Source organism: Clostridium sp. 19966 (assembly GCF_032335695.1).
Taxonomy (GTDB): Bacteria; Bacillota; Clostridia; order Clostridiales; family Clostridiaceae; genus JACTOJ01.
The window spans coordinates 57,672-173,014 of sequence record NZ_JACTOJ010000001.1 but is presented as its reverse complement, the minus strand read 5'-3'; the positions used below and the strand labels follow the sequence as shown (position 1 = coordinate 173,014).

Here is a 115,343-nt window from a genome sequence, read left to right as displayed (position 1 = left end):
TCAGTAGTAAGAACTACTTCTATTGGAGGATGAGCTATATCATCAGAATCTAGAAGAGCCATAGCATAAGCAACAGCTATTCCATCATCTCCTCCCAAGGTGGTTCCTTTAGCTTTTATAAAATCTCCATCCACTACTAGTTCAATAGGATCTTTTTCAAAATCATGAACAGTGGCACGATTTTTTTCGCATACCATATCTAAATGCCCTTGAATGATTACTGTAGCAGAATTCTCATAACCTTTGCTTCCATTTTTCTTTATGATTATATTATTAGCTTCATCCTGAATAACCTCAAGATTTCTTTCCTTAGCAAAAGAAACCAAGTAATCACTTATTCCCTTTTCATTTCCTGATCCTCTTGGAATCCTACTTATTTCTTCAAAAAAACTAAAAACCTTAACTGGTTTTAATCCATCTAATACTCCAGCCATATATAATCCCTCCATATATAAAATATAAAAATACATAAAACTTATAAAGTTATAATTATATTGTGTATTTTCTTTATTAAATAATTCTATCACAAATTTTTTTAATTGTGCACCAATAATAAGTATTTTTTCATATTCCTTCACTTATTTACTCAAACTTAAGTATAATAATACAGTAAAAATATTAAAGAGGTGCTTTTATTGAGATTCCATATAGTAACTTCAGGAGATTCTCCCTGGTCCATTGCAAGAAGATATGGAGTAAACGAAGATACCTTAAAAAAAATTAATGGACTAAATGATATCCCATATTTAGTAGTGGGTCAATCCCTGATTATACCTGGAGTAGAATCCATATATACAGTAAAACCTAGGGATTCCGTTTATTCTATAGCCAAAAGATTTGGTGTAACTCCTGAAAGCATAATAAAATCTAATAATATAACAGATCCTAATTCACTTTCTCCCGGAAGAACTATCATAATCCCTGAAAAGCCAAAACGATACGGTGTTATTGAAACTAATGGCTTTATAAATCCATCAAATGCTGAAAGAGAAACAAGATTGATTAACGAAGCTGGCCCTTACTTAACCTATATAGCACCTTTTAGCTATCATGTAAATGCCAGCGGAGGCTTAGACCCAATAAATGATTCAAATATAATAACTTCAGCTAAAAAATACAACACTGCCCCTCTGCTTTCTGTAACTAATATCAGCGGTGCAGGCTTTGATACTACTTTAATTAACAATATAATGACCAGCGATTCTCTTCAGAAGACTCTTATTAACAATATTCTATCTACCATAAAAAGCAAGGGTTATTACGGCGTTATTGTAGATTTTGAAAGAATATCTCCAGCTAATAGACAGGCCTATAATAATTTTCTGAGAAAATTAACAGATGCTCTTCATCCAAGATACTCTGTTGCAACCGCTTTGGCTCCTAAAACCTATGATATAACAGAAGGTGCTTGGCATGGTGCACACGACTACAAAGCACATGGCCAAATTGTAGATTTTGTAATAATTATGACCTACGAATGGGGCTGGTCTGGTGGCCCACCTATGGCAGTTGCTCCAATTAATGAAGTTAGAAAAGTTATTACCTATGCAGTTTCAGTAATTCCCCCAAAGAAGATAATGATGGGAATTCCCCTCTATGGATATGACTGGACGCTTCCATACATGCCCGGTGGAGAATTTGCTAAAAGTATTGGGTATGTTGAAGCTGTGCAAATAGCTGCACAAAACAGAGCTGCTATAAACTATGATAGAAAATCCGCTTCTCCCTACTTCAATTATTATGATAAAAACAGAGCTGAACATGTAGTATGGTTTGAAGATGCTAGGAGTCTATTTGAAAAATATAAACTTATTAACCAATTCGGGCTAAGAGGTGCTAGTTTCTGGGCTCTAGGAAAGATGGCACCAATGAATTGGTATTTGTTAGATAGCATGTTTACTATAACTAAAGTAGTAAAATAATATATGGGCTATGTTAAAAAATGCTGTAATTTATTTCAATCAGCATTTTAAGACATGGCCCTGTATTATTTTTTATAAAACAAACAAAAAATAGTATATGAAAACAATATGTATATCGAAAGCAAAAATGAAAAGCTTAGAGTAAACGAATTAAAATTTAATGCAAGCTCCGATAATAAATGAAAAGGTCTTAATATATCCCAGGAATTAAATCTCAAAAATCTTCCAACATAAATGGCATAACCGCTCAATATACATATTATTTCTAATATAATGCATCCAATCAACTTTCCTTTTTTTTCCACAATTATGCCGTGCACAATATAAAGAGACAGCATTCCAGAAAAAGCAGCTAAAGTTTCTCCTACAGTAATATGTATGAGCTTTAACCATGGATAAATATTCATGTTATACATTGTTGGCCCATATATATTAGATTTTATAAAAAATGGTTGATTGCTTATGTGTATAAAATCTGTTACCATATAGGCTGCATTAGGAAAAAATATAAACCATAGGATAAATAATATTATCACTATTATTTTTTTATTATAATAATCTAAATATCCTCTTAATCTCTTAGCAAAAAATAAAGGTAATAAAGACAAAAATACATTCCAAATCATGTATAGATGAACAAAGCCTAAGCTCCCCATAGGAATGCTAACTATAAGATAAACAATGAAAAAACATAACATTATTTTTTCTATTCTATCAAGTCTATTTTCTTCCATAATCCTTCTCCCATAAAATATATAGTTCTTAATATGCATAGTATATCAATATTATATATGTTTCATCAATCTGTTAATATAAAAGTTAAAAATATAACTATCCAATAAGCTTTGGCTTTATAGTATTTATACTATATAATAGATGCATAAGAAGAGAAATTATCCTTCCTAGGAGGAATGACAATGAACCATATGAATATTAATGAAGAAAACTTAAAATATTTAAATCTATTAGCTAAACAGTACCCCAACATAGGAGCTGCCAGCACAGAAATTATAAACTTACAAGCCATAATAAATCTGCCAAAAGGTACTGAACATTTTCTTACAGATGTTCATGGTGAATACGAGTCCTTCCAGCATGTATTAAAGAATGGTTCCGGCGTTATAAAGACTAAAATAAATGAAATCTTTGGCAATACTTTAAGAGTAGAAGAAAAAAAATCCTTAGCTACTTTAATTTATTATCCTGAAGAAAAATTAGAAATCATAGAAGCTACAGAAGGAAATCTAAATGATTGGTATAAAGTAACACTCTATAGACTCATTGAAATCTGCAGAGTTGTATCTTCAAAATATACCAGATCAAAAGTTAGAAAAGCCCTGCCACAGGAATTTGCTTATATCATAGAAGAACTTCTTCATGAACAGAACAATATTTCGAACAAGCAAGCCTATTATGAAGAGATAATTAAGACCATAATCAAAATTCGTCGTGCTAAATATTTTATAATAGCCATTTCACATCTTATTCAAAGATTAATTATTGATAGACTTCATATAATAGGCGATATATTTGATCGTGGACCAGGTGCTCATATTATAATGGATACACTTATGAATTATCACAGTCTTGATATTCAATGGGGAAATCATGATATATTATGGATGGGAGCCGCTGCAGGGTCAGAGGCCTGCATTGCCACTGTGCTTAGAATTTCATTGCGATATGCTAATTTAGATACTATAGAAGAAGGTTATGGAATAAATCTTCTTCCACTAGCTACTTTTGCATTAGAATTATATAAAAATGATCCTTGCAAAAGTTTTAAAGCTAAAATAGAAACAGATTGCAGCTACGATAAAAAACACATGGATTTAATTGCGAAGATGCATAAAGCTATATCTATAATTCAATTCAAACTAGAAGGCGCTGTGATAAAGAGAAGACCTGAATTTAATATGAATAGTAGAATTATTTTGGAAGATATTGATTATGCTGCGGGAACTATTGATATTAATGGAAAAACTTATACCCTTAAAGATAATTATTTTCCTACTATAGATCCAAAAGATCCATATAAACTTACTGCAGAGGAAGAAGAATTAATAAATAGAATAAAAAATTCATTTTTAAACAGTGATAAACTTCAAAAGCACATGAAATTTCTATTATCAAAGGGTAGTATATATTTAAATTACAATTACAATCTTCTGTACCACGGCTGTATTCCACTTGATAAAGATGGAAATTTTCAATCCATATTGTTAGACGGAAAAGAATACAAAGGAAAGGAGCTTTTAGGTAAATACGAAACTTTTGTTAGAAATGCTTATTTTTCTAATAACCAAGATGCAGACAAACAAAAAAATATGGATTACATATGGTATCTGTGGTCAGGTCCTAATTCTCCTCTCTTTGGAAAAAATGTTATGAAAACTTTTGAAAGATATTTTATTGATGATATTAAAACTCATGAAGAGATTAAAAATTACTATTACAAATATAGAGATAATGAAAAAATCGTTCATAATATTTTAATGGATTTTGGGTTAAATTCAGAGCTTTCTCATATAATCAATGGACATGTTCCTGTAGAAGCTAAAAATGGTGAAAGTCCCATAAAAGCAAATGGTAAACTTTTGGTAATAGATGGAGGATTATCTAAAGCTTATCAGAGAAAGACAGGAATCGCAGGCTATACATTAATATATAATTCTTATGGACTTGTACTTGCTACTCATGAACCCTTTGAATCCACTGAAAAAGCTATTGAAGATGAAACTGATATAATATCAACTACTCAAGTTTTAGAAAAGGTGCTTAACAGGCAAACAGTTGAAAACACTGACGTAGGAATAGAACTTAAGGATCAAATTAAGGATTTAGAGCTACTTTTAGAGTGTTACAGAAATGGATTAATAAAAGAGCGAATATAATTAACTTCTTTTTTACTTTGTTATAAATATATATTAATAATGCAATACTAAAATTAGTTATATAAATTTATTTCAAAGGGATGAGAGTATTATGCAGTCCAAAAATTTTGAAATTCATCACTCAAAGATTAATACGGTTATATATATATTAAAAAAACTTCTTCCATTTATTTTATTATTAATTATTTTTTCTGCTGCAATAATTTTTATTAACAGCGCATACAAGGATGGAAATTCAAGAAGGCTTTATGCAGCTGATTTTAGATTTGATGTAAGCATGCTTACAGAAACAGCCAATGTAATAGAAATGGAAAGGAAATCCAACAGCTCTTCAGACATCAATGCCTTTGGTTCTGATGGAAAAGCAATAAAAAAAGCTGCCCTTACTTTGGATCTAAAAACTGCACTTATAAAAATTGGAGATACTGATTTTGATAATAAGTTATCAGATGAAGAGTTTGACTCCTTAGGAATGGCAGGACTTGATAATGCTGTTTTTAAAAAAGAATTTAATACATTAAAATTTAATACGATATGCGAGGATAGAAATCTAAAAAATTATGTGGTTATCACAAAAGGTTCCCATGCAGGGACAATACTTTATAACGGAGCTCTTAAATTTATAGATGATGACGGCAGACAATACTTAGGGTTAGAATTATCCATATAAAAAACCTTTTTCCAAAAACTTTTCCAAATCTATTGCATTTTAATAATAATTATCCTATAATAATAGCTGTCGGGTATATAAATATAAAAACCCATTTTAAAATAAGGAAATTATAAATGATATAGGAGGAATTAAAAATGAAGAAATTTGTTTGTTCAGTATGTGGTTATGTATATGAAGGAGAAACTGCTCCAGAGGTATGTCCAGTTTGTAAGGCTCCAAAAGAAAAGTTTATAGAAAAAACTGAAGGTGAAATGGCTTGGGCTGATGAACATGTTATCGGAGTAGCTCAAGGAGTAGATGAAAAAATAGTTGAAGAATTAAGAGCTAACTTTACTGGAGAATGCTCAGAAGTTGGAATGTATTTAGCTATGAGTAGACAAGCTGATAGAGAAGGATACCCTGAAATTGCTGAAGCTTATAAGAGAATAGCCTTCGAAGAAGCAGAGCACGCTTCAAAATTTGCAGAACTTCTTGGAGAAGTTGTATGGGCTGATACTAAGAAAAATCTTCAAGCTAGAGTTGATGCTGAGCATGGTGCTTGCCAAGGTAAAAAGGATTTAGCTACTCTTGCTAAGAAGTTAAACTTAGATGCAATACATGATACAGTTCATGAAATGTGTAAGGATGAAGCTCGTCATGGAAGAGCTTTCCAAGGTCTTTTGAACAGATATTTTAAATAAGCCGACCATATATACTTTTGTGGCTCACAAAGTTCCTATAGACCTTTGTAAATAAAGGGTTGTAGGAGCTTTTTTATGTACCAACTCTATGTACGCAGTACACGGATTGAGGAACGAAGGTATATGCCATAGAGGTAATATTATTGGAACTGTGTCTACTTTTTTTTATTGGTCAAGAGTAATAAATTTTGAATAATAATGATTCTAAAAATAACACAAAAAAACGATATCTTGCGCGAACAGTTATTTTGGATATGTTCGAATTAGATAAAAATGACGAAACAATTACCTTATCAATACTTTGTGATGTTGCATGGTCGTTATACTCATGTTGGTTTGACGGTTATCCTCAAGAAAGCGCTAGGGAATATCCTACTATTAAAGAAGTTTTAAAAGAAATGGATATTATATTCTTTGAAGCAAAGAGCATTGAGCTTTATCGTGGATTTCAGGAGTTAGTACGTTTTGAAAAAGGTGATGCCGATATTTTTTATAAATATGGGGATATTATCTTGGCAATGCTGTAAAGAGACAAAAAATTATAAAGATGTTACACTTTAGGTAATAGAAGAATTAAAATTTCTGAAAACTCGTGGGAAAACTCAAGGGATTTTCCCACGAAATTCCGTGCAGAGCCTACACCGTAGGGAAGTTGTTCCTCATATCCAAGAAGAAGCAAGTCATGGAAGAGCTTTCAAAGGATTATTAGAAAGATATTTTGATAAATAATTAATTTAAGAAATTAATTACATATATGTAGAGGCGGCATAAGTTTATGCCGCCTCTAATTAGATTCATAGAAAACTTTCAAGTATTCCTTTATTATTTATTCTTTAAATATACGCTCACTGCATTTTTTATGCTTCCGCTGGACTCTTCATTGCACTTTATGCTGTATCTGCTGCCTTCAATACTGGTCGCAAAATTATCATAGCCTTGATCATTTAAAAAATTTCTAATGCTGTTTACGCTATCTCCCTGAGTGACCAATGCCTTCTCACCTATATAGTCGTTGTTTACATAAACTGCGTACTTATCGTGATAGTTTTTAAGTCCATTGTCATCTGCTGAGTTAAGAAAATAAGGGAATCCCATGCCATAATTAAAAAAGCCCCATGTCATTATAAACATTCCTTTCTTTTTTATGGTAGTATTCCTCTACTTAACAGTTATTATTCCTAATTGTATATTATTTATTTCTTATCTGCCCATTTCCATATATGATATATTTCGTGCTCGTAAGCTCTCTAAGGCCCATAGGTCCCCTTGCATGAAGCTTTTGAGTACTTATTCCTATCTCTCCGCCAAAGCCGAATTTACCTCCGTCAGTAAACCTGGTTGAAGCATTTACATATACCGCTGCAGCATCTACTTCCTTTAAAAACTTTTGTGCATTGCTGTAATTTTCTGTTATTATTGCTTCTGAATGCTTAGTACTGTATTCGTATATATGGTCAATTGCCTCATCTATGGATTTCACTACCTTTACCGCCAATATTAAGTCTAAAAATTCTGCTTCCCAATCCGATTCTTCTGCTTCTTTAATATCCTTTAGTATGCTATTTGTCACCTTACAGCCTCTAATTTCAACTTTGAATTTCTTAAGTTCCTCATGGAGAAGAGGTAAAAATTCTTTTGCTATTTTTTCATGCACCAGCAATGTTTCCATAGCATTACAAACACCAGGCCTTTGAGTCTTTGCATTAACTATAATATTTATAGCCTCTTTGATTTTTGCACTTTCATCTACAAAAACATGACAATTTCCTACACCTGTCTCTATAACTGGAACGGTAGAATTTTCTACCACATTCTTTATAAGACCCGCTCCTCCTCTTGGAATTATAACATCCACATAGGTATTAAGCTTCATAAGCACATTTACTGCTTCTCTATCCTTAATATCTAAGAATTCGATGAATCCATCTGGAAGCCCAGCCTTAATTCCAGCTTCATAAATAACTTCTACAATAGCTTTATTCGAATTCAAAGCTTCTGATCCACCTTTCAGTATAACAGCATTTCCAGATTTGATGCAAAGTGCCGCCGCATCCACAGTTACATTTGGCCTAGCTTCATAAATAATTCCTATTACACCTAAAGGTACTCGCATTTGAGCTATATCTAATTTATCCTCGTTCTTCCATCCTCTTATAGTTTCACCTATGGGATCTTCAAGCTTGCTAACATCCATAAGCCCTTGAGCCATAGAATCTATTCTGGCATCATTCAAAAGCAGCCTATCCAGAAGGCTATTAGATAATCCTTTTTCTTTTCCATTTTCCATATCCAGACTGTTAGCTTTTTTTATATTTTCTTTATTTTTAATAAGCCCCTCAGCCATTGCTGACAAGGCCTTATTTTTTACATCACTATCTATATACGCCATAACTCTTGCTGCATTTTTGGCTTCTTTAGCTTTTGTTGTGACTAATTCTTTAATCTCCATATTCTCGCCCCTTAAATTAATATTTGGAATCGAAAAATGTTCCTATATTTTCTCCTTGAATTACACTTTCTAAAATATTTTTAGTAGCTCCATTTACTATAACCATAGCAGCTCCATTTAAATTAACTATTTCTGCCGCTTTCAACTTTGTAAACATTCCTCCAGTGCCAAACTTTGAACCTTCCCCATCAGCAAGTCTATAAACATCATCGTTGACTTTCTGTATGTATTCTATAAGTTTAGCATTTTCGTTAGTGTTTGGGTTAGAGTCATATAAACCATCTATATCAGAAAGCAATATTAATAATTGTGCTTGTACAAGATTAGATACATATGCAGATAGCGTATCATTATCTCCTATTTTTATTTCTTCCGTAACTATAGCATCGTTCTCATTAACTATTGGGATCACTCCATCTTTTATCAAAGCATTAAAGGTATTTTTAGCATTGATAAGCCTATCTTTATGATTCATATCCTCTCTTGTTATAAGTATTTGCGCAGTGCTTTTCCCATATTCCCCAAAAATTTTATCGTACATATGCATAAGTGCCACCTGCCCCACTGCAGCGCACGCTTGCTTTTTAGGTATGCTCTTTGGCTTAGTATTAATTCCTAGTTTCCCCATACCTGCTGCTATTGCTCCGGAACTAACTAAAACAACTTCAATTCCTCTGTTATGAAGATCAGCAATCTGCCAAGCTAAATTGTCTATACATTTTAAGTTTAAACGACCATTAGAATAAGTAAGTGTAGAAGAGCCTACCTTTACTACTATTCTCTTCACATTTTTCATATATTCTTGTCTTTCAGACATACTAGCCCTCCCTGTCTGCAGTTTACATTTTTCAATAAATGCTAACCATTATATACTATTAGTATTGATTTTACTTTATAGCACAAAACTATGCAACTTTTTAATTCAAATATTATAAACATAGCTTTCGTTTTACAAATAAAAAACCGACACTAAACCAATTAGCGTCAGCTCTATTATTTAAAGTCCTATTTCTTTCTTTATGCCTTTTTTCAATATATTTTTATATTCAATATATTCATATATGCTGTCATCAAAAAGCTCAGTGAAGCTTTTAAATTCGCCCATAGAAATAGATAGAATATCCTTTTTCTTTTCTTCACAATAGAGAACTATTTCTCCTACCACTTTATGTGCATCTCTAAAAGGCATGCCTTTGCAAACTAAATAATCTGCAACTTCTGTAGCATTTAAGAAGCCCTTCTTAACTGCCTGTTCCATATTGTCCTTCTTTACAGTCATTGTGCTTACAACGCCGCTCATTATCTTAAGACATGAAAGAACAGTATCTACAGCATCAAAGAATCCTTCTTTATCCTCTTGCATATCCTTATTATAAGCCAGAGGTATTCCTTTAAGAACTGTAAGGATTCTTATAAGGTCTCCATATACTCTGCCAGTTTTTCCTCTGATAAGCTCTACTGCATCAGGATTTTTCTTTTGAGGCATTATACTGCTTCCTGTAGAATATTCATCGCTCATTTCAACAAAACTAAATTCTTTGCTGCTCCAAAGTATCAGTTCTTCGCTAAGTCTGCTAAGATGCATCATAATTATTGAAAAATCTGATATCAATTCTACTAGATAATCCCTATCACTAACTCCGTCTAAGAAATTATCAACCGGCTTTTTAAATCCAAGATTTTCAGCGGTATATCTTCTATCTATTTCATAGGTAGTTCCAGCTAAAGCTCCGCAGCCCAGTGGACTTTCATTTAAAATATCCATAGCATTTTCTATACGCCTTCTATCTCTCAAAAGCATATTTACATATGCTAGCATATGATATCTGAAAGTCACTACCTGAGCCCTTTGAAGATGTGTATAACCAGGCATTATAACCTCATTTTCATTTCCTTTTTTCATAAGTACATTTACAAGCTCATCTATGTATTCAATAACTTCGCAGGCTTTCTTTCTAGAATACAATCTCATATCCACAGCTACTTGATCATTTCTGCTTCTTGCAGTGTGAAGTTTTTTGCCAGCATCACCAATTTTTTCAGTTAGATTTAATTCGATAAAAGAGTGTATATCTTCATAGTCACCGTCAAGCTGCATTTCACCATTGACAAGCTTCTCAAATATATCGTTTAAGCCCCCAATTATTTTTTTTCCATCTTCACCGCTTATAATTCCACATTTTTCAAGCATCTCAGCATGAACAATGCTGCCTTTTATGTCTTCTTGGTATAATCTTTTATCAAAGCTCAAGGAAGAATTAAAATCTTCCATAAGCTTATTTTCTTTTTCTTTAAATCTTCCGCCCCAAAGCTTCATAATATCATTCCTTATCTTTAATCATTGCCTTTATTTTATATGGTAGAGAGAATAATTTTATAAATCCTTCTGCATCCTTGTGATCATAAAGTTCACTAGCTCCAAAGGACGATATTCCTTCATCATAAAGCGGCTTTTCAGCATCTACAGATGCAACCATAATATAGCCTTTATATAATTTCATTTTAACTGTACCAGTAACATTCTTCTGGGTAACATCTATGAATGCGTCTAAAGCTTCTCTGAGCTCAGTAAACCAAAGTCCATCATAAACAAGTTCTCCATATTTGATTCCAATCATTTGCTTATAATGAGAAGTGTTCTTATCTATGGTTAATCTTTCCAAAGCTTCATGTGCTTCATACAATAAAGTTCCGCCTGGAGTTTCATATACTCCTCTTGACTTCATACCAACAAGTCTATTTTCTACTATGTCTATTACTCCTACTCCATTTCTTCCAGCTATCTTATTGCATTCATTTATAAGATCTACTGGTGAAAGCTGCTCTCCATTAATTTTAAGAGGCACTCCCTTTTCAAAATAAATTTCCACATATTCTGGTTTATCTGGTGCATCTTCAGGATGAACTGTCATCTGATATAAATCTTTCTTATGTTCATTTTTAGGATCTTCCAAATCCCCACCTTCATGGCTTAGATGCCATAAATTTTTATCTCTAGAATATATCTTTTCTTTAGTTACAGGTACCTCTACCCCCTTTGAAGCTGCATAATCTATAGCATCTTCTCTGGATTTTATGTTCCAAATTCTCCAAGGAGCTATTATTTGTATAGTTGGATCAAAACAAGCAACAGCAGTTTCAAATCTTACCTGGTCATTTCCTTTTCCTGTACAGCCGTGACATATATATTTTGCTCCTTCAGCGTGAGCTATATCTACTAACTTTTTTGCTATAGAAGGTCTTGCCAGAGATGTTCCCAGCATATATTTTCCTTCATACTTTGCTCCGCTTTTTATGTAATTGTATAAATATTCAGTTACAAATTCATGTTTTATATCTTCTACATAAATTTTATCTGCTCCGATTCTTATGGCCTTATCCTTCACGTATTCCATATCGTCTCCTTGGCCAACATCAGCACATACTGCTATTACCTCACAGTCATAATTTTCTTTGAGCCATGGCACAATAATTGATGTGTCAAGTCCTCCTGAATATGCTAAAACAACTTTATCTTTCATTTTTACTCCCCCTTGCCTCTAGACAAATAAACATCTTACTATATATTATTATTTAAAAATTTTATTTTATTCATCGCATATGAATATTATAATACTCTTTTTATATTTATGCAATATATTCCTATAATTATTCATATTTTTATAATGCATAATATTTACTTTTCTACATATATTAATGCTAAAATTTTTAAAGCAACCATATGTTGAGGAGATGTTAAAGTGGATAAAGAAAAATCATCGGCTATATCAGAGCTCAATACCTTTTTAAAAGGTGAGTACATGGCAATAAGCAGTTATGAAAAATATATACAAAAGCTAGAAGATATTAACGCTAAAAATGCCATGATAAAGGTCTTAAATAGGCATAGGCAGCATGCTATTCAATTAAATTCTAGAATAAAGCAATTAGGTGGCACCCCTATTCAGAGCGTTGGAATATCAGGCACTATCGGCGAAATGATGCTTAGCTTAAAAAACATTGGAGCACATTCTAAAGAAACCTTATGCAAGAAGGCTTTTGAAGGAGAGAAAAAAGGACTAAATATGGCAGAAGAAATCGTTAAGGGAGATTTGGATTTAGAAAGTGCAGTTCTCGTAAAGAACATAATTTCGCAAGAAAGAGAAACCATGCAGGAATTAGAAAAATATATTATACGTTGATACATAAAAAGTTGATGATAGAAAATCCATTATTAATTTGCTATCATCAACTATATTATCTTTTCATAAATTCTTTGTTTTTCATAGATGCTTCATACATTATTATTGTTGCAGCTACCCCTACATTAAGCGAATCACATTCTCCAAGCATAGGTATTGAAATCCCGGTATATTTTTCTTCATACCAGCTCTCGTCTATTCCATATTTTTCGCTTCCCATTATTATGGCTACTCTATTATTATAATCAAATTCAAAATAGCTTTTTTCAGCTCTGGTATCCGTGAGTACAATATTAAATTTATTATCCTTCAGCCATTTTTTAGTTTCATCATAATTGCTATCTATTATTGGAACAGTGAAGCATGCTCCTAAACTGCTTCTTATTAACTTTGGATGATTTAATCTTGTTTTTCTATTGTTAATTATTATTGCATCTATTCCAGTAGCATCTGCAGATCTTACTATAGTACCTACATTTCCTGGTATTTCAAGTCCATCCAGCACAAGTACTATATTATTCTTCTTTAACTGAATATCTTGGAATTCCTTATAAGGAAGGTAACATACTGCAAGAAGTCCATGAGAATTTTCCTTCTCGCTTATTGTAGTAAATACTCTTTTAGAAAGTACAAAAATTTCTTCAGCTTTATCTATCAATTTATCAATTAACACTTGTGCCTCTATGGTATAAATATCTTCAAAGCTTACGATTAGATATTTTAAAGGAATATCATTTTCCACAAGTAAATTTAGTCCCCATATTCCTTCTATTACAGCTAATCTCTCAGGATTGGGCTTAGTATTCTTATTTAAAGCTTCTATTTTTTTTATTATTCCATGCTGCTTTCCTATAAATTTCAGCCTGCCGACATATCTCTCTTTAAATAGTTTTTCCTTTTCCTCCACTGAAAGTTCTTTTATATCTTGAAATTTCAACATATTGTAAACTCCTGACTTATTTATTGGGTGTATCCTATAAATTGTATGATAGCATAATGTAATTTTTTTGACAACTTACAGTAAAATAGCAGCTATAAGGTATATTAATTTTAAGTAAAATTCTCCGCTAAATACTTACTACTAATTTCATTATCTGCTAAAATTAATCTATAAACTGTAGGAGAGGACTGGTAATTTGAAAATTCCAAAACATGTTATAATAATATCCTTTGATGCACTTTCATCACTGGATTTCAACACCATTTATAATCTTCCAAACTTTAAGAAATATATTCAAACCGCTTCTTATTGCAAAAATGTTTATTCTATATATCCGTCTCTGACCTACCCTGCTCATGCTACTATAGTCACTGGAAAATATCCTAAAAATCATGGAGTTATAAATAACACTCTTATACAGCCGGAAAGAAAAATACCGGATTGGTTCTGGTACAGAAAATATATTAAGAGCGATACTTTCTATGATAAGGCAATAGAAAAGGGACTAACTGCAGCCGCACTTTTGTGGCCGGTAACCGCAAAATCCAAAATACAATATAACCTTCCAGAAATATTTGCTAACAGGCCTTGGCAGAATCAAGTGCTTGTTTCTTTATTAAATGGAAGCCCTATTTATCAGATAAAGCTGGTAAAAAAATTTGGTCACATATTAAAAGGGATACATGAACCAGAATTAGATAACTTTGTGCACGAAAGTGTGCTTTATACAATAGATAAATATTTACCAAACCTTATGCTTATACACTATACTGATTTAGATTCTCAAAGGCATCACCATGGATTCTATTCTAAGGAAGCAAGCGACGCGCTAATTCGTCATGACAAAAGGCTTGGCGATGTAATTGATAGGCTGAAGAGTAAAGGCGTATATGAAGATTCTGCGATTATTCTTTTAGGTGACCATGCCTCCATAGATGAAAATAAAATTATACGAATAAATTCTATGTTTAAAAAAGATGGCCTTTTACAGATAGATTCTAAAGATAATATTAAACAATGGAAGGCTCTAGGCAAAACCTGTGATGGTTCCTGTTATGTATATATAAAAGAAAAATCAATAAAAGATTCAGTTTATAATAAACTAGTTGAATTTAATAATAAAAATAACAATTGCATAAAAAGCATATATACCTCTAGCGAAGCCGCTGCTCTAGGTGCAGATCCAAGCTGTACCTTCATGCTTGAGGCCTCTAAAGGATATTACTTTGTGGACGAAGCCTCTGGAAACTATACTGATGACATTAAATCATCTGCTAAAGATAATCCATATACCTTAGCCACTCACGGCTACTTACCCACCATAGAAAATTACACTACCATGTTTTTTGCTTCTGGCAAAGGAATTAGATCTAAAGTAGTTATAGACAGCATGAATTTAATAGATGAAGGTCCTACAATAGCAAAACTTATGGGCTTAAGTCTTGACTGTCCCGATGGAAAAGTCATAAAAAATTTTTTAGAGGAATAGTATTGGAGGAATATTATGAAGCTCAATAAAATTGAAAAAAGCTGGGTGCTTTATGATTGGGCAAACTCAGCTTACTCTTTGACCATAACTTCTACTATATTTCAAATGTATTTTAAGTCTTCAGCCTCCAGCAGTGGAATTCTCTCCTCGGATTCCACTGCTTATTGGGGATATGCCAATTCAATATCAACTTTAATAATATCTATATTGGCCCCTTTGCTTGGCACTATAGCAGATTATAAAGGCTATAAAAGTAAATTTTTTAATCTCTTCTATTTAATTGGCGTTTTCTCTACTGCATCTTTAGCTACAATTCCAACCAATCTTTGGATACTGTTATTGATATTCTATGGAATAACAGCTATAGGTTTCTCCGGTTCTTGCATATTTTATGACGCCTTTCTGGTAGATGTAACCACTAAAGAAAAAATGGATAGAGTATCCACTGCAGGCTTTGCTTGGGGTTACATAGGCAGTACAATACCTTTCATAATTTCCATAGCAATAGTGTTTTTATCTCAAAGTGGAAAACTTCCTATATCAATGGGATTATCCTGCCGAATAGCTTTTATAATAACGGCTTTATGGTGGGGGCTATTCACAGTTCCAATGATAAAAAATGTTAAGCAGCTTCACGGTATTGAGGTAGAACCTAAACCTATAATAAACAGCTTTAAAAGAATAATTAGTACTTTTAAAAATATAAGACATCATAAACCCATATTTGTATTTCTATTAGCATATTTCTTCTATATTGATGGCGTAGATACCATAATAACCATGGCTACCTCCTACGGTTCAGATTTAGGTATAACTCAAACAAGTCTTTTAATAATACTATTAGTTACCCAATTTGTAGCCTTCCCTTTTTCATTAATCTATGGTAAATTATCAGAAAAATTCAGAGGAAAATCAATGCTTTTTGTTGGAATAGTCATATACATAGGAATATGTATTTATGCATATTTTTTAAAGACTACTCTGGATTTTTGGATTTTAGCTATGCTGGTAGGAACTTCCCAAGGTGGCATACAAGCTATTAGCCGTTCCTATTTCGGCAAGCTTGTACCAAAAGAGAATTCTAATGAGTTTTTCGGTTTTTACAATATCTTCGGAAAGTTTTCAGCCATTATGGGTCCGGCTTTAGTAGGATTTACTACTCAATTAACTCATAAAACAAGCAATGGCATCTTCAGCATTATAATTCTTTTCATCATAGGAGGAATCATATTAATAAAAGCTCCTAATGAGGAAACGCACTATGATTTTAATTCTTCTCTAAGCAAGCATTGAAATTCACAATAGTCTAATTTCCTTGATAGTCCTAGTCCATATCCCAAAATGTAAATACTAAAAAAACTCTTTATTTACATTTTTTTATTCATTGTACTATAATATTAATTACAGAGGTTCTGTTTTAAATCAATGTTAAATTTTACACTGATTTAAAACCACCTCCAGTTCGAGAGACTATATTTTGGCAAGGAGAGGATTTTTATATGAAAAATTTTGATGAAATGATAAAAAATTATGCGAAATTAGTGGTTCAAACAGGTTTAAATATTCAACCAGATCAAACTCTAGTGATACGTTCTAGCATTGAATGCTCAGATTTTGTAAGGTTAGCCGCTGAAGCTGCTTACGATTTGGGCGCTGGAAATGTTGAAGTTATATGGGCTGATGCAGAGCTTGATCGTATAAAAATGCTAAAGGCTCCAAAAGAAAAACTTGGTGACTATCCCAACTGGCTTGGAGAAGCCTTTGAAATCAACGGAAAAAAAGGAGCTGCTTTTTTGAGCATATCTTCTGCAAATCCAGATTTATTAAAAGGAGTTCCTAACGACAGAGTATCTGCTTTTAATAAAGGCTATACTGATGTAATTCAATCTTTACTTAAATATACTATGAACAATGATGTTCCTTGGTGTGTAATAGGTGTACCTACAAAAGGATGGGCTAAAAAAGTTTTCCCTGATATGCCAGTTGAAGAAGCTGTAGAAAAACTTTGGGAAAAAATATTCTATACTACAAGAGTTGATCAAGGAGATGCTGTTGAAGCATGGAAAAAGCACATAGAGAAAAACAATAAGAACGTAAAATTCTTAAATGAAAAGCACTTTAAAACTCTTCATTATAAATCTTCTACTGCAGATTTAAATATTGAATTAGATAAAGATCACCAATGGTGCGGCTGCGGAGAAGTAAGTGCTAATAACATATATTTTGTAGCAAATATGCCAACAGAAGAAGTATTTACTGTACCTAAAAAAGATGGAGTTAACGGCACAATAAAGAGTACTAAACCTCTAGTTTACTTAGGTTCTCTTATAAATAATTTTACTCTTGTATTTAAGGAGGGTAAAATTATAGATTTTTCTGCGGAAGTTGGCTACGAAGCTTTAAAAAATCTTATATCCACGGATGAAGGTTCTCATTATCTAGGAGAAGTAGCTTTAGTTCCTTATGATTCACCTATATCAAATACAGGAATTATATTCTATAACACATTATTTGATGAGAATGCTTCATGTCACTTAGCTATTGGTAAAGGATATCCTTCCTGCATAAAAGGGGGAACAAAAATGAATAGTGAAGAGCTTAAGCTTCATGGTGTAAACAGCAGCTTAACTCATAACGATTTTATGGTTGGTGGCAAGGATTTAGATATTATAGGCGAAACCTACGATGGGGAAAAAATTCAGATATTTAAAGATGGAAATTGGGCATTCTAAAAATACAAAATAACTTTATAAATTAATCTGTTTTAAATCAGTGTTGATTTTTACACTGATTTAAAACATAGCTTAATTAATAAAAGCATTCGTTACATTGAACCCAGTCTATAGCTGTTAAATAGGCTTCAGCCAAATTCTCGCAGCTTATATCTATCCTATCTAGATTTTCATTTACCTTTTTCCAATCTCCTTCTTGATAGCCAACCACTAGATCAAGCAAATGCTTAAAGAAATTTTCCTTTCCGCACAATGCTTCTTTTACTTCTTGAGGCAAAGACATCTCTTTCATTATATCTTCCATAGATATATCTAACATAGCATCCAGTAATGACATCATTCCAAGCATATAAGCATCATAGCTTATACTAGTTTTAGAAATCTTATTTACTATGTTTTCTGCGAACTTAGCTCTAAGAAGTGCATAATCTAAAAGTTCATTAGGCTTTGATGAAGTCACATTTTTAAATACAGCTATATATAACCATTTTTTAATTTCTGTTTCACCTAACAGCATAATAGCTTGCCTTATAGATTTCACTTCATTTTCACCTCGAAAAGCCGAGGAGTTAACTAATTTAAGCAATCTGTATGAAATGGATACGTCTTTAAGAATTAATTTTTCTAACTTCTTTATATTAAATTCAGGGTTTCCTAATTCCTTTATTATTTCAGTAATAACATATTCCATGGGAGAAATATCTTTTCCTGATAAAACAACTGGCTTACTGAAATAATATCCTTGAAAGTATGAATAACCGTATTTTAACGCTTCTTGAAATTCCTCATAAGTTTCCACTTTTTCTGCAAGAAATTTGATTTTTCTATTGGAAAGTTTGCTTACTATATTTTTTCTTTCAATACCTCTAGTCAATTTAAAATCAACTTTAATTATATCTGCTAAGCTTATAAGTTTACTATTCCCATTTTCAAAAAGGAAATCATCTAATGCGATAATATAACCTTTTTCTTTAAACTTTCTGCAGCTCTCAAATACTTCCTGCGTACCCTTAACATTTTCAAGCACTTCAATTACAACTATGTCTGGGGAAATCATAGATACTATATCGTTTTTTATTAAGTCTTCAGTAAAATTAATAAAAGCTTTTTTTCCATTAGTAACATTCTGAATACCTAATATGTAAAAAGTATTCTTTATGACTTCAATTGTTGCTAAATCATCATTGTTGGCGTCATAACTATTATTTTCTCCACCTCTGAAAAGTAATTCATAAGCGTAAGTACTATTATTTCTATCAAAAATAGGTTGTCTAGCCATATAAACATCCATAAAAATTACCCCCACACATGGCATTATTAATTTAGTAGCTTATATTTTTAAGACAATATGTCAAAAATAAGTATATAAAACAACAAATTTCCAATAATATTATATATTAAATTAAATTTAATATCAATATTATTGGAAATAAATAAAATTTTATGATGATTATTTATTATTTTTACTCCTGCTGAAATAATTGGTTTCGATAATTAAATCAGCTATGTCGAAAGATTTTTTTACATGCTCTATATCCTGCTGAGTTAAACTCTCTTCTCCCTTTATAGTTCCATTATTTAAAATAGCATAATTTTTATTAGTATTTAAAAGGTTTCTGCCCATGCTTGTATTTTCATATTTTTCTTTGTCGATTCCTAATAAATATGAAACTGTAGGCAATATATCAACCTCTCCCCCCATGGTTTTCTTCTCTTCTCCTTTAATATTTTTGTTGTATATTATAAATGGAACCTTAGTATCATCATCCCACCAGGATTGATATTCGCTTAGATTTGCTATTTTATCCTGATCATACTTATGAACCCCTGTATGGTCTCCATATATAACCACCATAGTGTTATCTGCCAATCCGCTTTCATTTAAAGACTTTATGAAATCACCTATAGCTTCATCTGTATAATGGATAGCATCGAAATATTTTCCCATGGCTGTTTCTCCGAAGTTATCAGTAAATTTAAGACTTTTCATATCATCACGCAGGTCAAATGGTTCATGACTTGTAACAGTGACTGTATAATAATAAAATGGCTGCTTTTCTTCTTTAACTGAGCTTATTACCTTACTTAAAAAGTCTTTATCTGTAACACCCATTCCGTATATGTCAGCACCTTTAAAACTATTTAATTCCATAGAATTGTCAAAGCCAAAGTTTTTAATTGCTGCAGAAACATTCCATATGGCTCCATCTGAAGCATGCATTGATTTTGTAACATAGCTTTCATTTTTGAGGATACCTGCTATGGTAGTATAGTCATTTTTAGGATATCTATAAAAAGTACTTCCTCTTCTTACTGGTAATACTGATGCATTTGCCATTAAATCAGCATCTCCACTGTTTCCATTGTTCACCTGCTCATAAAAATTAGAAAAATATAAACTATTGCTTAAAAGCTTATTTAGATTAGGAGTAATCTCTTGACCATTATATTTTTGATTTATAACAAAATTCTCTAGAGATTCTACTTGAAGAAATATAACATTTTTCCCCTTCATCATGCCTGCATAGCTGTTATCTGGAAGATTTTCATTCTTATAGCTTATCCAATCATCTATGCTTTGTTTATCTTTGCTGTTTAAACTATGAAGCATAGTATCTCTTACATATAAAATTCCGTCATAAAAATGGTATCCTATAGGGGTTAGGTTTTGCATAGTAGAATATGGAATATACTGAGTTTTAAATAAAACTGGTCCAGCATAGTCATCTCCATGACTATCATATTTCATATGCATACCAAATATAATTATGGAAGGAATAGTAAATGATATCAAAAATCCTTTTATACTCCTATTGTTTATTTTATTTGTTTTAAAAATAATAATCATTATTAATAAAAATAATACATCTTCTACAATAAACACGCTGTCTATAGGACGTGCCATAGATAAAACTATTTTGTTAAAGTTTCCTAAATTCCCCGTCTCTCCTAAGGAATGAATACTTAAAAAATCACTAAATCCTCTATAATACCAAAGATCTCCTATTATGAGTATTGAATATAATAAATTAAATATTGAAAGTATAATAAACCTACCTCTGGAGAATAAGTAAGAAAAGCTAACAATTATCATAGAAAATAAAATCACTAACAGAGTCTTATATTGAAAAACCTGATATGAATTGAAAATATATTTGGATGCACCATCACTCCCAATGGTTCCCATGAACAAAATAGACTGGATTAATATAGATACTATAGTAATTATAGAAAAAGCATTGCCTTTTATTGACAGTAGAATGCTTTCTTGAGGTACTATTGACAGATTTTTTTTCAATGCTAGTTTCAAAAATTATCACCTCTTAGTCTACTGAATGATTAAATAACACAGAAATATGTTATTATTCTTTTATGAAGTCTGTATGTCAATATTATTAATAAAATATTAATAAAAATAAAGTTATGATTTAAATTATTATAGACATCTACAAAAATTTAAACCATAACCATATATCAATATAAATTATATTAATTTTTTACATTGATTGCAATGCATTTTTTCCTTTTTGAGTTAAAATCCACATTCCTATCTGTATATTACTTGAGGAGCAGCAACTTGCTTTCTTCTTAGGAGAGCATCCGCTGCAGGAGCAAGCTGCCCCTCCTTTTTCTTCTTTTTCAATATAGCCCATATGCTGTAATTGAATTATCATATGCTCAACTAAACCCTCATCAATATTAAGCTCCTCTGCAATAGCATGATTTGAATATCTTTCCCCAGAGAATAGTTTTTTAAGCACCTTCATAAGCATATTAATCACCCTTTCAAAATTTTTCAATTAAGATTATATATTTGTTTATCATAATTTCTTACATAAATGTTTTTTAAAACTCTGACATTTAGTTAAACCCCATCAGCCTTCCAAGTTGATATACTATGACAGCAGCAACCCACGCTATAACGCAAGTATAAATGACTGCATAAGTAGCAATCTTACCAGAATTGGTTTCTCTTCTTATTGCTGCTATAGTAGCGACACAAGGAACATATAAAAGAGTCATTACCATGAAAGACAATGCAGAAAGAGGCGTAAATGCTGAATGTATTGCTGCTATAAGCTTAGGTCCTTCCTCAACACCATATATAGTTCCCATGGTTCCAACTACAGCCTCTTTTGCTGCAAAGCCTGCTAATAATGATGCCGCAGCCTGCCAGTTAGCAAATCCAGCAAGAGCAAATATAGGTGCTACAAAGGAGCCAATTATTCCTATTAAGCTGTCTCTGCTTCCATAGTCAACTCCGAGAGGAAAGGTAGAAAGTACCCATATCACTACAACTACTGATAATATTATTGTAAAACATTTTTTAACATATGCTGCAGATTTTTCCCACATATGAATCAATATTCCTTTTAAAGTTGGAATTCTATATGGAGGAAGTTCCATAATAAAGTATGAGTCTTCTCCTTTAAAAACCTTACTGCTTAAAAACTTTCCTACCAAAATGGCCACTACTATGCCTAGAACATATAATGCAAATATTATGATACCACCTAAGCTTAAGAAACCAAGTTTTTTATTTCCAAAGAATGCTGTTATAAATACTGCATAAACTGTCGATCTAGCTGTACAAGACATAAATGGAGCTATAAGAATTGCTATCATCCTGTCTTTTTTACTTTCAAGAGTTCTAGTAGACATTATTCCTGCCACATTGCAGCCTGTGCCTATTATCATAGAAACAGCTGTTTTACCATGCAATCCTATAGAGTTCATGAACTTATCCATTACATAAGCAGCTCTAGCCATATAGCCTGTATCTTCCAATATAGATATCAAAAAGTACATTAAAAATATCATAGGTGCAAAAACTAATACAGCTCCTACGCCGCTTATAAGTCCATTAGTGATGAAAGATGTCAATATATCTGGTGCTCCTATACTTTTTAAAGAATCACCTGCCCAACTGCCCAAAGTCGAAAACGCATCATTTACATATCCATTTAATATACCATTTCCCAAAACTATGGTTACCTGATACATCAAAAACATTATAATGGCAAATATAGGTATTCCAAGCCATTTATTAGTTACAATTTTATCAATCTTATCTGAAGCAGTTTCCTTTCTTTCCTGTTTTCCTTTTTTTACGCTATGCTTTACTAAATCTCCAATAATTTCATAACGCTTATCTATTATATAAGCATCCGGATCATATCCTAAGGAAGCTGTCAAACTTTCCACACTTTGCTGAATATTTCCCCTTATGCTTTCACTTATGCCTTTTTCTCCTATGTATTTGTTTATATATTCATCATTTTCAATAAGCTTTATAGCAGTCCAAGCAGAAGGATAGTCCAACTTTGCTCCGCTGTTTGCTATAGCGTTTTCTATAACTTTTACTTCATTTTTAATTTCTTTACCATAATCTATATCATAGCTTTTATGCTCTTTATTTTGTCCAAATTTCACTGCTTCATCCACTAATTCCTTTAATCCTATGCCCTTTGTGGCGATAGTAAGAACCACCGGTATATTAAGAAGCTCTGAAAGCTTTTTCACTTCAATTTCAATGTTCTTATTTTTTGCCTCATCCATCATATTAAGAGCTAGTACAACTTTTGCACCAGTTTCAAGGATTTGCATAGTCAAATAAAGATTTCTCTCGATATTAGTTGAATCCACAACATTTATAACCACATCGGGGTTATCCTTTAAGATAAAGTCTCTAGCAACTACTTCATCTTCAGAATAGGCTCCAAGGCTGTAAGTTCCAGGTAAATCCACTACAGTAATATTTTTGTTTCCAGATTTCATCTTGCCTTCTTTTTTCTCTACAGTTACTCCAGGCCAATTTCCTACATGCTGCTTAGATCCTGTAAGTGCATTAAATAAGCTAGTCTTACCGCAATTAGGATTTCCAGCTAGTGCTATTATTAAATCATTATTCATCTCATACCTCCAAAAATAAACTTGAATATGCCATAAAGCCTCTATACTTCATATACCCTTAAATTAACAATTATAATTCCTGTACTAATACTTTTTGAGCCATTCCTCTTGCCAGTACTAGCCTTGACTCTCCAAGTTTAATGATTATGGATCCTGAATCATTTTTCACCATTTCAATTACTGCACCTTTATTTACTCCCATTTCCATTAGTTTTTTGCACATATTTTCTCCACCACATACTGTATCTACAGTTGCTTGTCTTCCAGTATCAATAACATTTAATGGTATTCCTCTGCTCATATTGATTCCTCCTAAAAATATTGAATGCTTCTATACTTGTACTTCTACTTTAACCTCTTTAGCTTCATTTTTTCTAAGACTAAGATTGTATCCTCTAAGGCTTATCTGTATAGGATCTCCTAGCGGTGCTTTTCCTTCCACAGTTATTTCTGTACCTCTAACAATCCCCATATCCATGATTCTTCTTCTTATTCTGCTATCAGTAGCTATACTAACCACCTTTGCTTTTGAATTAATCTCCAACTCATCTAATCCCATTATCTTATTCATGACACTCCTCCTCAATTGATATCAATTCTCAATTTCACAAATTAAGTTTAATCCTTTCCCTGCATATTGTCAATAGAATATACAGTTTATTTTGATATTTTTTTAACATATAGCGAACCGAATCTTTTTTGTATTGCATAAAAAAACGGAGCGTAATGCTCCGCCTTCTTATCTACTTATTTGAAATGTAACTTATCCAATTTTTATTCTCAACTGTATTGTAATTAACAGAACTAAATCCTGCCTCTATTAAAAGCTGTTTAAGTTCTTCAGGAGAGAAAATTTTCATATCACTTTCTTGGATAAATTTATCATTACGTTCTTTAAACTTATCATCCTTATAAATTTCATTTATAAGGAGAAATTTCCCGCCTTCATTTAATGTTCTATGTACTTCTTTAAAGCTGCTAAACAAATCCGGCCAAAAATATACAGTTTCTATTGCTGTAATTAGATTAAATTTATTATCTTCAAAAGGAATTTTGTTTGCATCTCCATTAATAATCTCAACTCTGCCTAATTTGATTAATTCCTCATTATATTCTCTAGACCATTTTACACAATCCATAGAATAATCCATGCCAATTATTTTTGCATGCTCATATATATGTGCTAGCCTATTAACTGTTCTTCCGCCTCCGCACCCTATATCAAGAGCTTCTCTTACTTCTATCTGTCCTAAACTATTAATACCCCAGCTGGTAAGTTCAAAATGACTATTATTCATGTCCTCCACTACAAGCTTTCCTGAATCACCTGTTGGTTTTTTACATTGGTTTAATCTTCTTGCTAATTCAGACAATATAACACCTTCTTGTATAATTCATAATTATTTATAGCATTTTCTCTCTAAAATATCTATAGCATTAGGAAGAGGAGTATCATTTTTTAATAAATTCACTAAGTTACACTTGCATCTATTATAGCTGTCAAAAATTCCAATAGCCTTCTCAACATTTTCATAGATCTTCCAATAACCACAATATATATACTTGTCTCCACTGCATTCTATGAATCCTTCAACATCTCCCAAGGGTATTCCTAAAAATATTCCCATTTCATGAGGACATACATGAAAAAAGAATCTTGATTTCAAATGCATTAAATGGCTTTCCACAGACATATCACTGCTGTAACCAAACTTATATAAAAATTCTTTATTACTAGCTTTAAAAATAGTTTCTTTCAGCATATCTTCGTTATAGAAAATAATCACAATTTTTTCCTGCGTGTGTTGGAGGTTAAATATTTTTAAGCTTATATTTTCCATATACTCATCTCCATAATTTTGCCACAAAGTATACATTTGCTTATAATTATTAGAGATTGTTATTATGGAGACTGGTTTATATCCAGCTATAGTTGGTGAAATACAATATGTTATAAACCTCATCATGAATTCTTTTTCGTTCGCTATATTCATAACATATTGAATATCATCAATATCAGCCTTCATTATTCTTTCCTCCATTTTTAGCTAGAAATTTTCAACAAGCTTTTCCCCAAATTCTCTGCATTCATCTTCAGTTTCAACCTCTGGTGCATTTTGAACCATAAGTCCATCTCCCCACCCATAGGAACCAAAGAGTGCTACTTTTTTTCCATTTACTAAAGTCGAGATGCTTTCTACAAATGGTTCCATTTCGCTTTCTTCTATGACTTCATCACCCATAGCTGGTGAACCTAATACTAAAACATCGGTTTCTTTAATTTTATCCAAGGTTGCATCTGAAACATTAAGCAAATCAACTTTTGCACCTTTCGCCTCCGCACCTTCAGAAATCAATTTAGCCATAGCTTCAGTGTTTCCAGAAGCAGACCAATAAATTACAGTAATTTTATCCATATAGACCCTCCTTATTAATAACGATTTTCATTATCATATTATGCTTTTGAGGATTTCTTGTCAATATTATTAGAAAGTTTATATTTTATTTATATGGAATTTTAGTTTTAAAGAACCAAAAATATATCGTCGTCAGCATAAAAGTAATGTTACTTAAAAATAAAGTCAAAAAATAAAAAAATACTACGTGATTAGCATAGTATTTTCTAATGTTTATTTTGCATTTTCTAATGATATATTAACTTCAAAGGGCAGTCCTTCCACTAGCATTTCAATACAAATTACTTTATCTACACTTGCATTGGCGGTAAAATCTCCATATACCAAAGTAGGTGTAGATATATCTATATTTATGCCATCTTCAGCTAGAAGAGTTGCCGCATTAGCTGTAAGCATATTTGTAAGTTCAGAAATAGCGCTTTGTGCCATTTCATCAAGTTCTAATACAGGCATCCCCATCATCATTTTAGAAGCTATTGCTTTTGCTCCATCCATGTTTGTGGTATATATAATATTTCCTTTTATATCTCCAATAACTCCAAGTATTATTATAACTCCGGTACTTTCTATTTCTTTTCCTTTTATATCAACTTTATTCTTTTTTATATCATTTAACCCTAATTGCGGCAAGACGTTCAAAAATGAATTTAGAAAGGGATTTATATATTTTATATCCATTCTGACACCCCTTTCTTAAAGCCAACATTAATATAAACATCGCCAAAATCTGTTTTTGCCTTAGTTGTAAATATATTATCTAAATTAGACTTAGAAACATTAATAGCTTCGCCATGAAATACAGTAGGAGGTGCTACTCTTAATCCAAATAGTTTATTTTTTCTATTGATTATAGAGCAGGCATTTCCAGTGGCTATATTAGTGAATTCGCTCATTGCATAGATAACTTCATCATCATTCTTAGGTGCTCTTTTTATTACTGATAAAGTTATCTTTCTAGCCGTTTCTAAGGACATATCAAATATTACTCTTCCAGAATATCTTCCTATTATACCTACAGTCACAGCTAATCCCAATGATCGCCATTCAATATTTTCGTAGTTTTCTTCCTGAAATTTGGGAACGCTCTTAAGCATTTTATTAAATATATCTAAATAAGCTTCTTTAAAAGCTTTATGATATAAGTCTTCCAACTCGTCAAATAGTTCATCATCTGACATTGTTCTATTTATTGTAAGAGTTAGCTCTTCAGCTTCTACAGGTTTTTGCAAATATGCTGATACATTTGCTTTTCTAGCTTTTCTTACAATTTCTTCATCCATCATTGAGCTTACAACAATAACCTTTATACTAGGATTAATTTTATGAATTGCCTTAGTACATTCAATTCCATCCGTTCCAGGTAAGGTCATATCCATAGTTACTACATCTGGATTTTCTCTTGTTACAACTTCTATAGCCTCAGCTAATGAACTTGCGTCACCTACGACTTCAAAGTTATTTTGAATGAGCATATCCTTCAAAAGCATTATTGAAAATGGAGAATCATCTACAACAACTACCTTTATCTTCTTCATTTAGCCACCAACCTCCATTACTGTATTTGTAATTATTTCTATTGTATAATAATTCTAAATTTTTTTCAATGTAAATTTATTTTATATAATAAATTTCCCTTATTCTTTTAACATATATTGTATTAAATTTCGAATTTTGGAGTATATTGATGATTTTTATGTTTTTTAATCTAAAACTAAATTAAAGAGCTTTCAAATTGACTTTTATAAAGCTTCTGATAAAAGCCATTATTTTCTATTAATTTTGTATGATTTCCTTGCTCTACTATTTTGCCCTCGTTAAGTACCAGAATAAGATCTGCATCCCTTATAGTTGATAATCTATGGGCTATTATAAATGAAGTACGTCCTTTCATCATAGCTAAAAATGCTTTCTGTATATTTATTTCTGTAAGCGTGTCAATACTACTAGTAGCTTCATCTAATATAAGCATTGGCGGGTTCATAAGCATAACTCTAGCTATTGTAAGCAATTGCCTCTGCCCTTGAGAAAGGTTTTCCCCACCTTCTGTTATCATAGTATCGTATCCATTAGGAAGCCTTTTTATAAAATTATGTGCAAAAGATTTCTTGGCAGCCTCTTTTATTTCCTCCATGGTTGCATTTCTTTTTCCATAAGCTATGTTTTCTTTTATCGTCCCTTCGAAAAGCCAAGTATCTTGAAGAACCATGCCAAAAGAATTTCTTAAGCTGTCTTTCTTTAATTCCGTTATATCCTTACCATCAATTGTTATTTTACCTGAATTTAGTTCGTAAAATCTCATAATAAGATTAACTAATGTAGTTTTTCCAGCACCAGTAGGTCCGACAATAGCTATAGTTTCTCCAGAATTTATATTTGCGCTAAAGTTTTGTATTAAAGGTTTCTCTTTCTTATAAGAAAAATATACATCTTGGAAGCTTATATTTCCCTGGCAATTTTCTAAATTTTGTGCATTATTTACTTCTGGTTTTTCAGACAGTTCATCTAGTACATCAAATATTCTTTGAGCTGCTGCGAAGGCTGCTTGTAGTTGAGTTATTACACTAGTTATATTATTTATAGGCTGTGAAAACTGAGTAGAATAAGTTAAGAAACTAGATATTTTTCCTACAGTAAGTTTCCCATAGACAGCCATAACTCCACCAAAAATACATATAGCTATGTATGAAACATTATTTACGAATCTAGTTGATGGATTTGTCAAAGAAGAATAAAATTGTGCTTTTCTGCCCGCTCCATACAATTTTTTATTGATTTTTTCAAAGCCTTCAAATGATTTCTTTTCATGAGCAAAAGCCTTGATTACCTTTACCCCTCCAACCATTTCTTCTACATATCCATTTAGCTCTCCTAATATATTTTGCTGTTGCTTAAAAAATTTATTGGAATTTTTAGTTATGAAGGAAGCAATAAAAAAGCAAACAGGTGCCATTATAATTATTACAATAGTTGTAATAGGGCTCAAAATCAGCATAAATACTACAGAACCAATCATTAAAACTATACCTGAAAAAAGCTGAGTAACTATTTGTGCCATCCCATCCGACACTGTATCCATATCATTGGTAAATCTACTTATAATATCTCCATGGGAATTAGTATCATAATACCTCAAAGGCAGAGAGCTTATTTTATTAAAAACCTGACTTCTAATGCTTCTGATAGTGTTATATACAACGCTATTTGTTACTATGGAAATCAGCCACTGAAAAACAGAACTAATAATATAACAGCCAAGCAGCAATATTATAATCTGCAGCAAAGAATTGAATTTAACTATTCCTTTACCAGCTATTTTATCTATAGCTCTTCCTACCAGCCAAGGCGATATTACTATCATAATATTACTTATTAATGCAAAAAATATTATCAAAAAAACTCTAAATTTATATTTATTTATATAGTTTATTAACCTTTTTAAAGTTTTATTTTCCATCATTCTCCTCCTTTTGCTGTGAATCATATATTTCCTTGTATGTAATGCAATTGAGAAGAAGTTCTTCGTGTGTTCCAATTCCAACTAATTCTCCATCATCTATGACAACTATTTTATCTGCATCTTTTATAGTGCTGATCCTTTGAGCAGAAACTATTAATGTTGAATTTCCTAAATTATTAAATAAAGCTTTTCTAAGTGCCGCATCTGTAGCATAATCTAAAGCGCTAAAACTATCGTCCAGAATTAAAACATCAGGTTTTTTTACAAGGGCTCGTGCTATTGACAATCTTTGTTTTTGGCCACCAGAAAAATTAACTCCACCCTGCGATATTTTTGTCTCATACTTTTCTGGAAGGGCTTCTATAAATTCTTTAATCTGGGCAATAGACGCAGCATTCTGTATATCCTCTATGGATGCTTCCTCTTTTCCCCACCTTATGTTTTCTTCTATACTACCAGAGAAAAGTGTTGCTTTTTGCTGAACAATACCAAATATATTTCTTAATGAATCTAAATCATAATCTTTGACATTTTTACCTCTTACTAGTATCTCTCCCTCAGAAGTATCATAAAATCTAGGAATTATATTAAGCAAAGTAGTTTTTCCTGAGCCTGTCCCTCCTATTATTCCGATAACACTTCCAGCATCGATGCTCATAGAAATGTTTTTTAAAGCATACTCTTTAGTTCCAGCATAGCTGAAACTTACATTTTTAAGTTCTAAAACTGGAGTTTCTGTTACTTTATCCTGATTATTAAGCCTAAAATCACTTTTTATAGAAACTTCAGCATCTAAGATTTCATTTATACGTGAAGCTGATACCGCTGCTTTTGTAAAGGTAACTACCAAACCAGCAACTACTATAAGAGCTGTTATTATTAGAGTTATGTAATTTACATAAGCTATTACTTGTCCCTGTGTCATGTGCCCTAAGTTAACCCTTACTCCTCCAAACCACAAAATAAATAGTATAGCTGTGTTTGTAATCATACTGGTTATAGGATTAATTAAAGCTGATATATTATTGACTCTTATGGCTGTGTTTACTAAATCATCATTTGCATTATGAAATCTCTCTTTTTCATACTCTGTATTAGAAAAGGCTCTTATTACTCTTATTCCGGACAAATTTTCTCTTAAAACCTTAGCTAATTTATCCAGTCTTTTTTGTACGTTCTTATATAATGGTACAGATTTAATCATTATTAAAGCTAATGCAATAGTAAATAAAGGTAATACTACGATAATTATAATTGAAAGCTTAACATCTAAAATCATCGCCATTATAACTCCGCCAACGCATAAAAACGGTGCTCTGATAACTAATCTTATAAGCATAGCCACGGCTACTTGAAGCTGATTAATATCGTTAGTTATCCTATTAGTTAAAGATGCAGTACCAAATTTATCTATGTCTTCATAAGAAAAAGTAAGTATTTTTTCAAATACAGTATTTCTAAGCAATGTTCCAAAGCCCTGCGAAACTATTGCTGCATTATACTGACATATGAATGAGGATATGACTCCAAGTACAGCCATAGTAAGCATTAAGGCTCCAATTTTCAAAATATATCCGGTATCGTTATTCCTCACTCCTTTATCTATTATTAATGTCATTAATGTAGGAATAAGTAGTTCAAAAATTGCCTCTAGCAATTTAAAAATTGGTCCTATAGTTGCCTGCTTTCGATAGGGCCTTAAAAATTTTATTAACTTAAACATATGAATCCTCCATTTTATATTGAATAATATATAATTTTCGTTTACCATTATATCAGATATAATCCCATACAAAAAATACTTATTCTATATCTGTCTAATACAAAAATTGTATGGATGTGGAGGAATTATATGGATATAAAACAATTAAAGTACTTTTATACTATAGCTGAAGAAGGTCAAATTACTAGCGCTGCTAAAAAGCTAAACATAGCTCAACCTCCATTAAGCTATCAGCTGAAAATGCTGGAAGAAGAATTAGGAGTTAAACTTATAGAGAGAGGCAGCAGAAGAATACGTCTAACTGATGCTGGACATCTGCTTAGGCATAGGGCAGAACAAATTTTAGAGCTTGCTGATACAGCCACAAAGGAATTGAAAGATTTCAGTGCTGGCATACAGGGTACATTATCCATAGGAACAGTTTCTTCTTCTGGTGCTGCAATATTAACAGATAAATTTAAAGCTTTTCAAAATAAATATCCCTTAGTAAAATTTGAATTGCATGAAGGAAATACTTTTAAGATATTAGAAATATTAAGCAGAGGATTAATAGAAATAGGTATTGTAAGGACCCCTTTTAATTTTTCTGGTATTGAATCAAAAGCCCTACCTTTAGAGCCTATGGTAGCGGCTATGACAAAAGATATGCAATTAGATGACACTTCAGATTTTATAACAATAAAAGAATTAGCCTCCAAACCTCTTATAATATATAGAAGATTTGAAAAGCTAATTCTTCAATGCTTTGAAAAGCAAGAATTATTTCCAAATATATTTTGTATAAATGATGATGCCAGAACTACTCTCTTATGGGCAAAAACTGGACTTGGAATAGCTATAGTGCCTGAATCTGCAATAAAGCTCATCGGCGACTATGCTGATTTCAAAATCAAACCAATAAATGAATCAACATTAATGACTCAAATACTAGTTATTTGGATGAAAGATAGATATCTATCAAATTCCGCTAAACATTTTCTAGAGATTTTTTGATTCTATGAGTTTATCAACTACATCAATAAGTTCTCCTATTTCTGGCTTGCTAAGCTGGGCATCAGCTCCAACGGATTCTCCTTTATGCTTTAGGTCATCTGTGATCAAGGATGAGAATATAATCACTGGAAGATTTCTCAATACAGGGTCTTCCTTTATCTTTCTTGTCAATGTGTGTCCATCCATCACAGGCATTTCTATATCTGTAATTATTACGTCTACATCTTCATGTAATTTATCGCCCTTACTTGCTTCTATTCCTTTAAGATAAGTCAGCAATTGACTTCCATCGTCAAAGGTAATTATGTTTTTAAAGCCGGCTTTTGTTAATGTATCCCTTAATAGCCTTCTTATTAGCGGAGAATCATCAGCTAAAAGTAAATGTATATTACTTCTATCCCTGTACTCAACATTTACTATCCTATCTTCACTAATACCAGTTTTAGGACTTATATCTGTAACAATTTTTTCAAAATCCAACATTAAGATTATGTTATCTCCTGAGATTATATTGCCAATAACCAAAGAATTCTCAGTTATTGCATCTGGTTTGAGAATTTCATCCCACCTGATTCTATGAACACCCACAATATAGTCTATATTAAATGCAACCTTAATCTTATTAAATTCGCAAACTATTATTTTCTTCCAATTTTTAATTTTTTCTTCACCAAGAACTACATATTTTAAATCTACTAAAGTTATAATTTCTTGCCTGCAAAGTATAAGTCCAGCTATTGCGGGATTTGTCTCTGGAATAGGAGTTATGTTACCATTTTCTACTTCAAGTACTTCTCTAACTTTAATTACATTTATGGCATAGTGTTTGTTTCCGATAACAAACTCTAATATTTCAAGTTCTCCAGTACCAGATTCTAATAATATATCACTTTTCAAAAAATCCCCTCCTTTTATTTAATTCTCGTATGTAATTATATGATACTTTATAATGTATATAGTTATTTTATAAATATATATACCATTATATTATATTTTTACTTTTTACAACAATTAATGATTTCTTATTTCAGGTTATTTTTTCAGTTTAAACTTTTGCACGCTACTATTTAATCTTTGAGCAAGCTCCACTTGACTCTTAGATGATTGCGCCACATTGCTCACTGCTTTTACAATTTCGCTTATACTCATAAGTATCTTTTCAGAACCTTTAGCAGATTTTTCTGCTGTACATGCAACATTATTAATAGCTTCATTAACTTGCTCAGCTATTTCTTTGGCATGCTTAGCTGAAACAGAAGTATCATTAGACATATCATTTATAAGTTCTGCATCCTTTTCATAATTTATTCCTGCTTCCATAAGTAAGCTATAGCTTGGTTTAACATTATTCACTATATAATTTAATATATCTTGTCCGCTTTCAGACAGAGAACCTATTGCATTTTCAATTTTTAACATCATATTTTGTATTTCTATTACTACTCCAGAAGACTTTTCTGCCAATTTTCTTATCTCATCTGATACAACTGCAAATCCCTTGCCATTTTCTCCAGCCCTTGCTGCTTCTATAGCTGCATTAAGTGCTAATAAATTAGTTTGACTTGCTATGCTTCCTATAGATTCTGTCATTACTTTAACATTCTTTACAACTTTCCCATCATTTATAGCCTTAACTATATTGACTTTTTTTTCTTCATAAATGCCATTGCCTTCTTCAATGCTTTCATTAGCTTGACTCTTTATAAGTGCAGCTCTTTCATTTATTTTTATTGAAGCTTTTCTTGAATCTTCCACCTGATTAGATAATTCGAATGTATTAGCATTAAGTTCTTGAATAGCAGCATTAATTGCTTCAGTAATAGAATTAAGTTCCTGAGCTCCTTTTGAAATCTGTTCTGCAGATTTATCAGTCATTTCTATCATTGAGGATATTTTCTCTGTATTTGCAGACAATTCTTCGCTTGATGAAGTAATGCTATCAGAACAACTTACAATTTCTTCTATAAGCATCTTTATTTTTTCAACTGCTTTATTCATCGCACTAGCTACCATACCTATTTCATCATTGTTAGTGTTTATTATATTTTCAGTCAAATCACCATTTCCTATAGACTCTGCCAAAAACATAATCTTTTTTAAATTTTTAGAGATCATAGAAGCCATGGCAAGTCCAAGTAAAATAGCTGTAAGCACTCCAAATATTATAATTCCTATTATTAAGTAAAAAGATATGTTATAAGAAGAATAATTTTGTTTTACTGTATCTCCAGTTTGATTGTCATTTATCTCAAATTCTTTGTTTAAATCATAGGATATATTAACCATTTCATCAGATACATTAGAAAATTCAACCTTTATCTTATCGTATTCATTCGCATCCACATATTTAATTATAGTATCATATTTATTTTTATAAGCTTTGACATTGTTAATCAAATCTTTAATAATAGGTTTTTCATGCTCAGATAAAAGATCTTTATTATAGTTATTAATTAGCATGTCATTATTATTTTCAAGCTGTCTTATTTGTTTTTCAATATCAGAATTTTGATTATTTATATTATTTTGATATGCTATTTTAAGAACATTATACTGAATATCATCTATGTTTTTTTGTATCTGAGATATTATCTTAATAGAATTAAAGTTATACTTATGTATTTTATCTCCATTGTCATACACTGATCTAATATTTATAATCCCTATCACTCCTACAATTCCTATAAGAAATGCCGTAATAAGAAATGTTATTACTAGCTTAGGAGCCATCCTTAAATTTTTGAAATGCTTCATAATCTAATCCTCCACTCTCACATTTTGTAACTGTTTTCAGTATATCATATTTTTGTGCAACCGTATGCATAAAATGTAAAAAAATTTATCGTTCAGATTAAATTATTTGTTGAGGTTAATATTATAAATTACTTTCTTGAAGTATTTAGCTAATAATTTGAATTTTGAGTAAATTAATGTTATTCTATAATAGTATTGTAATATTTTTTTAAGGGATGAAAATATGCTGAGAAACTTTTTTAAATCTACTGCTCATAATATGTCTATTGCAAATGGATATACAAAAGCTGAAGAAGAACAAATCCAATACACAATTTCTTTACTATTCTTTGAAACTCTTAAATTAATTTTGCTGTTATTTGTTTTCTCTATAATAGGTTATTTTAAGCTTTCTCTTATTGCTATATGTACAATGAGCTTAATAAAACCTTTTATTGGCGGTTACCATGAAGATTCTCAGATAAAATGTATTATTAGTACTTTCATAATGCTATCTAGCATTTTATTTCTTACTCTGCACGTTAGTTTTGACATAGGAAGTACTATAATAATAAATGTAAGCAGTGTATTTTCGATATATCATACTGCTCCAGTAATAAATCCTAAAATGCCTCTTACCCAAAAAGATTTAATAAGGCGTAATAGAATAATTGGAATTTTATTTACTTCTATGCTGTCCTTGTTATCCATTATTCTATTCAAATTTACCATTTTCTCCAATTGTGTTATGTGGACAATCCTTTTTCACGCCTTATTAATGTTCAATAAGCATAAACCTAAGAAATAAAACATGGATCTTTTATTTTAATTGTAATATTGGAGGTGATACATATGAAAGTATATAAAAAACTCGGAAAATTTTTTATGTTTTTAACTTCTATAATAATTACAGTCAGTACAACTTCCGCTCTCACTGTTGGCGTTGAAGATATGCCAGAGTCAATAAAAAAACTTAGATAATGGAGGCTTCTGAGGAATTTTATGATTATTACTATTGCAGATACATTAAATACACTGCTTCAATCCATACTTTTCGTATACATAGCTAACTGCTGCGTAAGTAAAAAGTATAGAATCAACAAATTTATATTGATTTTAACAATAGTTTTGCTTTTATGCGGAATGACATTATTAACTCCGCTGCTAGGCAACCTATCTATAAACATAATTATTGTTCATGTATTTATCTTATCTGTTCTATGTCTAGTATATAGAAATGATATTTCAAGTGCATTAATAGCCTTTACGTTGATATATATTTCAGTAGGAATTAATGTTTTAATTTTTGGAAATATATTTTTTAGATATTTTCAAAATTTATTTTCATCTAAATATACTGAAATACTCATGGTTAGCGTTATCTACATACCTCAATTTATTGTATTTATTCTAATCATATATTTTAGATCATTTATTGTAAACATTTCTCATTCTATAAGAATTTCAAAATATCCTATTGCCATGATTCTTATAGCCAGCTTCACTATGGATTTTATGGTTTCCTTTTATTCCATATCATTTTCAGATCATAATTATATTTCTAAAAATATAATTATTTGCGGTGCATTTATATTTTTTATTATGAGTATCATATATTTTGCTAAAATTCAGGCGAAATCTATAGAAATATCTAATTTAAATACTTCTTTAGATTACAAGGTTACAGAGCTTAGAAAGATTAAGCATGATTTTGGAACCCAAATTTCATATTTATATGGTTTATATCTTATGAATAGATTTGACGATTTAGGAAAATCTCTAAAAGCTATAATAGACGATACCAGCAACGTTCCCAGCGGAAGTCAAGTATACCAAGCTGAAATAAAAAATAGCTTTTTTACTTCAATCATTAAAGACATTACAAGCTCTGGCATCAATGCAATTTTAAATGAGGATGGAGATTTATCGCTGATTGAAATTCCAGAATATGAATTACATAGAATAATTTCCAACATAATAAGTAATGCTGTTAATGCCATGAATGGAAAAGGAATTATAATAATAAAAACTTACACTTCATTAAAAAATTTAACTATTAAAATTCAGAATAATGGTCCTATGATTCCAGAGAAAAATATAAATAGAATATTTGAGGTCGGATATACTACTAAAGAAAACAAGAACGGAGATCATGGTTTTGGACTCAGTATAGTCAAGGACTTAGTAGAAAAATATGGAGGTTCTATTTCAGTAAAAAGCACTAAAGAAAACACCGAATTCAAACTAGTTTTTCCTCTAAAATAATATTTAATTTTTTATTTAACAATCCAATTTTAAGTGTTATAATACTTATTAGATTATTAATTTTTTAATGTTTTAGAATGTGTAAAGGATGGTATATGTATATATATGCGTTGGATTGAGATTGATGGTTGCGAAAAAATAAACGGCAGTGTTGATGTTCCAGGTTCTAAAAATAGTGCTATCCCTATTCTTACTGCCTGTTGTTTAGCTAATGAAAAAGTTATATTAAAGAATGTACCTCATATATCAGATATACAAGTTATTTATGATATATTTAATGAAATAGGAATATCTATTTTTATAGATGATAATAACAATGTAAATGTGGATGCGTCTAATATTTATAGTACTGATATAGATTCTGCTAAATCTAGCAAGTACAGAGCTGCCTATTATTTTGTTGGTGCGTTGCTGGCAAAATATAAAAGAATTTCCATAGGATATCCAGGCGGTGATAATTTTGGCTCCAGACCTATAGATCAACACATAAAGGGATTAGAGGCTTTAGGCGCAAAATTCAGTTTTTATGAAAATTATTATGTAGTTGAGGCAGATAAACTTTTAGGAGCAACAATTTATTTTGATGTAGTTACTTGCGGAGCCACTATAAATGTTCTTTTGGCAGCAGTACTAGCTGAAGGCAGAAGCGTTCTTAGAAATGCAGCAAGAGATCCAGAAGTTGTAGATTTGGCTATATTTTTAAACAAGTTAGGCGCAAAGATAAAAGGTGCTGGTACAGATACAATAATAATTGATGGAGTTGAAAGCCTTTCTGGTACTAATCATACTATAATTCCTGACAGACTTATCACTGGAAGTCTGTTAATGAGCGTTGGAATTGTTGGCGGCCATATAGCTGTTAATAACATTATACCAGAGCACCTGCTTCCTTGCACGGCAAAATTGGAAGAAACAGGTATGGCTATAAAACTTGAAGATAATAGCATACGAGCTTCTTCAGATACATTTCTTAAAGGAATAAATATAAAAACTGCCATGTATCCTGGATTTGCTACAGACTTACAACAACCCATAACAGCTCTATTAATAGGTGCTGATAGCCATAGTACAATCGTTGATACTATATATCCTCATAGGTTCAAGCATTGTATTGAGTTAAATAAAATGGGAGCAGATATAATTCTTAGAGACGGTAATGCTGTAATCCCTGGAAGAAAAAAACTTAAGGGAACCTGGGTTCATGCTTCAGATGTAAGAGCTGGAATATGTTTAATACTTGCAGCATTAGGAGCTGAAGGTACTACACGAATAACTGGAATAGAACATATTGAAAGAGGTTATGAAGATATAGTTACACTTTTTAGCAGTTTAGGCGCTAATATTAGAATTTGCGAAGATTTAACTCTTAGTAAAGACGATATAGATGCTGATATTATGTAATTATGTAAAGAAGTAGATGTGAGCTTTGCACATCTACTTTTTTATATCTGCTCCGTTTTAAAATTTATCTCTGAACAGATTTGGTTTCTTCCTCTTTTTTTTGCCACATATAATAACTTATCTGCATTTTCTATGGCTTCATTCTTTTTATTTGAATTATTTTCATATACTCCACCGCTTATTGTTATACTTACTTCCTTATCCCAGGTAAAATTCTCTATACCATATCTTATATTTTCAGCAATCTCAAAAGCTTTTTGTTTATCAGCATTATCAAGTATCAATATGAATTCTTCTCCCCCATATCTTCCTGCGTAATCCATATATCTTAAATTTTCTTTTATTAATTCAGCTACTTTTATCAATACTTTATCACCATACAAGTGTCCATAGCTATCATTGATATGTTTAAAATGATCAATATCAAACATGATTATGCTAAAAACTTTATTTCTACTTAAATATTTTCCCATCATTTCATCAAGAATTTCCTCAATATAATTTCTATTATATAATCCTGTTAAACTGTCTCGTATAGACTTTTCATATATTATTCTATTTTTATCTTCCAGTTCTTTTGATTTATCCATTTCGTCAGAATAATTTACTGCTAATATGCCTGTTTCAAGAAGCGCAAATATAAACATTGCTATTTGAAACAAATACTTGCCATAACTAATACCATTGTTTACTAATATATCGTTGGTGGCTCCTACAATTAATATTATAAATGCAGTAAAAGATATGGCTGAATTTTTTTCCCTAAGCTTCATTTTGTTTATTAAGAATTTAAAAATTGCCACTATTATAATTGCTAATGCTACTTCTCCAACATAAGAAAGTCTATCATAAAATATATTATCAGTGAAAAAGCATATAGCTCCAAATACTATTCCAAAAATAGAAGAAAGAAAAATTACTTTTTTAGATAAATTTATAAATTGCTCTTTTAAAAATAAAACATATATTGGAATCCAAAGATAATATGTAAGAGCTGCTGTTTTGCTCAATAATTCATAGGGCATATGAGGAAAAAATTGAACTATTATTCTTTCATTGAGAAATAAACATCTTAATTGAATAAATAAACATAGTATAGAAAAATACATGAACTCCTTGTTTTCTCTATGCCTATTATATAGAGACAAAAATAGTAGTTCAATTACTAAAAGACCTCCTATTATTATAAGATCTATGGATACAGCAAGAAGGTACTTATTCATTATTTGCTCTTTATCTCCAAATTCCATAGACTTAATTACTGGGAAAACATCTCTGAAATTTGATGTCTCAATTACTATATCTACCATCCCTGATTGAGCAGTAAAGTATGAATAAACTGGAAGATAAATAGCTTTTTCTTCCTTAAAACTTTTACCTACTTGTCCAACTTGCCCTTGTAAAATTCCATTAATCCATATATTTGAAGCTGATAGTAATCTAGTGATTCTTAAGCCATAAACTATATCATCTTTGATATAAATTTTTAGTCTTAAAGTCATGTATCCGCTATTTTGTCCATTTAAAGCATCTTTCAAATCTCCAGGAATACTAAAATATCCGTCTGGTTTTTGATTTTCTAATTCTTTAGGCTCTAAAAGTTTATTTTTATAAATCTCCCACTGCCCATCTAAATTAACAATTCCTTGGCTTTTGAAATTCCACTGATTTAAATTCAATACTCCTTTATTGGCATTTAAATTGCTGATTTTCCCCTCGTCTAAAAAAGTTATTATTCCTATAAACACTGCCAAAAGTATAACTGTGATTTTAATTAAAACATTTTTCATAAATTGCCCTCTTTATGTAAAATTAACATTAATTATAATTATATAATATTTTTTCTTATATTAGAATATATATTAACAACTATAATTTTTAATTATGCGGCATATTATATTAATTATTGTTTCATATATAAATTTCTAAGATATTCTCTTCCTTTTCCGGTTTTGAATATTTTTTCTTCCACAGCTTTAATATTTTCTATTGGCAACTGATCCTCATATATATTAACTAAAAAATCTGCTTCCACAAGTATTTGAAAATCTATATCATCTATCTTGTGGTATGTGTGATGATGTCCGACTAAAAAACATACCCTTTCAATTAATTTTTCACCATAATTAAGTTTTCGTAAAAATTCTTCTGAAATAGCTGTCCCCTCTATTTCTTGATATTTTCCTGCACTGGAATTATACTTCGTCTCGCTAATCTTGATTCCAATATCATGAACAATGGCGGCCACCTCTAATGTTTCCTGTTTCTCATTATCCAGTCCTTCGTTCTCTCCTATGGCTTTTGCAAAAGCATTAACTTTTAAAAAATGATTAATTCTTTTCACATCTCCTGAGTAATACTCAATCATAGCACTTATCAATTCACCAGTTGGCTTCATATTTATCATCCTTCCATGCAATAATATAATATTTTATACTTTTTTACATATAAAAAAAAGAGATTTCCCAAATAAAATACATTTGAGAAATCCAAAATTAAGTTATCAGAACCTTAAAACGTGAGGAATAAAAAATTGATTATAGTATATTATCGTAGCTCATTAAAATTTCTTAATAGCTTTTGTCGCTTTATATAAAAATAATAAAGTGTTGTTAAAAACTTTGATTGATTTGAACCTTTAAAGAGTGTTTTACTAATTCATTCTTCTATTACTCAATCGGTTTAAATCTCATCGCTGCCCATTTTTCATTGAGAGCTACACTTGAACAAGCTATATATCCATTTTCTTGCGTTAGTTTGAATAATATATCTCTGTTAACGTCATATTTATTCTTTTTATCAGATTTAGGATATGAAATCCACAAAACCCCACCCTTTCCAAGCAAAGCTAATGCTTCTTCAATCCTAGCTTTATAATCATTTTGTGACTCTATGAATAAATGAACAAATCCATAATTATCCTGCTTATGAAATTTTACATAATTTTGATTATTACACATTTCAATATATTCCTTTGGTGCATAAAGGTAAATTCCAAAGATTCCTTCTTTTAATCTCATTTTTTTTAAAACTGTACTCTCAATCATTTTCATATTTCTCCCTTTTCACTAGTATTCATAACCTATTTTCCATATAGATTATATTATATCATTTCATAATTAAAAAGCTGCCTAATTTGGCAGCTTTTTATATTGCTTTATACTAAAATATTTCTTATCTCTTCTACACTCATTTCATATTCAGGTTTAAAATCTTCTGATTTAAGATATTCTAATATGCTGAATAAAAGTTGTTTTGATTCTGGCTCATGAACTATTTTTTCAAATTCGCAGTTACATACTAATAGATTGCCTTTTAGAACCTTACATTCGAAAATCATTCCTAGTTTATGATTTCTTTCGAAATTGTCTATTGTCTGTACTATTGGTCTGAATTCTTTTTTAGTAGTATCTAATATGGTTGATCTTGAATTAGATACTATATTCCACCACTGATAGGTAGAATATTCTTCTGAAAGAAAATTCTTAAATATAGGATGACTATTATTTATAAGTAAACCCATAGTTCCAACTGGAACTTCTTTATTCATACTTTCAGATATAGTTCTAAACATAGGATAACACCAAAAATCTGTACAATAAAAACCTTCTATAGAATTATTTAATTTATCTAAAGCAGGCAGAAGAAGTACATTTTCTCCTTTTTCAAGCTTTGAAATTACATCATCAGATAATTCACTGAATATATTAAGATCTGTTTTATCCAAAATTATGTTGTTTGGATATACCCATAAATCATAACTTTTTTCAATTTCTGTTCCCTGGATTTTTATAAACAACTCTATTTTTTTCACGGAAGTCACTACAGGCATTTTTATACCTATATCACTTATATCAATATAATTGTTATCTTTTGTATTTAATCCATCTATCTCGCCGCTGCCATATACGGCTTCCCCATCTTTTAGCTGCCAAGAAAGCTTAAAATTTTTCAAAGGAATGTTTCTGTAATAACATAATTCTATATGAGCATGAAAATTCTCTCCTGCTCTATAATTATATTTTTCAAATCTTGCCATTAGCACAGCATCTGAGCAAAAGCTTCTCCATTCTTCTTCGGATATAGTTCCCTTAGGCTCCATAAAAGCATCTAATACACCCACTAAGGCTGTCCCCTGACCGCTGAAATCCTGTAAGTCTAAAAGCTGAAATCCTGCCATTTTCCTAGATCTAAATGCAGCTTCTAACTCTTCCTTATAGCAGGCTGCAGCTAATTTACCTGAAGCATAGAAATACTTTTCAGCCAAATCTTCTAATCCTTTTTCTTCAAGTCTATGCTTGAATACTTCAAAATTTTTAGCTTTTATTGATCCTGTATATTTACTAATTTCTTTAAAATTAGGGTAAGTAGCATATTGTCCTATCTCATGAGAAACTACAGGAACCTCAGGTATCATATTTTCATCATATTCGTTAGCCTCCACAGTTTTGGTTCCAGTTCCAAACTGTATTTCTATCTTGTTTTCTGCCTGACTGCTGCTATTTTTCAAATTATGTTTTGGAATTATATTTTCATCATAATCCTTTAATGTAGACGGATATGCAGTTTGTACATGACCTAAAGGTGCATCACACATAGCGTAGGAGCCTCTTATAAGCCTATCCTTAGAAAATCTTACCCCACTAAAGAAATCCTCATTTTCTAAAATTACTGGACAGAACTGAAAATTGTTTGATCCTTCAGTATATAAGTGTCTATTATCATATTTCTTGTAGGCTCCTAAAATCTCATTGAGCCTTTCTCTGCTTCCCCATAGCTCATTTCCAAGAGACATCATGACAAAGGATGGATGATTTCCAAATGCTTTTAATATAGCAAATCCTTCGTTTACGAGGAATTGTTGTTCCTCTGCATTATGGTTCTCGTAGCTTTCATCAGTTATAGTTCCCCAGAATGGAAGCTCTGGTTCCATATAAACACCAAGCATATCTGCTGCAATAAAAGCTGCTTCTGGAGGACAACAGGTATGGAAACGATAGTGATTTATTCCATAAGACTTTGAAATTTTGAGTATCTTAAGCCAGCTATCCACATCCGTAGGTGCAAAACCGGTAAGCGGAAAAATCATTCCATCATGCTTTCCTCTAAGAAAAGTCTTATGACCATTAATAGTAAACTTATCTCCCTCTGCTTTAAAGTCCCTCATACCAAAAATAATTTCATTAGTATCTTTTACTTCACCATCAACTAACTTTAATTGGAGCTTATACAAATTTGGTTCATATTCACTCCATTTTAGTGAATTCTCCATAGGATAAGTAATAGAAAATTCAGAAGAAGCACAGAAAGCCTTTTCTAAAACTTTATGATTATTATCAATGGCTTGTGCAGAAACTAATATTTCACCCTTAGCTTCTCCTAGGAGCTTGCCCTTAATTTGTATACTATTTTCCTTAGCATTACAATAAACCTGTACATCTTCAAAATATTTATCATTGAAAAATTGAAGCTCTATTCTTCCTGTTATTCCATTCCAATTTGTTTGTGTATCCGGAGAAGTTAAATGCCCTCCTCTTGTAAGATAGTTTACATTGTCCACAATTATGGTAATTGTATGCTTGCCTTCTGATAATCCATCCTCTATCTTATAAATATGAGGTGTACATAAACTATTTTGAGTTCCTATCTCTTTTTCGTCTATCCAAAGGGTAGTAACGCGCGTTCTTTCTAGGTAAACACTAAAAGTCTTATTAGCAAATTCTTTTTCTATGCTTATTTCCTTTGAGAAACAAGCGTAACCTTCAAACTTATATTCATCTGTTAAACAGCCTATTTCAATATTTTCATTTTTCTTTCCTTTCTTAAAATAAGAAGTAGTACCTGGCAACGTTATCACATCAGATAAAGGAAATTTGATATTATTTTTATCTTCATCCATCTGAAAATTCCATACACCACTTAAATCAATGCTACTGTACATTAAATCAACTCCGTTTCAAAATTTATCATTACAAATTAAGGTAAAAAGCACTTCAGCCTTTCTTCCCTAATTTGCAATTAGTTACTTCTAATTTACCATATATATTTTTCTTAATCTACAAATCTTTAATATTTTCTAAATCATAAGCTAATCTACAGCTGCATCTACCTACATGCTACAATAAGCTATTTATATATATATTCTCAATTTCTTTTAAGGATAACTCTTCTGGATGATTTTTAAGCTTAGCTTTATTAGAAAAGAAAGCCTGTGAATATTCTTTTATATCATCCTCAGTTATATTTATATTCACCTTAAACAACTTATCAAATATCTCCTTAAGCTCATCCAAGCTGCTAAGTCCAAGAATATTGAGCATTTTAGATAATTTTTCAGTATCTCTAAAAGTTTTTAGATATTCTATTGTAAGTACACCGTTAGCTAATCCATGCGGCAATCCTTTAAAATAGGTAAGAGGATATCCCATTCCATGAGGTAGTGAAGTGCCATTTTGAGAAATTTGTATTCCTGCAATAGTAGATGCAAGCATTACCTTTTCTCTAAACTGCTTATTTAAGTCTTTTGTTATAAGATTTTCAAAGCATTCTTTAAAAAGCTCAAAGCCTTTTTCTCCATATATGTTCGACATATATGTACTATTGCTATTTAAATATCCTTCAACTAGATGAGTAAAGGCATCTATTGCTGTATTTACAGTTATATCATAGGATAACTCCCAAGTATATTTACTATCCAAAAAAGCTGCACTAGGAAAAACTTGCTGTCCTAAATTTTTCTTAGTTTTTTCTGCATTTACAGTAACTATACTATACTGAGTTACTTCTGAACCAGTTCCTGAGGTAGTAGCAACCTCTATAACCGGTATATAAGAAAGCTGTTTTTGAGAAAAGATATTATCCTTGTTAACTTCAGGATTTTTTATAAATATAGCAATAGCCTTTGCCGCATCCATAGGAGATCCTCCTCCTATTCCAATTACAAACTCAACTTGCTTTTTTAATCCTAAAGCTGATGCTTTTTCTATAGTCTCTAAAGATGGATTTTCCTCCACTTCATCGAAAATAAAATAATCTATTTCAGCTTCCTTTAAGACTTTAGCAACATCCTGTAAAGATCCATTTTTTTTAGAGGAATTTCTTCCTGTAACAATAAGAGCTTTGCTCCCCAGTTTAACAAATTCTTGTTTATTCTTTACTATTATATCTTGTCCAAAATATATCTTGGTTGGCATAAAATATTTAAACTGCATAAATATTCACCCTTTCATCAATAGATTAAATTAATATTATCATAATTAACTTAATTTCTCCACTTTAGAAAAGCTAAAAATTTTGCAAAAAGCAAGGCAGAGACAACACTATTAAAGCTGTCTCTGCTATATATGTTTATTTTAGTATTTCTATACCATAAGGCTTTATAACCATTTGTTTTTCTACAGCTTCTCCAGTTAATAAATTAGTATAATCAGCTTCTTTTAATTCTATGGTCTTTTCTTCATTACTAAAGTTCATTACAAATATATATTTATTTTCTCCATCTATTCTATACTGAGCTGTTACTCCTTCAGGAAGTTTCGCTTCTATTGACTTTTCAAGCTTTGCTTCTTCAATTATCTTTCCGTAGAATGCATCATTAAAATCCTGTTTAGTTCTAGCAGCAATGTAATAAGCTTTTCCATCTCCAAAGCTATTTACAGTTAAAGCAGGCATTCCAGCATAAAAATCTTTTCCGTAAGTTGCTAAAATTTCTGCTCCCTCTGAATGAATTAAATCGCATAGCTCTATGCATTCAAATTTTCCACTTAAATTGATCCCATTGCTTTCATTCATTATAAGCTCATTTGTTTCTCCATCATGAAGAGCATCTATCTCCTCAGACCATATTCCTAATACCTTTTTTAATGGTCCTGGGAATCCTCCTAAGAAGCAAAGATCAGTTTCATTAACTATTCCCGACCAGTAAGTTGCAACAAAAGTTCCACCAGCCTTTACAAAGCTTTCTATTCTTTCTCCAACTCCTGGACGTACCATATATAGCATTGGAGCCACAAGCACCTTGTACTTTGAAAAGTCGCAGTCCATATCTATAACATCTACAGGCACTCCTTTTTTCCAAAAAGCTCTATAATGTTCTTGAACCGTTTTTTCATAGTGAAGTCCCATATTTCTTGGTCCTTTTGCATCATTTGCAGCCCATCGATTATCCCAGTCAAATACAATTCCTACCTTTGAATCAAAGGTTGTTCCTAATACTTCATCTAGTTTGGTAAGAGCATTTCCTACATCTGTTACATCCCTAAACACTCTTGTATTTTCATGTCCACAATGATCTACTACCGCACCATGGAATTTTTCTGAAGAACCTCTGCTCTTTCTCCACTGGAAATATTGAACAGTATCTGATCCATGAGCTACTGCTTGAAGAGAGGAAAGTAAATGCATTCCCGGTTTCTTTAATTTACTTATTCCCTGCCAGTTAGTCATACTTGGTGTGCTCTCCATAAGCATAAATGGCTTTCCACCCTTAAAACATCTAGTAAGATCGTGTATCATAGAAACATTAGAAGCTAAATCTTCGTTTTTACCATCATTATGCCAAGTGGGATAACTATCCCAGGATACTACATCTAATTCTTTTGCCATTTTAAAATAGTCTATACCGCCAAATAACTCCATAAAATTAGTTGTAACAGGAAGCTCTGGTGAGATTTCCTTTAGTGGCTTTATTTCATGCTTCATAAAATCTATGGTTTGATCGCTTACAAACCTTCTCCAATCAAGCTTCAGACCATGTAAAGTATTTTCTCCAATAGGTGATGGCGATTCTATTTCAGACCAATCAGAATATTTATGACTCCAAAAATCTGTCCACCAAGCATGGTTAAGTTTTTCTAATGTGCCGTATCTATTTTTAAGCCATTCTCTAAAGGCATTCTGGCATAGTTCACAGTGGCATTCTCCACCGTATTCATTAGATACATGCCATAGTAAAACTCCAGGATGTTTTCCATATCTCTCTGCCAGTTTCGTATTTATAATTCTTACTTTTTCTCTATATATTGGCGAAGTGAAGCAGTGATTATGTCTTTCTCCAAACAAATTTTTTAATCTATTTTCATTAACTCTAAGTACTTCTGGATATTTTTTAGCCAGCCATGTTGGTCTAGCGCCACTAGGAGTAGCTAAAACTGTATATATTCCATTAGCATATAATTTATCAATTACATTGTCCATCCATTCGAAGTTAAATACACCTTCTTCAGGTTCAAGCTTGGACCAAGCAAATATTCCTATGCTCATAGCGTTACATCTAGAAAGTTTCATGAGCCTTATATCTTCTTCAAGAATTTCTGGATGATCAAGCCATTGATCTGGATTATAATCTCCTCCATGATAAAAATGCGGAAGTTTTTTATTAATAGGATCATATTTTTTTATCATATTAACACCTCATATAATATCGTTTACTTTATTATAATTTTTATATGCCCTATTTAGCAATCAAAGCTTTTTAACATTTATATGAATATATTAATATTTTTTATATTGTTTCCTTATTAGTTTTCAAATTATATTATTTATATGTATTTATTTGTATCCACCAATTCCATTTGAGAATATTCATTAACAAAATCGCTTAATATTTTTATATGACCTGCTCCAAACATAACAAATATCCTATCATTGTTTTCCGTTATATTTTGTATGTTACCGAATATTCTTATATTTCTTTCATACCATTTAGCAATAAATGCAGCACCACAATAATTGTCACCTGCTCCAATCTTGCAAAAATTTAAATATAACTCGCTATGTTCAAGATACACTCTATCTGTATTATTAAAATATTTTAATATATTGCAAAAAACTCCCTAAGGAGTTTTTTATTTGGAATTTATTTTTCCAGTATATATTAGTATAGCATCTCGTAAAAATTCAGCTGCTCCTTTACCCTGCTTATCATAATAGGCTTTAAATCTCTCATCTTGTACATACATATTTGCAAGTCCAGCGTGAGCCTCTTTACTGTAACTATCCCAATAGAAGCTTATCCACTTATGATGCAAGCCTGCTACTTCCTGTGCTAATTCACTGGAAGGATCACCAGCTTCCAAGGCTGTTTTAAGTTTTTCCATGATTTCTTCAGAAAGCTTTGTAATTTCTTCATATTGCTTTTCAGTCATATTTTTTAATTTATTATTACTTTTATCTATGGTATCATTGCCATATTTTTCTCTTAATTCTTTTCCATAGCTTGCTTCGTTATCTTGAATCATTTTGTCTTTAAATCCTTGAAACTTTTCTTTATCACTCATTAAAATTCTCCCTTCAATTTCAGCCATAGTTTTGTCAATATTTTCAATTAACAAATCTAGCTGATTTCTTTTATCAAGAAGCTTATTTTTATGATCTTTCAATGCTTTAGCTCTATCAAAGTACGGAGAACTTATCATATCTTTAATATTTTCAAGCTCTATTCCAAGCTCTCTATAAAAAAGTATCTGCTGAAGAATATTTATTTCCGTTTCTCCATATATACGATATCCAGATGAATTTATCCTTGCCGGCTTTAGGATTCCAATTTCATCATAATATCTAAGAGTTCTAGGTGTTATACCTGATAATAGAGCTAGCTTTTGTACTGTATACTCCATAGAATCGCCTCCTGACAATCTAACTATAAACCTTTACGTAACGTTAATGTCAATAGCAATTTTAATAAATGTATTAGAATTCAATTCTGTTTCTACCGTATTTCTTAGCTTTATATAGCTTTTCATCCGCATAATTTAATAATTCATTCACAGATATATTTCCATTTCTTGATGTATATACGCCAAAGGAAGCTGTCACTTCAATTTCTTTATCTTTATGCTTGAATTTTTTATTTTTTAAGTTACTATACATTCGTTCCGCTACATTTAATACTTCTTTTTCATCAGCACCTGGTATACAAACTAAAAATTCCTCTCCTCCAAATCTAGCTATCCAATCCTTTTTTCTTCTTATGCATTCTCTTAAGCATTCTGTGAATTCTTTAAGTACCAAATCTCCAGTAGTATGTCCAAAATTATCATTAATTTCCTTAAAATAATCCACATCTATCATTATTATAGATATTGGCTCATTGTTTTTAGCACATTGCTTCATATCTATAGGCAATCTTTCATCAATAAATCTTCTATTGTAAATCTCCGTAAGAGAATCCTTAATGGCTGCGGCTCTCATTTCTTCTATTATATTATTAACTGTACAGTTTTTATCACTCACTTTGCTCCCATAAAAAAGGCTGTCTGTCACGTCCTTAATCATTTCAACAACTACCGTTTTATCATTTAATTGTAACGGCACCGATGTAATCATGTATACCTTATTACCTATATCTTCTATTCTCATAAGAGTTTTTTGGCTGCTTAAAGCTTTCATGGAAATGCAGCTATTGCACATCTTTTTATTATCTAATTCATTGAAACATAGTATACCTTTTTCCGTAAAAGCACCATCCTTATACAATAATATTTTTCTCCTTTGAGGATCTATCACTCTTATAGAATCGTATAAGCTTCTTATTATATTCAAATTATTTTCAATAAACTCTATAGTAATAATATCCTTATCACCCATAAATTAATCCACCCTCCTAACACTGCCATAGTATAAATTAACCAAAAATTAGTATTATCGTGCAAGTTTTTCTATGTCATCAGCTGTTACTGGTTTACTAAATAGATATCCTTGACCATAATCACAATTATTTGCTTTAAGAAATTCTAACTGTTCTACAGTTTCTATACCTTCGGCTACAATTTTTAAATCTAATTCGTGAGTAAGTTTAATAACATGCTCTACAATAAATTTATCTTTCTTCTCTTTTGTAATGCTGTTTATAAATTTTCTATCTAATTTTATAACGTCTATTGGAAGCTTTTTAATATATGTTAAAGAAGAGTATCCTGTTCCAAAGTCGTCAAGTGCTATCTTAATTCCCATATTTTTAATTTTATTTATAATTTCAATGGATAAATCTATTTTTTCAATAAATGCTGTTTCTGTGACCTCTAGCTGCAATTGAGAATTTTTTATTTCAGTTTTAGAAAGCAGCTCATTTATTTCACCAGCAAAACCTTCATCAATAATTGTTTTTCCAGAAATATTTACAGATATCTTTATATTCATGTTATTAAGTTTTTCCCACTTAGATTTTTGCTGAAATGCTGCTCTCAGTATCCATTTCTCTAAATCATATATAAGTCCGCTCTCTTCCGCTAATGGTATAAAATCCATTGGCGGTATTAGTCCTTTTAGAGGGTGAATCCATCTAATGAGTGCCTCTACGCCAATAAACTTCATGGTTTTCAAATCAATTATTGGCTGATAATATAAAACAAATTCTTCATTATCTATGGCATGTCGTAAATCATTAATAAGCCTAACTTGCTCTAAGCTTTTTTCCTGCATTCTAGGCAAATAAAAACAATAATTATCTTTCATATTTTTTTTGATATAGTACATAGCTATATCTGAATTTTTAAGCAGCATCTCTATATTATCCCCATTTTCAGGATACATTGCAATACCAACACTAAAAGAAATAAAATATCTCTGATCATCCAATATCCATGGTTCTTTTAATTTTTTTATCAGTTCATCTATTTTGTTTGATACCTCTTTGCTGCTATTTATTTTATTAAGAACGATCACAAATTCATCTCCACTTAATCTTGCAACAATATCAGGCTGTTTTACATTGAATTTTAATATATTTGCGATATGCTTTAGTAATAAATCCCCAGTAAAGTGCCCTAAAGTATCGTTAATATGTTTAAAATTATCTACATCCATATAAATTAGAGCAAATTTTTCATTAGATTTTTTGCAGCTGTCAATTAGCTTTTTAACGAAATCTTCAAGGGCATACCTATTAGGCAATTCTGTCAGTACATCATTATAGGCTAATAAATGAAGTTTTTCTTCTGTCAATTTCTGATTAGTTATATCTGTATGCGATCCAGCTATTCTTATTATTTTGCCTTCACTGCTTCTTATTTCCTTAGCTTTGCTTAACATCCACTTGTATTCTCCATTTTTGCATCTCATTCTGTATATGTTTTCATAGGGCTGGCTGCTAGAAATGATAAAATCATTAAATTTTTCAATAGCTTCCTCTCTATCTTTAGGATGTAAAAGATCAACCCATTGTTCAAAGCAACTTTTTATGTCTTCATTTTCAAAGCCCAAATAGTTTTTCCATTTTGGTGAAAAATACCATTCATCCTTTTCTACATCTATGTCCCAAATACCACAGTCAGCTCCTTCAACAGCCAATTTATACCTTTGCTCGCTAGCAATTACTAAATTACGCTGTTTCTCTAAGCTTTCAAATTGCTGCTTTAATTCTTTTTCTAAGGATAGCAGCCTCTCATTATTACTGTACACATTTTTAAGTGCTTTACTGTATAGCAAAACTCTCTTGTAAACTGTACAATAAATCACCATCATGGTTATTAATAAATATACCAACCCCTTGTATGTATCCAATTTTGCGTATATATCTATATTATTGGAAAATCGTCTTAATAAATCATTGGAGCATATAATCCATAATCCTCCTGCTATTCCGTATATAATAGTAATTCTCATAGCTTCTAAAATTGGATTTACGAAATATTTTTCTTCAAGATTATAATTTATGTCGTTTTTTTTCCCTGAATTGTAACCTACTATAAATGTTCTAAATAATTTATTCATCAAAATCACCACTTCTGCATTAGTTAAGTCAAATATTTAAAAATATCTTTGCACAATTATTTGAATTTAATTAAATATTTATTCTATATATTATTATCGTATTTTTATATCAGCCACTTTATATTGTAATTACATGTTATTTTTTGTCACAATTCAGAAATAACTGCATAAAAATACTGATATGATTATTAATCATATCAGTATTCAGTACCTACAACTTAGAGATTGAGTTTTTACCATTCTCTTCCTGGATCGCTTGCCATACTATTAGCTGTAATAGAAGGATATAAAACGGAATAATGCTTTAAACTAGGATTCTCATTACCTTTTTTTGGTTCAGAAAACACAAATAAAATTTTATATTTTGTATTAGCTTTATATCCTATTATTTCTTCACCATTTGATTTTACATCATAAGCTGGTTTACCCAATACATTTTTTAATGTGGAAAAAGATATTTGATTAGGCCTGCTATCTAAGGATCTGATTTCAAAAATCTGTGCCCCCTTATTAGTTCCGAAAACTATATTGTGCTTTGAATAGCTTATATAGATTCCTTTAGCTTGTGCTATCCACTCTGATTTATCTGCTTTTCCCCACTTTTGTTCTACCGATGCCATGTTAATACCTAAAGAAAAATCACTATTTATAACTTTGCCCTGCTGAGCTAAAGTTTTTATAGTATTTATTAATGCCTTTTGATTATTATTTTTAGAATCAGTTTTTACATTAGTGTTTGAACTGGTATTAGAACTATTTTTTGCCCCATCACCGGAAGAAGTATTACTAGAATTTTGTTCAGAATTTGTAACCTGTGGTGCTGCATTCTGAGATTTATTGGCACTTGCATTATCTGAAGCTGATTTAGGTGCACCACTCGAACATCCAACCATTATTGCGATTATTAAAAATAAAATAGTACCCATAATTGATTTTTTATTAAATGATAAAAACATAATTACTCTCCTTTTACCATATTTGTTTTAATATAAATACTAACAAAAGTGCTTTTGAATTGTGAAAGATTTGCAAGTATATTATTAAGATATAAATATTATCTTCCCTTAATTTCATACTATACTCCCAATAAATCATTATCAATATATTTACTGTTTTTGTAATGTTATTGTAATTTTTATCTAAGTTCGTATTTTAATCTAAAAAACTATTGCATTTAACAGCAATATAATGGTACAGTATAATTGATGTTTTGGTGAACTGTTTGAGATAAAGCTCTGTTTATCTTTCAGCTAACCTATTCTATATTGTTAAAAAAATATCGTACTGAATGCATAAGGGTTTGTCCCAAATGAGAAGGCGAAAGTATAGTGATGTTTTAAAGCATAGCTTTTAAGATGTGCTTTTGTTGTGTTCTTTACTGCTCTTGTGCCTTGTGGTGCAAGAATTTTTTATTTAGAGAGGATTTTTAAAGCCATGGAAACAAGAATCGCCCAAATAGGAATTATTGTTGAAAACAGAGATGTGGTACAAAAACTTAATTCTATCCTGCATGATTATGGTGAATATATCGTAGGAAGAATGGGAATTCCCTACCACAAGCGTAATATTTCTGTAATTAGTATCATCGTTGATGCACCTATGGACGTTATTAGTGCTTTGTCTGGAAAGCTTGGAATGTTGCCTTATGTGAACACTAAAACAGTTTATTCCAAAATATCAAAGGACTCAGAGAAGGAATCTACAGACCAAATTAAATAAATTTTAAATGAGGTGTAAAGCTTATGTATAATGTGAAATCTAAAGTTGCTACGGAGTTTATAGATGATGAAGAGATTTTAGAAACTCTTGCTTACGCTGAAAAAAACAAACACAATCGTGAGCTAATCTCCAGCTTAATAGAAAGAGCTAAGGACTGCAAAGGACTAACTCACAAGGAAGCTGCAGTATTGCTAGAATGCGATTTGGAAGAAGAAAATGAAAAAATATATAAATTAGCTAAGGAAATTAAGCAGAGATTTTATGGCAATAGAATAGTTATGTTTGCTCCATTATATCTTTCAAACTATTGTATAAACGGCTGTGTATATTGTCCTTATCACTATAAAAATAAACATATCAGCCGTAAAAAGCTAACTCAAGAAGATATAAAACGTGAAGTTATTGCTCTTCAGGATATGGGCCATAAACGTTTAGCCTTGGAAACTGGAGAAGATCCAATAAACAATCCAATTGAATACGTGCTTGAGAGCATAAAAACAATTTACAGCATAAAACATAAGAACGGAGCAATAAGACGTGTAAATGTAAATATAGCTGCTACTACTGTTGAGAATTATAGAAAGCTAAAAGAAGCAGGTATCGGTACTTATATACTTTTCCAAGAAACTTATAATAAGAAAAATTATGAAGAATTACATCCAACTGGTCCAAAGCATGACTATGCTTACCATACTGAAGCTATGGATAGAGCTATGGAAGGCGGCATAGATGATGTGGGTATAGGTGTATTGTTCGGATTAAACATGTACAAGTATGATTTTGTTGGTCTTCTAATGCACGCAGAGCATTTAGAAGCTGCTATGGGTGTTGGACCACATACTATAAGTGTACCAAGAATACGTCCTGCAGATGACATAGATCCTGCTAATTTCTCCAATGCTATCTCAGATGATATATTCGCAAAAATAGTAGCAATAATAAGAATAGCTGTACCATATACAGGCATGATAGTTTCTACAAGAGAATCTAAGTCTACTCGTGAAAAAGTTCTCGAATTAGGTGTTTCTCAAATAAGCGGAGCTTCTTCCACTAGTGTGGGCGGTTACAGTGAAAAGGAAGATGAAGATGATAACTCAGCTCAATTTGACGTAAATGATAATAGAACTCTAGATGAAATCGTAAATTGGCTTATGAAACTTGGCTATATTCCAAGCTTCTGTACCGCTTGCTATCGTGAAGGGCGTACTGGAGACAGATTCATGAGTCTAGTTAAATCAGGCCAGATTGCAAACTGCTGTCAGCCAAATGCATTAATGACTTTAAATGAATATCTAGAAGACTATGCTTCTGAAGATACTAAGGTTCATGGAAAAGACCTTATTAATAAAGAAATCGAGAATATACCAAACGAAAAGGTTCGTTCCATAGCTAAAGAACATTTAACTGAAATGAAAGATGGAAAAAGAGATTTTCGTTTCTAAGCTCCAATGTGAATTAATGCTATACTGATTTAAGAAAAGAGCCTAAATTAAAAGCGTGTAATTGGTTTTCTATACAAATTAGCAAAACTAATTACACGTTTTTATTACCTAGTATTAATTACAAAAATGCTTATAAAGCATATAAAAAATCATCATCTTCTTCTCTATTTAGCAAAAGCTTTAAACTTGTCTTTGCTGGCACCACACACTGGACATTTCTCTACTGTATCTCCAATTTCTGTGAAGCCGCATACTGGGCATATATAGATAGTATCATCCTGTATATCCTTTCCACCTTTTGCTGATTCCTGTGCAGTAGTAAACAATTTTGCATGTATTTTTTCTGCTTCCAAAGCATAATGAAAGGATCTCTGAGCATCTTTTTCTTGCTGAAATTTAGCTGTTTCTATATATACAGGATACATTTGCTCCACTTCATGAAGTTCTCCATCAATGGCTCCTTGAAGATTTTGAACAATATTGGTAAGTCCAAAAACAGCTCCAGCTGCTACTGTATTATCTCCAACTTGATCTTTTAGCACATTAAAATGATTAGTAGCATGAACCTGTTCAGCATAAGCTACGGCATCAAAAAGTCTTCCTATATTAGGATATCCATCCTTTCTAGCTGCATCACCCCAAATAAGATATCTCATATGAGCCATACTTTCTCCACCATAAGCTGAACGTAAAAAATCTGCTGTCATTGCATTTGATACTGCCATTTAAAACACTCCTTTAATATAATTCTAATAAATATATTATTATACATATATTTAATAATATGCGTTTAAAATGAAAAAGTCAGAAAACTCATTTTTAGAGCATTCCGACTTCTCAATTGGTATAATTTAATTTTATTTTACTCTAGGCACTTTCTAAATGAAGAGTTTTCCATATAACATAGGAAGCCGCCCACAACACCACAAATAGAGCTACTAATAAATATCCAATATTAGCCAAATTCAATCCGGTTATCCATGCCCATATTCCGCTGTTCAAGCCTAACTTAGGGGCGATTATCTGAGTCAATTCTATGATTCCTATAAATAATGCCACTACCACAGATATACCTGTCACAGACAAATTATAATATATCTTTCTAAGCGGTGTTGAAAAGGCCCAGTTATATGCAGTGGTCATAAATATACCATCTGCAGTATCCATAAGGCTCATTCCTGCCGCAAATATGATTGGCAGTGATATTATTAAGCTTGGAGGAATAGACTGAGTAGCTGCATTAGCTGAAATAGCCAGAAGAGTTACTTCAGAAGCTGTATCAAAGCCAAGTCCAAATAGGAAGCCCAGCGGATATACATGCCAGCTTTTATTGATGAATTTATAAAGTTTTCCTCCAAAACGAGAAATAAAACCTCTGCTTAATAGTAATTTATCTAAATGGTCCTCATTAAATTTTCCCCGTCTCATGTCTATAAATATTCTGTATATATCAACCCATATATATAAATTAAGTATGCCTATAAGCACAAGAAAGGCTCCTGATACAGATGCTCCTATTACACTTCCTACATCCTTTATGGCTGGTATGTTTACCTCAGCCCAGCTCATAGCAAAGGTAGTTATTACAGCCATAATAAATACTACAGATGAATGTCCCATAGAAAAGAAAAACCCTACTCCTGTAGGATCTTTCTTTTGCTGCACCAATTTTCTTACAGTATTATCTATAGCTGCAATATGATCTGCATCAAAAGCATGTCTTAATCCCAGAGTATATACCAGTAAAGCCATACCAAAAATTTGGGGATATTGGTGCGCATTAATTAACAACAGAGCTATTCCTATAACATGAAGCAAAAATACCACAATAGCATAATTAAGCCAACTGCGTTTTTTATATATCCTATTAATTTGTAATCCCCTCCCCGTAAGCAAAAATATATTTATAACTTATTTATCATACTAGCATTATACGCCGCACCAAATCCATTGTCTATATTTACCACACTGATTCCATTGGCACAGCTGTTCAGCATAGATAAAAGTGCTGCAAGTCCATTGAAATTTGCTCCATAGCCTACACTAGTAGGAACTGCTATAACTGGCTTATCTACAAGTCCTCCTATAACGCTGGCGAGAGCTCCTTCCATTCCTGCAATAACTATTACTACCTTTGCCCCTCTTATCACATCAAGTCTTGCAAACAATCTATGTATGCCGGCAACACCTACATCTACAATTTTTTCAACCCTGTTTCCCATTATCATGGCAGTTTCAGCTGCCTCTTCTACCACTGGAAGGTCAGAGGTTCCAGCTGAAATTATGGCAATATAACTATCTGTAAGTTTAGTTTCTCTTCTTTTGATGGTTATGGTTCTAGCAAGCTTATTATAGCTTGCTTCACTGCATACTTCTCTTACTGACTGAAACATTTCTTCACTGGCCCTTGTAGCTAAAATATTATCATCCTTAGTAAGCATAAATTCTACAATACTCTTTACTTGCTCCACAGTTTTTCCGGAGCAATATATAACTTCTGGATACCCTGTTCGTATTTCCCTATGATTATCTATATTAGCAAAACCTAAGTCCTTAAAGGGCAAATCTTCTATTTCCTTTGCCGCAGCTTCTATATCTACTTTATTATTTTTTACATCCTCCAGCAAATTTTTTATATCAGATTTATTCATCTTTCCCGTTGCCTCCTGCAATCTACCCTAAACAAGGCACATTATTTATTATTTAGTGTAAGCTTAAACTTATCCTCTTCCTTCAGCACTTCATTCATGCTTCCTGTTCTATATCCTAATATATCTAAGGTTACATAGGTAAATCCTATATTTTTGAACTTATCTCCTATTTCATCCATAATTTTAATGCTGAAGAATTTTTCTCTTTCCTCAGGGGAAACTTCTATTCTGGCTATATCTCCATGATGCCTTACCCTAACCTGCCTTATTCCCATATCAAGAAGAAACTGCTCTGCCTCTTCTATCATTTTTAGCTTAGGAAGAGTTATCTTATTTCCATAGGGAACTCTTGAAGATAAGCAGGCAAAAGAAGGCTTGTTCCAAGTTGGAAGTCCTAGCTTCTTAGACAATTCCCTAATATCATTTTTAGTTAATCCTGCCTGCTTAAGAGGACTTACTACCCCTAATTCCTTAGCAGCCTGCATTCCAGGTCTATAATCCCCTGTATCATCTAAATTGGAACCATCAAAAATATATTCTGCTCCGTTATCTTTAGCAACAGCTTTTATTTTTGTAAAAAGTTCCTTCTTGCAATAATAGCATCTATTGGTAGGATTATTAGCAAAGCCGTCTATATCAAGCTCTTCCGAAGAAATGATAATGTGCTTTACTCCCATATCCTTTGCATATTTTATAGCTTCCTTTAATTCTCTTTCCGGGTAAGTAGAGGAGGTCGCCGTAACTGCTATTAATTTATCACCTAATACTTCGTGAGCCACTTTTATAAGAAAAGTACTGTCCACTCCACCTGAAAATGCCACAGCAGCACTTTCCTTTTCTTTTATTATATCTTTAAGACATTGAAATTTTTCATCAAGCAACATTCCTTTTCCCCCTATTAATCTATATTTAAATTTTCTTCTATTAGCCTATTTACTTCTCTATATACTTTTGAGATTGGTAAATTATTTTCTGCAGCTATTTTTTTGCAGTCTTCATACTCTGCTTTGTATTTTACAAGCTTGCCCTCATAATAAGAATTTTTAATCTTCACCTCTCCATAAGGAGTTTTTATGTTTTTAAATTCTCTATTAAGCATTATTTTGCCCACATTAAATTTTCTCACTCCCAAGGAAGTAGTCTCTTTAAAAATAACATCCAAGACTTCTTTTTCCTTACTTCCTTTTACTAAAACACTTAATTTTATTCCTGGTCTTCCCTTTTTCATTATAATAGGGGTTTTAAATACATCTAAAGCTCCCTTTTCAAACAATTTTTCTTCAGTATAACTATATAATTCTGGATTCATATCATCTATATTTGTTTCAAGAAGATATTGCTCCTCTCTTTCTTCCTGCTTGTTTTCTTCACCTAAATATACCCTTAAAACATTTGGTATATCCAAATCTCTAGTACCAAGTCCATAACCTATCTTTTCTATCTTAAATTCTATCTTATCAGTAAATTCCTGAACATTTTCTGCCAAGATAGCAGCTCCTGTAGGTGTAGTGGTTTCAAAGGGCACTATGCCTGATTTGATAGGAATATCTTTCAAAATTTTCACTGTAGCAGGTGCAGGTACAGGTATAAGTCCATGAGCACATTTTACAAATCCGCCACCTACCTGAACAGTGGATGCCATAATTCTGTCTACCTTTAAATAGTCTATTGCTATAGCAGCTCCGACAATATCTATGATGGAGTCTATAGCACCTACCTCATGAAAATGTACTTCCTCTATAGGTTTTCCATGGACCTCTGCTTCAGCCAACGCTATTTTCATAAAAATATCTAAACTCAATTTTTTTACTACATCGCTTAAGTTGCTTCCATTTATAATATTTTCAATATCATTTAAATTTCTGTGTTCACCATGATGAACATGCTCCTCTTTTTCATGAGTGTGATGTTCCTCATGAAGGTGTTCATGAGAATGATTTTCTTCATGATTATGTTCATGTTTTAATATAACATCAAATTTAGTACCGGTTATTCCATTTTTCATAGATTTATTAATTTTAATTTCATATTCAGAAGATAGATTAAGCTTCCCTATTTCTCTTAATAAATATTCTTTGTCCACTCCTAAATCTATCAATGCTGCTATATTCATATCACCGCTTATTCCGCAAAAACAATCGTAATATAGTACTCTCATATAATTCTTCTCCATCATTTTTATTAGGCTCTGCCAAATAGCAGAGCCTTAGCTTTATACAAATAATTCTTTAATATCATTTAAATGCTTGCGTATAGAAATTCCTTGTGGACAGTGAGTTTCACATTTTCCACACTTAACGCAATTGGATGCATTCTGTTCTTTTGGAATCCAACTGTAGGATTCATCTCCTGGGAACATGCTATGGTTGTTATAGGCACTAAAGCATCTTGGAATATTAACTCCTGCTGGACATGGCATACAATATGCGCAAGCTGTACAGTTTACCTTCACTTTGCTATTAATAGCATTTCTTGCTTCTTTCACTATTGCAAGTTCTCTTTCTGTTAAGGAATTAGGCTCTGTTTCACTAGCAGCTTTTATGTTTTCTATAATTTGCTCTAAAGTATTCATTCCGCTTAGGACTACCTTTACTTCAGGATGATTCCATACCCATTTTAATGCCCATTCAGCTGGAGTTCTCTTTATATCTGCCTTTTCAAAAGCTTCTTTCGCCTCATTAGGAAGGTTGTTCGCTAACTTTCCTCCTCTAATTGGCTCCATTATTGTAACTCCAAGACCTCTTTCAGCAGCATACTCCAATCCTTCTGTTCCTGCTTGGAAATTTTCATCCATATAATTGTATTGGATTTGGCAGAAGGACCAATCATAATAATCTACTATTTCTTTGAAAACCTCTAATTTATCATGAAAGGAAAATCCAGCATATTTTATCCTGCCATCTTTTATAGCTGAATCTAAAAATTCATCTATACCATTAGCTTTAAGTCTATCCCAATCATTCCTATTTAGTGCATGTACTAAATAAAAATCTATGTGATCTGTTTCTAGTCTTTCTAATTGTTCATTTAAGTATTTGTCCATATCTTCTCTTGATTTTATAAGCCAGCTAGGAAGCTTAGTTGCTAATTTAACTTTTTCTCGGTAACCATCCTTTAATGCCTTTCCAACAAAAGGTTCACTGGCACCTCCGCCCTTAGTCATACCATTTCCGTGGTATGGATAAGCTGTATCAATGTAATTTACTCCATTGTCTATGGCATATCTAACTAATTCCATAGCTTTTTCTTCATCGATTTTTGATGGGTCTCCTCCTGGAAGAATAGGAAGCCTCATACATCCAAAGCCTAAAGTAGAAACCATTTCATTTGTCTTACCGAATTTTCTGTACAACATGTTAATTTCCTCCTCTAAATAAAATCGTATTCAGATTTCTCCACTTTAAATAAGCATACTTCTCCTTATTTAAAGCGAATTTTAATTTATATATATGAAAAAATATTACACCTTATAGTACACTCTAAGTCAATACGTTAAATATAATTTTTTTTAAAGAAAAAGAGCAGTTTACTCCACTCTTATATATTTTTTGCTACAGCTATTAAATTGGAATTTATCTTACAAAAGAAGCTTTGCATTTTGAATTACAGCATCTTATGTTCCTATCCTTTATAAGACCATTATAGTGATTAAGTTTCTTGTTAATCATATCTAGATGATTATTCATCTCTTCAATCTTTTTTTCAGTTATAGCTCTCTGGGTAAGAATTATTTCTCTTCTAAGCTCTAATGTGTTATCTCCTTCTGTAGAAAGTTTTATAAAATTTTTGATTTTAGCTATGGACATTCCTGTTCTGCGCAAGCAGCATATTAGGTTTATCCATTCTATATTATTCTCACTAAATAATCTCACTCCATGTTCATCTCTCTGTACGTCTAAAAGAAGCCCTTCTTTTTCATAATATCTTATGGTATACTCAGTTAAATTAAATTTTTCCGCAACCTGTTTAATTGTATATTCCATAAAAACAACTCCCATTTATATATTGCGTTTTTAACTATATTATTTATAGCTACATATATATTTTAAATGGTTAAAGTTTTTATGTCTACACTTAAATATTATGCTATGTTTTAAAAGGATGTTGATAAAGGCGTTTTTCGTCTAGCATGGTTTCTTTCAGAATCCATGTAAGTAACTCTAAGGGCTGCTTTGTTATAATTGGCTACCAATTTTATTGCGCCATCCATGGCGCTAAAATTGCTTTGCCCGTCCTGGGCAAAATTACGCCAATTATAAGTCGCAATCCCTAAGAGTTTCTAGAACTTAAACGATAATATCAACATTTTAAAACATAGCCTCCCGAACTGAGGCCACTGAAAAAGTCCCCATATTTTTTGCACAAATTGTTTGGTAAAATAAGTAAGGCGTCAGAAGGCCTTCTAATAGCCTTGTAACAACTTTTTAGACATAAATCACCTGCGAAAATATACAAATATATCTAAATTAGTAATATTTTTTAGTTTTTCAGTGGCCTCCCCGAACTGAAGGAAGTTTTAAATCAGTGTAAAAATCAACACTGATTTAAAACAGAGCCAAATATTATCAAAAATCTTTATAGGCAAAAATGATGAGATAACTGTCAAGTTACTCATCACTTAGAATATTTATTTGCTATGGAAGACGCTGCGTAAGAATCAGGTTTTGTCATGCAGGTAAAGCCGCAGGAATTTACCCAGCTCACAATTTCAGATATAAGCTTTCCGCTCTCACCATTATCTCCAGCATCCACATGTATGCTTATCTCATAATTTAAATTGTTCTCATTAAATTTTTTAAGAAGTTTATCCGCCAGTTCTATGCTTAAACTAGTTTCGTAGAAAATTTTCTGCCTCACATTGGTTATCTTATTTACCTTCTTTATGTCGTAAAAGAAAATCCCTCCATGGCCTACATTCCAAATAGCTACTACTACAACTACCTTGGTGATATCATAGTTTTGAGAGTCAGTACCTACGGTTATCTTAAATTCCTGTCCTTTGCTTTTTAGCATATAATCACATATTAATTTATACATTCCCTGAAAAGTAACTTCACCATAACTAATGCTCCTCATAAAATAACTCCTTTTACTTAAAATAGCTTTTTGAAACTATATTCAGGCTTTTAAATCACAAGAGTACAATTATATTATAATTTATAAATGTTACGTTTATTTTATGAAAATATGAAGATTTATTTATAAATATATGCTAATTTTTCTCCATTTATTTCTTTACTAATGAAATAAACGGATGATAAGAAGGATATGATATCTGATACAGGATATGCAAACCACGCTCCAATGGTTCCAAACATCTGCACCAATACTATAGCTGCTGGTATAAAAATAACAAGCTGCCTGTATATTGAAAAGAAAAATGACAATTTTGCTTCTTCTATAGCTTGATAATAATATATAGCCACATAATATATGCCTATGACCGGAATTACTGATATACATATCCTAAAAGCTAATACAGCTTCCTTCAATATATCTGCATCAGTTAAAAAGAAGCCTATTATAGAATTTGCAAATATCATAAATAAAACCCAAAGTGTTGAGGACGTAATAGTAACCGCTGCTACCGTGATTTTTAGCACTTCTTTTATTTTATCATATTTGGAAGCTCCATAATTATAAGCAACTATAGGCTGCATGGCTGAGCTTATTCCTATTATTGTAACATACATAAACATTGAAATTCTCGTAATAGCTCCAACTACGACTATTGCACTATCTCCACCGTTTCTATTTAGAAGATTATTTAATATAACCGAAACGATAGCATCCGATATTTCTATTATAAAAGTAGATAGTCCAACAGAAATTATACTAAATATAGTCTTTGAACTATATAAACTTATTATACCCTTATAACTAAATTTTATATTAAAAATGCTTTTTATTTTTACAAATTTATATATTGAATATAAAAATGCGGCAAATTGCGATACCACTGTAGAAACAGCCGATGCCCAGACACCAAATCCAAATAACACAATTAATATATAATTCATTACAATGTTTATAGCTACACCCAAAAGATTTGAATACAAAGTCATCTTTGTATTTCCTAAGGCATTCATTATATAACATAATACAGTAGACATACATTGAAATATTCCGCCAATAATTATTATGGATATATAAGAATTAGCGAAGCCATATATAGCTCTACTAGCTCCTAAATACATTATAATATTTCTCTTAAATACCATGACTATGACAGTTACAGCTAAAATAAAAACAATTCCTAATATCAGCGAATTAACTATTGTTCTTTTTATACTTTCTATATTTTTCTCACCTAAATATCTGGCAACATGAGTGGAAGCTCCCACAGATATGAGCATAGCTATGGCTATTATAAGTCTTTGAATAGGGAAAGCTACCGTAAGCCCTCCTATAGCTTCTGTTCCTATATATCTTCCCACAAATATGGTATCTACCATATTGTATAATTCTAATACTAGAAGTGATATAACTGCTGGAAGCGCAAATTTAAATAAAGTTTTTCCAACCTTTGTGTCATCAAATATTTTATTAGTTACCCCATTGGTTTCCCCTCCTTAATACCTATACATTAATTATAGGTCAGTTATACTAAGTCTTAAACTCATCAAACTGCTTAAGTAAAGGTACTTATAGGAGGTACTTATTTTTCTTAAACTTCCAGAAATAACACAAAAACACCTTATAAAAGGTGTTTTTGTACTTCTTTAATCACTATTAAGGTTGCTCCATATCCCGTTAATTTCACCTTTAAATTTAACACTGTGCTCTTCTTTGCAAATTTAAACTCTATCTTAGGAAAAGAGGCCTTGTGAATAATCTCTTTTTCCTCCTTGCTGAGTCTGGTTGGCTTACCCATGTTCACCCAGTAATTATATGAAGAGCCTACTTCCTCATCTATTAGATAGGAAGTTATTCTCACTGCTGAAGGTAGCTGCATTATATTTAAAGAAAATTTCTTTTCCGTAGAATTTTTAAGTCCCCTGAGCTTTGATTTGCTTTTTAGTTCTATAAGGCTGGAAATCTCATCATTATAACTGTAGATAAGTATTTGATACTCTCCATCCTTCTTGGTAACTATATAACCTTTATCCTTTTCAACTATGTTATCTCCTAACTTATTAAGAAGATAGTAAGCATAAAAAGAAGACTTCTTTATTCCTTTATCATTTATAAGACCTGGGTAGCCGAAGAAAACCTCGTTAGTTAATTTTATTTGCCTGTCTAAAACATCAAAAGCCCTCAAAAATCCTTGTCTGGAGGACTCTGATAATTCATTTTCAATCAAAAACGGTAACATATATGAGGTATCATATACGGGTTCTATTCTTAAAGAAGCATCAAAGTACTCCTCTAGTACTTCAAACTCCTTTTCTCTTAAATCATTGCTTACGATATTTTTAAATTTCTCAGAACAATCTACAGCAAATTGAAATTTTATATCATGATAATTTATAGTATCAAGCTTTGAAAAAAACTCCTGGAAAACTTGCAGTACTATTAAAAATTCCTCTGGATCAAAGCTTTTATCTTCTAATACTATAAGCGGCCTTAACCCTATTTCACTTAGATATTCAAATACCGATACCATCCTGTTCCAATTGTAAAAATGCGTTCCATTAAATATGCCCATATCCTGCGAAAACACATTTAAAAGCCTTGCATAATTGAAACCTATTTCCTGCTGAAGCTCACTAAAAATTTGTTTATTTTCCTCCAGCAATAGGTCAAAGGCATCTCCTACATTTATTATTTCTTTAAACTTTTTATGAAACTCTCCCAATTCTCCACTTGCATCAATATTTATCTTGTTGATTTTATTTTCAAATTTGAATCTATCATAATCCTCTAAATAATATACCAGATAGTTTAAAGCTTCACCAAGGTCATGAAATTCTATTTGCTTCTGCTTTTCATAGGTTTCCTCATCTACCTTGTACTTCTTTCTGAAATTTAAGGGTGAAACCTTATAATAAAATTTAAAATTTTTATTATAGTATCTGGCGTGAGAAAAGCCTACCTCATCAGAAATTTCAGAAATAGTTTTTTCAGTATCCAAGAGAAGTTTTACAGATTCATCCACTCTAGTTAAATTAATAAGTTCTGTGAAACTGTAACCAGTGGCATACTTTATTTCATGGGATAAATAGTGAGTGCTTAAAAATTCTTTATCAGCAATATCCTGCAGCGTTATATTATTGTTGTAATTATTAAATATATATTTAGCTATCCTGTGATACCTTTCTAATTGTTCATCATTTTCCTTTAACTCTTCCTGTTCAAACATAAGATAGTGAAAATTATTTATAAGATGATATAAAAGATCCACCAAAGAATTTTCTATTTCTTCATCATAGTTATCATTTTGCTGCACTAATTCGCAAAGTATTATGCTTAGAAAAGTTCTAAGTTCATCATATTCTTCGCTTTCCTGAATTCCATCTTCCGAGGTATTAGTGTAGAAGGACATATTTTCTATATCATTAAAATATTTTTCGAAAAAGTACGGATCTATATGAAAAATTAATATTTTATTGTTTTTATCCTTAGAAAATATTCTATGTGCCTCTTCCACATTTATTATTTCCACTTCATTTTCCACCAGCTCATAGGTTCCGCTGTTTATACTCACGTAAACTTTTCCCTTTAGTACATATAAGATTTCAATGCAATTATTCCAGTGAATAGGGTACTCCTTTATCGTCATAAACTCTGCATAAACCGGTAATTTACCTGAAAAATCTATATATTCTCTTCTCATTTAATTCCATCCCCAAGCATATTTACATCTTTAAATAAAAATTATACCATTTAAGTTTTCTATATTGCAAAATCTCATTCTAATATAATTCTTCTTCTATAGCTGTTGCTTCCATATAGTTTATAAATTGCTTCAATTTATTGGCGGTTTCGCGGGTGATTATATTATTTTCAATAAGAGACTGTATATGGTTTCTTTGTGCCTGAAAAGCTTTGAATTGTAAATCCGTTTTATACTTATTTACATTTTGGTTATTATTTATAGCTTTATTTTTATCAAGTTTTCTTATTATTTCATTATAATGATTGATTACATCCAAGGATGCTTTTTTGTTTTCTTCATTAATCTGAGCTTTAATAGCCTTTATAGCTGCCTTTGAAGTCAAAATTTTGATAGCTTTAATTTCCTCTATATTTATGCACTCAGTCCTTAATTTTTTATAAATGAATCTTTTTAAAAACTTTTTTAAGTAAGCTACTTTATCTAAAATTTGCAATATCATAGGTTTAGACAAATGCTCTTCAATAGTATTAATAAACTGTTCTATTTTTTCCATAGTGTACATGGAACATTTTCTTTCCTCAGCCAGTCTTCTTATCTCTTCATGTTCAGCTTTTAACCCTATAGCAAATATATCTCTTTCCATTTTTCTGTCCTGCACTGTCAGATTGAATTCTTCTCCCTGCTCTAAAGCATTATTTCTAATCTTTTCATAATTTGATATTAAGAATATTGCTGCCTCTCTGTTCTCATGATTCATTTCTTCCTTTATTAAATCTATAGCTGAATTTACAATGCTATTGAGCGCTTGTTGATTTGCTTTATCTGAATTTATTTTTTCATCTTCATCACCTGTTTTCACCAAAATTGGTAAAACAAAGCTTGCTATGATTATTGAAAACAGCATAACTCCCGCAGCAAGAAAAATTATCAAATCACGCTGAGGAAATAACCTTCCTCCTCCTAAATAAAAAGGAATGGACAATGCCGCTGAAAGAGTTACTGCTCCTCGTGCACCTGAAAGCGAAGTCAGTATGCATTGCATAAATTTTTCTTTTTTATTTCCTTTTTCATGCTTTTCATCCCATTTCTCATTCCAAAAAGCATACACCCATATAAATCTTATAAGCACCAAACTTAAACTTATAGCAATTATATATATGAACACCTTAAAATTGCTTATAGCTGTATTATTAAATACAACCTCCACCACCTTAGGAATCTGTAATCCTAAAATTAAAAATACAAGACCATTTACAATAAAAAGTAATACTGACCAAGTACTCTTAGAAACAAGCTTCAGTTTAGAAATCATTGGTTCAGAATAATCTGATTCTATAGACTGAACTATACCTCCAGATACCACCGCCAAAATTCCTGATACTCCTATCTCTTCAGAAGCTAAGTATATGATGAAAGGAGTTATCAACTGCATCAATACGTGAAAAGTGGCATCTTCCAGACCAAGTCTTCGAATAGATGCTCCTAGCTTTACAATAACAAAGGAAATAAGTGCACCGAAGAAAAATCCTCCCACCGCCATCATAAAGAAGCTTGCAGCAGCGCTAGTTATTGAAAAACTGCCTGTAACAGTAGCTGCTACTGCAAATTTGAAGGCTACTAATCCAGAGGCGTCGTTCATAAGTGCTTCTCCTTCCAAAAGTATTGTTATCTCTTTGGGAAGATGAATTCTTTGAGATAGTGAGCTCACTGTAACCGCATCTGTAGGAGACAAAATAGCTGCTAAAGCAAAACAGGCCGACAGAGGAATCTCTGGTATCATTAAATTTATGATATATCCTACCACTATGACACTTACAAATACTAATCCAAAAGCCATAAGCACTATAGGAATCCTTATCTTCCATAGCTCATCTCTAGATATCCTTTTTCCATCGTTATATATAAGCGGTGCAATAAACAATACCATAAACAATTCAGGTTCCAGTGGTATATGCATTCCTGTTGGTAAAACAGCTAGAATTATTCCCATTATAATCTGCACCAAGGGCACAGGAAAAAAAGGTATCAATCGGCTAATAATATTAGATAAAACAATGCCTATGAGGAGAATTAGTATAATTATAAATATTTCCATGTATTATCACTCCTTCTAAATTAATATTATAACCAAATGAGTCCGCAAAGAAGCTCAAATAATTCAAATAAATTTTTAGGATTTTTACCTGTTAATTGCTGAATTCTCTCAAGTCTATAATTCAATGTATTTCTATGTATATTAAGCCTGGAAGCCACATTTGTAATTTCTCCATTTTCCTCAATGTATGCCTGTATGGTTTCCATTAGCTCTAAGTTGTTTGCCGTTTTATCTAAATTTCTAAATATAGAAACTATGAATTCCTTATCATTATAGGATAGATGAATAAAAAACTTTAAGTCCTCATAATGATATATTTTCGAAAGAGGCTTAAGCTTCATTCCAATTTCTAAAGTCTTTTCAGCGTTTTCTATGGAGTATGATATAACTTTTTCTTTTCCTCCTATACTTACTTTATTAACCTCAGAGCATTCATTTAGTTCATTAATAATTTTTTTGTATTTATATTCATCTTCAATCAAAAATACTCTTTTATTATTATCCACATCAAAATTATGCGGATACTTTTTGCATATTTTTATTAATTCCTTAGAGTCCATATAGCTATTTACAAGAATTGCCGAATAGCCTTTGGCAATGTCAAATCCATAGGTTTCCGCACGTTTTGTGAATTCCAAGTCATATTCATTTTTTCTATGAGCCAGCTCATGATAAAACTTTTGCATATTAAGTCTTCTATCTTGAATTTCTTCATCCAATTTAGCCTGTTCTATTAAAAGTACGGCAGTTACGCGCACTAATTTTATAAATCTTTTAACTTCTTCTAATTCTCCAGTTATACCTATTACACCAATCACTTCATCATCTATTATTATAGGTTCATTAACTCCTGGTTTTACTCCCTTCTCTTCATGATGTATCACATTTAAAGATTTGCTATTTATGGCTTCCATGGCTCCCTCATGAATATTTCCTATACGAGCTAAATCCCCGCTTCCTATAATAATCCCCTTTTCGTTCATAACATTTATATTGTAAGGGATCACATTCATCATCTCTTTAACAATCTTTTGGGCAATATTTTTAGATAGTTTCAATTTTTTCACATCCTTTATATGATAGTATGAAAACTTCTCTATATTGTAAGAAGAACTGCTTCTATGAGATAAAAGCAGTTCTTCTTAATATTATATCTTATTTTAAAGTAAATTCATAAGTCTTATTATGTTTTCAGAAGTTTTTTCAATATTTTCTTTTCCATTTTCAAGAGCTTCCTCTAATGAAGTAACTCCTTGCATGATTCCAAATATGGCATCTATTTCATCATATAATTCTTCGATGTCATTTCCTATCCTTCCAGCAAGAGCAATCACAGGCTTGTTATACTTTTTAGCAATGGATGCCACACCAAAAGGCGTTTTTCCAAATTTAGTTTGAAAATCTATACTTCCTTCTCCCGTCCATACCATATCAGCATCTTTAACCTTGTTTTCCAGATCAGAATATTCAATTACCATATCGATTCCCTTTTTAAGCTTCCCATCTAAAAAAGCTACAAGTCCAGCTCCTAATCCGCCAGCTGCACCCGCTCCTGGAAGCTCAAGAACATCCTTGCCTAACTGATTCTTTATCACATTAGCATAGTGTGCCAAATTGCTGTCTAATGCTGATATCATTTCCTTGGTAGCACCCTTCTGCGGTCCAAATACATTAGATGCTCCTCTTTCACCACACAATGGATTTGTAACATCACAAGCTACCTCTACTTCTACCTCAGCTATTCTAGCATCTAAATCGCTTATATCAATGCTATGAAGTTTTTCAAGTTCTCCGCCTCCAAAGCCAAGTTCTTTTCCTTCTTCATCTAAAAGTCTTGCTCCAAGAGCTTGAATAACACCAGCACCTCCATCATTGGTAGCACTTCCTCCTATACCTATTAGAAGCTTTTTTATTCCCATATCTAAGCATGCCTTTATAAGCTGACCTGTACCATAAGTAGTTGTTATTAATGGATTTCTTTTTTCTTTAGGTACAAGCTGTATTCCACTGGCACTAGCCATTTCTAATATACCTATTTTTCCGTTTCCAAGGATGCCGTATTCTGCATCTACTTCATTTCCTAGGGGGCCTACAACCTTTAAGGAATATTTTCTTCCTCCTGTGGCATCTATAAGAGATTGCATGGTTCCCTCGCCGCCATCCGCCATAGGCACATGTATGCAGTTTATTTTATCATTAACTTTTTTTATTCCTTTTTCCATAGCTACACAAGCTTCTTTTGCAGTCATGCTTTCTTTAAAAGAATCAGGAGCTAATATTATATTTAAATTCTTTTTCATGATTACTCTCCTAACTATTCCTATTTTATAAATCCATATATAATTGTAGCAACTATTGCTATAGATCCTCCAACCATTGATTCATAAGGAATTAACTTCATACGTTCCTTTATATTCATTTTAACAGCATCTGCTGACGCATGAAAGAAGTTTCCATGTGGTAAATGGTCTATAACTACCGCGCCGGTATTTATCATAACTGCAGCACTTAAAGGCGCTACTCCCATAGATAATATTGCTTTTCCAAAGGTACCTGTAGCTACAATTGAACCTGTAGAAGTTGACGCTGTTGCTGCAGCCATTAGTATACTTGAAATAGGTGCTAAAAACACTCCTGAAATTCCAAGAGAATGTATTCCATTAACTACAACTTGACTTAAATCTGATTTGGAGATAACCCCAGCTATTGCACCAGCTCCAATTAATATCATCACAGTTCCCGTCATCTTATTTAAACCAGCTGTAGTATAGTCAATAATTTTCTTAACTTGTCCCATAGCTATAAGTCCTATAATTCCTGCAATAGGCAATATAAACATGGCATCTATTTTAAGATTTATTAAAAACTTTATATTAAGCATGCTGCCTATAGGGTTAAGGGCCAGCAATATTACTGCTACCACAGGAGCTATCATAGCAGCCTTAAAGCTAGGCTTCTTTTTGTCCTCCACATGAGCTGGTATTTCAGACTCTTTTATCAGTTCGCCCTTTTTACTAATTAATGTTGCTACAAAATAAGTAACTATTAATCCTACCACAGCAGGAATAACCCCCCCTATCATTACCTGAGCCAAATCAACATTAAAACCTTTTGCTGCTGCGATAGTATTAGGATTAGGTGATATGACATTACCAGCTTTTCCTCCTCCTATCATAGCCAAAAGTATGGATGACTTTGTTATTCCCACTTTTTTAGCTACTGGCAAAGCTATTGGCGCAACTATGATAACTGTAACTGGAATAAAAACTCCTACAGCGGTAATTATCATACTTGCTAGCGCAATTGCCAAAAGAACCTTTTTTTCTCCCATCTTTTCAACTATAGTTTCAGCAATCTTTTCAGCAGCTCCTGATTCAATTAGCACTCCCGCTAACACTCCAGCTGCTATAACACGCACTACAGCTCCCATAACACTATTGGTACCATCAATTATAACCTGAACTGTATTTGATAAGCTAGCTCCTCCTATTAGAGCCCCGATTATAGCTCCTGTAAACAACGAGTATACAGGATTTATTTTTCTCAAAATTAGTACTATTGCAATTATAAGTCCTATTATTGCTCCACTCCAATGAATCAACGCCATTACATTTTCTCTCCTTACTCAATTAAATTTTTCATTAGTCAAACATTAGGTAACGTTTACTTTAATTCAACATTAACAATGTTAATATATTTTAAACAGCCATTACATTGTTTACTTGATGATTTTTATTGTTCATTTGCACAAAGCACTAAATGGCATTAAAAAAGCTGATTTAAATATAGTCTCATTTAAATCAGCTTTATCTGTTATTTTAGAGTTCCAACTACCGGCAAGTCTTTCAAGACGCTGGCTCCGTGTGGTGATTGACCAATGGAATTAGTCAAATCAACTCCAGCCACCACTCCATTCTCATGCTTACCATTTTTCCATTTCCTAGCATTGGTAACATCATATACAATTCCATTCACTGCTACATATGCAGGGTTTCCATTCTCACCATTATATTTTTTTAATTCTTCTGCAGTAAAGGTTTTGTTGCCTGTGGTTGAATTTGATGCGGAGTTTTGATTACTTGATTTATTACTTGAACAGCTCAAAAATAAAATGGATGTACACATTACTATAAAGCAAACAACTGTTATTATAACTTTTTTCATTCTATCAGCCCTCTCAAATCTACTTATGTTTAATATTTCTTATATACTATTGTTAAATGGGTTGCCAAATTTTAAATGTACGTAACGTTATCTAACACGCTCAGATAGTCCTTGTGCTTAATAAATTCCTCCTTTGCAAAGCTGCAGACTGGTATCACTTTTTTGTTCTCTTCCTTTGCAAACTCTACCACCTTGCTTACAAGCTCCGATGCTATACCTTTCCCTCTCAAATCATGGGATACATAAGTATGATCTATAACTATAGTATCCCTATCCTTGTCTATAAAAGTTATTTCTGCTATTGCACTTTCTTCTGAATCACCTATATAAAATCTATTTGAACCTTTTTTTATATCCATATTTTTCATCTCTCCTTCCTATAAATTTAGTATATCCAAATTCACTGTTTAATAAAATTCTCTATACAATTTTATAAGATTATATATTTTTTAAATCTTCCATTGTAAATCATTAAAAATAAATATGAAAATGTATGAAAAAATTAAAATTCCTCATAAATTCAATGTAAATTTTATAAATTTGCAAAAATATTTTTTTAATTTATTTAAGTAAAATTTCTTTATTCATAATCCCTTATTATTATATTATTAAAATTAAAGGGGGCTGTAACAAATATGAAAAAACTCGAAATAATTTTAAGACCTGAAAAATTAGAAGACTTAAAACAAATACTAAATGAATTAAATGTTAAAGGCATGAGTGTTACGACAGTATTGGGCTGCGGAAATCAAAAAGGTGTCACAGAAAGATACAGGGGAACTGTAGTGAATGTTAATTTAATTCACAAGGTAAAGGTAGAAGTGGTTGTAGTAGATGAAATTGTAGACACACTTGTTACTAAAGTCAGGGAGGGAGTTTCAACAGGACATATAGGTGATGGAAAGATATTTATATACAATGTTGAAAATGCCATAAGAATAAGAACTGGTGAAACCGGAGATTCAGCTATATAGTTTTTTCATAAAATCATTTTTATTCAGAAGTACTAAAGGGATTTATAATATTTAATTATTAAAATTGGGGGTTGAAAAATGAAATCATTAAACATAGGAGATTCAAGTTTTGTTTTTACATGTACTGTTTTAGTTATGCTTATGACACCTGGCCTAGCTTTATTTTATAGCGGAATGGTTAGACGTAAAAATGCATTAAGCACCACAATGCACAGTTATGTTACTATGGGGATTGTATCCATTCAATGGATATTGATAGGTTATACTTTAGCTTTTGGAGCAGATCACGGCGGATTAATCGGAGGATTCAACTTTTTCGGATTAAATGGAGTTGGCATAAATCCTAATGCGGATTACGCTGGAACTATACCTCAATCATTGTTCATGATGTTTCAGATGATGTTTGCTTTAATAACTCCTGCTCTTATATCTGGAGCCTATGCAGAAAGATTCAGATTCCCTGCATTCTTACTTTTCACTCTTTTATGGACAACTTTCGTGTATGATCCAGTAGCTCACTGGGTTTGGGGTGCTGGCGGCTGGCTTCACAATTTAGGAGCTCTTGACTTTGCAGGCGGTGATGTTGTTCATATAAGCTCTGGTGTATCAGGCTTAGTAATAGCCATAGTGCTCGGAAAGAGAAAATCGTTAAAGTCTGTTAGACCTCACAGCTTGCCATTAACAATATTAGGTGTTGGCTTACTATGGTTTGGATGGTATGGTTTTAATGCTGGAAGTGCATTAGCCTTCAATGATGTAGCAATGAATGCTTTTGTTACAACAAATACAGCTGCAGCTGCAGCAGGATTATCCTGGATGTTCTCAGAATGGATAATAAACAAGAAACCTACAGCTCTTGGCTTCGGAAGCGGTATAGTTGCAGGACTAGTTGCAATTACTCCAGCAGCAGGCTTTGTTACTCCAATGTCAGCAATACTAATTGGATTACTTGGCGGAATAATATGTTTCTTTGCCGTTAATTTCTTAAAAAGCAAATTTGGTTATGATGATGCTTTAGATGCTTTTGGATGCCATGGTATAGGCGGAACTTGGGGAGGTATAGCAACTGGACTATTTGCAACCAAATCTGTTAACTCAGCTGGTGCAAATGGATTATTCTACGGGAATGCTCATCAGCTTTTAGTTCAGATAATTGGTATCGTAGCTACTTATGCTTATGCTATAGTAATCACATTAGTAATACTTTTCGTAATCAAGCTATTTACTAAGTTAAGAGCAAGTGAGGATGAAGAAGAAGCAGGATTAGATTCATCACAACATGGTGAAAGCGCTTATTCTCAGCTCACTTTAGATGGCGGAGACTCCGAGCTCGGTGCATAATACTATATCAATTGCAAAAGAAGTGTTGGAACGTACATCCAACACTTCTTTTTATTTCTCCATAATTCCTCCACAATTTCTATATACAATTATCACATAATAAAAAACAAGGAGTGATTTATATGTTCTGTGGTGGATATGGAAGGCTAGCTTCCTTTGGATTAGGCGGTGGTTTCATGGCATCTGCGATGATATTTAGGCTATTAATTATTGCTGCATTAATAGTTTTTGCTTTAAAATTCTTAGGTAAATATATAAACAAATCTGACTCTACCTTAGGGGTACTTAATGAAAAATTTGCTAAAGGTGAAATAAGCGAAGAAGAATATTTAAGAAGAAAATCTGTTCTTTCACAAAAAAACTAGAGATTTTTCTCTAGTTTTTTTGTTATTATAGTTATACTATAATTTGGAGGTGGATACTTTGAGTAGTCAATTTAAAATCCTTGTAGTAGATGATGAAGTAAATATTATTAATGTAGTTAAAGCTTATCTTCAAAAGGAAGGCTTTCAGGTTATAACTGCCAATAATGGTGAATCTGCACTTAATATATTTAATCGGGAAGATGTTCATTTGCTGATATTAGATTTAATGCTTCCTAAAATATCTGGGGAAGCTATTTGTACTAAAATAAGAGAGACTTCTAACATACCTATAATTATGCTTACTGCAAAATCTGATGAAGAAAATAAGATACAAGGAATATCAATGGGTGCAGATGATTATTTGACAAAACCCTTCAGTGTAAGAGAACTTGTGGTTAGAGTTAAAGCACTACTGAGACGATGTTATAACAATGTGGTTCCTGAAAAGAATACTATAACCTTTAATAATGGCGATTTAGAAATAAATATGAAAGAGATGATTGTGAAAAGAAAAGGCAAATCTGTAACCCTTACCCCTAATGAATTTAAAGTATTTACCGTTCTCATCTCTAATCCTAATCAAATTTTATCGAGAGAACAGCTTGTATATAAAGCTTTTGGAGTAGAATATGATGGCTTTGACAGAACAATTGACTCCTATATAAAAAATATACGCCGCAAAATAGATAGTGATAATAGTGAATTTAAATATATAGTTACTGTTTATAGTATGGGGTATAAATTCTCCTATTCTCCCTCAGAGGTGCTAATATGAAAATAACATTAATGAAAAAACTATCCATAGTTATAGTTTGTGCTATTTTAATAGCTATAGTTATAACTAGTATACTTTCAAATTTTGCAGTAAATCGTAATTTTAAAAAATATCTTATAGATGAACAAAGCACTAAAATTAATAATGTATTAACTATGATTAACCAGCTATATAACTCACAAAGCGATATAGCTAAAATAAATACTGATGAAATACAAAGATATGCAGAACTTCAGGAATTATATATAGAAATTAGAAATTCTGATAATAAAATTCTATATTCCTCTGGTGACTCATACTTGAAGCATCAATCTATGATGGGAAATATGATGGGAAATACTATGAATAATTTTTCCGGAATGAATATATCGGATTACACTGAAAATAAATATTCTTTAATTATTGCCAATAAGTCTTCCGGAACTATAATTATAGGCTATTATGGTTCTTCCTTCTTATCTTCAAATTCATTGACATTTTTGGCTGCACTAAATCATGCTTTCGTTTTATCAGCAGCAATAGCAGCTATATTTGGATTTATCATAAGCATCATTATATCAAAGCAAATTTCTAAACCTCTTGTAAAAGTAACAAAAACCTCCAATGAAATTAGTTCTGGAAATCTTTCTGCTAGATCCAGCATTAGGTCAAATACAAAGGAAATAATGGCTCTCTCTGATTCAATAAATCATTTAGGAGAAACCTTGCAAGATCAAGACATGCTCAGAAAAAAGCTATCTTCCGATATGGCTCATGAGCTGCGAACCCCATTAACCACATTAAAAACTCATGTAGAAGCCTTTATGGACGGAGTATGGGAACCTACAAATGAAAGATTTCAGATTTTTTACGATGAAATAGATAGACTTACAAAAATGATAAATAATCTTTACTCATTGTCAAAATTAGAGCAAGCAGGCAGTAACTTAAATAAAAGTAAATTCAATATTTCAGAAGAATTGGAAAAAATTATTGATACCTTTGAACCTTTATATATGAAAGAAAATTATACCATTGTTAGCAAAATCGCTCCTAATATATCTATATTCATGGACAAAGATCATTTTAAGCAAATCATGAATAACCTGCTATCTAATTCTTTTAAGTACTTAAATCCTAATGGTTACGCAGAAATATCCCTACTGGAAGAAAATAAAAATATAGTCATTAAAGTACGTGACAACGGGATAGGTATACCCAAAAATGATCTGCCCTTCATATTTGAACGCTTTTATAGAAGTGATTTGTCAAGAAGCAAGGATACGGGAGGCTCCGGCATAGGTCTTACTCTGGTAAAAGCTTTTGTAGAAGCTAACGGCGGTAAAATATATGCAAGCAGTGAATTAGGAAAGTATACTAAATTTAAAATAGAATTCTATCAAAACCATATGCTTACCAGAAATTAATTACGCCAGTAAATACACTGGCGTAATTAATTTTATATCTAATTTTCCAAAGTTCCTGTTACAGAAGTTCCATTTTTTATTATATTATACTGCAATACCTCTCCGCTTTGGAAATGAAGCTTTAATAGGATCGTTCCATCCTTTGTTTCAGCAAAGAATTTATCTGTCATAGTAACCTGATTTAAATCATAATTAACCTTAAAAGCATAATTATATTCCTTATAGGTAGTCCAATTCTGTGGTCCCGCACCGCTTCCATCTGTATACATAGCCTCCAATGTAGACAATCTGGAACCATTAAAGCTTACTGGAATATTAAAGCCGCTGGTAGTTCCATCAGCTGAAGCTAAAGTTGGAGTCTTATAATGATTTATATATACGGTCCAATCGGCTCCATGAGAAAATCTTATAGTTAAAGTAGCATTTACTCCATAAGAATTTGTAATTAAACTATTTATATAACTTCCTTTAAAGGTTACGGTTCCATTGCTGTAAGTATAATCCCTGCCTAATTTTAGTTTTTTATCTCCATTGTGTATTGATTTCAGCTTATTTCCATTCAAAATAATAGCAGTAGAAATATCTTGTGCTTTGCTTGCATCTGTCACATATATTCTATCAGAGCTAGAATAGGAGTTTCTTCCTTTCCAAGATGACCTTATGGTGTCATATAAGGATTGATCGTACCAAGTTAAATTACTCCTATTAAGAATATTTCCGTTATCCCAAAGCATTAAAGTAATTTTCTTTGCTTTAGCATAATAATTTATATAATCAAAATATTTTAGCATTTCTCCATGCTCTAAAGTATCCTCAGATTTATCAAAGCCTAGCAACCCATATTCACCGCATATTACACCTATTCCATTAGCAGTAAAATGATTATACATTCTGTCAAAGGCTCCATCAAGTGCTGATGTTACTGTACTGTCCATAGTAGTGGAACCTGCTATATTAGTACTGAAGGGCCAGTATCCATAGTAATGGAAGGTTGCAATTATATTTTTATCCTTAAGTGAGGTTATAGTATTATATAGAGATTCGCATCTATCATCGCTGTCATTAGTATTTAAAGTAGGTAAAACAAGCATTCTGGCAGCATTCTTACCTCCTGAATTTCTTACAATATTATAAAAAGCACTGTTTACCTGTTCAAGAATTTTTATTTGGTTAGAAGTATCTCCTGTATAAAATTGTGGCTCATTCAAAGATTCAAAGCACACTTTATTAGAATAATTTTTGAAATAATCAGCAAGCTGAGTCCATATTGCTTTATATTTTTCTAGAGATGCCCCGTTATCTGAAGGTGAGCCTATTGCTGATGCCCAGCTCCAGGAATCATGGTGCAAGTTTATCATTACATATAAGCCATCATCTAATGCCCATTTTACCACTTCCGCATAACGGGCTAAAAAAGCAGGATCAATAGTGTATGTTGGTGCCACACCTGTACGCATTACACTTGTAAAAGGAATACGTATACTTTTAAAGCCCTGGCTTTTTATTTTATCGATAAGGCTCTTAGTTACCACAGGGTTTCCCCAGGAAGTTTCGCCCTTGTCTCCATTTGTATCAAAGGAATCAAAGCTGTTACCTAAATTCCATCCAGGCTGCATGTCCTCTGCATACTGTTGAGATGCAGTAATCTTCGATGATTCTTTTGTTTTAGCTTCTGTCTTCAATCCCACCATTGACAAAGAACAAGTAGAAAAAACTAGCATACTTACTACTGCAGACATCACTATTTTTTTTAGTTTTTTCATTAATTTATCTCCCCTTCTTTTTATATAATTTAACAAGGTCCTTCATCGCTTTTGCAAACCTTTACAGCAAAAGTTAATTTATCTAGCCCTGCTACCGAAATATTATATAATAAGAATATTAGGAAATATATTGGTATAATTAGCTGTAAATTTTTATAATTTTTAGTGATTTATTATGCTGTCTATGTTTATTTTATATAGAAATTAGAAAGGAGTATTTATCACCTTCTCCTAATTCTGAACTTTCAGTACCATTAAGCATTAATATAACCTTTATAAAAGTTATAATTTGCTCATACATAAGCTCAAAATTAAATTTTTCTATTTCGCCGCTTTTACTTACTACACACAAATAATTAGGCCCAGGAACTAGCGCTATATCTGGAATTCCTGCATCAAATAAAGGCTGCCCCTCTCCAAAATGTATCTTATTATGTGGTCTGAGACATATACTTCTAACATTTTTTCTGCCTTCTAAAGCTTTTAAATATATTTCATTTACTATTGAATTGCCAGTGTAGCAAAGTTCAAAATCTACATCATTTAATTTAGTATATTTTCCATCAGCAATTCCCCATTCACTGCAGCCTAAATGCTCTAAAGTTACTCCAGCAACAGCTTTTATATGTCCTTCAATACCATCCCAAAGCTCTCTATGATCTTCTAACCATCTTTTAGTAGCTTGACCTTTTCCTTGTATTATTGATGGTATACGAAAGTGTCCTGTTGCAAAAACAAATATAATAGACTTCTTTAACTTCATAGTTTTCAGAACCTTTATCATTTCAATAAGGGCTAAAGCTCCATTTTCTTCAACACAATTTGTACCATCAGTATGAGTATTAACTATTATTGCTTCTTTTCTGTTTTCTCCTTCCAAAATAGTATAAAAGGTTTCTGTGGACGCATTTTTCTCCAGCTCCGCTTCTAATATTAAATCAGCCAATTTATGATTTTCGGCGGCTTTTTCAATTTTTTTGCCTTCAGTATGGTTAATCCAAAGAGCTGGAAGGTCTTTATAATCCTCTGTAAAAGGCAAATAATTTCCTTCTACCATTTCATCTTCTTCTCCACTCCAAATGCATATCACTGCCTTTACTCCCAACCTCTTTGCTTCGCTTAACTTCGGTGAATTTATAAAACTTGTTAATACTGCACCTCCATAATTTTTAGGAAGCTTAATTCCCTCTGGAACAGCTGCCCTTTTATTAAACACTATAGAATGAGGAATTCTTCTGCTTTTTATCTTTACTACAGCAATCTTCCCATTGGCTTTTTTAAAGCCTCTCCTATTATTTTTAACTAATATAAGCTCTCCTTTTATTCCTGACTGAGAAGTATATCCTGAATAAGGAAAAGCAGAAGCTATCTTTATTTCTTCAGTATCATCAATTATAATAGAGCTCCGTTTCTCTTCCCATCTGTCAAATCTGTAAGTATCCTCAAAGGTTTTTAATCCCAAGGCCTCTACCTGCATTTTTAAATGAGAAATAAAAGCTTTATGAGCTTTATTTCCTGTGAGTCTCGCACCAAGAGAATTCATGAATTGCATATTCTTTAATACTTCATCCTTATCAACTAGTTTCTCAAAATCCATTTTCCTTACCTCTCAAATAATTTGTTTATATCTTAATTATATCCTTTATATATAATAACTAAAAATATATAATAAATCATATATATATTACATTAAAATCATAAAAGGGGATAAAAATTTATGGAGCTTCAGCAATTATTATATTTTGAAACTGTTGCAAAATTAGAGCATATGACAAAGGCTGCTGAAAAATTACACATCACTCAGCCCGCCTTAAGCAGAGCAATATCACGTCTGGAAGGTGATATGGGTACAAAATTATTCGATAGAATTGGAAGGCAAATCAAATTAAATGAATACGGTCTTATATTATTAGAACATCTTAAGCGCTCCTTTAAGGAATTAGAGGAAGCTGAAAGAAAAATAAAAGACTTATCACAAAAAGAAAAATCCACAGTAAGCATCTCTACCTCCAGCACTAGCTTGATGCCTTACATCCTGGCTGAATTTAAAAAATCTAACCCAGATGTAATAGTAAAGCTTACTCAAAATTCAATAGAAGAAGTATATGATAATCTTATAGATGGAAAATTTGACTTTTGTCTTACCAGCACTTTTTTTTCAGATGAAAATATACTGTTGGAGCCTATATTAGAAGAAGAAATATTAGTTTTAGTTCCAAATACCAGTAAATATTTAAATAAAGCATTCTTCAGCCTAGAAGAGTTAAAATCTGAAAATCTTATAGTAATGAATTCTGAATATGAATCTAGAAAAATGATAGATGAATTTTTAAATTATCATGATATGTTATCCAATATAGCTTTTGAAGTCAACGACACTTTGACTCTTGGTGAAATGATTAGTTTGGGACTTGGAATATCTTTTATTCCTCAGTTAACCTGGAAAAGATTAAATGTGCTTTTTGGAAAAAATATACTAGCAATATCTATAAAAGATATTAATTATAAGAGAACTTTATTTATAGGCAGATTAAAAAATCGCTATTTATCAAACGCCTCTAAAGAATTTTATGATTTTACCAAAGAACAGTTTACAGCCTTATTATAGCCCTGAGAAATAGATTGAATTTTAAAATTATTCATATTACAATTAATGTATATAGTACCATATGGAGGTGAAATATGAACTCGGATATAATGTTTTCAATAGTTCCTAGCATTATACTTATAGGTTTTGTAATTGTAATATTCTTCTTTCTATTCACTATTGTTAAATCCATCGGTGAATGGAAATATAATAATAAGCAGCCTGTCTTGACTGTAGATGCAAATTTAGTTGCTAAAAGGACTAATACTTCTACTACTTCTCACACAAATCAAGATGGGATAAGCAGCCATGAAACTACTTCCACAACTTACTATATTACCTTTCAAGTAGAAAGCGGCAGCAGAATAGAATTTAGAGTAAGAGGAAATGAGTTTGGGATGCTAGCTGAAGGTGATAGAGGCAAATTGACATTTCAAGGAACCAGATATCTTTCCTTTCAGCGAGATTATGATGCTTAATCCAATTTTATCCCTCTGTTTTAAATCAGTGTTGATTTTTGACACTGATTTAAAACGGAGCTTTGGTTTATAACGCTGCATTTCACAATTTATGATATTATTTTGTTCTTATAAAAGACATAAAAAAGCTATACGCATTTGTTTCTTTCCTATCTTCTTTACTTCTATTTTTTGCTTTATCTACAAGCTTTAGCAGTTCTTTTGCCTCTTCTTCTGTAAAATAAAGTTCTGAAAGCATACAGGTATACTTATATTTTTCATTATTAACCTCGCTCTCACATTTTTCATATTCAGAAATAAATTTATCCTTAGCATTATTAAATACTTTTTCCAAGGTTTTTGATATTTCGCTTGTCATTAGCTTTCTTGAATTATCATCAAGATACGGATTTTCAACAGTAATTATTTCAGCAGCTGGCTCATAATATTTAGCTATGATCCCATTTATATTTTTTGTATAAGCTAATACTAAAATTCCTGCTTTCTCCATTTTCTTTATATGATAGTGAATTTTCGCAGGTACCTCCCCTAATATATCTGCTATTTCCTTGCAGGTAGCAGGTCCTCCGAATCTAGAGAATTCAACAAATATTTTTAATCTATAAGGATCATTATATGCCCTTATCTCATCAATAGTAGTCAATATTTTTCTTTTTTCCATATATACCTCTTTTATTATACTTCTTCCCGAATCGTCAGTCTAAAAATATTATAACATAACTTTACCATATATAAATCTTCTCCATTATTTATCAATTTTAAAAAAATTAACTCAAATAGTATAAAAAATATAAATTTTTCTTTTTATTTATTTTAACTATTGCAAAAATTCAAAAGTTACATTAAAATATTTCTAACGTTAAAATAATTTTAACATAAAATTTATTTTAACGCTACTAATATTTTATTGGAGGGGGAAAATGAAAAAGAAATTTTCACACAAATTACTGTCCAAATTTGCATCCAGCTTTTTAGCTTTATCCTTGCTTTTTACCTTGCTACCTGAAAAAGCAATGGCTTCAAGCTTAAGCGATGAGGAACTAAAAACTAAACTTATACAGGCCATGATGAACCAGCAAAGTAACTATAAGTTAAACTCTTATGCTGTAAATAAATATGGCAAGGCTCTTGATGAAAACAAATCAGCTAAGGACTCTGACGAAAATAAGCTTACACGAGTTATAATTCAATTTAATCAAGCACCTGCTGTAAGCAAAATTAATTCTAAGGATTCTAAAACTTTAAAAAGCTCTTCATCTCAAAATATAGAGCAAGCTGTAAAAAAGCAACAAGGTGATATAATCGACAAAATACAATCAATAACAAAGACTAAAGTAATTAGATCTTTTGGATATTTAATTAATGGAATCTCCATTCAAGTAAAAAAATCTGATATTCCAAAATTAAGTGTTTTAGATGGAGTAAAATCTGTCACAGAAGTACAATCCTTCACTCCATCTATGGAATCATCTAATGAAATTACTCAAGCTTACAATGTATGGAAAGACTATGGATATAAAGGTAATGGAATGGTTGTATCCGTAATTGATACAGGAATTGATTATACTCATAAGGATTTGCAGAACATAGACAAATCAAATTTAAAGCTTACTGAAAAAACTGTGGAAGAAAAAATAAATTCATTTAATCACGGAAAATATTTTACAGACAAAGTTCCGTACGGATATAACTATGCAGATAATAATACTAACGTAGTAGATACCACTGGTGTAATGCACGGTATGCACGTAGCTGGTATAATAGCCGCTAATGGAGATGAAGCAGCTGCCAGCCTTGGAAATGCCATAAGAGGGGTAGCTCCTGAAGCCCAGCTGCTTGACATGAAAGTTTTCAGCAATAATTCACAATTAAGCAGTAGTGCTTTCACAGATGACATAATTGCAGCTATAGAAGATTCAGTTAAATTAGGTGCAGATGTTATTAATATGAGCTTAGGCTCAAATGCTGGAGTCACTGATTCTAACGATCCAGAACAAGCTGCTATAAAAAATGCCACTGATTCTGGAGTGTTATGTGTAGTTTCAGCAGGTAACAGTCAAACAAGTACTACAACAAGTTCTTGGAGTCAGCCATTAAATAAGCTTGGCTTAAAGGATACAAGCACCGTAGGAAATCCAGCAGTGGCTGATGATGCTTTATCCGTAGCTTCCTATGAAAATAGCAATATTACCTTTGATGGACTTAAAATCACCTCTGCTGATGGAACCGTAAAAACCACTGCCTACCAAGCAGCTTCTGGTGTAACTGATATATCTCAATTATCTTCATCTAAGGAAGTTGTATACTGTGGCCTTGGTACAGATGAAGATTTTAAGAAATATCCTTTTGGTGGACTTAATGGTAAGATAGCCTTAGTAAAACGAGGTGATATAACTTTCTTTGAAAAAGTAATCAATGCTTTTTGGGCTGGACCAGATGCAGTAATAATTTTTAATAATGAAGCTGGTTGGGATGCTCCAATGGCAATGGATATACAGAATCTTGTGAGTTCTTCTGTTATAAGCATTGGATACAGAGATGGAATTTCAATAATGGATTCCATAAATAAAGGTAATAAAACCTTCAGTTTTGAACCAACTGGTAAAAAGTTTCATATAGTTAATCCAGATGCTGGAGATATGTCTCAATATTCTTCTTGGGGACCTACTTCAAGTCTTGACTTTAAACCTGAAATAACTGCTCCTGGAGGAGATATATATTCTCTAGCAAACAATAATGGTTACCAAACTATGAGCGGTACTTCCATGGCAGCACCTAATGTTTCAGGATCTGAAGCTCTCATATTACAAGGTATTAAAGATAAAAATCTTGCTTCAAGAGATAAGATAGCCTTTATTAAAAATACCGCCATGAACACCTCTAAGACAGTTTATGACAAATATAATAACAAAGTTCCTATTTCTCCTAGAAGACAAGGTGCAGGCCTTATTCAGATTGAAGATGCAATTAAAAATAATGTAATAGCTACATATAGTGATGGAAAAGCTGCAGCTTCCTTAAAAGAAATAGGTGACAATACATCCTTCAAAATAAACTTAAAGAATTACTCCAATAAAGATCTTACTTTCTCTTTAGCTAATGGAGGAATTCTTACAGAAGTAACCAGCAATGATTTGGTACAAGAAACAGCTATCAAGGATTCCGTTATGAGCTTTGATAAAAATAAAGTAACTGTTAAAGCCAATTCCAGTGAAACTGTTACTGTAAACATCAAATTGCCTGCTGATTTTAATAAAAACAACTATGTAGAAGGTTATGTTAAGATTAACAGCACAGATGGCAGCAATCCCAATTTAGTAATGCCTTACATGGGTTTTTACGGCAATTGGGAGCAAGAAGCTATAGTGGATAGTCCCCTATATGATCAAAATTCACTGATGAAGGTTACTTCCCTTTACAATTTCGCTGCAAATGGAAGTATTTATTATTTAGGAGTAACAGGAAGTGATAGTAGCAATACTCCAATAGTAAACAAAGATGATATTGCATTTTCTCCTAATGGAGATGGTAAGTATGACACCGTTGGAGGCATATTATATCTATTAAGAGATGCTAAAAATTTAAAGGTAGATATTGTAGATAAGAAAACCAATAAGGTAATACGACAAGTATATAATAAATATGATTTATCCAAAAACACATTGGAAGAATTCAATAGTGAAAATAGCTCTATTACCGTATTAAACAACGGTTACTGGGATGGTACCATATATAATACTTCCACAGGCAAATATGAAACAGCTCCAGAGGGAGAATATATTTATAGGATAACTTCTTCTGTAAATGGTGACTCCTCAAAAGCTCAGACTTTAGATCTGCCAGTGAAATTAGATGTTACCGCCCCTATAGTTAGAATTAAAAATCTGGTTAAGCATACTGATAGTAAAGGAATTAATTCTTACGAACTTCAATGGGAGGCCAGCGATAATCTTTCTGGTCTAAATACCACCATTGTAAAATATAGCACAAATGGACAAGTTTATTCTATAAATGGCTCAGATATAAAGTTTGAAAACGGACTTTATAAGGCTAATATATACTTCCCTGAAGGTACCAAAAGCGAAATAAAGCTGTCAGTGATGGACTATGCTGGTAATGTCAGCGTTGATACCAAAAAGCTATCCGATAGCAGCATAACTAATGTGAATTTATTCAATCTTTCCGATGGCACCTTCTATAATGAAACTAACTTATCAGATGGTAAATATATTATAAAAGGAAGTATCAGCAGCAATATTGAAAAATTAACTATTAACGGCAAAGATGCAGGAGTTAAAGATAATGTACTATCTTATGCCGCTGACGTAAAAGAGGGAGTAAATAATTTCGATATTATAGGTTATGACTCTGAAGACAATGAAGTATATAATCAGAATATATCAGTTAATTTTGATTTTACTGCTCCACAAATTACAATAACTTCTCCAAGTACAACAGAAGATAATGCCTATGTTACCGATTCTGGCTCCGTTATAATTAAAGGTACTCTTAAAGAAGCTAATTTAAATGAATTTTATGCTGAATATGATAGTCCTTATGTGGATGAAGATGGCAATTTCACCTGTGAAGTAGATGGACTTGAAAGCGGATTGAATAAAGTCCAGTTAATAGCTACAGACTATGCTGGTCATGCATCCATACAATATGTATATGTACGCTACGAAACAGATGATGAACACTTTAACATAAATTTTGATAATCTTACTTCCTATTCAGTAGTATCAAAGTCAGATGTGACTGATGGCACCTATGTTATTAAGGGAAGTGTTAACCACCGACCAGGAGAATTTAAAATCAACGGCTCTGAGGTTGAAATTAAAGATGATTTAACCTTCGAAGCACCTGTTAAAATAAAAGAAGGTTCAAATTCTATTTCAGTTTATGCAGTTGATGATGAGGAAAATGACAGCAAAATTATTTATGACTGGGGCTATAAAATTCTTTACGATGCCACTGCTCCAAAATTATCACTTGATATACCACTGGCAAAAGCTGACGGAAAAATCTATACCAACAAAGATTCAATATTGATTAAAGGTCAGATATCGGATAATTATTATGGATACACTCTTTCAATAGATGGAGATACTGTAATGAATATAGGTTCTGGCGGAGCTAAAGAAAATAATTTAGATAGAAGCTTTGAGAAAAATGTTTCTTTAAAGCCTGGTGAAAATCAAATTTCTGTAAATGCTCTAGATGCTTTTGGAAATTCCACAGATATATTAATACCTGTAGTTTTAGACCAAACTGCACCAATTGTCACAGTATCAGGAGTAGAAAATGGTAAAATATACAATACAGATGTAACACCAAAAGCTACTTCTAATAAAAATTCAGCTATTACCATGCTATTAAATGGTAAAAAATATGATGGTTCACCTATTACAAAGGAAGGTAAATATGTGCTATCTGTAAGTGCAGTAGACTTAGCTGGCAATGAATCCGCACCTGTCATAGATAGTTTTACAATAGATAAAACTGCACCAGAAATCAATGTCACAGGTGCTGAGGATGGCAAAAAATACAGCACTGTAGTTCTTCCTTCTGTAAACGCAAATGAATCTTCAAAGATTTCCATGACCTTAAACGGAAAAGCATATAACGGAACCTATATAGACCAAAAAGGAGATTACAACCTTGTAATAACCGCTGAAGATGCAGCTGGAAATATTTCAACAAAAATAATTAAATTCAGTATTATAGAATTATTAAAGGCTGAAGACTCTAAAATATATGATTCCATAACAGGCTCTGCAGACAAGAATGTTACTGTAACCTTAGGCAGTAGCACTATACTCTCTTCACAACTACTTGAAAGCATAGCTGGTATGGATAAGCAGATCTCCTTTACAGTAGCGGCACCAAAAGGATATATTTCCCCTACTGTTACCTGGAGCTTTAATGCAAAAGACTTCGACAAAACTTTAATAAAGGATATAGATTTATCCCTGAACGCAAGTTCACCTTACGCTGAAGAAATTTTAAAAGCAGATAAAACAGCTCAAATATTATCCTTTAAATATCATGGAGCGTTACCTTCCCCTGCATCAATTAAAGTAAAAGCTGATAAAAATGCAGTAAAGGATAATAAGACATTCTTGTACTACTATAATCCTGATAAAAAAGCTTCTGAGCTTATAAAAGGCTCAAACGCTGATGGTTCTTGGAATGTTGATAAGGATGGTTTTGTTACATTTACAATAGATCACTGCAGTGATTATTTCTTATCTGCTTCAGACTTAACTAATAAACCCACTGCATCAGATACAAACACTAAAACTGGTACTGATTCAAGTACCTCTGTTGTAAATTCAAATACAAGTACTGTTAATTCAAGCAAAACTCAACTACCAAAGACAGGAGTATTCTTAGATGAAAATATACTAGAAGCTGTTGGTTCATTATTCATAGCTTCTGGAGCTGCCTTTGTATGGAAAAAGAAAAAATAATAAAAAAATGCTGCCAAGCAATCGCTTGTGCAGCATTTTTTTATTATACTTATTATACTATTTAATTCTTGTCCCAGAAAATTTATCTACATAATCAGAATACTGGGCATGATGAATAAGCCACTTTCCTTCATGATTAACCATAACTCCAGAAAATCTCATAGGTAAAATGTATAAGCCTTCATTTTCAGCATCAATTAGAAAATCTAGAATCATACAAAGTGTTTCTGCTAATTTTTCTTTAGTTTTCTTTTCTTCAACTGAAAATCTGTAGTTAGCTTGACCTGTTATCCAAGTATATATTTGCTCTTTTGTAACTTTTCTTTTTAAAATTGCTTTAGTGGAGAAATAAGCTATTTCTCCATTAACAGTTATATGAGCACCTTCCACATTCATACAGAAGTCTCCCCAGTATTTCCAATCAGAGTCTACTATACCTCTTATTCCTTCAGGCCCAATACAAAGTTCCTCCGCATCTGTACCGATTACTATCTGCTATTCATCCTGAAAGAATACCTTTTTAAGATACTCATCTACATAAGCTATATCTCGTTTGATATACCCCTCTTGAAAAACCTCCAGCACCTTTCTAACCTTTTCTGTTTCTTCGTTTTCACCTGCTTTAGGCATACTCATGTAGCCTTCATCAAAGCTATCCTCTCTGCAAAAATTTTCTATTTCGTTTCCGTCTAGTGAGAATTGCATTTGGTGAAATTTCCATTGTCCCTTTTCTTTTATAAGAACGGCCGTAAACCTAAATATCCATTTGTATTCTTCTCCCTGTTCTACCTCTGCTAAAGTATTAGCTATAGTGAAGGCTGCTTCCAAAGCATTTTTTCTTGATGTTTCTTCCCTGTTTAAAATTTCTTTTATCTGCGCTTCAGCTGCTTTAAGCTGATCCTCTTCTGAAATAGTGTCACTTGAATTTCCTATAGATATTACCCAAGCTGTATCCTCATTTGCAAATATATAAGCTTTTTCAAAATTAAAATTTAAATTTTTAAAGTGCTTATTTTCTTCCGCCCAATGATTTTTTATGATTTTCTTTGTACCTTCCAAGTTAAAAGCCCATTGATTAATACCGCTGCCAATAACAACTAGTCCAGCTTTATCCGAAAACATTTCATTTACAAATGTGTTTACTCCATCAACAGTTTTACTTTTATAGCCCTGTTGAAATTTTGTAAGTACAGTGTTAACTTCCTCTATTGAATCAATATTTTTATACTTTTCCATACACTTATCTCTCCTTGCAATTTAAAACATAATCTTATTGTAGCAAATAGATTTTTTTCATTCATTACCAAAAATTCTTATAATCATTTTTTACACCTTATAATCCACTTCACAGCTTTCAGCACATTTTCAGCAATATAATCAGCTTCATAATCACTCCAGGTATATCTTAGTGCAAAAAAAAAGCAAAAAATAAAAAACCAGATTTTCTGGTTTTAACTATTAATCAACATTCTTTTAAAACATAACCATTGTATTATGCGCTTGTTATAAAGAATTAAACCTAATATTCTTTATAAGTCTTATAGGTCTTAATAAATTTTTAGTATGTAACAATTAGCAGGTATATACTTATAAAAAAATCTAAAACTAAAGCAGGGGAGGTGATTTAAATGAGCAAAAGGCCTTTAGTTCCAGAAGCTAAAGAAAAACTTAATAAAATAAAAACAGAGTTTGCAAATGAACTGGGATCAGATATTAATGATTCTTCTAAAGGAAGCAACTTATCAAAAATAAATGGAAAAATAGGTGGACCTATTGGTGGAATGATGACAAGAAACGCCGTAGAACAATTCGAAAAGAAGCTTATAGATAAATAGTTTTCAAGCATAAAAAATAGTTAGTGCTAACACTAACTATTTTTTATAACAGCATCTGCACTTTTCTTTACGTATTCAGCATCTTTAAGTTTATCTTGAACCTTATTCTGCCATTCATCCTTTTTTAGTAATGAAGAAAAATCTTCATTGTATAAAGCTTTTATATCTTTACGATAAACTGTATAATTAAAATCAGTAAATTTATAATTTATTTGATTAAGATTGTCTATTAGCGCAAATACTGCAGTGGAGTTATATATTATAGCTTTTTTTAAATCGTCACTGCTCAATGGCAAGTTTTTAAATAAATTCACTAAAACTGATTTATTTATTACACTCACCTCCATAATCAATAACCCTATAGCTCAATTATGCAAAACCTTATATTTATTGTAAATAATTGTTTATATGCTATAATAATAAAATTTTTATTGTGATTTCTTATAAAATATAGTATTGTAATTACTTAAGATTATTTTAAGGAGGCAACTATGAATAACGTATTTGAAAAGCTCGGTTTAAATATAAATATTATTGAAGGCTTGAATAAGTTAGGCTTCAATACTCCCACAGAAATTCAGGAAAAAATAATACCTCTTGCCACGGCGAATAAGGATGTTGTAGGTCAATCAAAAACAGGCAGCGGAAAAACCCTAGCCTACATACTTCCAATATTTCAGAAGATAGATGCTTCTAAACGTGAAATGCAAGCCCTGATTCTTGCTCCAACCCACGAATTAGTGATGCAGGTACATAAAAATATAACTGCTTTAGCTGAAGCTTCTAAGCTAAACTTAACCTCTACCACCATCATAGGCGATGCCAATATTAACAGGCAGATAGATAAATTAAAAGAAAAGCCTCACATCATAGTAGGTACACCCGGAAGAACCTTAGAACTTATAAAACGGAAAAAAATATCTGCTCATACCATAAAAACTATAGTTATAGATGAAGCTGATAGACTTTTAGATTTTCATAACATTGAAACCGTGAAAGCTGTAATAAAAACTACTTTAAAAGAAAGACAGCTGCTGCTTTTCTCGGCTACTATGTCCGTTAAGAGCCTTACAGCTGCTAAAGACTTAATGAAGGAACCTGAGATTATAAATATAGCTTCCAAAATAGAAGTTAATCCAAATATATCTCATTACTATTTAACCTGTGATGAAAGAGACAAGGTAGAGGTTCTAAGAAAGCTTGTTCATGCAGTAAATCCAACCAAAGCTTTAGTTTTCGTAAATAAAAGTGACGACATAGAAATTATAACCTCTAAATTAAAATATCATAAGCTTAAGGCAGACAGCATTCATGGAACAAATCTAAAAGAGGATAGAAAAAAATCCCTAGAAGACTTCAGAACAGGTAAGCTTCAGCTTTTAGTTGCATCTGATATAGCTTCAAGAGGACTTGATATAAAAGGTATAACTCATGTATTTAATTTGGATCTTCCAGAGGATACAAACAGCTATCTTCACAGAGTTGGACGCTGCGGACGTGCTGGAGAAGATGGCATTGCAATCTCCTTGGTTTCTCCCAGAGAGCTTCCGCTAATAAAGCAGTACGAAAATAAATTTAAAATTGCTATAAGCCATAAAGGCTTATATAAAGGTCAGTTAGTGGATAATAAATAAAAATAAATAGGAGCTGTTTTTATTGCAGCTCCTATTTATTTAATGCACATTTATATTCCATACACCATATTTAGCCTAATTATTTCATCTATTTTCTTTGCTGTTTCCTCTGGGCTCATATGTGTATTATCCACCAATATAATATTAGGAGTTGTTTTTGAAGAATTATTTTTTAACCATTCATTAAAATGAACAGAACTCTTAATCCAATTTTCATCAGTAATACCTCGACCACATTTCATTCGGTTAATAAGTTCCTTTTCTTCAGCTACAACAGCAATATAAATTATTTCTGTGAAATACTTTCTAGTATCAAGTACCTCAAACTGTTCCGGCGTTGCACATCCACATAGAACTACAGGCATACCTATTTGAGAGATGCTGCTACAAATACGCATCCATAATTCTCGATACACCCTATAATTGTCTTCTGGTGTATCATATACATCAGACCAAAGTAAATCACTTTCCATTACAATATAATCTTCTTCCTTCTTAAATAAAATTTCACAAGCAGTAGACTTTCCTATACAGCTTGCTCCTGTAATTATAAATAACCTGTTTATTTTAGTTGGCTCCATTATAATTCCTCCAATAATTTTTATTTCAATGAATAAAAACTCCTATGTAAATTAAGCATCTACATAAATAATTTTAGCTACGTCATCACATAATTTATATAGCTATTTTGGTTATAGTTATTTAATACATAAGGCTCTGTTTTAAATCAGTGTTGATTTTTACACTGATTTAAAACTTCCTTCAGTTCGGGAGGCTATGTTTTAAAATGCTGATATTATCGTTTAAGTTCTAGAAACTCTTAGGGATTGCGACTTATAATTGGCGTAATTTTGCCCAGGACGGGCAAAGCAATTTTAGCGCCACGGAGGGCGCAATAAAATTGGTAGCCAATTATAACAAAGCAGCCCTTAGAGTTCATCCCATGGGTTCTGAAAGAAACCATGCTAGACGAAAAACGCCTTTATCAACAGTCTTTTAAAACATAGCCATACATAAAAGCTGCTCAGGAAAAATTAATCTTTCCTGAGCAGCTTTTATAGCTTTTTTTTCGTATAAACTATTTTTTTAATTGTTTCTATGGAGAGGCAATACTCTGAAGCTAAGGTCTCCATGGTTACTCCTGCATAAAATTTCTGCTTAATTTCAGAGTTCCTTGTTCTTAGCTCCAGCTTAACTCCAGAAAGTTCTCCCCATTCCTTGCGTTTATTTTCCGTTTGAGGAATATAAACCAATCCTCCGCTAATATATTTTTGAATTTCTCCTAATAATTCCTGTGGAAATATTTCCAACCCATTTTTATAATCCATTCTAACGAGCCCCTTAAAATTAAATTATTAATTTAAGGCTGCAATATCTGTCTATAACTTTATTTTCCATCAAATATTAGAATGAAAATGGCTACTGTACTTCCATGCAAATGCCACCTCTAGTTATCTCACAGACATTACATGGAATAAAGGTTTTGATGTTGTAATAAAAAATAAATTCTTCACGATTGCTACCCTCCTAAAATAATCTTTAATGCTCTATTGTTCATATCATTCTATTATACATCATAAATTACAAATCTATAGCATTTTATACAATAAATTGATTTTTAATTAATATATAAATCAAAGCATCCAATCATCGTGATATCATGATAAGTAGATAACTAGTTTTCTACTTATCTAGTCTTCAGGTTATGCTTCCTTAAACCACAGCTGATGAACCTTATCCCAAATTGAGTTAGGCACTAGCTCACAGATTTTAATGCCTTCCTTTTCGGCCATGTTATGTCCCTGATTTATAAAATCTATATTTACATTTCTGCCTGCTTTTATACTTTCCAAGGTAAGATAGCACCAGGTTTTACATTTCTCTACAATATCAGTATCATTAAAAGCTTCCTCAAAATCCTTTAAAGTATAGTCTATCTGCCGAATAGAAGCTGTCCAATGATTCTCCTTCCAAGTAAGCACTGCGTACTCAGCTGCGCTATTTTTATTAAAGGGTACACCCAGGGAGCCTGGATTTAATATTAGTTTTCCGAAAGCTTCTTTAACCCACGCCTCATGAGTATGCCCACATATTAGAACAGTTTCTTCTATGGCTTTACAAGCTTTCTCCAGCCTATCCAAATGCTTATTTGGATAGAGCTCCTCACTTATCGCTAGTGGAGAACCATGCACTACCCTTATGCTATCCGTTCCAGAAATATTAACTTTTAATTGGCTGGGCAGCTCTCCTATGTATTTTAAGTTTTCTTCTTTTAGAGTTTCATAGGTCCACAGCACCGTGGACATCTGCTTATACTTCTTCCACTCACTGCATTTTCCGTTATGATAATCCAATATATAATTTTCTCTGTTTCCTTTTATCACATAGGCATCTAAACCTCTGATTGTTTCCAGCACCTCATTAGGCTTTGGAAAATCCAAAATTTGATCTCCTGCAATTATATACTTATCAATTCCTAATTTCTCAATATCCTTCAGCGCAGCCTTAAAGGCTGAATAATTACCGTGTATATCAGATAAAACTGCAATCCTCATAGTTTCACCACCTTGTATAAGTCATATAACTTCCTTTTCATGGTTAAACTAGATTATAGCATATATCAGAATTTTTAAACAACATTAAAAAATGCTTCTGCCTGTAATTAGCGATGCCATTCAGCTAAAGCTTAATTCTTCTTTTAGAAATTAAGCTTCCTAAAAACCACAGAGCTACAATAAAAATAAGCAGATATATAAGCTCTCCCTGAAAGCTTGCTATGCTTTTATGATTTTCTATCTGCTGGCTCATGTCCATAAATGCCTTTTGAGGCAGAATGCTAGCTATAGCATCAATGATCTTGCTGTTTCCTGTAAAGGAGTAAAAGCACCCAGCTAGTACTGAGGTAATAACATAAATTCCGTTTGCAGCTAAGGAAACCTCACTGTCCAAGGCTGAAGCTATAAACAGAGCTAAAGCTGTGGATAGAGCACTTAGCATTGCAATTAAAAGAGCCATGACTCCCAGGTTAAAGCCTATATCTGCTTTAAATACTAGCTTAGTTATAGCTATGGCTGCATAAGTGGGAATAAAAAGACATACAAAAGTAAATATTCCTTGTGATAAAAGGTACAGCCTTTCGCTTACAGGAGCAGTAAGCACTCTTTTGAAGGTTTTTAAGCTTCTGTCCTCAGGATAAAGCAAGGTAATAGCAACTCCCTGCATCAATATTATCATCAAAATGAAGCCTAAAATATTTGTACCCACGCCTCTTTTATCTTGACTTCCTTCCTCACCTTTTAATATTTTACCCTGCTTAAAAAAATCCTCTATCAGTTTTTTATCCTTTTGATTTTTGATAGTGGTTACCTCATAGCTGCCATCGCTTTTTTTCTCTACAATAGCTGCGTATTTTCCTGATAGCATTGTAGAGAACTCTGGCTTATTTTGAAGCACATCAATTTTAATATTATCATTTTGAGGAATATTTTTTGCATTTTGACTCACCAAAGCAATAGTAGCCTTAAAATCCGTTTTTTGTGAAAACAAAATACCTAAGCCTATCATAATAGGAACAACTATTAATGCAATTATTATTATTGCTTTTTGAGTTAATATTCTATTAAAATGATTTTTAAATAAATTTATTACATTCATTATACGTATTCCTCCGGCTTAAAAATTAATTGACACATCAGTATGCACAGCATGGATGCAGCTAATATTCCTAATATACTGACAAGGTATATACTAAAATCTCTATCATAAATAATTTGAAAAGCACACTCTGTCACCCACTTAAGTGGAGATACATTAGATAGCTTATCCAATAATTTTCCTAGGCTTGCTGCCGAAAAAAATGTTCCACCTAAAAATGTAAATATTAAAATTGGTATCTGCATAATAGAATTAGCTGCCTGCTCGCTTTTAAAGATGCAGCAAAACAATGTCCCAAGGCAGCAACCAAAAAAGGTTAATGCATTTACTAAAAGCAGCACATAGCCTATATTTCCTCTGCCAAAATTTATGTTAAATATATATTGACCTGACAATACTATCAAACTTAAGCATAAACCTCCAAATAGGTATGCAGCCAATAATTTGGACATATATATTTCAGTCTTTGAAATTGGTGCATACATGATGCGAGTATTCCCTCGCTTAACCTTTTCCTCCATAAAACTATTGGTAGCAATCATAGCCATCATCAGCGCCATAAATATAATCATTGTAATTCCGTAATAATCATAAGAGCTTACACTGCTGGCTCCATAGCCTGAGGTAGTTATAAAGCCCATAACCGCTATCATGATTATAGGAAATATTGTCCCTGAAATAACTAGCGCAGGGTTTCTTAGTATATTAAAAAAATCAAATTTAACTATTCTTATAAAATTCATTTTACTCCTCCTAGTCTCTTAAATTTCTTCCGGTAAGCTCCAAGAACACTGTCTCCAAGGAAGCTTCCTGGCTGCTCATATTTTGAATTTTCCTGCCTTGCTTTAGTATAAGCACCATAATTTTTTCTAAACTGTCCTTGGACTTTTCGGCAGTTATAATTAAGCTCTTTTCTTCCAATTTTACTTTCTTTACTCCAATTATTTCATTAAACTCTGAAGTATTTATTCCCGTTGCTTCATTGAGAAAAAATATGTAGGTTATGTCATCATTTACCCTATGCTTTAACTCTTCTTTAGTACCTTCAGCTATAATCTTACCTTCATTCATGATTATTATGCGATCACAAATAGTTTCTACCTCTTCCATATAATGAGTGGAATATATTACAGTGGCTCCTCTTTTTTGAAGAGTTTTTATGGATTCTAAAATATGATTTCTTGATTGTGGATCTATTCCTACAGTTGGTTCATCCATTATGATAAGCTTAGGATTATGAGCAATAGCACAAGCTATATTAAGTCTTCTTTTCATTCCTCCTGAGAAGGTTTTAGGTTTATCCCCTTTCTTGTCCAGAAGTCCTACCAGCTCTAAAGCCTCCTCTACTTGTTCCTCTAGCTGCTTTCCTTTTACCCCATAAAGACTTGCAAAGAAACGAACATTTTTTTCAGCGCTAAGCTCTTCATATATAGCTAAGTCCTGAGGTACTATTCCAATTATTTTTTTTATTTTATTTACCTCTTTTGGTATTGAGTATCCTAATATACTTATCTCTCCTCGGTCAGCTGACAATATTGTAGACAAAATACTTATGGTAGTACTTTTTCCTGCTCCATTAGGTCCTAAAAGTCCAATTATCTCCCCTTCTCTAACCTGAAAATCGATGCCACCTACAGCTTTTTTATTTCCATAATTTTTCTCTAAATTCTTAACAATAACAACATTATTCATTATTATGCCTCCTAACATTTAGACAATATACTGTCTAAATATAAAATAGCATATCCCGAAGAAATAGTCAATATACTGTCTATTTTAAAAGTATAAAAAAACAGCTTTCCTTTTCTTTCGTGAATGCTGCTTTTAAAAATATATGTTATTTATTCAATAATTCATCCAAGTCTATATCCACAAATTCTTCCGCTGCAAAATTTACATTTTCTTCGAAGCCATCCTGTTCTTCACCATCAAAGCTATACAGCTTTTTAAGGAGCTTCCATAAAGTTTCTAGCTCCTCTATGCTAAACCCTTTAAACAGCATAGGAAAAAAGTCTATAGAGTTTTTTCCACATTCAATAGTTACTTTTCTACCTTCTTCTGTCAGCTTAACATTTACAGCTCGTTTATCCTTGGGACTTGAAACCGTTATTACGTAGCCTTTGTTTTCCAGTATATTTATCACCTGCTTAACACTTTGCTTTGTAGTTCCTAATTTTTTTGCTATATTATTTAAAGTGGTTTCATCCTCTGGCAAATGAAGGATTGCTATTATAGTCATCAGCTGCCTGGAAGTGAGAACAGCAAATTTCTGATCTCCTTTTACTTGAACCTTATTTACTAAAGAAAAAAGTGTGGCGTAATTTTGCTGCATTAAATAAAGCTTTCTATAATTATCCATAAAGTACCTCCTCGTCTTTTTTAGTAATTATATTGTCTTTATCATATCAAAATGAGTTAAATACATCAACCTATATAAATTCTATTTCTCTAGGCTCTTAAGCTTTGGTGAAATATGACGATAGGGCACAGGAGACTTTATAACCACAGAGGTATTTACTACTCCGTAAGGCATAAGTCTATCTATCAGTTTTCTCATGCTATCTACTCCATCTACCGCTGCCTTTATGAAATAATCTATATGACCTGTTACACGATGGCACTCCAGTATGTCTTCATCCTGCTCTATCATTTCTTCTATTAGCTCAGGGGACATCTTAAGAGAGCTTAATTGAATATATAAAATTGTATTTCTACCCACAGCCTCCAAGGACACTCTGGAAGTAAATTCTTCAATGATACCTTTTTCCTGAAGTCTAAGTATACGTTCAGCCACACTTGGTCTGCTGAGAGACAATTGTTTAGATAGCTCACTAATGGTAGCTCTCGAATTTTCTTGCAATAATTTAAGTAAAATCACATCTGATTTATCCATAGACTAACCTCTTTCAAAATGAAGTGAATAAAATTAATACTTATTCAAAATGAAAACAATATGCTTTTAACTGCTTCATTTTTTTATATAATTTTTATTTTTAATATTATATCATTATTTAAAACAAAACAAAAATACAAGGGGGCTATAAAGTATGGCAATTAGTAGAAATAAAGTTGTGGTAGTGGGCACAGGATCTGTAGGGGCTGCGGTGGCCTTTGATTTAGTAATGAATCATGTTTGTGATGATTTAGTGCTGATAGATATAAACAAGGAAAAAGCTTGGGCTGAAGCAACAGATCTGCAGCATTCACTTGGCTACAGCGGAAGCAAGATGAAGGTAACCTCTGGAGATTATAAAGATTGCAAGGATGCTGATATAGTAGTTATTGCTGCTGCTCTTCCTTATATTACAGGTCAATCTCGATTGGATATGCTGGAAAAGGCGGCTGGAATTATCAAAAGTATCGTGCCTGCTATTATGGCAAGTGGTTTTTCAGGAATTATAGTGGTAATAACCAATCCAGTAGATGTCATGTCCTATTATGTACATAAGCTTTCTGGCCTGCCAGCTAATAAAGTTATTGGTACAGGTACTGCTCTGGATTCTGCACGCCTTAAATATCACTTAGCAGATGTTATGAATGTTGATCCGCAGAGTGTTCACGCTTTATGCATGGGTGAGCATGGAGACTCTCAAGTAATTCCCTGGAGCCAGATTACAGTCGGAGGAAAGAGATTTTTGGATATACTAGAGGATAATAAGTCTCGTCTAAATAATTTCCATATAAATTCTGTAACAGAAAATATTAAAATGATAGCTTACAGAGTTGTAAACGCAAAAGGAGCAACCACTTTTGGAATAGCTGCTACTACTGTTCAAATCATTAAAGCAGTGCTTCGAGATGAAAATAAAGTAATTCCTGTATCTGCTATGCTTAATGGAGAATATGGAGAAAAAGATTTATTTATTGGGGTACCAGCAGTTTTAAATAACAATGGTGTAAAGGAATTAGTGGAATATCATTTATCTAAAAATGAAAATACAGAGCTGAAAAAATCTATAAATATCTTAAAAGAATACAATAGCAAGCTAAAATTATAAAAGAAAAGCTTTTAGCTTTTCTTTTATAATTTAATTTTAATTTTTATTTCTAATCCAAACCAGCATTTCACCTGGAGTTCTATTTCCCCATAGGTAATATGGAACAGCCTTTATTTCAGCTTCTTTGCTATTATTCTCAAAAGGACGATACAGTTCATTCTCCCAGTTTTTCTCCTCTATCCTGCTGCCTTTTGCCTTAATTACTACTGCTCCTCCAAGAAGATCTTTATCATATTCTTCTTCAAGTTTTTCGTAAGCATCAATAGAAATGGCATTAAGGTTAGAGCCATTGTCTATCTCTTCAATACAGTATACTAATGGTCCTCTTTGTATCGCTAACTTGCCTGCATCAGCTCTCACCTTTGGATTTGCCTGTATGAATTCAGCATTCATATCAAGCTTAAGCTCTATATAATCTCCATCCTTCCATGCCCGATGCAATATTGCATATCCATCTAGGATTTTTTTGCTTATGTCCATTGCCTCTCCATTAACAAATATTTCAGCTTTTCTGCACCAGCCTGGGATTCTTAGCGCCAGATTAAATTCCTTTTCTTTATCCATAGATAGCTTCATCTTAACTAAGCCTCTCCATGGGTAATCAGTTTCTTGTAAAATTGTTATATCTTCACCCTCTAACTCCATTTTAGCTTCTCCGCCAATATAGAGATGTGTATAAACTGTATTTTCACTGCTGGTATAAATATATTCTCCAAGAGAGGTTAAAAGCCTTGCTACATTAGGAGGGCAGCAAGCACAGCCAAACCATTTCTGTCTCACAGATTTTACATGTGTTCTGGAAGGATTCTTCTCAGAGGCTTCAGGCCATACCTCTAAAGGATTTACATAGAAGAAATGTCTGCCATCCTTTGACATACCGCTTACTACGGTATTATAAAGTGCCCTTTCCATAACATCAGCATAATTTCCCTTAGCTTCAATTTGAAGCATTCTGTGAGCAAAAAATATCAGTCCTATAGAGGCACAGGTTTCAGCATATACCGTATCATTAGGTAAATCATAATCAAAGCTGAAGGCTTCTCCATGATTGGTGGATCCAATTCCCCCAGTTACATACATTTGCCTGTTAACGATGTCATCCCAGAGCCTTCTGCAAGCCTTAAGGAGTTCTACATCTCCAGTTTCAGCAGCTATATCTGCCATTCCAGTACACATATATACTACTCTTACAGCATGGCCTGTAGCTTCTGTTTGCTCACGCACTGGTTTATGGGCTTGATGATAGCTCTCATCTGGCTTTGGAGTGACACCGGGCTGCCAATATGAAGTTTTTCCTCTTTTCTCCCACTCCTCTTCAAAGAAATATGGTTTTTGCCCTCTTTCATCAATAAAATATTTAGCCAGCTTTAAGTATCTATCATTACCTGTAGCTCTATACAGCTTAACTAAAGCAAGTTCTACTTCCTGATGACCGCAATATCCTCTTATTTTCCCAGGTTCAACACCAAATACAGAATCTATATAGTCAGCATAACGACACATAATATCTAGAAGTTTTCTCTTTCCTGTGCCATAATAATATGCCACCGCAGCCTCCATCATATGACCAGCACAATATAATTCATGGCAGTCCTTAAGATTGGTCCATCTCTTGCCAGGCTCCTTTATGGTGAAGTAGGTATCCAAATATCCATCAGGCTGCTGTGCCTTTTCTATTAAATCTATGGTTTTATCCGCCATTTTCTCAAGCTCTGCATCAGTATTAATTGCTAAGCTGTATCCAACTGCTTCAAGCCATTTAGCCACATCGCTGTCTTGAAATACCATTCCTCCAAACTCTCCCTGCTCCTCCCCAGCAGCAATACGAAAATTCCTTATTGCATAGCTTGGTTCAGCATCAGACACATTGTCATTAAGTGCTTCCCATTGATAAGGTATCACTACCTCTTTCACTAGCTTTTGATATTCCGACCAAAATTCATCTTTAATATTCACATTTTTTAAAGAAATGGGCTTTGAATTTTTTAATTTACTCATTTTAAATCCTCCTAACTACAATCTATACTCTTATGTTATAATGTTTTCATATAGGCAACAACTGCTGAAAAAGTATATTAGGTGGTGAAATCCGACATGAATTATTTAAAGGCTAAAATATCCACTCCCGTTAATTTTGTTGGCTGCGGGCATTTTATAGCTGAAGAAAATTGGACTCATATGAAAAGAACCAATGACAATTTTGAAATTATCATTGGCATAAAAGGCTCTGCCTTTATACAGCAGGATAATGAAAAATATGAAGTTACACCTGGTAAGGTTCTCCTTCTGCTTCCTGGGCATATTCATCAAGGCTATTACCCTTCCAACGCGGGAACCTCCTTTTATTGGCTGCACTTCTTATGCAAGGATGAGTATAGTATTCTTCAAGAAAAGGATGCCTTAATGGAATTATCCCCTCTTCCTGCAAGCCCCTATTTCAGCAAAGTAAAGGAAAGCATAGCTCTACCTGCTTTTTTCACCCTAGAAAACATAGAAAAGATAATAATACAATTTAGGCAGCTGCTTCATATAACTCAATCTAATTACTATTCAAAGCTTGCCTCAGATTATCTAACTACTTTATTGCTTATAGAACTTACCCAGGAGGTAATAGATCTTAATTTTAATGCTTTAGAGGGAAAAAATATCCATGATAAAAAATTTATAAGTATTCTCCAATGGATTAGAATGAATTTAAATAAGGATTTCTCTGTAAAAGAAATAGCTTTTAAATTTAATTTTAATGAGGATTATCTCACCAGATTATTTAAGAAATATTTAGGAGTAAGCACCTTAAAATATATTAATGGCATGAGGGTAGCTAGATCAAAGGAACTGCTCACAAAATCCGAAGAAAGCATTAAAGAAATTGCCTACCTCTGCGGTTTCAAGAGCGAAAAATATTTTATGAAGCTTTTTAAGGAATATGAGAACTTGACCCCTACTGAATTTAGAAATGCTTACTATAGAACCTATTTAAACAATATATAAATTTATTTTCCTCACAAAAATTCCTCCTACCTAAGTAAGAGGAATTTTGTAAACATTGCTATTTCTCTTTTCTATATCTTTTAAAACCTGGATGCCTCCCTGTAACCCCATATTTACCCCTCATTCCAACAAGCCTGTCTATGTTCTCCCTTGAAATTTCTTTCTCACCTCCAAGCAAATGAGCAGTTAAGCTTATCTTAGCAAATAACTCCAAGGTTTCCATCCTATAATAAGCTGTTATCAAATCAGCTCCTACTGTCAATGCGCCATGATTGGCAAGTAATAGTACATCATGTTCCTTTAAATATGGTGCAATGGCATCTGGGACTTCATAAGTAGAAGGTGTTCCATAAGGCGTAACTGGAATAGACCCAATGGCAATTACAGTTTCAATCATAGTGTAACGATCCAAATCTAAATGAGCCACTGCAAAGCCTGTAGCTGTTGGCGGATGCGCATGTACCACTGCTCCTACATCTTCTCTTTCCTTATAACATCTTAAATGCATTTTTATCTCTGAAGAAGGTTTTGCTCCAGGCTGCCCATCAATAACCTCCCCATTTTCATCTATATGAACTAATTTTTCTGGAGTGATAAAACTTTTGCTAATACCTGTAGGTGTAGCTAAAAAAGTACCATCCTGAAGCTTAAATGATACATTTCCATCATTTGCTGCCACCCAGCCCAGCTGCCACATTTTATGACAAACATCACAAATCTGTTCTCTTATTTCCATGTATTCCATAATTAATTCTCCTTTCAATTGTAGAAGCTGCTTAAAGCATTACTCCTTTTTGAAGCATTATATTTGCGTACAATGCTTTTTCACCCGTAGCTATAATGGCATAAGCCTTTTTGGCTTCTTCATAGAAAGCAAATCTTTCTATATTCCCTACAGCTTCTGCTCCTCTTTCGTCATGTTTTTTTATTATTTCCTTATAAGTATCCCATATAGGAGTCTTCACTGGATCTCCAGATACCACTTCCATTAAGTTCACTGGCTTTTCCACATAAGTATCTAGGGGAAATACAGTTAAAATAGCATCTAATAATTCTGGAATGTTATGTCCATCACAGCGAATAACAATAGCATCTTTTCCCATAGTTTCTGCTGGAAAATTTCCATCGGATATCACAATCCTATCGCTGTGTCCCATCTCGCATAAAACCTTTAAAAGCTGAGGTGATAAAATTTTAGGTATTCCTTTTAGCACTTTGTTGCCTCCTTAAACCTCTTATAGACCTTATTCCAAAGTTCTTCCTCCTCTGGGTTATAATAAATTATATTTTCAGAATTCCTTATGATTTCTCTTGCTTCCTGAATAGTATTTATTTCTTTCTTAGCCATCAGCTGAATGGCTATATTTCCAAAGACTGTAGCTTCCACAGGACCTGCTGAAACCTGACAGCCGCATGCATTAGCCGTAAACTGACACAATAAACCGCTTTGTATGCCTCCGCCTACCATATAGATAGTGCCATATTTTTTCTCCGTACATTCTTCTATCTGTTCTAAAGAAAATTTGTATTTCATAGCCAGGCTTTCATCTATACACCTTACTATTTCTCCTTCACTTTCAGGAATTTCCTGCCCTGCTTTCCTGCAATATTCTCTTATCCTTTCAGGTATATTCCCTGCTGGAACGAATAAATCATCATCCGGATCTATAAAACATTTAAAGGGCTTGGATTGCTGAGCCAATTTTTCTAATTCACTGAAGCTAAGCTCCTTTCCCTCTCTAATCCACTGCCTTCTGCTTTCCTGTATGAGCCAAAGCCCAATAATATTTTTCAGAAAAGATACCTTTCCCCCATAGGCTCCCTCATTGGTAATATTGTATTTACTTGATTTTTTATTAATAATAGGTTTCTCTAACTCCGTTCCCAAAAGTGACCAAGTTCCGCAGCTTAAAAATATGAAATCCTTATGCTCTGCTGGAACCGCTGCCAATGCGCTTTGAGTATCATGACCTGCAACAGCTATTACTTCTGAATTGGCTATCTGAAGTTCACTTATTATGTCATCTGACAAATTTCCTATAACAGTACCGCTAGGAATTATTTGAGTAAACAAGCCCTTAGGTAATTCTAAAGCCTCTATAACCTTGTGTGACCAATTTCTATTCTTAAGCTGAAAAAGCTGAGTAGTGGAGGCAATGGAATATTCAGAAGCCTTTTTACCAGTAAGAAAATAATTAATCAAATCTGGAATCAGCAACAGGGTATCAGCTCTTTCAAGCAGATACTCTCTATTTTCTTTTATGGATAAAAGCTGGAAGGCTGTATTTATCTCCATAAATTGGTTCCCAGTTATAGAATAAAACTCCTCCTTCCTAAGTTTTTTAAAGCTTTTTTCCAGCATGCCTTCAGTCCTTCTATCTCTATAATGCACTGGATTTTCCAATAGGCTTCCTTCCTTGTCTAACAGCCCAAAATCTACACCCCAGGTGTCTACACCTATGGTATCAATTTTTCCGTACTTTTTTGCCTTTACTAAGCTTTGCTTAATCTCAAACATTAATCTAAGCACATCCCAGTACATGATTCCATTTAAGATCACAGGATCATTGGAAAATCTATGAATCTCTTCAACATTGATGCTTTTTCCATCGAAAGTCCCCAGCATAGCTCTTCCGCTAGAGGCTCCAATATCAAAAGCTAATGCTTTTTTTATTAAATTTCTTCTCTCCATACAAGCACACCTGCTAAAATTATTCATACATTGGCCCATAAACTGAGCAAGCTCTATAATCTTGTCCTTCTTTATCCATTCCAAAAGCATTCCAAGCTGCTGGACGGAATATTTTCTCTTCTGGTACATTGTGCATGCTAACTGGAATTCTCAGAATAGAGCATAAAGTAATAATATCTGCACCAATATGCCCGTAACTTATTGCTCCGTGATTAGCACCCCAATTATTCATAACGTCATAAGCTGTTTTGAAAGCTCCTTCCCCTGTAGTTCTTGGTGCAAACCAAGTGCATGGCCAAGTGTAGTCTGTTCTTCTCCACAGCTTATCAGACACTTCCTCTGGAAGCTTTACAGTATAGCCTTCTACTAATTGAACCACTGGACCTAATCCCTTTACAAGATTCACTCTAAGCATTGTTGCAGGCATTTCGGCCCTAGTTAAAAATCTTGAAGAGAAGCCGCCCCCTCTAAAATAGCCGTTATCAGCAGCATTCCAGGTAGTTGCCTTCAAAATAGCTTCCTGATCCTCTTCAGTAATATCATACCAAGCCTTCATTATGCCCTTACCCTTCTCATCCTTTGCCTCTCCAGAAGCATCCAAGCAAGCTGCTCCTGAATTAATTAAGTGAATGAAGCCACCAGCTTCCTTTGCCACTCCTTCTAACTCATATCCAGTGGCTTTCTTTACTGCCTCAGGACTCCAATATGTGCGAACATCAGCAAAAATCTGAGCTTTATTGGTTAACAATTTTCCAAATAGCATTCCTATACCGTTAAGCACGTCATTTTCCGTAGCTAAAACATATGGCTCTCTGGCGCCATTCCAATCAAAAGAAGTATTTAAAAGTGCCTCTGCAAAATCGCAGTTTGGATAGAAATCTGTCCATTGTCTCTGTCCCTGGAACCCTGCTGCAATAGCGTTGTGTCCCACCTTCTCCTCTTCGCTGCCCTCTGGAAGTTTTTCATTTCCATTCATTAAATCCTTGATAATGCACATCATCTTAACAACAAACTCCCAGTCAGCTTCCTTCTGCTCTTTTGTCTTTTGAACTCCTGCTGGATTTTTATCAAAGCCTTCCTTGCATTTTTCTTTTGTCCATGCTAATGCTTTTTTAAACTCTTCCTCCTCATAAATTCCTTCTGTCATTCTTCTTATTATCTCTACTTCATCTACAGATTCTACTCTCATACCAAGATATTCTTCTATAAATGAGGGGTCTATTATCGAACCACCTATTCCCATACAAATTGAGCCAAGCTGCAAATAAGACTTTCCTCTCATGGATGCAGCTGCAACAGCAGCTCTTCCGAACCTTAATAGTTTTTCTTTTACATCTTCAGGTATTTCTGTGCTGTCTGCATCTTGAACATCATGTCCGTATATTCCAAAGGCAGGCAATCCCTTTTGTGCATGTGTAGCTAACACTGAAGCTAAATAAACTGCACCAGGCCTTTCTGTGCCATTAAAGCCCCAAACTGCCTTAATAGTCATTGGATCCATGTCCATAGTTTCTGCACCATAGCACCAGCAGGGAGTGACAGTTACAGTAATATCTACTCCCTCCTTTTTAAATTTAGCTGCGCAAGCCGCTGCTTCTGCCACACGCCCTATAGTAGTATCTGCTATGACAACCTTTACATTTTCACCGTTAGAATATTTTAAATTCTGAGTAAAAAGCTCTGCTGCAGCCTTTGCCATATTCATGGTTTGCTCCTCTAAAGATTGCCTAACATTTAAAATGCCTCTTCTTCCGTCTATGGTTGGCCTGATTCCAATTACGGGGTAATCTCCTATCAATCTGCTCTTTGTCATAATCCTTCCTCCTAAAATTATAGAAAAATTATTTATTATTAACTATAATTGTATTATACACACATAAAAGTTCTATTTCTTGTGTTATAATAGCAAAATATATAATAATATTCACTTTTTTATAAGGAGAGATTTATATTGAAATATATAGATTATAAAGAGCAGAGGCAGCATGGAACTTTTGATTTTCCTATAGCCTTTTACCATGTAACTCCTTCTCATCCTAGTTATAATATGCCTTACCACTGGCATACAGAGTATGAAATGCTGAGAATTATTGAAGGTGAATTTTTACTAACCCTAAATGGAAATAAATTAAACTTAGGCAAAGGTGATATTGCCTTTATACAGGACGGCATTCTCCATGGAGGCACAGCTAAAGATTGCATCTATGAATGCATAGTGTTTGATATGAAATCTCTTTTAAAGGATAATAATATCTGTGGAAGACAAATAAACGACATCATAAATCATTCAAAAATTGTATATCCAAATTTGCCTTCGCACATTCCAGATTTAGAGCAAATCTGCAATTATTTATTTCAGTCCATGGCAGATAAAAAGCTAGGATATGAATTTATTACAAAAGGTTCCTTATATCACTTATTAGGAATAATTCTTCAAAACAATTTATACAGTACTCCTAAGGAAATTACTATTAAAAATCAGCAAAAATTAAGCCAATTTAAAAATGTTATTACTATTATTGAGCAACGATATTCAGAAGCTCTCTCTTTGGATGATTTATCAAAAGCAGCTGGCATGTCCCCAAAATACTTCTGCCGATTTTTTCGAGAAATTACACAGCGTTCCCCCATTGATTATTTAAATTATTACAGGGTGGAATGCGCCTGTCAGCAGCTCGTCTCTTCAAATGATTCCATAACAGAAATTGCCTTGAACTGCGGCTTTAATGATATCAGCTATTTTATTAAGACCTTTAAAAAGTACAAAGGCATCACTCCAAAACACTATCTAAAGGAATGTTTTAAATCCATGTAAAATCAGCACTGATTTAAAACGTAGCCCTTAATTAAAGCTTAAGGCTTACAAAGGTTGTACTATTTTGAAACATGTGTTAAATTAATATACGAGGAGGTAATATTATGAGTGATAATAAAAATAAATCTTCAAAGGTATTAAATCCTTTTGATAAGCTGATTAAATCTATAGATAACTTATTGATTGAAGGAAAAGAGCAAAAATTAAAGTTAAAATTAAGCAGAGAAATTAAAGACAGTATATTTACTGAAGAGATAGTAACTAAGCTTAACGAAAATGATTTTGCAGGCTTAGTAGATGAAGAAGAAAGTGTAGTATCACTTTTTTCAACCATATTCCCTATTTTCATAAAAAAAGACGATATTGTATTTAGATTATATAAACATAAAATTGAAGTAGATCTATCAGATGAAATGAGAGACAGATATATTTATATATTTTCCGATGGCAGATTGACTTCCGGTTTATTTCAATGCTTTACTATAAGCGAGGATGAATATGTATATGGGATCAAAAAAATAATTGATGCCATACCTTTATTTAGAAAGGCTATTTTAGAAGCTGTTGAAAGCTTCCAGGAAAACATTTCTGTGCACAACAGTAAACTAGAAGGTTTAAAAGATAAGGAGCCTTTAGCTGATAAGAACTACAAAGAATTAGTAGAGTATCTGAATAATTCTTTAAAATAAGTGCATATTTTAGTCTATGTTTTAAAAGAATGTTGATATTGTTTTTTTATATCAACATTCTTTTAAATTGCAGCCAAAAGCAATTGTTTAATTCTCTTTGTAATACTTAGCCTGAGAAGTCCATAGTTCATAGTATTTGCCTGAAGTATCCGCTACAAGTTCTTCATGTGACCCACACTGAACCAGCTCTCCTTCGTTAATTACGCAGATATTATGGCAAAAACGACAGGAAGATAATCTATGGGATATGTATACAGCAGTATTATTTCCGATTATAGTATTGAATTTTGAATATATTTCATATTCAGAAATTGGATCCAAGGCTGCTGTTGGCTCATCAAGCACAATAAATTTCCCTTTTTTATATATAGCCCTTGCCATTGCAATCTTCTGAGCCTCTCCCCCTGAAATCTCAATACCACTTTCATCAAATTCACGATAAAGATAGGTATCCAAATCATTTCTCTCTAAGAATTTAGAAAGTCCAACCTTCTGCAGGGAAGCCTTCACTTCATCAGAATCAAATTCTCTTGCTGCTGCAACATTTTCTCCAAGAGTAAGAGAAAGCAATTTAAAATCTTGAAACACTACAGAAAAAATATCCATATATTCTTCATACTTATAATCTCCAATATTTTTTCCATTAAGGGTTATCTCCCCTTCTGTAGGAGCATAGAGCCCTAACAGCAGCTTTATTAATGTAGTTTTTCCTGAACCATTAATTCCTACAACAGCGAATCTTTTACCAGCTTTAAATTTAAGATTTATATGCTTAAGCACATACTTGTCCGTACCAGGATATTTAAAGCTTACATTTTTAAATTCTATCTCACATTTATTCTCAAATTCTTTTTCCAATCGAATTTTTTCATTTTTACCACCGCTATTCAAATCCAAAAATTTATATAGCTTTTCTCTATAGCTGTCTGAAGGGATTATAATGCTTATACTATTAATTATTTCAGAAGCATTTTTAAATATATTATTTATAGCTCCTATGTAAAGCATAATCTGCCCAACGGATATTGTGCCATACAATGCCTTCATTCCTACAAATAAGAAAATAATTACAGAAAGTATGCTGCTGAAAATATTGGATATTGTATTGCCTTTCTCAAAGTTTGTCCAAAAAGATGAGTACAAATAGTACATGTTTTCTCTGTATACTTCCCCGGCGTTTTCAGCTAAGTCCATATCATATAGCCTTATATCCTTACCAGCTCTATAATTATAGATTATATTCATGTATGAGCGAATATATCGAAATATATTTTTTGCATTCTTGGTTACAAAGCTTCCTGCCTTCTTTTGGTACTTAGACATCACTTTAAAAGAAAGTATATTGAGCAATATAAAAAGGACTGCAAAAATAAAATTTAGCATAAAATTGTTAAGTCCTCTAAAACTAAAGTCAGCTTTAAAAAATTCTATAGAAAAGTACAATGAAAGTATAAGTCCTGCTAGACTTCCTACAAAATTACCAAAAGCTTTACCAAAGGATGAGAAATTATATATTCCAGTAGTCTCAAGAAATTGAAGTTCTACAATACTATCCTGAAGTGCTTCGCTTTCCAAAAGTTCGTAGTCTAGCTTCATTAATTTTTTAGCCTTCACCATATCATGATTTCTAACCAGGTTAAAGTCATGATATTCACTTCTGCTCTGAAAATACCCCTGTGCTGTCATCATCAATATATTAAGTAAAACCATGCTCCACACATATTTCATGCTTTCATTTAAAGCTGCATTCATATAAATTGAATCAAGAATACCCTTGGAAAGATATAGATTAACAAAAGGGCTTATGAACTTAAGCATATTAAACAAAATAGTACATGTAAAATATCCATGTTCCAGCTCTGATAAATAGCTTATATGCCTGAAAAATCTTTTTATTTTAACCAGCAAATTCAGCCCCTCCCTCCTTATAGTATCGACTTTGAATTTCAAACATTTCCTGGTATCTTCCATTCTTTTCTATAAGCTCCCAGTGGGTTCCCTCTTCAATTATCTGTCCATACTCTAATAATATTATCCTGTCACAAAACCTGGTAGATGCTAATCTATGAGAAATAAATATTGAAGTCTTATTTTTACTCATTGAATTATACTCTTCATAAATTTTACTTTCTGCAACTGGATCCAAAGCTGCTGTAGGTTCATCGAGAATATTAATCTTTGCATCTTTATAAAGTGCTCTGGCTAGCAGGATTCTCTGACTCTGCCCTCCAGAGAGATCTATTGCCTTTTCTCTGCTCGTCTTCATTAGAAGGGTATAGCCTTTTTCAGGAAGGGAATCAACAAATTCCAGCATTCCACTTTTATAAATAGCTTCTTCTGCTTTCTCCTTATCATAATTTAAGCTTCCAGAAACATTTGAATATATAGCTTCTGGAAATATATTTATGTCCTGAAAAACAGGTGAAAACAGCTTATAATAGTCTGATTTATTAAATTCCCTGCTATCATGCCCATCAATCAATATCCTTCCTTCACTGGGCTGAAGCAATCCCATAAGCAAAAGCATGAGAGTTGTTTTCCCAGCTCCATTGATACCAACTAATGCAAGTTTTTCTCCACTGTATATTTTTAAATTAAAATCTTTAAATATCCAATGCTCACTCCCTGGATATCTGTAGCTTAAAGCTTGAAATTCAATCTCAGGTTCATTTGCTATTTCAAGAGATGAACCTTCAGAAGACTCTTCAGTTTCCATATCAAGAAAATCCCTTATATGATCTATTCCCACACTAAAAGCTATTAGATTATTAACTTGATTTATTATCTCATTAATCCAGTTAGAAAATGCCATAACAAGTCCAAGCATAAAAACAAAATAAGAAATGCTGATTTGTTTATTTACTAATTTATCTATAAGATAGATATACACAAAAATGTCTCTAATAAAAATCATTAAAGCATTTATAAGCACCGATCCAAAATTCACATTTTGAGATTTTAACATATAAGCTGACCATTTTTTTCTGTAAGTACTAAAAGTTTCAGTAAGCCATTTTTCCATTTTATAGATCCTAACGTCTCTTAAAAAATCAAGCTTCTGAGATAAATCACGTATATAATTAGTTTTCTTAGCCTCCTTGCTTCTCAGCTCAATATTTTTACTTTGGTATCTATTTGCCCAAATACCATATAAAGAATTTATAGCTGCGGTTGCACTTATTATGGCAAGAAGAATAAAATCAATTTTTACAATATTAACTGCAAAAAAAATTACTCCAAAAAAAGATGTAAATATCAAAACAATATTTTTTCCAAATTGGTGCATTGTTCCTCTGTCGCCTTCACCAATAATTTCTTTTATCTTTGAAATCTGGTTCTGCGTGTTTGGTTCAACAAGCTTCTGATAGCTGATCTTAAAAAGTTTTTTCAAAATCATGTCCGAATTCAGATATGCCTTTGCAACACTTCCCTTTGCCATAAGTCTCATGGAAACAAAAGTAGAGATGCCCTTTGCTGCAATCATTCCTAAGGAAATTTCTATAAGGGGTATCATAACTGCTTCCACTGCAGCTTTGTTTTCAATTCCATGGATTATAAGCTTAGGTATATTTATTTCAGCATAAACTCCAAAAATTCCTGAAGGAACTGCTAAAAAGAAGAGCAGAATATATTGTGGATACACCTTAATCCAGATTTTAAGATAAAATAACATATTGCTCCAGACACCATTTTTTTTAACTTCAGTTTTCTCCATAATAAAACAACCCCCTATGATATTTTAATTTTACCACAGAAAGTTGTTTTTTACATACTTTTCTTATTATGTGAACCGTTTTACATGTCGCTCAAACCTTTTATACACCATAAAAATATGGCTGCCTTTTCTTGAAAATAGCAAGTTCATTAAAGCCAAGCTGCTTTAATAAAGCTGTAATAGAATCTATTTCGCTGCCTACATCTTCTTTTTTGTGTGCGTCAGAACCTATAGTTATTATTTTTCCCCCTAATTTTTTATATAGTTCAATAATCCCTATAGAAGGCATTAATTCCTTAGAAGCCTGCCTAAGTCCAGAAGTGTTTACTTCAATTCCTTTTCCTCTTTCTATTACTATCTTTAATATGTTTTCTATATCTCTTTCATAGTTTTTCATAAGATCAATTTTTTCATTATGATTTGCTGCATATCTTTTCACCAAATCAAAATGCCCAAGACAATCGTATTCCCCTCGAGAAGCCATAGCATATAATAAATCCAGGTAAAGCTTATTCTGTTTTTCTATATTCTCTTTAGCATAATCCCCATACTTTAAATCTACATCCTCTATTTTATGAATTGAGCCGATTATATAATCAAAGGAATAGGTCTCCAACAATTTTTTTACTTCTTCAGGCCAATAATGCGCTTGTCCAAATTCCACTCCAAAAAGTATTTCAAGGTTATCCTTAAATTCTTTTTTACATTCATTTATTTCTTGAAGACTGTTTTCTATATATTCTATACCCCAGCCCTTGCTTCCATTCTGTTTTCCTGTGTAATATTCAAAATGATTTGTAACCACAATGGAAGTTAAGCCTTTTTCATAGGCACTTTTACATATTTCTATTAAAGGCTCCTTAGAATCTGGCGAAATCTTAGTATGAATATGACAGTCTGCTTTAATCTTTTTCATTATTATCACCTTCTATACTTCATTCGTTTCATAAACACAAATCTTATTTATTTAATGATATCATACTTATTTACATTGGTTAAAGTTTTATATAAATCTCCTCTAAAAATATATTTTAATTTTAAGTTATGCTTTAAAATGTTTATATTGTATTTAGATTTTTTATTAAAACATAACCTAATTTTAAAAAGGACGCAGCAAATAATAATATTATTTACTACATCCCTATAACTATATATACCTATAATTAAGAACTACTTTTTGCACTTTCATTATAATCTAAATTTGTTAAAGAAGTTTTCTGATTTTCTGAGTCTTTTCGCTTTGCAAACTTAACCAAAACAAAAATTACTACTGCAAGCACCCCTATAGGTATTAAAGCTTTTATTCCCACTCCATTACCACTGGCAAGGCCTAGCTTTGAAAAAATTATATACATGGATATCATTAAAAACACTACAAAGCCACTAAACTCATAGCTATATTTCCAAGGCTGTATATCCACTACCTTTTTATCCTTCAATACATAGGCTTCAGCTCTTGGCTTGAATTTTCCTATTATCAGCATTAGTATGCAATTAATTACAAACAAAATAGCTAATTGATAAAGGAAATGAAGTTCAGGTTTGAATACTAATTGTAAAGCTGCATAGCTAAGTACAAATAGAACCAAAGATATTTTTGCAGCAACAGCCGGAACTTTTTTTGTTACATATCCTATGAAAATTACTGTAAATATAGGAACATTAAAAAATCCATTTACCTTCTGCAGGTATTGAAATAATCCTTCAGGTGCATACATTATGAAAGGTGCTATTA

The 115,343-nt window shown here is 32.2% G+C and carries 103 protein-coding genes (2 of these 103 cut by a window edge); 30 read left to right on the top strand and 73 right to left on the bottom strand.

What is annotated here, in order from left to right; translation table 11 throughout:
* Window positions 1-434: the 5' portion of an aminoacyl-histidine dipeptidase gene (locus IAI10_RS00725; RefSeq protein ID WP_315671386.1), read on the bottom strand. The gene continues 1,024 nt to the left of window position 1, outside the view; only the first 434 of its 1,458 coding nucleotides appear in the window; the start codon lies at window positions 432-434; its stop codon lies beyond the left edge, outside the window.
* Window positions 435-626: 192 nt separating this feature from the next.
* On the opposite strand from IAI10_RS00725, the gene IAI10_RS00720 reads away from it, so the two are divergent.
* Window positions 627-1,922, top strand: coding sequence for a glycoside hydrolase family 18 protein (locus IAI10_RS00720; RefSeq protein WP_315671385.1), 1,296 nt, complete (start codon window positions 627-629; stop codon window positions 1,920-1,922).
* Window positions 1,923-1,987: 65 nt separating this feature from the next.
* Here the strand turns inward: IAI10_RS00720 and IAI10_RS00715 are convergent, their stop codons facing one another.
* Window positions 1,988-2,656 (bottom strand): DUF1361 domain-containing protein, encoded by a 669-nt coding sequence (locus IAI10_RS00715; protein WP_315671384.1) that lies wholly within the window; start codon window positions 2,654-2,656, stop codon window positions 1,988-1,990.
* 177 nt (window positions 2,657-2,833) lie between these two features.
* On the opposite strand from IAI10_RS00715, the gene IAI10_RS00710 reads away from it, so the two are divergent.
* The 4 genes from IAI10_RS00710 (at window position 2,834) to IAI10_RS00695 (ending at window position 6,696) form a co-directional block, all read left to right on the top strand.
* Entirely contained in the window at window positions 2,834-4,816 is a 1,983-nt protein-coding gene (locus IAI10_RS00710; RefSeq protein ID WP_315671383.1) for a fructose-1,6-bisphosphatase, read from the top strand.
* Between the two features lie 91 nt (window positions 4,817-4,907).
* A complete protein-coding gene (locus IAI10_RS00705; protein WP_315671382.1) occupies window positions 4,908-5,486 on the top strand; it encodes a hypothetical protein in 579 nt (192 codons plus the stop codon).
* A 137-nt stretch (window positions 5,487-5,623) separates the two neighbouring features.
* Complete coding sequence (locus tag IAI10_RS00700) at window positions 5,624-6,169, top strand: NADH peroxidase (RefSeq protein ID WP_315671381.1); 546 nt, start codon at window positions 5,624-5,626, stop codon at window positions 6,167-6,169.
* 188 nt (window positions 6,170-6,357) lie between these two features.
* Window positions 6,358-6,696, top strand: a complete 339-nt coding sequence (locus IAI10_RS00695; RefSeq protein WP_315671380.1) for a hypothetical protein — start codon at window positions 6,358-6,360, stop codon at window positions 6,694-6,696.
* Window positions 6,697-6,991: 295 nt separating this feature from the next.
* Here IAI10_RS00695 and IAI10_RS00690 read toward each other — a convergent pair whose 3' ends face one another.
* The 5 genes from IAI10_RS00690 to IAI10_RS00670 all read right to left on the bottom strand — a co-directional run bounded on the left by IAI10_RS00690 (window position 6,992) and on the right by IAI10_RS00670 (window position 12,139).
* Window positions 6,992-7,291, bottom strand: a complete 300-nt coding sequence (locus IAI10_RS00690; RefSeq protein ID WP_315671379.1) for a hypothetical protein — start codon at window positions 7,289-7,291, stop codon at window positions 6,992-6,994.
* 67 nt (window positions 7,292-7,358) lie between these two features.
* A complete protein-coding gene (locus IAI10_RS00685) occupies window positions 7,359-8,618 on the bottom strand; it encodes a glutamate-5-semialdehyde dehydrogenase (protein WP_315671378.1) in 1,260 nt (419 codons plus the stop codon).
* Window positions 8,619-8,634: 16 nt separating this feature from the next.
* The gene (gene proB, locus IAI10_RS00680; RefSeq protein ID WP_315671377.1) at window positions 8,635-9,435 is read right to left on the bottom strand and encodes a glutamate 5-kinase; all 801 of its coding nucleotides are present in this window, start codon (window positions 9,433-9,435) and stop codon (window positions 8,635-8,637) included.
* 180 nt (window positions 9,436-9,615) lie between these two features.
* Window positions 9,616-10,935: an argininosuccinate lyase gene (gene argH / locus IAI10_RS00675; RefSeq protein WP_315671376.1), complete on the bottom strand. Its 1,320-nt coding sequence runs from the start codon at window positions 10,933-10,935 to the stop codon at window positions 9,616-9,618.
* A gap of 4 nt (window positions 10,936-10,939) precedes the next feature.
* Window positions 10,940-12,139 (bottom strand): argininosuccinate synthase, encoded by a 1,200-nt coding sequence (locus IAI10_RS00670; RefSeq protein WP_315671375.1) that lies wholly within the window; start codon window positions 12,137-12,139, stop codon window positions 10,940-10,942.
* A gap of 219 nt (window positions 12,140-12,358) precedes the next feature.
* Here IAI10_RS00670 and IAI10_RS00665 point away from each other — a divergent pair, with 219 nt between their 5' ends.
* A complete protein-coding gene (locus IAI10_RS00665) occupies window positions 12,359-12,799 on the top strand; it encodes a DUF2383 domain-containing protein (RefSeq protein ID WP_315671374.1) in 441 nt (146 codons plus the stop codon).
* A 55-nt stretch (window positions 12,800-12,854) separates the two neighbouring features.
* Here IAI10_RS00665 and IAI10_RS00660 read toward each other — a convergent pair whose 3' ends face one another.
* Entirely contained in the window at window positions 12,855-13,739 is an 885-nt protein-coding gene (locus IAI10_RS00660) for an RNA methyltransferase (protein WP_315671373.1), read from the bottom strand.
* A gap of 196 nt (window positions 13,740-13,935) precedes the next feature.
* Between IAI10_RS00660 and IAI10_RS00655 the strand changes: the two genes are divergently transcribed.
* From IAI10_RS00655 to IAI10_RS00645, 3 genes are all read left to right on the top strand, one after another.
* Window positions 13,936-15,228: an ectonucleotide pyrophosphatase/phosphodiesterase gene (locus IAI10_RS00655; protein ID WP_315671372.1), complete on the top strand. Its 1,293-nt coding sequence runs from the start codon at window positions 13,936-13,938 to the stop codon at window positions 15,226-15,228.
* A 12-nt stretch (window positions 15,229-15,240) separates the two neighbouring features.
* Complete coding sequence (locus IAI10_RS00650) at window positions 15,241-16,521, top strand: MFS transporter (protein ID WP_396334330.1); 1,281 nt, start codon at window positions 15,241-15,243, stop codon at window positions 16,519-16,521.
* Window positions 16,522-16,727: 206 nt separating this feature from the next.
* Complete coding sequence (locus IAI10_RS00645; RefSeq protein ID WP_315671370.1) at window positions 16,728-17,960, top strand: aminopeptidase; 1,233 nt, start codon at window positions 16,728-16,730, stop codon at window positions 17,958-17,960.
* A gap of 76 nt (window positions 17,961-18,036) precedes the next feature.
* On the opposite strand, the gene IAI10_RS00640 is transcribed toward IAI10_RS00645, so the two are convergent.
* From IAI10_RS00640 to IAI10_RS00580, 13 genes are all read right to left on the bottom strand, one after another.
* Window positions 18,037-19,251 carry an HDOD domain-containing protein gene (locus tag IAI10_RS00640; protein WP_315671369.1) on the bottom strand — a complete coding sequence of 405 codons (1,215 nt, stop codon included), beginning with the start codon at window positions 19,249-19,251 and terminating at the stop codon, window positions 18,037-18,039.
* 159 nt (window positions 19,252-19,410) lie between these two features.
* Window positions 19,411-21,270: an LTA synthase family protein gene (locus IAI10_RS00635; RefSeq protein WP_315671368.1), complete on the bottom strand. Its 1,860-nt coding sequence runs from the start codon at window positions 21,268-21,270 to the stop codon at window positions 19,411-19,413.
* Between the two features lie 187 nt (window positions 21,271-21,457).
* Window positions 21,458-21,733, bottom strand: a complete 276-nt coding sequence (locus IAI10_RS00630; RefSeq protein WP_315671367.1) for a FeoC-like transcriptional regulator — start codon at window positions 21,731-21,733, stop codon at window positions 21,458-21,460.
* An 88-nt stretch (window positions 21,734-21,821) separates the two neighbouring features.
* Window positions 21,822-23,873 carry a ferrous iron transport protein B gene (gene feoB / locus IAI10_RS00625; protein ID WP_315671366.1) on the bottom strand — a complete coding sequence of 684 codons (2,052 nt, stop codon included), beginning with the start codon at window positions 23,871-23,873 and terminating at the stop codon, window positions 21,822-21,824.
* Between the two features lie 70 nt (window positions 23,874-23,943).
* Window positions 23,944-24,174, bottom strand: coding sequence for a FeoA domain-containing protein (locus tag IAI10_RS00620; RefSeq protein ID WP_315671365.1), 231 nt, complete (start codon window positions 24,172-24,174; stop codon window positions 23,944-23,946).
* Between the two features lie 30 nt (window positions 24,175-24,204).
* Window positions 24,205-24,444 carry a ferrous iron transport protein A gene (locus IAI10_RS00615; protein WP_315671364.1) on the bottom strand — a complete coding sequence of 80 codons (240 nt, stop codon included), beginning with the start codon at window positions 24,442-24,444 and terminating at the stop codon, window positions 24,205-24,207.
* Between the two features lie 172 nt (window positions 24,445-24,616).
* A complete protein-coding gene (locus tag IAI10_RS00610) occupies window positions 24,617-25,246 on the bottom strand; it encodes a class I SAM-dependent methyltransferase (RefSeq protein WP_315671363.1) in 630 nt (209 codons plus the stop codon).
* 27 nt (window positions 25,247-25,273) lie between these two features.
* On the bottom strand, window positions 25,274-25,900 hold the full coding sequence (locus IAI10_RS00605) for a DUF3793 family protein (RefSeq protein WP_315671362.1): 627 nt from the start codon (window positions 25,898-25,900) through the stop codon (window positions 25,274-25,276).
* Between the two features lie 21 nt (window positions 25,901-25,921).
* Window positions 25,922-26,290: a flavodoxin domain-containing protein gene (locus IAI10_RS00600; protein ID WP_315671361.1), complete on the bottom strand. Its 369-nt coding sequence runs from the start codon at window positions 26,288-26,290 to the stop codon at window positions 25,922-25,924.
* 213 nt (window positions 26,291-26,503) lie between these two features.
* Window positions 26,504-26,968 carry a chemotaxis protein CheX gene (locus IAI10_RS00595; RefSeq protein WP_315671360.1) on the bottom strand — a complete coding sequence of 155 codons (465 nt, stop codon included), beginning with the start codon at window positions 26,966-26,968 and terminating at the stop codon, window positions 26,504-26,506.
* Window positions 26,959-27,825: a response regulator gene (locus tag IAI10_RS00590; protein ID WP_315671359.1), complete on the bottom strand. Its 867-nt coding sequence runs from the start codon at window positions 27,823-27,825 to the stop codon at window positions 26,959-26,961. The genes IAI10_RS00595 and IAI10_RS00590 overlap by 10 nt, the downstream gene beginning before the upstream one ends.
* A 176-nt stretch (window positions 27,826-28,001) precedes the next feature.
* Window positions 28,002-29,744, bottom strand: coding sequence for an ABC transporter ATP-binding protein (locus tag IAI10_RS00585; protein WP_315671358.1), 1,743 nt, complete (start codon window positions 29,742-29,744; stop codon window positions 28,002-28,004).
* Window positions 29,734-31,470: an ABC transporter ATP-binding protein gene (locus IAI10_RS00580; protein ID WP_315671357.1), complete on the bottom strand. Its 1,737-nt coding sequence runs from the start codon at window positions 31,468-31,470 to the stop codon at window positions 29,734-29,736. Before IAI10_RS00580 ends, IAI10_RS00585 begins: the two co-directional genes overlap by 11 nt.
* Before the next feature lie 129 nt (window positions 31,471-31,599).
* Here IAI10_RS00580 and IAI10_RS00575 point away from each other — a divergent pair, with 129 nt between their 5' ends.
* On the top strand, window positions 31,600-32,463 hold the full coding sequence (locus tag IAI10_RS00575; RefSeq protein ID WP_315671356.1) for a LysR family transcriptional regulator: 864 nt from the start codon (window positions 31,600-31,602) through the stop codon (window positions 32,461-32,463).
* Here the strand turns inward: IAI10_RS00575 and IAI10_RS00570 are convergent.
* Together IAI10_RS00570 and IAI10_RS00565 are read right to left on the bottom strand one after the other, a co-directional pair.
* Window positions 32,449-33,360: a chemotaxis protein gene (locus IAI10_RS00570; protein WP_315671355.1), complete on the bottom strand. Its 912-nt coding sequence runs from the start codon at window positions 33,358-33,360 to the stop codon at window positions 32,449-32,451. The genes IAI10_RS00575 and IAI10_RS00570 overlap by 15 nt on opposite strands.
* 135 nt (window positions 33,361-33,495) lie before the next feature.
* A complete protein-coding gene (locus IAI10_RS00565) occupies window positions 33,496-35,217 on the bottom strand; it encodes a methyl-accepting chemotaxis protein (RefSeq protein WP_315671354.1) in 1,722 nt (573 codons plus the stop codon).
* 223 nt (window positions 35,218-35,440) lie between these two features.
* Between IAI10_RS00565 and IAI10_RS00560 the strand changes: the two genes are divergently transcribed.
* The 4 genes from IAI10_RS00560 (at window position 35,441) to murA (ending at window position 38,862) form a co-directional block, all read left to right on the top strand.
* Window positions 35,441-36,004, top strand: a complete 564-nt coding sequence (locus tag IAI10_RS00560; RefSeq protein WP_315671353.1) for an accessory gene regulator B family protein — start codon at window positions 35,441-35,443, stop codon at window positions 36,002-36,004.
* A gap of 44 nt (window positions 36,005-36,048) precedes the next feature.
* Window positions 36,049-36,177, top strand: coding sequence for a hypothetical protein (locus IAI10_RS00555; RefSeq protein ID WP_315671352.1), 129 nt, complete (start codon window positions 36,049-36,051; stop codon window positions 36,175-36,177).
* 21 nt (window positions 36,178-36,198) lie between these two features.
* A complete protein-coding gene (locus IAI10_RS00550; protein ID WP_315671351.1) occupies window positions 36,199-37,461 on the top strand; it encodes an ATP-binding protein in 1,263 nt (420 codons plus the stop codon).
* Window positions 37,462-37,566: 105 nt separating this feature from the next.
* Window positions 37,567-38,862, top strand: a complete 1,296-nt coding sequence (gene murA, locus IAI10_RS00545; protein ID WP_315671350.1) for a UDP-N-acetylglucosamine 1-carboxyvinyltransferase — start codon at window positions 37,567-37,569, stop codon at window positions 38,860-38,862.
* 41 nt (window positions 38,863-38,903) lie between these two features.
* Here the strand turns inward: murA and IAI10_RS00540 are convergent, their stop codons facing one another.
* The 11 genes from IAI10_RS00540 to IAI10_RS00490 form a co-directional block, all read right to left on the bottom strand.
* Window positions 38,904-40,652 (bottom strand): diguanylate cyclase, encoded by a 1,749-nt coding sequence (locus tag IAI10_RS00540; protein ID WP_315671349.1) that lies wholly within the window; start codon window positions 40,650-40,652, stop codon window positions 38,904-38,906.
* 113 nt (window positions 40,653-40,765) lie between these two features.
* Window positions 40,766-41,260: an HD domain-containing protein gene (locus IAI10_RS00535; RefSeq protein WP_315671348.1), complete on the bottom strand. Its 495-nt coding sequence runs from the start codon at window positions 41,258-41,260 to the stop codon at window positions 40,766-40,768.
* A gap of 271 nt (window positions 41,261-41,531) precedes the next feature.
* A complete protein-coding gene (locus IAI10_RS00530) occupies window positions 41,532-41,909 on the bottom strand; it encodes a hypothetical protein (RefSeq protein WP_315671347.1) in 378 nt (125 codons plus the stop codon).
* Between the two features lie 110 nt (window positions 41,910-42,019).
* A complete protein-coding gene (locus IAI10_RS00525; protein WP_315671346.1) occupies window positions 42,020-44,803 on the bottom strand; it encodes a glycoside hydrolase family 2 TIM barrel-domain containing protein in 2,784 nt (927 codons plus the stop codon).
* A 175-nt stretch (window positions 44,804-44,978) separates the two neighbouring features.
* Window positions 44,979-46,073, bottom strand: a complete 1,095-nt coding sequence (locus tag IAI10_RS00520; protein WP_315671345.1) for an iron-containing alcohol dehydrogenase family protein — start codon at window positions 46,071-46,073, stop codon at window positions 44,979-44,981.
* Window positions 46,074-46,209: 136 nt separating this feature from the next.
* Entirely contained in the window at window positions 46,210-48,264 is a 2,055-nt protein-coding gene (locus IAI10_RS00515) for a beta-galactosidase (protein ID WP_315671344.1), read from the bottom strand.
* 137 nt (window positions 48,265-48,401) lie between these two features.
* On the bottom strand, window positions 48,402-48,680 hold the full coding sequence (locus tag IAI10_RS00510) for a DUF5694 domain-containing protein (RefSeq protein WP_315671574.1): 279 nt from the start codon (window positions 48,678-48,680) through the stop codon (window positions 48,402-48,404).
* A 27-nt stretch (window positions 48,681-48,707) separates the two neighbouring features.
* Complete coding sequence (locus IAI10_RS00505) at window positions 48,708-49,478, bottom strand: MerR family transcriptional regulator (protein ID WP_315671343.1); 771 nt, start codon at window positions 49,476-49,478, stop codon at window positions 48,708-48,710.
* 73 nt (window positions 49,479-49,551) lie between these two features.
* A complete protein-coding gene (locus tag IAI10_RS00500) occupies window positions 49,552-50,448 on the bottom strand; it encodes a GGDEF domain-containing protein (protein ID WP_315671342.1) in 897 nt (298 codons plus the stop codon).
* A 54-nt stretch (window positions 50,449-50,502) separates the two neighbouring features.
* The gene (locus IAI10_RS00495; protein ID WP_315671341.1) at window positions 50,503-52,572 is read right to left on the bottom strand and encodes an EAL domain-containing protein; all 2,070 of its coding nucleotides are present in this window, start codon (window positions 52,570-52,572) and stop codon (window positions 50,503-50,505) included.
* Between the two features lie 233 nt (window positions 52,573-52,805).
* Complete coding sequence (locus IAI10_RS00490; RefSeq protein ID WP_315671340.1) at window positions 52,806-53,528, bottom strand: YjgB family protein; 723 nt, start codon at window positions 53,526-53,528, stop codon at window positions 52,806-52,808.
* Between the two features lie 478 nt (window positions 53,529-54,006).
* Here IAI10_RS00490 and IAI10_RS00485 point away from each other — a divergent pair, with 478 nt between their 5' ends.
* On the top strand, window positions 54,007-54,291 hold the full coding sequence (locus IAI10_RS00485; RefSeq protein WP_315671339.1) for a TM1266 family iron-only hydrogenase system putative regulator: 285 nt from the start codon (window positions 54,007-54,009) through the stop codon (window positions 54,289-54,291).
* 23 nt (window positions 54,292-54,314) lie between these two features.
* Window positions 54,315-55,733, top strand: a complete 1,419-nt coding sequence (gene hydG / locus IAI10_RS00480) for a [FeFe] hydrogenase H-cluster radical SAM maturase HydG (RefSeq protein ID WP_315671338.1) — start codon at window positions 54,315-54,317, stop codon at window positions 55,731-55,733.
* A 164-nt stretch (window positions 55,734-55,897) separates the two neighbouring features.
* Here the strand turns inward: hydG and IAI10_RS00475 are convergent, their stop codons facing one another.
* The 16 genes from IAI10_RS00475 to IAI10_RS00400 all read right to left on the bottom strand — a co-directional run bounded on the left by IAI10_RS00475 (window position 55,898) and on the right by IAI10_RS00400 (window position 73,781).
* Window positions 55,898-56,458, bottom strand: coding sequence for a rubrerythrin family protein (locus IAI10_RS00475; RefSeq protein WP_315671337.1), 561 nt, complete (start codon window positions 56,456-56,458; stop codon window positions 55,898-55,900).
* Between the two features lie 142 nt (window positions 56,459-56,600).
* Complete coding sequence (locus IAI10_RS00470) at window positions 56,601-57,551, bottom strand: HoxN/HupN/NixA family nickel/cobalt transporter (RefSeq protein ID WP_396334326.1); 951 nt, start codon at window positions 57,549-57,551, stop codon at window positions 56,601-56,603.
* An 86-nt stretch (window positions 57,552-57,637) separates the two neighbouring features.
* Window positions 57,638-58,384 (bottom strand): nickel pincer cofactor biosynthesis protein LarB, encoded by a 747-nt coding sequence (gene larB, locus IAI10_RS00465; RefSeq protein ID WP_315671336.1) that lies wholly within the window; start codon window positions 58,382-58,384, stop codon window positions 57,638-57,640.
* Window positions 58,385-58,425: 41 nt separating this feature from the next.
* On the bottom strand, window positions 58,426-59,268 hold the full coding sequence (gene larE, locus IAI10_RS00460) for an ATP-dependent sacrificial sulfur transferase LarE (protein ID WP_315671335.1): 843 nt from the start codon (window positions 59,266-59,268) through the stop codon (window positions 58,426-58,428).
* Between the two features lie 14 nt (window positions 59,269-59,282).
* Entirely contained in the window at window positions 59,283-60,542 is a 1,260-nt protein-coding gene (gene larC / locus IAI10_RS00455) for a nickel pincer cofactor biosynthesis protein LarC (RefSeq protein ID WP_315671334.1), read from the bottom strand.
* Window positions 60,543-60,596: 54 nt separating this feature from the next.
* On the bottom strand, window positions 60,597-61,739 hold the full coding sequence (locus IAI10_RS00450; protein ID WP_315671333.1) for an aldo/keto reductase: 1,143 nt from the start codon (window positions 61,737-61,739) through the stop codon (window positions 60,597-60,599).
* Between the two features lie 217 nt (window positions 61,740-61,956).
* Complete coding sequence (locus IAI10_RS00445; protein ID WP_315671332.1) at window positions 61,957-62,367, bottom strand: MerR family transcriptional regulator; 411 nt, start codon at window positions 62,365-62,367, stop codon at window positions 61,957-61,959.
* Window positions 62,368-62,998: 631 nt separating this feature from the next.
* The gene (locus tag IAI10_RS00440; RefSeq protein ID WP_315671331.1) at window positions 62,999-63,460 is read right to left on the bottom strand and encodes a ribonuclease H-like YkuK family protein; all 462 of its coding nucleotides are present in this window, start codon (window positions 63,458-63,460) and stop codon (window positions 62,999-63,001) included.
* A 119-nt stretch (window positions 63,461-63,579) separates the two neighbouring features.
* Window positions 63,580-64,926: an MATE family efflux transporter gene (locus IAI10_RS00435; protein WP_315671572.1), complete on the bottom strand. Its 1,347-nt coding sequence runs from the start codon at window positions 64,924-64,926 to the stop codon at window positions 63,580-63,582.
* 155 nt (window positions 64,927-65,081) lie between these two features.
* Entirely contained in the window at window positions 65,082-67,160 is a 2,079-nt protein-coding gene (locus IAI10_RS00430) for a helix-turn-helix domain-containing protein (protein ID WP_315671330.1), read from the bottom strand.
* A gap of 79 nt (window positions 67,161-67,239) precedes the next feature.
* Entirely contained in the window at window positions 67,240-69,258 is a 2,019-nt protein-coding gene (locus IAI10_RS00425) for a Na+/H+ antiporter (RefSeq protein ID WP_315671329.1), read from the bottom strand.
* A gap of 26 nt (window positions 69,259-69,284) precedes the next feature.
* Complete coding sequence (locus tag IAI10_RS00420) at window positions 69,285-70,316, bottom strand: sugar diacid recognition domain-containing protein (RefSeq protein WP_315671328.1); 1,032 nt, start codon at window positions 70,314-70,316, stop codon at window positions 69,285-69,287.
* A 102-nt stretch (window positions 70,317-70,418) separates the two neighbouring features.
* On the bottom strand, window positions 70,419-71,558 hold the full coding sequence (locus tag IAI10_RS00415; RefSeq protein ID WP_315671327.1) for a glycerate kinase: 1,140 nt from the start codon (window positions 71,556-71,558) through the stop codon (window positions 70,419-70,421).
* A gap of 20 nt (window positions 71,559-71,578) precedes the next feature.
* Window positions 71,579-72,865 (bottom strand): GntP family permease, encoded by a 1,287-nt coding sequence (locus IAI10_RS00410; protein ID WP_315671326.1) that lies wholly within the window; start codon window positions 72,863-72,865, stop codon window positions 71,579-71,581.
* Between the two features lie 206 nt (window positions 72,866-73,071).
* Window positions 73,072-73,422, bottom strand: coding sequence for a cytochrome b5 domain-containing protein (locus tag IAI10_RS00405; RefSeq protein ID WP_315671325.1), 351 nt, complete (start codon window positions 73,420-73,422; stop codon window positions 73,072-73,074).
* A gap of 71 nt (window positions 73,423-73,493) precedes the next feature.
* The gene (locus IAI10_RS00400) at window positions 73,494-73,781 is read right to left on the bottom strand and encodes a GNAT family N-acetyltransferase (protein WP_315671324.1); all 288 of its coding nucleotides are present in this window, start codon (window positions 73,779-73,781) and stop codon (window positions 73,494-73,496) included.
* 276 nt (window positions 73,782-74,057) lie between these two features.
* On the opposite strand from IAI10_RS00400, the gene IAI10_RS00395 reads away from it, so the two are divergent.
* The 5 genes from IAI10_RS00395 (at window position 74,058) to IAI10_RS00375 (ending at window position 78,283) form a co-directional block, all read left to right on the top strand.
* Window positions 74,058-74,396 (top strand): P-II family nitrogen regulator, encoded by a 339-nt coding sequence (locus IAI10_RS00395; RefSeq protein ID WP_315671323.1) that lies wholly within the window; start codon window positions 74,058-74,060, stop codon window positions 74,394-74,396.
* Between the two features lie 78 nt (window positions 74,397-74,474).
* Entirely contained in the window at window positions 74,475-75,737 is a 1,263-nt protein-coding gene (locus tag IAI10_RS00390) for an ammonium transporter (RefSeq protein ID WP_315671322.1), read from the top strand.
* Between the two features lie 122 nt (window positions 75,738-75,859).
* Entirely contained in the window at window positions 75,860-76,102 is a 243-nt protein-coding gene (locus IAI10_RS00385; protein WP_315671321.1) for an SHOCT domain-containing protein, read from the top strand.
* A 58-nt stretch (window positions 76,103-76,160) separates the two neighbouring features.
* On the top strand, window positions 76,161-76,877 hold the full coding sequence (locus IAI10_RS00380) for a response regulator transcription factor (protein WP_315671320.1): 717 nt from the start codon (window positions 76,161-76,163) through the stop codon (window positions 76,875-76,877).
* Window positions 76,874-78,283, top strand: a complete 1,410-nt coding sequence (locus tag IAI10_RS00375) for an ATP-binding protein (RefSeq protein ID WP_315671319.1) — start codon at window positions 76,874-76,876, stop codon at window positions 78,281-78,283. Before IAI10_RS00380 ends, IAI10_RS00375 begins: the two co-directional genes overlap by 4 nt.
* A 38-nt stretch (window positions 78,284-78,321) precedes the next feature.
* Here the strand turns inward: IAI10_RS00375 and IAI10_RS00370 are convergent, their stop codons facing one another.
* Entirely contained in the window at window positions 78,322-80,046 is a 1,725-nt protein-coding gene (locus tag IAI10_RS00370) for a cellulase family glycosylhydrolase (protein WP_315671318.1), read from the bottom strand.
* 193 nt (window positions 80,047-80,239) lie between these two features.
* Complete coding sequence (locus IAI10_RS00365; protein WP_315671317.1) at window positions 80,240-81,643, bottom strand: hypothetical protein; 1,404 nt, start codon at window positions 81,641-81,643, stop codon at window positions 80,240-80,242.
* A 120-nt stretch (window positions 81,644-81,763) separates the two neighbouring features.
* On the opposite strand from IAI10_RS00365, the gene IAI10_RS00360 reads away from it, so the two are divergent.
* On the top strand, window positions 81,764-82,654 hold the full coding sequence (locus tag IAI10_RS00360) for a LysR family transcriptional regulator (RefSeq protein ID WP_315671316.1): 891 nt from the start codon (window positions 81,764-81,766) through the stop codon (window positions 82,652-82,654).
* 74 nt (window positions 82,655-82,728) lie between these two features.
* Window positions 82,729-83,112: a DUF2500 domain-containing protein gene (locus IAI10_RS00355; RefSeq protein ID WP_315671315.1), complete on the top strand. Its 384-nt coding sequence runs from the start codon at window positions 82,729-82,731 to the stop codon at window positions 83,110-83,112.
* 97 nt (window positions 83,113-83,209) lie between these two features.
* On the opposite strand, the gene IAI10_RS00350 is transcribed toward IAI10_RS00355, so the two are convergent.
* On the bottom strand, window positions 83,210-83,773 hold the full coding sequence (locus tag IAI10_RS00350; RefSeq protein ID WP_315671314.1) for a helix-turn-helix domain-containing protein: 564 nt from the start codon (window positions 83,771-83,773) through the stop codon (window positions 83,210-83,212).
* Between the two features lie 259 nt (window positions 83,774-84,032).
* On the opposite strand from IAI10_RS00350, the gene IAI10_RS00345 reads away from it, so the two are divergent.
* Window positions 84,033-89,585, top strand: coding sequence for a S8 family serine peptidase (locus tag IAI10_RS00345; protein WP_315671313.1), 5,553 nt, complete (start codon window positions 84,033-84,035; stop codon window positions 89,583-89,585).
* A 57-nt stretch (window positions 89,586-89,642) separates the two neighbouring features.
* Here the strand turns inward: IAI10_RS00345 and IAI10_RS00340 are convergent, their stop codons facing one another.
* A complete protein-coding gene (locus IAI10_RS00340) occupies window positions 89,643-89,981 on the bottom strand; it encodes a hypothetical protein (RefSeq protein ID WP_315671312.1) in 339 nt (112 codons plus the stop codon).
* Window positions 89,982-90,080: 99 nt separating this feature from the next.
* Window positions 90,081-90,821 carry a hypothetical protein gene (locus IAI10_RS00335; RefSeq protein ID WP_315671311.1) on the bottom strand — a complete coding sequence of 247 codons (741 nt, stop codon included), beginning with the start codon at window positions 90,819-90,821 and terminating at the stop codon, window positions 90,081-90,083.
* Between the two features lie 392 nt (window positions 90,822-91,213).
* Between IAI10_RS00335 and IAI10_RS00330 the strand changes: the two genes are divergently transcribed.
* The gene (locus IAI10_RS00330) at window positions 91,214-91,420 is read left to right on the top strand and encodes an alpha/beta-type small acid-soluble spore protein (RefSeq protein ID WP_315671310.1); all 207 of its coding nucleotides are present in this window, start codon (window positions 91,214-91,216) and stop codon (window positions 91,418-91,420) included.
* A 32-nt stretch (window positions 91,421-91,452) separates the two neighbouring features.
* On the opposite strand, the gene IAI10_RS00325 is transcribed toward IAI10_RS00330, so the two are convergent.
* Window positions 91,453-91,767 (bottom strand): hypothetical protein, encoded by a 315-nt coding sequence (locus IAI10_RS00325; protein ID WP_315671309.1) that lies wholly within the window; start codon window positions 91,765-91,767, stop codon window positions 91,453-91,455.
* Window positions 91,768-91,911: 144 nt separating this feature from the next.
* On the opposite strand from IAI10_RS00325, the gene IAI10_RS00320 reads away from it, so the two are divergent.
* Window positions 91,912-93,054 (top strand): DEAD/DEAH box helicase, encoded by a 1,143-nt coding sequence (locus IAI10_RS00320; RefSeq protein ID WP_315671308.1) that lies wholly within the window; start codon window positions 91,912-91,914, stop codon window positions 93,052-93,054.
* Between the two features lie 50 nt (window positions 93,055-93,104).
* Here IAI10_RS00320 and IAI10_RS00315 read toward each other — a convergent pair whose 3' ends face one another.
* The 8 genes from IAI10_RS00315 to IAI10_RS00280 all read right to left on the bottom strand — a co-directional run bounded on the left by IAI10_RS00315 (window position 93,105) and on the right by IAI10_RS00280 (window position 99,601).
* Window positions 93,105-93,635 carry a hypothetical protein gene (locus IAI10_RS00315; RefSeq protein ID WP_315671307.1) on the bottom strand — a complete coding sequence of 177 codons (531 nt, stop codon included), beginning with the start codon at window positions 93,633-93,635 and terminating at the stop codon, window positions 93,105-93,107.
* Between the two features lie 474 nt (window positions 93,636-94,109).
* A complete protein-coding gene (locus IAI10_RS00310; RefSeq protein ID WP_315671306.1) occupies window positions 94,110-94,382 on the bottom strand; it encodes a CD3324 family protein in 273 nt (90 codons plus the stop codon).
* A gap of 375 nt (window positions 94,383-94,757) precedes the next feature.
* Entirely contained in the window at window positions 94,758-95,609 is an 852-nt protein-coding gene (locus IAI10_RS00305; RefSeq protein WP_315671305.1) for a YfcE family phosphodiesterase, read from the bottom strand.
* 124 nt (window positions 95,610-95,733) lie between these two features.
* Window positions 95,734-96,708, bottom strand: coding sequence for an ABC transporter permease (locus IAI10_RS00300; protein ID WP_315671304.1), 975 nt, complete (start codon window positions 96,706-96,708; stop codon window positions 95,734-95,736).
* A complete protein-coding gene (locus IAI10_RS00295) occupies window positions 96,708-97,451 on the bottom strand; it encodes an ABC transporter permease (RefSeq protein WP_315671303.1) in 744 nt (247 codons plus the stop codon). Before IAI10_RS00295 ends, IAI10_RS00300 begins: the two co-directional genes overlap by 1 nt.
* A gap of 10 nt (window positions 97,452-97,461) precedes the next feature.
* Window positions 97,462-98,400, bottom strand: a complete 939-nt coding sequence (locus IAI10_RS00290; protein WP_315671302.1) for an ABC transporter ATP-binding protein — start codon at window positions 98,398-98,400, stop codon at window positions 97,462-97,464.
* Between the two features lie 145 nt (window positions 98,401-98,545).
* Window positions 98,546-99,067: a MarR family winged helix-turn-helix transcriptional regulator gene (locus tag IAI10_RS00285; RefSeq protein WP_315671301.1), complete on the bottom strand. Its 522-nt coding sequence runs from the start codon at window positions 99,065-99,067 to the stop codon at window positions 98,546-98,548.
* Window positions 99,068-99,148: 81 nt separating this feature from the next.
* Window positions 99,149-99,601, bottom strand: a complete 453-nt coding sequence (locus tag IAI10_RS00280; RefSeq protein ID WP_315671300.1) for an Lrp/AsnC family transcriptional regulator — start codon at window positions 99,599-99,601, stop codon at window positions 99,149-99,151.
* Between the two features lie 154 nt (window positions 99,602-99,755).
* Here IAI10_RS00280 and IAI10_RS00275 point away from each other — a divergent pair, with 154 nt between their 5' ends.
* Window positions 99,756-100,706, top strand: a complete 951-nt coding sequence (locus IAI10_RS00275) for an L-lactate dehydrogenase (protein WP_315671299.1) — start codon at window positions 99,756-99,758, stop codon at window positions 100,704-100,706.
* Window positions 100,707-100,742: 36 nt separating this feature from the next.
* Here IAI10_RS00275 and IAI10_RS00270 read toward each other — a convergent pair whose 3' ends face one another.
* Window positions 100,743-102,704: a beta-L-arabinofuranosidase domain-containing protein gene (locus tag IAI10_RS00270; protein WP_315671298.1), complete on the bottom strand. Its 1,962-nt coding sequence runs from the start codon at window positions 102,702-102,704 to the stop codon at window positions 100,743-100,745.
* 96 nt (window positions 102,705-102,800) lie between these two features.
* Between IAI10_RS00270 and IAI10_RS00265 the strand changes: the two genes are divergently transcribed.
* Complete coding sequence (locus IAI10_RS00265; RefSeq protein WP_315671297.1) at window positions 102,801-103,697, top strand: AraC family transcriptional regulator; 897 nt, start codon at window positions 102,801-102,803, stop codon at window positions 103,695-103,697.
* Window positions 103,698-103,755: 58 nt separating this feature from the next.
* On the opposite strand, the gene IAI10_RS00260 is transcribed toward IAI10_RS00265, so the two are convergent.
* The 4 genes from IAI10_RS00260 to IAI10_RS00245 are packed head-to-tail and all read right to left on the bottom strand — an operon-like array spanning window position 103,756 to window position 108,202.
* On the bottom strand, window positions 103,756-104,442 hold the full coding sequence (locus IAI10_RS00260; protein WP_315671296.1) for a class II aldolase/adducin family protein: 687 nt from the start codon (window positions 104,440-104,442) through the stop codon (window positions 103,756-103,758).
* 31 nt (window positions 104,443-104,473) lie between these two features.
* Complete coding sequence (locus IAI10_RS00255) at window positions 104,474-104,911, bottom strand: RbsD/FucU domain-containing protein (RefSeq protein ID WP_315671295.1); 438 nt, start codon at window positions 104,909-104,911, stop codon at window positions 104,474-104,476.
* Window positions 104,905-106,389, bottom strand: a complete 1,485-nt coding sequence (locus IAI10_RS00250) for a rhamnulokinase family protein (RefSeq protein ID WP_315671294.1) — start codon at window positions 106,387-106,389, stop codon at window positions 104,905-104,907. Before IAI10_RS00250 ends, IAI10_RS00255 begins: the two co-directional genes overlap by 7 nt.
* 19 nt (window positions 106,390-106,408) lie before the next feature.
* Window positions 106,409-108,202, bottom strand: coding sequence for an L-fucose isomerase (locus IAI10_RS00245; RefSeq protein ID WP_315671293.1), 1,794 nt, complete (start codon window positions 108,200-108,202; stop codon window positions 106,409-106,411).
* 138 nt (window positions 108,203-108,340) lie between these two features.
* Here IAI10_RS00245 and IAI10_RS00240 point away from each other — a divergent pair, with 138 nt between their 5' ends.
* Entirely contained in the window at window positions 108,341-109,204 is an 864-nt protein-coding gene (locus IAI10_RS00240; protein ID WP_315671292.1) for an AraC family transcriptional regulator, read from the top strand.
* 104 nt (window positions 109,205-109,308) lie between these two features.
* Complete coding sequence (locus tag IAI10_RS00235; protein WP_315671291.1) at window positions 109,309-109,893, top strand: hypothetical protein; 585 nt, start codon at window positions 109,309-109,311, stop codon at window positions 109,891-109,893.
* Between the two features lie 87 nt (window positions 109,894-109,980).
* Here the strand turns inward: IAI10_RS00235 and IAI10_RS00230 are convergent, their stop codons facing one another.
* The 4 genes from IAI10_RS00230 to IAI10_RS00215 form a co-directional block, all read right to left on the bottom strand.
* The gene (locus tag IAI10_RS00230) at window positions 109,981-111,801 is read right to left on the bottom strand and encodes an ABC transporter ATP-binding protein (protein ID WP_315671290.1); all 1,821 of its coding nucleotides are present in this window, start codon (window positions 111,799-111,801) and stop codon (window positions 109,981-109,983) included.
* Window positions 111,791-113,608 (bottom strand): ABC transporter ATP-binding protein, encoded by a 1,818-nt coding sequence (locus tag IAI10_RS00225; protein ID WP_315671289.1) that lies wholly within the window; start codon window positions 113,606-113,608, stop codon window positions 111,791-111,793. The genes IAI10_RS00230 and IAI10_RS00225 overlap by 11 nt, the downstream gene beginning before the upstream one ends.
* Before the next feature lie 100 nt (window positions 113,609-113,708).
* Complete coding sequence (locus IAI10_RS00220) at window positions 113,709-114,524, bottom strand: histidinol-phosphatase HisJ family protein (RefSeq protein WP_315671288.1); 816 nt, start codon at window positions 114,522-114,524, stop codon at window positions 113,709-113,711.
* A 247-nt stretch (window positions 114,525-114,771) separates the two neighbouring features.
* Window positions 114,772-115,343 carry the 3' end of a solute:sodium symporter family transporter gene (locus IAI10_RS00215; RefSeq protein WP_315671287.1) on the bottom strand. 1,168 nt of this gene lie beyond the right edge of the window, so the window shows 572 of its 1,740 coding nt (coding positions 1,169-1,740); its start codon lies off the right edge, out of view; its stop codon occupies window positions 114,772-114,774.

What these genes read in the sequence shown, in the direction of transcription:
- IAI10_RS00715 (WP_315671384.1), bottom strand. Translation starts at nt 2,656, where the DNA reads ATGGAAGAAAATAGACTTGATAGAATAGAAAAAATAATGTTATGTTTT.
- IAI10_RS00710 (WP_315671383.1), top strand. Translation starts at nt 2,834, where the DNA reads ATGACAATGAACCATATGAATATTAATGAAGAAAACTTAAAATATTTA.
- IAI10_RS00705 (WP_315671382.1), top strand. Translation starts at nt 4,908, where the DNA reads ATGCAGTCCAAAAATTTTGAAATTCATCACTCAAAGATTAATACGGTT.
- IAI10_RS00700 (WP_315671381.1), top strand. Translation starts at nt 5,624, where the DNA reads ATGAAGAAATTTGTTTGTTCAGTATGTGGTTATGTATATGAAGGAGAA.
- IAI10_RS00690 (WP_315671379.1), bottom strand. Translation starts at nt 7,291, where the DNA reads ATGACATGGGGCTTTTTTAATTATGGCATGGGATTCCCTTATTTTCTT.
- IAI10_RS00685 (WP_315671378.1), bottom strand. Translation starts at nt 8,618, where the DNA reads ATGGAGATTAAAGAATTAGTCACAACAAAAGCTAAAGAAGCCAAAAAT.
- proB (WP_315671377.1), bottom strand. Translation starts at nt 9,435, where the DNA reads ATGTCTGAAAGACAAGAATATATGAAAAATGTGAAGAGAATAGTAGTA.
- argH (WP_315671376.1), bottom strand. Translation starts at nt 10,935, where the DNA reads ATGAAGCTTTGGGGCGGAAGATTTAAAGAAAAAGAAAATAAGCTTATG.
- IAI10_RS00670 (WP_315671375.1), bottom strand. Translation starts at nt 12,139, where the DNA reads ATGAAAGATAAAGTTGTTTTAGCATATTCAGGAGGACTTGACACATCA.
- IAI10_RS00660 (WP_315671373.1), bottom strand. Translation starts at nt 13,739, where the DNA reads ATGTTGAAATTTCAAGATATAAAAGAACTTTCAGTGGAGGAAAAGGAA.
- IAI10_RS00645 (WP_315671370.1), top strand. Translation starts at nt 16,728, where the DNA reads ATGAAAAATTTTGATGAAATGATAAAAAATTATGCGAAATTAGTGGTT.
- IAI10_RS00640 (WP_315671369.1), bottom strand. Translation starts at nt 19,251, where the DNA reads ATGGATGTTTATATGGCTAGACAACCTATTTTTGATAGAAATAATAGT.
- IAI10_RS00630 (WP_315671367.1), bottom strand. Translation starts at nt 21,733, where the DNA reads ATGCTTATGAAGGTGCTTAAAAAACTATTCTCTGGGGAAAGATATTCA.
- feoB (WP_315671366.1), bottom strand. Translation starts at nt 23,873, where the DNA reads ATGAATAATGATTTAATAATAGCACTAGCTGGAAATCCTAATTGCGGT.
- IAI10_RS00620 (WP_315671365.1), bottom strand. Translation starts at nt 24,174, where the DNA reads ATGAGCAGAGGAATACCATTAAATGTTATTGATACTGGAAGACAAGCA.
- IAI10_RS00615 (WP_315671364.1), bottom strand. Translation starts at nt 24,444, where the DNA reads ATGAATAAGATAATGGGATTAGATGAGTTGGAGATTAATTCAAAAGCA.
- IAI10_RS00605 (WP_315671362.1), bottom strand. Translation starts at nt 25,900, where the DNA reads ATGAAGGCTGATATTGATGATATTCAATATGTTATGAATATAGCGAAC.
- IAI10_RS00600 (WP_315671361.1), bottom strand. Translation starts at nt 26,290, where the DNA reads ATGGATAAAATTACTGTAATTTATTGGTCTGCTTCTGGAAACACTGAA.
- IAI10_RS00595 (WP_315671360.1), bottom strand. Translation starts at nt 26,968, where the DNA reads ATGGATATAAAATATATAAATCCCTTTCTAAATTCATTTTTGAACGTC.
- IAI10_RS00590 (WP_315671359.1), bottom strand. Translation starts at nt 27,825, where the DNA reads ATGAAGAAGATAAAGGTAGTTGTTGTAGATGATTCTCCATTTTCAATA.
- IAI10_RS00585 (WP_315671358.1), bottom strand. Translation starts at nt 29,744, where the DNA reads ATGGAAAATAAAACTTTAAAAAGGTTAATAAACTATATAAATAAATAT.
- IAI10_RS00580 (WP_315671357.1), bottom strand. Translation starts at nt 31,470, where the DNA reads ATGTTTAAGTTAATAAAATTTTTAAGGCCCTATCGAAAGCAGGCAACT.
- IAI10_RS00575 (WP_315671356.1), top strand. Translation starts at nt 31,600, where the DNA reads ATGGATATAAAACAATTAAAGTACTTTTATACTATAGCTGAAGAAGGT.
- IAI10_RS00565 (WP_315671354.1), bottom strand. Translation starts at nt 35,217, where the DNA reads ATGAAGCATTTCAAAAATTTAAGGATGGCTCCTAAGCTAGTAATAACA.
- IAI10_RS00560 (WP_315671353.1), top strand. Translation starts at nt 35,441, where the DNA reads ATGCTGAGAAACTTTTTTAAATCTACTGCTCATAATATGTCTATTGCA.
- IAI10_RS00555 (WP_315671352.1), top strand. Translation starts at nt 36,049, where the DNA reads ATGAAAGTATATAAAAAACTCGGAAAATTTTTTATGTTTTTAACTTCT.
- IAI10_RS00550 (WP_315671351.1), top strand. Translation starts at nt 36,199, where the DNA reads ATGATTATTACTATTGCAGATACATTAAATACACTGCTTCAATCCATA.
- murA (WP_315671350.1), top strand. Translation starts at nt 37,567, where the DNA reads ATGCGTTGGATTGAGATTGATGGTTGCGAAAAAATAAACGGCAGTGTT.
- IAI10_RS00540 (WP_315671349.1), bottom strand. Translation starts at nt 40,652, where the DNA reads ATGAAAAATGTTTTAATTAAAATCACAGTTATACTTTTGGCAGTGTTT.
- IAI10_RS00535 (WP_315671348.1), bottom strand. Translation starts at nt 41,260, where the DNA reads ATGAAGCCAACTGGTGAATTGATAAGTGCTATGATTGAGTATTACTCA.
- IAI10_RS00530 (WP_315671347.1), bottom strand. Translation starts at nt 41,909, where the DNA reads ATGATTGAGAGTACAGTTTTAAAAAAAATGAGATTAAAAGAAGGAATC.
- IAI10_RS00525 (WP_315671346.1), bottom strand. Translation starts at nt 44,803, where the DNA reads ATGTACAGTAGCATTGATTTAAGTGGTGTATGGAATTTTCAGATGGAT.
- IAI10_RS00520 (WP_315671345.1), bottom strand. Translation starts at nt 46,073, where the DNA reads ATGCAGTTTAAATATTTTATGCCAACCAAGATATATTTTGGACAAGAT.
- IAI10_RS00515 (WP_315671344.1), bottom strand. Translation starts at nt 48,264, where the DNA reads ATGATAAAAAAATATGATCCTATTAATAAAAAACTTCCGCATTTTTAT.
- IAI10_RS00505 (WP_315671343.1), bottom strand. Translation starts at nt 49,478, where the DNA reads ATGGAGTATACAGTACAAAAGCTAGCTCTATTATCAGGTATAACACCT.
- IAI10_RS00500 (WP_315671342.1), bottom strand. Translation starts at nt 50,448, where the DNA reads ATGGGTGATAAGGATATTATTACTATAGAGTTTATTGAAAATAATTTG.
- IAI10_RS00495 (WP_315671341.1), bottom strand. Translation starts at nt 52,572, where the DNA reads ATGAATAAATTATTTAGAACATTTATAGTAGGTTACAATTCAGGGAAA.
- IAI10_RS00490 (WP_315671340.1), bottom strand. Translation starts at nt 53,528, where the DNA reads ATGTTTTTATCATTTAATAAAAAATCAATTATGGGTACTATTTTATTT.
- IAI10_RS00485 (WP_315671339.1), top strand. Translation starts at nt 54,007, where the DNA reads ATGGAAACAAGAATCGCCCAAATAGGAATTATTGTTGAAAACAGAGAT.
- hydG (WP_315671338.1), top strand. Translation starts at nt 54,315, where the DNA reads ATGTATAATGTGAAATCTAAAGTTGCTACGGAGTTTATAGATGATGAA.
- IAI10_RS00475 (WP_315671337.1), bottom strand. Translation starts at nt 56,458, where the DNA reads ATGGCAGTATCAAATGCAATGACAGCAGATTTTTTACGTTCAGCTTAT.
- larB (WP_315671336.1), bottom strand. Translation starts at nt 58,384, where the DNA reads ATGAATAAATCTGATATAAAAAATTTGCTGGAGGATGTAAAAAATAAT.
- larE (WP_315671335.1), bottom strand. Translation starts at nt 59,268, where the DNA reads ATGTTGCTTGATGAAAAATTTCAATGTCTTAAAGATATAATAAAAGAA.
- larC (WP_315671334.1), bottom strand. Translation starts at nt 60,542, where the DNA reads ATGAGAGTACTATATTACGATTGTTTTTGCGGAATAAGCGGTGATATG.
- IAI10_RS00450 (WP_315671333.1), bottom strand. Translation starts at nt 61,739, where the DNA reads ATGTTGTACAGAAAATTCGGTAAGACAAATGAAATGGTTTCTACTTTA.
- IAI10_RS00445 (WP_315671332.1), bottom strand. Translation starts at nt 62,367, where the DNA reads ATGGAATATACAATTAAACAGGTTGCGGAAAAATTTAATTTAACTGAG.
- IAI10_RS00440 (WP_315671331.1), bottom strand. Translation starts at nt 63,460, where the DNA reads ATGAGGAGCATTAGTTATGGTGAAGTTACTTTTCAGGGAATGTATAAA.
- IAI10_RS00430 (WP_315671330.1), bottom strand. Translation starts at nt 67,160, where the DNA reads ATGAGAAGAGAATATATAGATTTTTCAGGTAAATTACCGGTTTATGCA.
- IAI10_RS00425 (WP_315671329.1), bottom strand. Translation starts at nt 69,258, where the DNA reads ATGGAAATATTTATAATTATACTAATTCTCCTCATAGGCATTGTTTTA.
- IAI10_RS00415 (WP_315671327.1), bottom strand. Translation starts at nt 71,558, where the DNA reads ATGAAAAAGAATTTAAATATAATATTAGCTCCTGATTCTTTTAAAGAA.
- IAI10_RS00410 (WP_315671326.1), bottom strand. Translation starts at nt 72,865, where the DNA reads ATGGCGTTGATTCATTGGAGTGGAGCAATAATAGGACTTATAATTGCA.
- IAI10_RS00405 (WP_315671325.1), bottom strand. Translation starts at nt 73,422, where the DNA reads ATGAAAAAAGTTATAATAACAGTTGTTTGCTTTATAGTAATGTGTACA.
- IAI10_RS00400 (WP_315671324.1), bottom strand. Translation starts at nt 73,781, where the DNA reads ATGGATATAAAAAAAGGTTCAAATAGATTTTATATAGGTGATTCAGAA.
- IAI10_RS00395 (WP_315671323.1), top strand. Translation starts at nt 74,058, where the DNA reads ATGAAAAAACTCGAAATAATTTTAAGACCTGAAAAATTAGAAGACTTA.
- IAI10_RS00390 (WP_315671322.1), top strand. Translation starts at nt 74,475, where the DNA reads ATGAAATCATTAAACATAGGAGATTCAAGTTTTGTTTTTACATGTACT.
- IAI10_RS00385 (WP_315671321.1), top strand. Translation starts at nt 75,860, where the DNA reads ATGTTCTGTGGTGGATATGGAAGGCTAGCTTCCTTTGGATTAGGCGGT.
- IAI10_RS00375 (WP_315671319.1), top strand. Translation starts at nt 76,874, where the DNA reads ATGAAAATAACATTAATGAAAAAACTATCCATAGTTATAGTTTGTGCT.
- IAI10_RS00370 (WP_315671318.1), bottom strand. Translation starts at nt 80,046, where the DNA reads ATGAAAAAACTAAAAAAAATAGTGATGTCTGCAGTAGTAAGTATGCTA.
- IAI10_RS00365 (WP_315671317.1), bottom strand. Translation starts at nt 81,643, where the DNA reads ATGGATTTTGAGAAACTAGTTGATAAGGATGAAGTATTAAAGAATATG.
- IAI10_RS00360 (WP_315671316.1), top strand. Translation starts at nt 81,764, where the DNA reads ATGGAGCTTCAGCAATTATTATATTTTGAAACTGTTGCAAAATTAGAG.
- IAI10_RS00355 (WP_315671315.1), top strand. Translation starts at nt 82,729, where the DNA reads ATGAACTCGGATATAATGTTTTCAATAGTTCCTAGCATTATACTTATA.
- IAI10_RS00350 (WP_315671314.1), bottom strand. Translation starts at nt 83,773, where the DNA reads ATGGAAAAAAGAAAAATATTGACTACTATTGATGAGATAAGGGCATAT.
- IAI10_RS00345 (WP_315671313.1), top strand. Translation starts at nt 84,033, where the DNA reads ATGAAAAAGAAATTTTCACACAAATTACTGTCCAAATTTGCATCCAGC.
- IAI10_RS00340 (WP_315671312.1), bottom strand. Translation starts at nt 89,981, where the DNA reads ATGAATGTGGAAGGTGCTCATATAACTGTTAATGGAGAAATAGCTTAT.
- IAI10_RS00335 (WP_315671311.1), bottom strand. Translation starts at nt 90,821, where the DNA reads ATGGAAAAGTATAAAAATATTGATTCAATAGAGGAAGTTAACACTGTA.
- IAI10_RS00330 (WP_315671310.1), top strand. Translation starts at nt 91,214, where the DNA reads ATGAGCAAAAGGCCTTTAGTTCCAGAAGCTAAAGAAAAACTTAATAAA.
- IAI10_RS00325 (WP_315671309.1), bottom strand. Translation starts at nt 91,767, where the DNA reads ATGGAGGTGAGTGTAATAAATAAATCAGTTTTAGTGAATTTATTTAAA.
- IAI10_RS00320 (WP_315671308.1), top strand. Translation starts at nt 91,912, where the DNA reads ATGAATAACGTATTTGAAAAGCTCGGTTTAAATATAAATATTATTGAA.
- IAI10_RS00315 (WP_315671307.1), bottom strand. Translation starts at nt 93,635, where the DNA reads ATGGAGCCAACTAAAATAAACAGGTTATTTATAATTACAGGAGCAAGC.
- IAI10_RS00310 (WP_315671306.1), bottom strand. Translation starts at nt 94,382, where the DNA reads ATGGATTATAAAAATGGGTTGGAAATATTTCCACAGGAATTATTAGGA.
- IAI10_RS00305 (WP_315671305.1), bottom strand. Translation starts at nt 95,609, where the DNA reads ATGAGGATTGCAGTTTTATCTGATATACACGGTAATTATTCAGCCTTT.
- IAI10_RS00300 (WP_315671304.1), bottom strand. Translation starts at nt 96,708, where the DNA reads ATGAATGTAATAAATTTATTTAAAAATCATTTTAATAGAATATTAACT.
- IAI10_RS00295 (WP_315671303.1), bottom strand. Translation starts at nt 97,451, where the DNA reads ATGAATTTTATAAGAATAGTTAAATTTGATTTTTTTAATATACTAAGA.
- IAI10_RS00290 (WP_315671302.1), bottom strand. Translation starts at nt 98,400, where the DNA reads ATGAATAATGTTGTTATTGTTAAGAATTTAGAGAAAAATTATGGAAAT.
- IAI10_RS00285 (WP_315671301.1), bottom strand. Translation starts at nt 99,067, where the DNA reads ATGGATAATTATAGAAAGCTTTATTTAATGCAGCAAAATTACGCCACA.
- IAI10_RS00280 (WP_315671300.1), bottom strand. Translation starts at nt 99,601, where the DNA reads ATGGATAAATCAGATGTGATTTTACTTAAATTATTGCAAGAAAATTCG.
- IAI10_RS00275 (WP_315671299.1), top strand. Translation starts at nt 99,756, where the DNA reads ATGGCAATTAGTAGAAATAAAGTTGTGGTAGTGGGCACAGGATCTGTA.
- IAI10_RS00270 (WP_315671298.1), bottom strand. Translation starts at nt 102,704, where the DNA reads ATGAGTAAATTAAAAAATTCAAAGCCCATTTCTTTAAAAAATGTGAAT.
- IAI10_RS00265 (WP_315671297.1), top strand. Translation starts at nt 102,801, where the DNA reads ATGAATTATTTAAAGGCTAAAATATCCACTCCCGTTAATTTTGTTGGC.
- IAI10_RS00260 (WP_315671296.1), bottom strand. Translation starts at nt 104,442, where the DNA reads ATGGAATACATGGAAATAAGAGAACAGATTTGTGATGTTTGTCATAAA.
- IAI10_RS00250 (WP_315671294.1), bottom strand. Translation starts at nt 106,389, where the DNA reads ATGGAGAGAAGAAATTTAATAAAAAAAGCATTAGCTTTTGATATTGGA.
- IAI10_RS00245 (WP_315671293.1), bottom strand. Translation starts at nt 108,202, where the DNA reads ATGACAAAGAGCAGATTGATAGGAGATTACCCCGTAATTGGAATCAGG.
- IAI10_RS00235 (WP_315671291.1), top strand. Translation starts at nt 109,309, where the DNA reads ATGAGTGATAATAAAAATAAATCTTCAAAGGTATTAAATCCTTTTGAT.
- IAI10_RS00225 (WP_315671289.1), bottom strand. Translation starts at nt 113,608, where the DNA reads ATGGAGAAAACTGAAGTTAAAAAAAATGGTGTCTGGAGCAATATGTTA.
- IAI10_RS00220 (WP_315671288.1), bottom strand. Translation starts at nt 114,524, where the DNA reads ATGAAAAAGATTAAAGCAGACTGTCATATTCATACTAAGATTTCGCCA.